General features: G+C 71.0%; 76 protein-coding genes and 6 pseudogenes. 48 read left to right on the top strand and 34 right to left on the bottom strand.

The window, feature by feature from the left end; translation table 11 throughout:
- Nucleotides 1-305: 305 nt before the first annotated feature.
- Nucleotides 306-581, top strand: a pseudogene (locus ACFVWD_RS25450) (TSUP family transporter); the annotation flags it as partial.
- 258 nt (nucleotides 582-839) lie between these two features.
- Here ACFVWD_RS25450 and ACFVWD_RS25445 read toward each other — a convergent pair.
- The 3 genes from ACFVWD_RS25445 to ACFVWD_RS25435 form a co-directional block, all read right to left on the bottom strand.
- Nucleotides 840-1,400, bottom strand: coding sequence for a hypothetical protein (locus tag ACFVWD_RS25445; protein ID WP_389599200.1), 561 nt, complete (start codon nucleotides 1,398-1,400; stop codon nucleotides 840-842).
- A 366-nt stretch (nucleotides 1,401-1,766) separates the two neighbouring features.
- Nucleotides 1,767-2,690 (bottom strand): M56 family metallopeptidase, encoded by a 924-nt coding sequence (locus ACFVWD_RS25440; protein ID WP_389599198.1) that lies wholly within the window; start codon nucleotides 2,688-2,690, stop codon nucleotides 1,767-1,769.
- Nucleotides 2,687-3,055, bottom strand: coding sequence for a BlaI/MecI/CopY family transcriptional regulator (locus ACFVWD_RS25435; RefSeq protein ID WP_389599196.1), 369 nt, complete (start codon nucleotides 3,053-3,055; stop codon nucleotides 2,687-2,689). Before ACFVWD_RS25435 ends, ACFVWD_RS25440 begins: the two co-directional genes overlap by 4 nt.
- Nucleotides 3,056-3,536: 481 nt before the next feature.
- Between ACFVWD_RS25435 and ACFVWD_RS25430 the strand changes: the two genes are divergently transcribed.
- Nucleotides 3,537-4,901, top strand: a complete 1,365-nt coding sequence (locus tag ACFVWD_RS25430) for an alkaline phosphatase (RefSeq protein ID WP_389599194.1) — start codon at nucleotides 3,537-3,539, stop codon at nucleotides 4,899-4,901.
- 203 nt (nucleotides 4,902-5,104) lie between these two features.
- Here ACFVWD_RS25430 and ACFVWD_RS25425 read toward each other — a convergent pair whose 3' ends face one another.
- From ACFVWD_RS25425 to ACFVWD_RS25415, 3 genes are all read right to left on the bottom strand, one after another.
- A complete protein-coding gene (locus ACFVWD_RS25425) occupies nucleotides 5,105-6,355 on the bottom strand; it encodes an MFS transporter (protein ID WP_389599192.1) in 1,251 nt (416 codons plus the stop codon).
- Nucleotides 6,352-7,506: a PLP-dependent cysteine synthase family protein gene (locus ACFVWD_RS25420; RefSeq protein ID WP_389599190.1), complete on the bottom strand. Its 1,155-nt coding sequence runs from the start codon at nucleotides 7,504-7,506 to the stop codon at nucleotides 6,352-6,354. The genes ACFVWD_RS25425 and ACFVWD_RS25420 overlap by 4 nt, the downstream gene beginning before the upstream one ends.
- Nucleotides 7,507-7,634: 128 nt before the next feature.
- Nucleotides 7,635-8,036 carry a hypothetical protein gene (locus ACFVWD_RS25415; protein WP_389599188.1) on the bottom strand — a complete coding sequence of 134 codons (402 nt, stop codon included), beginning with the start codon at nucleotides 8,034-8,036 and terminating at the stop codon, nucleotides 7,635-7,637.
- 281 nt (nucleotides 8,037-8,317) lie between these two features.
- Between ACFVWD_RS25415 and ACFVWD_RS25410 the strand changes: the two genes are divergently transcribed.
- From ACFVWD_RS25410 to ACFVWD_RS25380, 7 genes are all read left to right on the top strand, one after another.
- A complete protein-coding gene (locus ACFVWD_RS25410) occupies nucleotides 8,318-8,743 on the top strand; it encodes a hypothetical protein (protein ID WP_389599186.1) in 426 nt (141 codons plus the stop codon).
- Nucleotides 8,744-8,848: 105 nt separating this feature from the next.
- Nucleotides 8,849-9,064, top strand: coding sequence for a hypothetical protein (locus ACFVWD_RS25405; protein ID WP_389599184.1), 216 nt, complete (start codon nucleotides 8,849-8,851; stop codon nucleotides 9,062-9,064).
- A gap of 186 nt (nucleotides 9,065-9,250) precedes the next feature.
- Nucleotides 9,251-9,652, top strand: a complete 402-nt coding sequence (locus ACFVWD_RS25400; protein ID WP_389599182.1) for a hypothetical protein — start codon at nucleotides 9,251-9,253, stop codon at nucleotides 9,650-9,652.
- 153 nt (nucleotides 9,653-9,805) lie between these two features.
- On the top strand, nucleotides 9,806-10,414 hold the full coding sequence (locus ACFVWD_RS25395) for a carbonic anhydrase (RefSeq protein WP_389599181.1): 609 nt from the start codon (nucleotides 9,806-9,808) through the stop codon (nucleotides 10,412-10,414).
- 77 nt (nucleotides 10,415-10,491) lie between these two features.
- Nucleotides 10,492-11,964: a SulP family inorganic anion transporter gene (locus ACFVWD_RS25390; RefSeq protein WP_389599179.1), complete on the top strand. Its 1,473-nt coding sequence runs from the start codon at nucleotides 10,492-10,494 to the stop codon at nucleotides 11,962-11,964.
- Nucleotides 11,965-12,154: 190 nt separating this feature from the next.
- Nucleotides 12,155-12,625, top strand: a complete 471-nt coding sequence (locus ACFVWD_RS25385; RefSeq protein ID WP_389599177.1) for a hypothetical protein — start codon at nucleotides 12,155-12,157, stop codon at nucleotides 12,623-12,625.
- A 52-nt stretch (nucleotides 12,626-12,677) separates the two neighbouring features.
- The gene (locus tag ACFVWD_RS25380) at nucleotides 12,678-14,681 is read left to right on the top strand and encodes a copper resistance CopC/CopD family protein (RefSeq protein ID WP_389599175.1); all 2,004 of its coding nucleotides are present in this window, start codon (nucleotides 12,678-12,680) and stop codon (nucleotides 14,679-14,681) included.
- 4 nt (nucleotides 14,682-14,685) lie between these two features.
- Here the strand turns inward: ACFVWD_RS25380 and ACFVWD_RS25375 are convergent, their stop codons facing one another.
- From ACFVWD_RS25375 to ACFVWD_RS25350, 6 genes and pseudogenes are all read right to left on the bottom strand, one after another.
- Nucleotides 14,686-15,216 carry a hypothetical protein gene (locus ACFVWD_RS25375; protein ID WP_389599174.1) on the bottom strand — a complete coding sequence of 177 codons (531 nt, stop codon included), beginning with the start codon at nucleotides 15,214-15,216 and terminating at the stop codon, nucleotides 14,686-14,688.
- A 248-nt stretch (nucleotides 15,217-15,464) separates the two neighbouring features.
- Nucleotides 15,465-15,932: a DUF6174 domain-containing protein gene (locus ACFVWD_RS25370; RefSeq protein ID WP_389599172.1), complete on the bottom strand. Its 468-nt coding sequence runs from the start codon at nucleotides 15,930-15,932 to the stop codon at nucleotides 15,465-15,467.
- 114 nt (nucleotides 15,933-16,046) lie between these two features.
- The gene (locus ACFVWD_RS25365) at nucleotides 16,047-16,784 is read right to left on the bottom strand and encodes a DUF1775 domain-containing protein (RefSeq protein WP_389599170.1); all 738 of its coding nucleotides are present in this window, start codon (nucleotides 16,782-16,784) and stop codon (nucleotides 16,047-16,049) included.
- A gap of 70 nt (nucleotides 16,785-16,854) precedes the next feature.
- Nucleotides 16,855-17,520, bottom strand: coding sequence for a hypothetical protein (locus ACFVWD_RS25360; RefSeq protein ID WP_389599168.1), 666 nt, complete (start codon nucleotides 17,518-17,520; stop codon nucleotides 16,855-16,857).
- Between the two features lie 48 nt (nucleotides 17,521-17,568).
- Nucleotides 17,569-17,997, bottom strand: a pseudogene (locus ACFVWD_RS25355) (DUF3093 domain-containing protein); the annotation flags it as partial.
- 105 nt (nucleotides 17,998-18,102) lie between these two features.
- On the bottom strand, nucleotides 18,103-18,591 hold the full coding sequence (locus ACFVWD_RS25350; protein ID WP_389599166.1) for an SUKH-4 family immunity protein: 489 nt from the start codon (nucleotides 18,589-18,591) through the stop codon (nucleotides 18,103-18,105).
- A 1,007-nt stretch (nucleotides 18,592-19,598) separates the two neighbouring features.
- On the opposite strand from ACFVWD_RS25350, the gene ACFVWD_RS25345 reads away from it, so the two are divergent.
- Together ACFVWD_RS25345 and ACFVWD_RS25340 are read left to right on the top strand one after the other, a co-directional pair.
- Nucleotides 19,599-20,246: an L-threonylcarbamoyladenylate synthase gene (locus ACFVWD_RS25345; protein ID WP_389599165.1), complete on the top strand. Its 648-nt coding sequence runs from the start codon at nucleotides 19,599-19,601 to the stop codon at nucleotides 20,244-20,246.
- A gap of 329 nt (nucleotides 20,247-20,575) precedes the next feature.
- Nucleotides 20,576-21,226 carry a carbonic anhydrase gene (locus ACFVWD_RS25340; RefSeq protein ID WP_389599163.1) on the top strand — a complete coding sequence of 217 codons (651 nt, stop codon included), beginning with the start codon at nucleotides 20,576-20,578 and terminating at the stop codon, nucleotides 21,224-21,226.
- Between the two features lie 219 nt (nucleotides 21,227-21,445).
- Here the strand turns inward: ACFVWD_RS25340 and ACFVWD_RS25335 are convergent, their stop codons facing one another.
- A complete protein-coding gene (locus tag ACFVWD_RS25335; RefSeq protein WP_389599162.1) occupies nucleotides 21,446-22,102 on the bottom strand; it encodes a hypothetical protein in 657 nt (218 codons plus the stop codon).
- A 425-nt stretch (nucleotides 22,103-22,527) separates the two neighbouring features.
- Between ACFVWD_RS25335 and ACFVWD_RS25330 the strand changes: the two genes are divergently transcribed.
- A complete protein-coding gene (locus ACFVWD_RS25330) occupies nucleotides 22,528-23,238 on the top strand; it encodes a DUF4142 domain-containing protein (RefSeq protein WP_389599209.1) in 711 nt (236 codons plus the stop codon).
- Between the two features lie 65 nt (nucleotides 23,239-23,303).
- Here the strand turns inward: ACFVWD_RS25330 and ACFVWD_RS25325 are convergent.
- Nucleotides 23,304-23,864, bottom strand: a pseudogene (locus ACFVWD_RS25325) (transposase); the annotation flags it as partial.
- Nucleotides 23,865-23,877: 13 nt separating this feature from the next.
- Nucleotides 23,878-24,069 (bottom strand): hypothetical protein, encoded by a 192-nt coding sequence (locus ACFVWD_RS25320; RefSeq protein WP_389599160.1) that lies wholly within the window; start codon nucleotides 24,067-24,069, stop codon nucleotides 23,878-23,880.
- Between the two features lie 368 nt (nucleotides 24,070-24,437).
- Between ACFVWD_RS25320 and ACFVWD_RS25315 the strand changes: the two genes are divergently transcribed.
- Nucleotides 24,438-25,268, top strand: coding sequence for a polysaccharide deacetylase family protein (locus ACFVWD_RS25315; protein WP_389599207.1), 831 nt, complete (start codon nucleotides 24,438-24,440; stop codon nucleotides 25,266-25,268).
- Between the two features lie 217 nt (nucleotides 25,269-25,485).
- Here ACFVWD_RS25315 and ACFVWD_RS25310 read toward each other — a convergent pair whose 3' ends face one another.
- The 3 genes from ACFVWD_RS25310 to ACFVWD_RS25300 form a co-directional block, all read right to left on the bottom strand.
- Entirely contained in the window at nucleotides 25,486-25,671 is a 186-nt protein-coding gene (locus ACFVWD_RS25310; protein ID WP_060900808.1) for a hypothetical protein, read from the bottom strand.
- Between the two features lie 166 nt (nucleotides 25,672-25,837).
- Nucleotides 25,838-26,656 carry a hypothetical protein gene (locus tag ACFVWD_RS25305; RefSeq protein WP_389599158.1) on the bottom strand — a complete coding sequence of 273 codons (819 nt, stop codon included), beginning with the start codon at nucleotides 26,654-26,656 and terminating at the stop codon, nucleotides 25,838-25,840.
- A 925-nt stretch (nucleotides 26,657-27,581) separates the two neighbouring features.
- The gene (locus tag ACFVWD_RS25300) at nucleotides 27,582-28,220 is read right to left on the bottom strand and encodes a TetR/AcrR family transcriptional regulator (RefSeq protein ID WP_389599157.1); all 639 of its coding nucleotides are present in this window, start codon (nucleotides 28,218-28,220) and stop codon (nucleotides 27,582-27,584) included.
- 451 nt (nucleotides 28,221-28,671) lie between these two features.
- Between ACFVWD_RS25300 and ACFVWD_RS25295 the strand changes: the two genes are divergently transcribed.
- Complete coding sequence (locus ACFVWD_RS25295; RefSeq protein ID WP_389599155.1) at nucleotides 28,672-29,325, top strand: nuclear transport factor 2 family protein; 654 nt, start codon at nucleotides 28,672-28,674, stop codon at nucleotides 29,323-29,325.
- A 400-nt stretch (nucleotides 29,326-29,725) separates the two neighbouring features.
- Here ACFVWD_RS25295 and ACFVWD_RS25290 read toward each other — a convergent pair whose 3' ends face one another.
- Nucleotides 29,726-31,972: a glycoside hydrolase family 36 protein gene (locus ACFVWD_RS25290; protein ID WP_389599153.1), complete on the bottom strand. Its 2,247-nt coding sequence runs from the start codon at nucleotides 31,970-31,972 to the stop codon at nucleotides 29,726-29,728.
- 171 nt (nucleotides 31,973-32,143) lie between these two features.
- Here ACFVWD_RS25290 and ACFVWD_RS25285 point away from each other — a divergent pair, with 171 nt between their 5' ends.
- From ACFVWD_RS25285 to araD, 9 genes and pseudogenes are all read left to right on the top strand, one after another.
- Nucleotides 32,144-33,214 carry a LacI family DNA-binding transcriptional regulator gene (locus ACFVWD_RS25285; protein WP_389599151.1) on the top strand — a complete coding sequence of 357 codons (1,071 nt, stop codon included), beginning with the start codon at nucleotides 32,144-32,146 and terminating at the stop codon, nucleotides 33,212-33,214.
- A gap of 142 nt (nucleotides 33,215-33,356) precedes the next feature.
- Nucleotides 33,357-34,670 carry an ABC transporter substrate-binding protein gene (locus ACFVWD_RS25280; protein ID WP_389599149.1) on the top strand — a complete coding sequence of 438 codons (1,314 nt, stop codon included), beginning with the start codon at nucleotides 33,357-33,359 and terminating at the stop codon, nucleotides 34,668-34,670.
- A 599-nt stretch (nucleotides 34,671-35,269) separates the two neighbouring features.
- Nucleotides 35,270-35,314: pseudogene (locus ACFVWD_RS25275) on the top strand (hypothetical protein); the annotation flags it as partial.
- Complete coding sequence (locus tag ACFVWD_RS25270; RefSeq protein ID WP_389599147.1) at nucleotides 35,308-35,967, top strand: carbohydrate ABC transporter permease; 660 nt, start codon at nucleotides 35,308-35,310, stop codon at nucleotides 35,965-35,967. The pseudogene ACFVWD_RS25275 and the gene ACFVWD_RS25270, both read left to right, overlap by 7 nt.
- The gene (locus tag ACFVWD_RS25265) at nucleotides 35,964-36,818 is read left to right on the top strand and encodes a carbohydrate ABC transporter permease (RefSeq protein ID WP_389599146.1); all 855 of its coding nucleotides are present in this window, start codon (nucleotides 35,964-35,966) and stop codon (nucleotides 36,816-36,818) included. The genes ACFVWD_RS25270 and ACFVWD_RS25265 overlap by 4 nt, the downstream gene beginning before the upstream one ends.
- Nucleotides 36,819-36,905: 87 nt before the next feature.
- A complete protein-coding gene (locus ACFVWD_RS25260; RefSeq protein WP_389599144.1) occupies nucleotides 36,906-39,470 on the top strand; it encodes a CBM35 domain-containing protein in 2,565 nt (854 codons plus the stop codon).
- A gap of 89 nt (nucleotides 39,471-39,559) precedes the next feature.
- Nucleotides 39,560-41,284 carry a ribulokinase gene (gene araB / locus ACFVWD_RS25255; RefSeq protein WP_389599142.1) on the top strand — a complete coding sequence of 575 codons (1,725 nt, stop codon included), beginning with the start codon at nucleotides 39,560-39,562 and terminating at the stop codon, nucleotides 41,282-41,284.
- Nucleotides 41,285-41,329: 45 nt separating this feature from the next.
- Entirely contained in the window at nucleotides 41,330-42,847 is a 1,518-nt protein-coding gene (gene araA, locus ACFVWD_RS25250) for an L-arabinose isomerase (RefSeq protein WP_389599141.1), read from the top strand.
- 31 nt (nucleotides 42,848-42,878) lie between these two features.
- Entirely contained in the window at nucleotides 42,879-43,601 is a 723-nt protein-coding gene (gene araD / locus ACFVWD_RS25245; RefSeq protein ID WP_389599140.1) for an L-ribulose-5-phosphate 4-epimerase AraD, read from the top strand.
- Nucleotides 43,602-43,625: 24 nt separating this feature from the next.
- Here araD and ACFVWD_RS25240 read toward each other — a convergent pair whose 3' ends face one another.
- Together ACFVWD_RS25240 and ACFVWD_RS25235 are read right to left on the bottom strand one after the other, a co-directional pair.
- A complete protein-coding gene (locus ACFVWD_RS25240; RefSeq protein WP_389599138.1) occupies nucleotides 43,626-44,669 on the bottom strand; it encodes an NAD(P)/FAD-dependent oxidoreductase in 1,044 nt (347 codons plus the stop codon).
- The gene (locus ACFVWD_RS25235) at nucleotides 44,630-47,155 is read right to left on the bottom strand and encodes a twin-arginine translocation signal domain-containing protein (protein WP_389599136.1); all 2,526 of its coding nucleotides are present in this window, start codon (nucleotides 47,153-47,155) and stop codon (nucleotides 44,630-44,632) included. Before ACFVWD_RS25235 ends, ACFVWD_RS25240 begins: the two co-directional genes overlap by 40 nt.
- A gap of 224 nt (nucleotides 47,156-47,379) precedes the next feature.
- On the opposite strand from ACFVWD_RS25235, the gene ACFVWD_RS25230 reads away from it, so the two are divergent.
- A complete protein-coding gene (locus tag ACFVWD_RS25230) occupies nucleotides 47,380-47,748 on the top strand; it encodes a signal peptidase I (RefSeq protein WP_101401670.1) in 369 nt (122 codons plus the stop codon).
- Between the two features lie 65 nt (nucleotides 47,749-47,813).
- On the opposite strand, the gene ACFVWD_RS25225 is transcribed toward ACFVWD_RS25230, so the two are convergent.
- Nucleotides 47,814-48,440: a DUF6461 domain-containing protein gene (locus tag ACFVWD_RS25225; RefSeq protein WP_389599134.1), complete on the bottom strand. Its 627-nt coding sequence runs from the start codon at nucleotides 48,438-48,440 to the stop codon at nucleotides 47,814-47,816.
- Between the two features lie 345 nt (nucleotides 48,441-48,785).
- On the opposite strand from ACFVWD_RS25225, the gene ACFVWD_RS25220 reads away from it, so the two are divergent.
- The 5 genes from ACFVWD_RS25220 to ACFVWD_RS25200 all read left to right on the top strand — a co-directional run bounded on the left by ACFVWD_RS25220 (nucleotide 48,786) and on the right by ACFVWD_RS25200 (nucleotide 54,719).
- Nucleotides 48,786-49,796, top strand: a complete 1,011-nt coding sequence (locus ACFVWD_RS25220; RefSeq protein WP_389599132.1) for a helix-turn-helix domain-containing protein — start codon at nucleotides 48,786-48,788, stop codon at nucleotides 49,794-49,796.
- Nucleotides 49,797-49,861: 65 nt separating this feature from the next.
- Complete coding sequence (locus tag ACFVWD_RS25215; RefSeq protein WP_389599205.1) at nucleotides 49,862-51,739, top strand: BTAD domain-containing putative transcriptional regulator; 1,878 nt, start codon at nucleotides 49,862-49,864, stop codon at nucleotides 51,737-51,739.
- Between the two features lie 169 nt (nucleotides 51,740-51,908).
- Entirely contained in the window at nucleotides 51,909-52,835 is a 927-nt protein-coding gene (locus ACFVWD_RS25210) for a helix-turn-helix domain-containing protein (protein ID WP_389599130.1), read from the top strand.
- A 156-nt stretch (nucleotides 52,836-52,991) separates the two neighbouring features.
- Nucleotides 52,992-53,963: an alpha/beta hydrolase gene (locus ACFVWD_RS25205; protein ID WP_389599129.1), complete on the top strand. Its 972-nt coding sequence runs from the start codon at nucleotides 52,992-52,994 to the stop codon at nucleotides 53,961-53,963.
- Nucleotides 53,964-53,996: 33 nt separating this feature from the next.
- Entirely contained in the window at nucleotides 53,997-54,719 is a 723-nt protein-coding gene (locus ACFVWD_RS25200; RefSeq protein ID WP_389599128.1) for an alpha/beta fold hydrolase, read from the top strand.
- A gap of 51 nt (nucleotides 54,720-54,770) precedes the next feature.
- On the opposite strand, the gene ACFVWD_RS25195 is transcribed toward ACFVWD_RS25200, so the two are convergent.
- Entirely contained in the window at nucleotides 54,771-56,264 is a 1,494-nt protein-coding gene (locus ACFVWD_RS25195) for an ATP-binding protein (protein WP_389599126.1), read from the bottom strand.
- Complete coding sequence (locus ACFVWD_RS25190) at nucleotides 56,261-57,040, bottom strand: response regulator transcription factor (RefSeq protein ID WP_389599125.1); 780 nt, start codon at nucleotides 57,038-57,040, stop codon at nucleotides 56,261-56,263. Before ACFVWD_RS25190 ends, ACFVWD_RS25195 begins: the two co-directional genes overlap by 4 nt.
- 91 nt (nucleotides 57,041-57,131) lie before the next feature.
- Between ACFVWD_RS25190 and ACFVWD_RS25185 the strand changes: the two genes are divergently transcribed.
- The 10 genes from ACFVWD_RS25185 to ACFVWD_RS25140 all read left to right on the top strand — a co-directional run bounded on the left by ACFVWD_RS25185 (nucleotide 57,132) and on the right by ACFVWD_RS25140 (nucleotide 76,343).
- Complete coding sequence (locus ACFVWD_RS25185) at nucleotides 57,132-58,475, top strand: ferric reductase-like transmembrane domain-containing protein (RefSeq protein ID WP_389599123.1); 1,344 nt, start codon at nucleotides 57,132-57,134, stop codon at nucleotides 58,473-58,475.
- 10 nt (nucleotides 58,476-58,485) lie between these two features.
- Nucleotides 58,486-58,929, top strand: coding sequence for an FMN-binding protein (locus tag ACFVWD_RS25180; protein WP_389599122.1), 444 nt, complete (start codon nucleotides 58,486-58,488; stop codon nucleotides 58,927-58,929).
- 4 nt (nucleotides 58,930-58,933) lie between these two features.
- Nucleotides 58,934-59,656, top strand: coding sequence for an FAD:protein FMN transferase (locus ACFVWD_RS25175; RefSeq protein ID WP_389599120.1), 723 nt, complete (start codon nucleotides 58,934-58,936; stop codon nucleotides 59,654-59,656).
- Nucleotides 59,566-59,805, top strand: a complete 240-nt coding sequence (locus ACFVWD_RS25170) for an AbfB domain-containing protein (RefSeq protein ID WP_389599118.1) — start codon at nucleotides 59,566-59,568, stop codon at nucleotides 59,803-59,805. The genes ACFVWD_RS25175 and ACFVWD_RS25170 overlap by 91 nt, the downstream gene beginning before the upstream one ends.
- Before the next feature lie 545 nt (nucleotides 59,806-60,350).
- Nucleotides 60,351-67,448, top strand: a complete 7,098-nt coding sequence (locus ACFVWD_RS25165; RefSeq protein WP_389599117.1) for an SDR family NAD(P)-dependent oxidoreductase — start codon at nucleotides 60,351-60,353, stop codon at nucleotides 67,446-67,448.
- A 44-nt stretch (nucleotides 67,449-67,492) separates the two neighbouring features.
- Nucleotides 67,493-72,010 (top strand): beta-ketoacyl synthase N-terminal-like domain-containing protein, encoded by a 4,518-nt coding sequence (locus tag ACFVWD_RS25160; RefSeq protein WP_389599203.1) that lies wholly within the window; start codon nucleotides 67,493-67,495, stop codon nucleotides 72,008-72,010.
- The gene (locus ACFVWD_RS25155; RefSeq protein WP_389599116.1) at nucleotides 72,000-72,347 is read left to right on the top strand and encodes an acyl carrier protein; all 348 of its coding nucleotides are present in this window, start codon (nucleotides 72,000-72,002) and stop codon (nucleotides 72,345-72,347) included. The genes ACFVWD_RS25160 and ACFVWD_RS25155 overlap by 11 nt, the downstream gene beginning before the upstream one ends.
- A gap of 1 nt (nucleotide 72,348) precedes the next feature.
- Nucleotides 72,349-73,155: an alpha/beta fold hydrolase gene (locus tag ACFVWD_RS25150; RefSeq protein WP_389599114.1), complete on the top strand. Its 807-nt coding sequence runs from the start codon at nucleotides 72,349-72,351 to the stop codon at nucleotides 73,153-73,155.
- Complete coding sequence (locus ACFVWD_RS25145) at nucleotides 73,156-74,352, top strand: glycosyltransferase (protein ID WP_389599113.1); 1,197 nt, start codon at nucleotides 73,156-73,158, stop codon at nucleotides 74,350-74,352. It begins immediately after the preceding gene.
- Nucleotides 74,349-76,343: an ABC transporter ATP-binding protein gene (locus ACFVWD_RS25140; RefSeq protein ID WP_389599111.1), complete on the top strand. Its 1,995-nt coding sequence runs from the start codon at nucleotides 74,349-74,351 to the stop codon at nucleotides 76,341-76,343. The genes ACFVWD_RS25145 and ACFVWD_RS25140 overlap by 4 nt, the downstream gene beginning before the upstream one ends.
- A 3-nt stretch (nucleotides 76,344-76,346) precedes the next feature.
- Here the strand turns inward: ACFVWD_RS25140 and ACFVWD_RS25135 are convergent, their stop codons facing one another.
- A complete protein-coding gene (locus tag ACFVWD_RS25135; RefSeq protein WP_389599109.1) occupies nucleotides 76,347-77,534 on the bottom strand; it encodes an MFS transporter in 1,188 nt (395 codons plus the stop codon).
- A 41-nt stretch (nucleotides 77,535-77,575) separates the two neighbouring features.
- Nucleotides 77,576-79,339, bottom strand: a complete 1,764-nt coding sequence (locus ACFVWD_RS25130) for a hypothetical protein (protein WP_389599108.1) — start codon at nucleotides 79,337-79,339, stop codon at nucleotides 77,576-77,578.
- A gap of 287 nt (nucleotides 79,340-79,626) precedes the next feature.
- Between ACFVWD_RS25130 and ACFVWD_RS25125 the strand changes: the two genes are divergently transcribed.
- Nucleotides 79,627-79,866 (top strand): hypothetical protein, encoded by a 240-nt coding sequence (locus ACFVWD_RS25125; RefSeq protein ID WP_389599211.1) that lies wholly within the window; start codon nucleotides 79,627-79,629, stop codon nucleotides 79,864-79,866.
- A pseudogene (locus tag ACFVWD_RS25120) lies at nucleotides 79,800-79,955 on the top strand (polysaccharide deacetylase family protein); the annotation flags it as partial. The gene ACFVWD_RS25125 and the pseudogene ACFVWD_RS25120, both read left to right, overlap by 67 nt.
- 67 nt (nucleotides 79,956-80,022) lie before the next feature.
- Here ACFVWD_RS25120 and ACFVWD_RS25115 read toward each other — a convergent pair.
- Entirely contained in the window at nucleotides 80,023-81,237 is a 1,215-nt protein-coding gene (locus tag ACFVWD_RS25115) for a cytochrome P450 (RefSeq protein WP_389599107.1), read from the bottom strand.
- Nucleotides 81,238-81,506: 269 nt separating this feature from the next.
- Here ACFVWD_RS25115 and ACFVWD_RS25110 point away from each other — a divergent pair, with 269 nt between their 5' ends.
- The 3 genes and pseudogenes from ACFVWD_RS25110 to ACFVWD_RS25100 form a co-directional block, all read left to right on the top strand.
- The gene (locus ACFVWD_RS25110; RefSeq protein WP_389599105.1) at nucleotides 81,507-82,742 is read left to right on the top strand and encodes a HEAT repeat domain-containing protein; all 1,236 of its coding nucleotides are present in this window, start codon (nucleotides 81,507-81,509) and stop codon (nucleotides 82,740-82,742) included.
- A 195-nt stretch (nucleotides 82,743-82,937) separates the two neighbouring features.
- Entirely contained in the window at nucleotides 82,938-83,381 is a 444-nt protein-coding gene (locus ACFVWD_RS25105; RefSeq protein WP_389599104.1) for an SRPBCC family protein, read from the top strand.
- A 65-nt stretch (nucleotides 83,382-83,446) separates the two neighbouring features.
- Nucleotides 83,447-86,406 (top strand): annotated as a pseudogene (locus ACFVWD_RS25100) (SpoIIE family protein phosphatase); the annotation flags it as partial.
- A gap of 65 nt (nucleotides 86,407-86,471) precedes the next feature.
- Here the strand turns inward: ACFVWD_RS25100 and ACFVWD_RS25095 are convergent.
- From ACFVWD_RS25095 to ACFVWD_RS25075, 5 genes are all read right to left on the bottom strand, one after another.
- Nucleotides 86,472-87,623 (bottom strand): XdhC family protein, encoded by a 1,152-nt coding sequence (locus tag ACFVWD_RS25095; RefSeq protein WP_389599202.1) that lies wholly within the window; start codon nucleotides 87,621-87,623, stop codon nucleotides 86,472-86,474.
- Nucleotides 87,624-87,678: 55 nt separating this feature from the next.
- Nucleotides 87,679-89,136, bottom strand: a complete 1,458-nt coding sequence (locus ACFVWD_RS25090; RefSeq protein ID WP_389599103.1) for an NCS2 family permease — start codon at nucleotides 89,134-89,136, stop codon at nucleotides 87,679-87,681.
- 109 nt (nucleotides 89,137-89,245) lie between these two features.
- Entirely contained in the window at nucleotides 89,246-91,630 is a 2,385-nt protein-coding gene (locus tag ACFVWD_RS25085) for a xanthine dehydrogenase family protein molybdopterin-binding subunit (RefSeq protein WP_389599101.1), read from the bottom strand.
- Nucleotides 91,631-91,632: 2 nt separating this feature from the next.
- The gene (locus ACFVWD_RS25080) at nucleotides 91,633-92,217 is read right to left on the bottom strand and encodes a (2Fe-2S)-binding protein (RefSeq protein ID WP_060901054.1); all 585 of its coding nucleotides are present in this window, start codon (nucleotides 92,215-92,217) and stop codon (nucleotides 91,633-91,635) included.
- Nucleotides 92,217-93,107 (bottom strand): FAD binding domain-containing protein, encoded by an 891-nt coding sequence (locus ACFVWD_RS25075; protein WP_389599099.1) that lies wholly within the window; start codon nucleotides 93,105-93,107, stop codon nucleotides 92,217-92,219. The genes ACFVWD_RS25080 and ACFVWD_RS25075 overlap by 1 nt, the downstream gene beginning before the upstream one ends.
- A gap of 342 nt (nucleotides 93,108-93,449) precedes the next feature.
- Between ACFVWD_RS25075 and ACFVWD_RS25070 the strand changes: the two genes are divergently transcribed.
- Complete coding sequence (locus tag ACFVWD_RS25070; RefSeq protein ID WP_389599098.1) at nucleotides 93,450-95,123, top strand: PucR family transcriptional regulator; 1,674 nt, start codon at nucleotides 93,450-93,452, stop codon at nucleotides 95,121-95,123.
- Nucleotides 95,124-95,272: 149 nt separating this feature from the next.
- Nucleotides 95,273-96,046, top strand: coding sequence for a hypothetical protein (locus tag ACFVWD_RS25065; protein WP_101403851.1), 774 nt, complete (start codon nucleotides 95,273-95,275; stop codon nucleotides 96,044-96,046).
- Between the two features lie 97 nt (nucleotides 96,047-96,143).
- On the opposite strand, the gene ACFVWD_RS25060 is transcribed toward ACFVWD_RS25065, so the two are convergent.
- Both ACFVWD_RS25060 and ACFVWD_RS25055 read right to left on the bottom strand, forming a co-directional pair.
- Complete coding sequence (locus ACFVWD_RS25060; protein ID WP_389599096.1) at nucleotides 96,144-96,443, bottom strand: hypothetical protein; 300 nt, start codon at nucleotides 96,441-96,443, stop codon at nucleotides 96,144-96,146.
- A gap of 138 nt (nucleotides 96,444-96,581) precedes the next feature.
- Entirely contained in the window at nucleotides 96,582-97,427 is an 846-nt protein-coding gene (locus ACFVWD_RS25055; protein WP_389599094.1) for a GntR family transcriptional regulator, read from the bottom strand.
- Between the two features lie 156 nt (nucleotides 97,428-97,583).
- Between ACFVWD_RS25055 and ACFVWD_RS25050 the strand changes: the two genes are divergently transcribed.
- Complete coding sequence (locus ACFVWD_RS25050; RefSeq protein ID WP_389599093.1) at nucleotides 97,584-98,462, top strand: (2Fe-2S)-binding protein; 879 nt, start codon at nucleotides 97,584-97,586, stop codon at nucleotides 98,460-98,462.
- A 317-nt stretch (nucleotides 98,463-98,779) separates the two neighbouring features.
- A complete protein-coding gene (locus ACFVWD_RS25045; protein WP_075031095.1) occupies nucleotides 98,780-99,829 on the top strand; it encodes a DUF2637 domain-containing protein in 1,050 nt (349 codons plus the stop codon).
- The last annotated feature ends 86 nt before the right edge of the window (nucleotides 99,830-99,915 follow it).

The following is a 99,915-nucleotide window of genomic DNA, read 5'->3' as shown; positions in this document are numbered from 1 at the left end:
GCTCAAGCTGGTCGACGAGGAGGAGCTGAAGGAACGGGCGCACCTGCGCGCCCCGCGTCCCTCCGAAGGCTGACCCGCGAGATCGACAAGAGTGCGGAGTCCGGAGTCCGGAGTCCGGAACACCGATCCAGGTGCCAGGCTTTGCAGCAACCTCGGCCTTCATCGTCATCGATCTCACGAACCCTGACACGGTTCTGCCCCCCGGACAGACTCATGGTGACGCACCGCTGCGCCAGCACCCGAGCGGCCGCGTCACATCACAACAGGGCAAACGTTGCCTGATACGGCGCTAGCTGTGCTGGCGGGTGGGCCGCGGGGCGACGGCCGCGCCTGCCGCTCTAACCTCCGCCTTTGTCACCTCTGTCGTAGGCGCAGGCGCCTACGCCGTGCTGGCCATGACCACCACGGATGACATCGCTCCGAATTGGCTTCTCGGTCTCTCGGGCGGGCTGGGAGGACTGGTGGGCAGCTACCTCGGCGCCCGCCTCCAGCCCCGGATGCCCGAAACCGCGCTCCGTCTCCTGCTCGGCATTCTCCCTCTCGGTGTCGGCGTCCTCTATGCAATCCAGGCAGCGGGCTGAACCGGCCGGACCACGCGGTCCTCGGCGGCGGCTGTCTCCGGACGAGCCGGGTCTCTGGACGTGAGTCGGCCGCGGCCACATGGCGCCGACCCGGCAGAGGGGACGAGTCGGCCCGCGGTGACCACGATGTCGGTCGAGGTCGATGCTGAAGTCCCAGATCGCGATGACCTTGCCGTCGTGCCGCCACGCACGAGCGGACCGTGCCGCGCAGCGCCATGCTCGCCGCGCTACAACACCCCCACGGTCGTACGTCTGGGCTCAGCCCGACATGGTGGACTTCTTACCGGACGGGGTGACGGCGTACCACATCTTGTCCTTGGCCTGGCCGTTCATCTGTCCGGCCGTCGTGTCGCCCATGTACCGGTACAGCGGCCAGCCGCCGAGGGTGAGCTGCTTCATGCCGTCCCGGTGGACCGTGCCGAGGAGACTCTTTTCAACCCCCGTGGTCTGTACGGAGTCCTCCACCATGACGGGCATCCACGTCTTCGTACACTCACCGGCGCACGTCCACTTGGACGGGTTCGCCTGGTCCATGTCGTAGCGGTAGAGGGTCATCCCCTTGTCGTCGGTCACCACGCTGCCCATGCCGCCCACCGCCTTGGCCATGAGCATGGTGGTCGTGGCCATGTGCCCACTGCCGGAGTCACTGCTGCCGGCCGGTGCGGGGGTCGCGGATTGCGAGGCGGCCGTGGCGACCGGAGCGACGCTGCCGGGGCTCGTACCGGTGGAGGTCTTTTCCGTCGAGCTGCCGCACGCCGCCAGGAGTAGCGCCGAGGCGAGCCCTGCGGCCGAGAGGAGGACGATGCGTTGCTGGATCACGGAGTTTCCCTTCGCCGGTCTTTCTACTTACTCCCTTAGTACGTTGGGTAACTCCCGCCCGCTCAGCCACCGGTGCCACATGGTGAAGCCTTGACCAACCGCACCACCCGGGGGCTGCTCGCAGATTCCCGTTCACCCCGGCGGGGAACTCAGGAAGCAAGCGGCGCCAGTTCGCCGAAGGACCTGCCTCCGTCGCGTGACTCATACACGCCCGTCCACGTCGCGGCAAGGATGTGATCGTCGTTGACAGCAGTCAGCGCCTGGGGCTGTCCGCCGGGCACGGCCATGAGCTGCTGCCACCGTCGATGCTGGTAACAAGTTGGGGTCGCGAGTAAGTCCGAGTCACCGCTGCCTTGTCCGGTGTCGTCAGCCGAGGCCGGGCGGGCAGGTGACCAGCAGCGGCAGCAGTGGAACCGCCGCAGCCAGGGCGGCCACGGAACCCCAGAAAGCGGGGTGAGGGGCCCTGCGCGGGCCGAGGACTCGCTCCAGGCGGATCAGGACCGAGTGACTGCCCGCCGCGAACGCGCCCTTCGGGGTACGGGCCGCCGCCATCTCGTACATCGCCGTGGCCAGTGCCTCACTGGAGTGGCTGCGCAGAGCGCGGTCATCGGCTGCCATCTCCAGCAGGAGCGCGGTCTGTTCTCGGACATAACGGGCCAACGGCAGTCGGCGGAACACCGAGTGGAACGCCTCCGCGGCGGCCAGGGCCAGGTGGTGGCGCCCTGCGATGTGGCCCTGTTCGTGTTCCAGTACGGCGTCGAGCTGTTCCGACGTGAGTTCACGCACGGCCGCGTCGCTGATCACGATCCGGGGGCGGCGGCCGGGCAGGCAGTACGCGGCGGGGATGCCGTACGGCAGAATCGTGGCGCGCAATCTGGCGGAGCGGTACCCCACCAAGTCCACAGCCTCGCGGTGTCGGGCCCGCGCCCGACAAGCTCGTACGACGTGAAAGGTGAAGCTCGCAACCAGGGTGATCCCGATGGCGGCGGGCAGGACGAAGGCGACCTGGTCCACTGAGTGGGGGGCGGGCTCATCCGCGGCGGCACCGGTGCCGACCTGCAGTCCGCAAGAGTGGAGGAAGCCCAACAGACCTGCATGCAAGTGCTGGGCCGGCATGGCCAAGTTGTATGCGGCGAGCGCGGCTCCGATCGAGAACGACACCACCAGGGCGTGCCACACCGCCGCCGCCAGGGCGGGGGCTCGGTGCGGCCAGTGGGCGCGCAGGAGCAGATACGGAGCGACGAAACCCACGGCCGCCGTGTAGCCGACCAGGACGGGAGCCGCGTTCACGCCTCCGCCTGTCGTCCTGCGTTCCGCAGGGCCGTGCGAAGAGCCGCCACCTCGCCCTCGGACATGTTCTCGACGAAGTGGACCAGCGCAGCAGAGCGGTCCTTGCTCTCCCCCAGGCCGTCCTCCATCAACGCGGCGGCGTACGCCTCGCGGCTGCGAACCGGCGTGTACAACCAGGCCCGACCCTGCTTGCCGCGCAGCAGCCAGCCCTTGCCGTAGAGGATGTTGGTGACGGTCATCACGGTGGTGTAGGCGAGGGGACGGGTCTTGTTGATGTCGTCGACAACCTCACGCACCGTCGCCGGACGGTTCCACGTCCAGAGACGATCCATGATCTCCGCCTCGAGATCCCCCAGCCTCCGCATGGCCCCGACTCCCTTTCACCGCCAAATACGTAAGGCCATAGTAGACGGCCGATCTTCCAGGCTTCCGGAGCGGAAACAGCGGGGTAGACCATCCCAGCGCAGCTCCGCAAGCCGCGTCGTCTCTGGCCGAGGAACGAAGAGCCAATCCTCCAGCCCGGCAACCATCCGCCCGGAGGGGAGCCGTCAGGCCCCGGTCGGCAGCGGCCATGGCGTGTCTTGTCCAGGAGCTGGCCACGGCCGTCCCACCGAGATCGAAGCGCAACTCCACTGCGGCGAAGCCAAGTCCACGTAGAGCTCGTGGGACTTCTCCGCCGCACTATCCGGGTGGCCTGCCGCTGTTCGCGCGACCAAGCGCGGGTCAAGTTCGGGTCATGTTTCTGATGTGGCGACAGCGCCGGAATGTCACCGTCGATTCACCGGCGGCTGATGGTCTGGCACCCGTCGGCACCCGCAGCCACATGAGATTCGAGGAGCCACCTCCATGCACAGACCGTCCCGTCGCCATCTCACGATCGGCACCGCCGTGGTCGCCGCCACCGCGGCCGCCGTGGCCGTGACCTCCGTCGCCGGCGCGTCCGACACCAGGCAGCAGGCCGAGCACGCGATCAAGGGCGGGAAGGCGAAGAACGTCATCCTGCTGATCGGTGACGGTATGGGCGATTCGGAGATCACACTCGCCCGGGACTACACGGTCGGCGCGAACGGCCGTCTGAACATGGACAGGTTCCCACTGACCGGCGCGTACACGACGTACGCGGTGCACGCTGACGGCACCCCGGACTACGTGACCGACTCCGCCGCGAGCGGCACCGGCTGGGCGACCGGCACCAAGACCGTCAACGGCCGTATCTCCAAGACGCCGGGCACCGACAAGGCCGTCCCGACGATCCTGGAGCTGGCGCAGAAGAGCGGCTACGCCACGGGCAACGTCACCACCGCCGAGCTGACCGACGCGACCCCGGCGGTGCTCGACTCGCACGCCACCGACCGTTCTTGCCAGGGCCCGGCCGACATGGCCAAGTGCCCGACCGACACGATCGCGGCCGGCGGCCCGGGTTCGATCGCTGAGCAGTCCGTGAACCACAAGGTGGACGTGCTGTTCGGTGGCGGCAAGCAGCGGTTCGACCAGAAGGTTATCGACGGCCGGTACAAGGGGCTGACGGTCACCGAGCAGGCCCAGAAGCTGGGTTACCAGGTCGTCACCGACTCCTCCGGACTGAAGAGCGTGAAGTCCGGCAAGCCGGTGCTCGGCCTGTTCGCCTCCGGCAACGTGCCGGTGGAGTGGACCGGCAAGCCGGCGGCTGTCGGAGGCACGGACCCGCAGCGGTGCGTGACCTCCAACCCGAACCGCCCCTCGACCACGCCGAGCCTCGCCGACACCGCTACCAAGGCGATCCAACTGCTGGAGGCCAAGCAGAAGGCGAAGCACTCCAGCAAGGGCTTCTTCCTGCAGATCGAGGGCGCCTCGATCGACAAGCAGGACCACGCGGCCGACCCGTGCGGGCAGATCGGTGAGACCGCGGCGTTCGACCGTGCGGTGAAGGTGGCCCGTGCCTACGCGGCCAAGCACCCCGACACCCTCGTGGTGACCACCGCCGACCATGGCCACACCAGCCAGATCGTCCCGCTGGAGGCCACCCCGCCCGGCCTGTCCTCCACGCTCGTCACCAACGAGGGCCAGCAGCTGAAGGTCAACTACTCGACCAACACGCCGGGGCAGTCCCAGGAGCACACCGGTACGGAGGTGCGGATCGCGGGACAGGGCCCGCAGGCGTACCGCGTGCTGGGTGTCACCAACCAGACGGACCTCTTCACGACGATCCGTGAGGCGCTCCGCCTGCGCTGACCGTGCACGCATACGAAGAAGGGGGGGACCGGCCGCCACCGGTCCCCCCTTCTTCGTATGCGTGCGTGGTGGTGAGACAGCGGAGGAATTGGAGTGCGTGCGAGCTGCCCGGAGGAGGGTCAGCGCGGCCCGGCGCGCCGAGACCACGAGGACGACTGGCTTCAGGGGGGCCGACCCGTTCGGTCGGCCCCCCGCCCGTTGCGTCAGGCAGTGGCCAGCCGCGCTTCTCGGATGCCCAGTTGCCCGCTGCGCGCGAGCGCCGCGACGGATGCCGCGCACGCCAGCCCGGTGATGGCCAGAACACACCAGGCCAGCCAGAGGGCGTCGTGGTGCTCGGCGAAGTCCCAGAGGGCGCCGGTGGCGAGGTTGCCGAGGGTGACGCCGAGGCCGGAGATGGTGTTGTAGAGGCCATAGTGCGTGGCGACGAGGCGGTTGCCAGAGAGCGTGACCACGGTGTCCATCTCGAAGGGGTAGACCACGGCGCTGCCGGCCGCGAGCAGCGCGACCGCCATCACGAGGGCGCCGAGTACGGCGGCGGTGGCGGCGGGCGGGGTGAGGGCCAGGGGCAGGAAGGCCAACCCCATGGCGACCAGTCCTCGGACCAGTGCCTGCGCGGGACTCCACTTCTGTTTCGCCCAGCCGGTGAGCTTCAGCTGTCCCACGACGGCGACTGCGGCCGAGACGACGAACAGTCCGCTTGTGGCCCACGTCCCCCTGGCACCCAGGGCGTTGGTCGCGGCCAGGGGCAGGGCCAGGTACACCTGGAAGGTCAGGACGTACGAGCCGATCATCGCGGTGGCGAAGAGCAGGAAGGGCCGGTTGGCCACGACCATGCGCCACTGGGCCAGCACGCCACCCGGTGTCGGCGTGGTGGTGCTGCCGTGGCGTGAGGGCAGTGCCCGCCACTGCATGACCGTCAGTACGGCGAAGATCGCGGCGGCCACCGTGCAGACAAGGCGGAAGTCGGCGACCAGCAGCGCGAGCCCGATGAGCGGGCCCAGGAGCATCCCCGCCTGGTAGTAGACGTTGAAGGTGGCGAAGGCTTCCACACGGCGCTCGCCCGCTTCAACGGCGACGTAGGCGCGTACGGCGGGGTTGAACAGGGCGCCCGCGAAGCCGGTGGCTGCCGAGGCGGCGATCAGTGCGGGGAGGTTGTCCACCCAGCCGAGCAGTCCGAAGCCGACCGTGCGCAGCAGGCAGCCGACCATGATCGGGGCCTTGTAGCCGAAGCGGTCGGCGATCGTGCCACCGATGAGGAACATGCCCTGCTGGGAGAAGTTGCGCACGCCCAGGACGAGTCCGACCGCCCAGGCCGCGAGGCCGAGCCCTCCGGACAGGTGGGCGGCGAGGTAGGGCATGAGCATGTAGAAGGCGAGGTTGATGGCGAACTGGTTGGCCATCAACAGCCGGACGGCGGGCGGGAAGGAACGGGTCTGCTGCCACAGCTGCTTCATCGGGCGGCCCCCGCGAGAGCCTGCTCGGCGGCGTCCCGGTCACGAGGCGGGGCCAGGGGGTCGGTGATGTGGGCGCAGCGGGTCCAGCGGGTGACGGTCCGGTCGCCGGGGTGGGTGATCTCGTCCGGGTCATCGGCGGGCAGATGGCCGAGGAGGTCGTGTTCGCGACAGTACGGGTCGTCGAAGACGGTGCCCACGTACCGTTGGGGACCGTCGGGGAAGACGGCGACGGTGCGGTTCTCCGCGGGCAGAGTGCGCGCCAGCCAGCGCGCCACGAGGGCGACGGCGCCGACGCTCCAGCCGCCGGTGGCGTAGTGGCTGCGGGCGAGTTGACGCGCAGCCCAGACGGACTCGGGAGCGGCGATCCAGTGGACCTCGTCGAAGAGGTCGTAGGCGACGTTGCGGGGGTAGATGCTGCTGCCCAGGCCGCGCATCAGCCGTGGCGTGGCGGGCTGGCCGAAGATGGTGGAGCCGGTTGTGTCGACGCCGACGACCCGCAGGTGGGGGAAGTAGCCGCGCAGGACGGAGGCGATGCCCGCGGAGTGTCCGCCGGTGCCGACGGAGACGACGAGGGTGTCGATCCGGCCGAGCTGGGCGACGAGTTCGTGGGCCAGCGGGGCGTACGCGGCCACGTTGTCGGGGTTGTTGTACTGGTCGGGGCACCACGCGTCCGGGTGCACGGCGAGGAGTTCCTCGACACGGTGGCGGCGAGCCTCCTGCCAGCCCCCGGTCGGGTGCGCCTTGTCGACGAGTTCGACCTCGGCTCCGTACGCGGTGAGCAGGCCGGTCATCAGGGGTTCCATGCCGGGGTCGGTGACGACGGTGACCGGGTGGCCGTAGGTCGCGCCGGCGAGGGACAGGCCGAGACCGAGAGTGCCGGACGTGGACTCGATGATCCGGGCTCCGGGCAGCAGCTGTCCGCGGTCGCGGGCGGCTCTCACCATGTGCAGGGCGGTGCGGTCCTTGATGCCGCCGGGGTTGTGGCCTTCGAGCTTTGCCCAGAAGCCGCGTCCGGTGGCGGTGAAGGGCGCACCGATCCACAGGATCGGGGTGTCGCCGACGAGTCCGGCGGGAGTGTGCATCGGGCGCTTGGTGTCGGTGAGAAGTTGGGCGGGCGCGGCGGGGCCGGGTGTGGTGGTGATCTGGTTCATGGCGTGCTTCTCCCGCGGCCGGCGGCGTGAGCGGCTGCCGGTCGTTGTGTGGTGGAAGGAGGCTGGACTGATCGGGAGCCGTCGCCGGGGCATGCGGGTGCCGTCCGTGGCTGCGGCTCAGGGATCGATCAGGTCCGCCACACGCCCAGGCGAGCCCGCTCCTGTTGCACGGAGGAGTCTGCGGATAGCGGGGGCCAGGGTGGTCGCCCCTGTACGACGCTGGGCAGCGCGTCAATGCGTTCGACGGGGAGTGCGCACGGGAACGCTTCGGCGGCCGGGGCGATGTCACGCTGCGGCTGCACCGTCGGCTCGTCCGTGTCCCAGCACTGGGCCTGACTGCCCTCGGCGGGGTCTGGTTCCTCGGCGGTCGGATTGCCGGTCAGCGCCGCGGTGTGCCCGTGGTTCGCGGTGGAGGTGGCAAGGATGGTGTCGACGCCGCCGACCCCTGTCGGGGTGGGACCGTGCGCGCACGCCAGCACGTGCACCAGCGTGGTCAGTAGCACCACGAGTGCCGCCCCGGTCCGTGACACGGACCGGGGGCTGCGGCGTACCAGCCAAGCCCTCATAGACGCAGACAGTAATTGATCATGTACGTAAAGTGCATGCTGGAGCGGCGTTGCCGGGTTGGCCAGGCATCCGCCCACGCCCTCCCGAACCTCGCGATCACCTGATATCCGGGCTCTGTACTACCCAGATCACCAAGGACGACAGATCACTGAATCGGGTGAATCCGGTCCTCGATCACCCCCTTCGAGGTGCGGTCACCGACCCTGACGGGGTTCTCTGGCAGGAACAGCGTGAGGAGACACGGATGCGGCAGTCGGTCAGCGACACCAGGCCCGCGGCACGCTGCGGCCAGTGCGCTGTCGTCCTGCTCGCCCTCCTTGCACTGCTGCATGCGATGTTCAGCCCCGGACCCTCGCATCTCGCCGCCCTGGACCTGGACGGCTGCCGGCAGCGTGCCGCCGCCGCGAGGGCGCATGCCTGCGATCTGGCTACGGCCCCCGTGCTCAACGGGGCGGGCGCAAAGGGGCACCAGGACGGCGACGACGCCTCACAGTCCTGCGACGCCTCCGCCTACGGGCCACGCCAGCTTGCCGATCTCTCCTCCGCCCATGCGGTGACCGACGTGACTCCCGGAGCCGGGGCAGATCACTCGGCGTCCGACGCGGCGTCCGGCGCCGCACTCTCCACGACGCCCGGCACGTCATCCGGGTCGGCCGTCCTGCGCTGCTGAGAGACCCAGGCCGCACGTCACGATCCCGCCCGTTTCCCGGCCCCGGGGTGTGACTGCGACCTGCGGACCCCTCTCCCCCAGTGACAGCACCGCAGGAGTTTCGCCATGCCCATGGATGTCTACGCCGCCATCGGCGCACTCGTACGCGCCGAGATCACCCGAGCCCACGCCCCGTCCACGGAGACACCCGCTCTCAAGGCCACGACGCACACCGGTCAGGTCGCTCCGCCCGCGTCCGCGCCATCGCCCTCCAAAGCCGCGTGGCGATCACGGAAGCTTCTCGCCGTCGCGCTGCGCCGTCGCGCCACGCTCTTCGGCTAGCACCCCGCGCGCCCCGGCCTCATCCGCGCCCTACATGGGGCAAGCCCAAACCAACCAGGTGATTGCTCGTGCAATGCGGGGCGCGGTGTTGGCCATCTCACCTTTTCAACCCGGGAGTTCACCATGGCCAGAGGACTTCGGCCGGTAACGTTTTGGCGTCGGCGACAGCAGAGTATGGGGAGTCCAGTGGTGATACGGCGAGCGGCAGCGGCCATCGTGCTGCTGGCTGCGGCCGTGCTCCTGCACTTCGCCACACCGCACCACCCCTTCGCCGCTCCCCGCACGGTGTCCGTGATGGCACCGGCCGTCGAGTCGGAGGGCAGGAAGCTGCACGGCCCGGCGTCCGCGCTGTCGCGGGCGGGTGCAGGCACGGCGCACCACGAGGCGGCGGCCGATGCCCTCGCCCGGCCGCCCCGCGTGGCCCAGCCCCTCGCCGAGCCGCCGGCCCTTGACGACACCAGGGGCGACGAACCAGTCGACACCCCCGCCGCTCCAGGCAGCGCACAGCCGCGTACGGCGAGAGACTCCTGGAACCCGGGCGCCGGCATCGCGCCCACACCCAGCACCCTGCAGACATTCCGCTGCTGATCGGCCGCGTGCTGCACGCCCTCTGACACGCCGGCAGACACAGCTCCACTCTGAGCCCGGCGGCCGCTCGACGCGGCCCGGCGCGTCATGCCCGGCTGGCCAGCACGCACCCTTCGCGCCCTTTCCGGTTCTACGAAGAGCACGAGGTCGACCATGCAATCGCTCATCGAGCACGCCCGTACGTTCCCCAAGACGATCGCCGACCAGCAGGAGGAGTTCGAGCGGCTGGCCCGGGGGCAAAAGCCCCAGGCCCTGTTCATCTCCTGCTCCGACTCCCGGGTGATCCCCTCGCTGTTCACCGGCGCCCGCCCCGGGGACATCTTCGAACTGCGCACCGCGGGCAACATCGTCCCGCGCTACCGGCCTCACGCGGCCTGCGGCGTCGCCGGATCCCTCGAATTCGCCCTCCAGGCCCTGCAGGTGCCCGACATCATCGTCTGCGGACACTCCCACTGCGGGGCCGTCCAGGGACTGATGCGCGAGCAGACCGTCCAGCTGATGCCGCTGCTGCGCCGCTGGCTGTCCTCGGCCGAGCACCGCCCCACCGCGAACGAGCCGTGGCAGACCCAGGGCCTCGGCGAGGACCCCACCGCCGTCACCCAGCAGCACGTCCTGACCCAGCTGGAACACCTGCGCAGCTACCCGGGCGTGGCCCGTCGCATCGCCTCCGGGCGACTGCGGCTGCATGCCTGGTTCTACACCGTCGAGACCGGCGAGGTCCTGGCCTGCGCGCCGGGCAGCCGAGCCTTCAAGCCCCTGTGACCGGAGCCGACAACCCCACACCCGTACGCTCCGGTCGCGATCCGCGCGACGTTCCTTCCCCCACCCGAGAGAACGCCATGACTTCGCAGATCTCCTCCCTCAGGCGCGCCCTGCGCACTGATTTCACCTCATCCGTCGTCGTCTTCCTCGTCGCCCTGCCGCTGTGCGTGGGCGTCGCCGTCGCCTCTGGCGTGCCGGCCGAACTCGGCCTGATCACCGGCATCGTCGGCGGCCTGGTCACCGGGTTCCTGCCCGGCAGCAGCCTCCAGGTCAGCGGCCCCGCCGCAGGTCTGACCGTGCTCGTCCTCACGGCCGTGCAGGAGTACGGTCTGCCCGCCCTCGGCGTCGTCGTCCTCGCCACGGGTCTCCTCCAACTCGGCCTGGGCGCCCTGCGGTTGGGCCGCCTTTTCCGGGCGATCTCCCTGTCCGTGGTGCACGGCATGCTCACCGGAATCGGCCTGGTGCTGATCGCCGGACAGCTGTACACGCTCGCCGACCGCAAGGCACCAGGCAGCGGAACGTCCAACGTGGCCGGGCTGCCCGGCCTGGCGGCCGACGTGCTCGGCTCCGGCCAGGCGCTCACCGCGGTCGGCATCGGCGCCGGAACCATCGTGATCATGGCGCTGTGGAAGCGGCTGCCGGGCAAGGCACAGATGCTGCCCGGCCCGCTCGTCGCCGTGGGCACGGCCACCCTGGCCACGGTTGCCTTCGACCTGCCCGTCGTCCGCGTCGAGGTGAGCGGCCTGATGCAGGCCATCCAGCCACCCGCCCTCGGCGACTTCGGAAAGCTGGCGGACATCGGCCTGCTGACCACCATCGTCGCGTTCACGCTGATCGCCTCCGCCGAGTCGCTGTTCAGCGCGGCTGCGGTCGACCGGCTGCACGACGGCCCCAAGACCGACTACGACAAGGAGTTGATGGCCCAGGGCGCGGGCAACACCGTGTGCGGGCTGCTCGGCGCGCTGCCGATGACCGCGGTGATCGTCCGCAGCGCCGCCAACGTCCAGGCCGGCGCCCGCACCAAGGTCTCCCGCGTCCTGCACGGCGTGTGGCTGCTGCTGTTCGCCGCTCTGCTCCCCGGCGCGCTCGGCATGATCCCAACCGCCGCGCTGGCCGGTGTCCTCATCCATGCGGGCTTCAAGCTGCTCCCCGTCAGGGAACTCGGGCCGCTGTGGCGCGATCATCGCGGAGAGGCCGTGGTGCTCGTGATCACCGCGGGCGCAATCCTCGCCACCAACATGTTCGAGGGCGTCCTCATCGGTTTGCTCCTCGCCGTCGTGAAGGCGGCCTGGGAGACCTCGCACGTCCACATCGACGTCGACGACAACGGAACCGGCGCGGTACGCGTGCGGATCCGCGGGCATGCGACCTTCCTGCGCCTGCCGCACATCCTCGACACCCTGGAACAACTGCCCGCCCACCGGCCCATCGAGCTCAACCTCGCCGGCCTGCGGCATCTCGACCACGCCTGCATGAGCGCCCTGCAGAACTGGGCGGACCAGCACAACGCACACACCGTTCAGCCCGAGCGCACCCACGCCTCGGCATGAGCGTGAGTCCGTGAGGCGGCGTCCCTGCCGCCTCACGGACTCACGGTGACATACGGGGTGAACGACCCCCAGCGCTCACCCGTACCCCTTGTCGTACGCCCGGCCGCTCGTGCGGGCAGAACAGCGCGGAAACGCGGAGACGGAGAGGCACGTGCTTCAGCAGCCACCACGAGGACGCACCGGACGCACTTTGAACACTGGCCGCCTGGTGCGCGGCGCCGCACTGGCCGGCAGCCTGACCCTCCTCCCGCTGGCCACGGCGTGCAGCGGAGGCGAGGACGACGACGCCGCGGAGCGCAAGCGGGCAAGGGCCTCGGTGACTGCCGCCCCCGCAGCTGGTGTTGTGGCACCCGCGAAGGTCGAGGTGATCGCCAACCTGACCGGCTGCAAGGCCAAGATCCGCATCGAGGCGGAGGAACTGCGCCAGGGCCTGTGCCACACGAAGAAGGTCGACTACCTCATCACCACCTTCCCGGAGGAGGAGTACAAGCAGACCTGGCTCGACAGCGCCGCCATGTACGGGGGCAAGTACCTCGTGGGCTCACGCTGGATCGTCAGCGTCGCGAAGCCGGAGATGCTGGAAGGGTTCCGCGACAAGCTCGGCGGGACCATCCAGGAACTGCACGGCATGGGCCCCACCCCTGCCCCGAGCGCGCCGTAGCGGCGGGCCGCCCACCCGTCGCATACCCCCCACCGATCTGGAGGCTTGCTTCATGCCCTCGGCACCGCGCCGCCCCAGGACACCACTGACCGCTCTGCTCCTGGTCGGCACGGTGCTCACGTTCCTTCTCGGCGGTGCCGGACCCGCCTCCGCCCACGCCAGTCTCACCCGGTCCGAACCGGCCGACGCCTCCGTCCTCAAGACGGCTCCGAGCCAAGTCACGCTCGCCTTCACCGAATCCGTCAGCCTCTCCGACGGCTCCCTGCGCGTCCTGTCCCCGAAGAACGAGCGCGTCGACCGCGGCACGGTCACGCACGCGGGCGGAAAGGCGGACACCGCCCGGGTGATGCTGAGCGGCAAGCTGCCGGAGGGCACCTACACAGTGGCCTGGCGCGTCGTCTCCTCCGACAGCCACCCGATCTCCGGCGCGTTCACCTTCTCCATCGGCACACCATCCGCCACCACCGCCGCACTGCCGACCAAGTCCCCGGACGACACCGCCGCGTCCCGCCTCTACAACCTCTTCCGCTACGTCGCCTATGGCGGCCTCGCCCTGCTCATCGGCGTCGCAGTATTCGTCCTCGTCTGCTGGCCCGGGGGCGTTGGTCTGCGCCCGCTGCGCAAACTGCTGCTGGCCGGCTGGGCGACGCTGTTCGCGTCGACCGCAATCCTGCTGGTACTGCGCGGCCCGTACGAGACCGGCCGAGGTCTCACAGCAGTGTTCGACCTGACGCTCATGGGCGGGACCGTCACGGGCAGGGCCGGGATGGCTCTGGCCGCGCGGCTGTTGCTGCTCGCCGCAGTGGGAGTCCTCCTGCCGCTGTTCACGGCCCGCCTCCACCGCACCGCCGACAGCATGCGGCCCTATGCGCCCGTCTCCGCCGCTTCGCTGACGGGGACGTCGCCGAGCAGCCGTGTCGTCGCAACCGATCCGCCGCCCGGGGAGGCGCGGTCCGGAATCGGAATGCGCGGCCTGGGGGCGCTGTTCGCCGTGGGCCTGGCCCTCACCTGGGCAGCTGCCGAGCACGCCTCCGCCGGGATCCAGGTCCCGCTGGCGATACCCGTCGCCGTACTGCACCTGCTGGCCATGGCCGTGTGGCTGGGTGGTCTCGTCGCACTGGCGCTCGCTCTGTACCGGGCCCCCGCCGACACCGTGCTCCCGGCGGCCGCGGTCGCACGCTTCTCCCGGCTGGCCTTCAGCGCGGTCGCCGTGCTCGTCGCCACCGGCGTGTACCAGTCCTGGCGGCAGGTCGGCTCCTGGGACGCCCTCTCCGCCACCGAGTACGGCAAGCTCCTCACCCTCAAGGTCGCCGCCGTTGTCCTGGTGCTGACCGCGGCGGCGTTCTCCCGGAGCTGGACCGCGCAGCTCAGCGACAAGCAGCAGCAGGCGGAAGCCCCCGTGGTCGCACCTCAGCGCCTACCGGTGGCGCAGCGCGTCGGCGCCGGTGGCTCCTCGGACAGCGACACCGTCGAGGGTACGGACAGCGCCGGACCGCCCTCTCCGTGTGACCCTGCCGACAGCCCCGCTCTGTTGCCCGGTTCCCCGTCCGCGACCGAACGGCACCGGCGCGGCCTGCGCCGTTCGGTCGCCATCGAGGCCGTACTCGGAGTCGTGGTCCTGGCGATCACCACCATGCTCACCGGGACCCAGCCCAGCCGGGCCGCCGCGCAGAGCGCCGCCGTGGCCGCCGCAGCTCAGCAGCCCCCGGCCAAGGTGGTGATGGTTCCCTTCGACCTCGGTACCCCGAACGGTCATGGCACGGTGCAGATCACATTCGCGCCGGGGCAGGTCGGCGACAACACGGTCGAGGCCGTGGTGTACGGGCCCGACGCGGGCATCTCCACCGTCCCGGAACTCCGGCTCACCCTCACTCAGCGCGCCCAGAAGATCGGCCCGCTCGATGCCAAACTCGCCGACCGGAAGGGCTACTGGGCCGCCGATCGCCTGCGGATTCCGCTGCCCGGCACCTGGACCGTGAACGTCACGGTGCGCGTGACCGAGATCGACCAGGTCACCGTCTCCAAGACCATGACCATCCAGCCGCCGCCGAACTGACCCGTTACCTGTTCTTGCAGGCCCTGGCTTTGAACTCCGCCAGGGAGACGGTGGCTGCGGACTCGTCGCCGTCTGCCGAGATGTCGTCGTAGCGGACCATTCCCGGGGTGAGCCGATCACGGTCGGCCAAGGTGAAGGAGACGCTGCTCGACGACCACGAGTTGTCCTTGGTCCCCCCGTAGAAGGCATAGGTGGTCTTGGCGTTGAGCCGAGTGAGAGCTTTGGTCGTTGCCCAGCCGACGGCCGGAGAATCGAGGGGCCAGGTGGTGAGACCGGCCTTGAGGGGGCGGTCGGCGGTCCATGAACCGACCGTCACCGCGCTGTTGGCGTCGTCGCTGTCCACGTAGAGGGTCGCGCCGTCGATCTGATGCCCACAGACCATCATGACGCCGAGCAGATGGCCGTCGTCGGTCATGGAGATGCCAGCGACTGCGTCGGCGGGGACCGTGCACCCTGATGTCGCGATCAGGGTCAGGCCTACCGCGATGATTCCGACGAAGCGCCGTATTTCCGTCCGTGAAATGGTCGACCGCATAGAGCCCCCCCTCCTGCCCGGGGAGTCGCTGCCACTACCCCCTACACCCCGGATGGTAGGGACGATGCACGTCGAGCCACAGCGTCGCCACCCACACGTTGCGCCCTCGTTGTGACCTTGTAGCCGCTCGCCGGTCACGGGGCAGGTGACACGGGCAGGGCCCTCGGCCCACGATGAGGTGGGTCACGGGGGGCCGAGCGGGACGGCCGCTGAAATCTGCGGATGGGAGCCATCTGCGGCGCGCCGCACTAGCCGGAGTTCGGCTCGTAGGAGCTGATGACGTACAGGGCTTCGTCGTCGATGGCGTTCTTGTCCCAGTCCAGAGAGATCCGCACCGGGCGCCCGTCCGCCGCGTAATCCGCCTCCGCTGTGTCGGCGTCTTCGCTTCGGGCCTTCCTGAGTCTCCTCAACAGCTCGCCGATGGTGGGCACTTCGGCAGGCAGCTCCTGCGCCTGACGCCGACTGTCCGCGTCGACGCCGACCGCCTCCGTCACTCTGCCGTCCCGGACCTTCACCCGGAAGGTCCCCGCCAGGACCTGGGTGGTCGACGTCAGCGTGTAGGCGTACGAGGCGGGCTCTTCCCAGGTGGTCTTCGGCTCGTTCGCCTCGGCGGATCCTGAGGACGTCGAGGAGCCGCAGGCGGTGGCAGCGCACAGCAGTGCCCCGACCAGTGCGTCGGCGGACACATAACGAGGACGGGAACGTCCGGTGGTCATGGTGACTCCTCGGTGTCGGTCACCACTGTGACGCCGGTCGGCACAAAAGCGTTCACGGCAGCGTGCTGGGCGTTGCCCTGAGGCGTTTCCGCCCCCGGGCAACGGCGGTGAACGTCAGCTCTCGGACGAGGCGGCCCGTCGCTTGACCAGCCACCACGCGCCGCCGCCGAGGACGAGCAGGACGACGACGACCACACCGGCCACGGCACCGGAGGACATGCCGTCCTCGTTGTCGGCGGCCGTGTCACTGGCGGCCTGTGAAGCATCCGTCTCGGTCACGGCGGCCGAGGATGTGGAGGCGGCTGTGCTGGGCGTCGTGCTCTCGGTCGGGCTCGGGCTGACCGTCTTGGCACCCGGGGCCGCCGCCTCCAGCTTCAGGACCGGCGCGGGCTGCTCGGGCTCCTCCCCACCGGTGGGCATTTCGATCCAGCGCGAGATCTTGCCGTCGCTGTACGTCTCGACAGTCTTGAACGCGATCTCCTTCGCCTCCGGCAGCTGCCGGATCTTGATCTTGTGCTCGGCGTCGACCCCGGCCTTCAGTGCGGGGCCGCCGACGGTGTATCCGTCGTCGGTGGCCTTGAGCTTCCACCCCTTGGGCGCCTCGCCCAGCCTCACGTCACCAGGAACGATGCCTTCGGGCAGCACGATGCGCAGCTGGCTGAATCCCGCGGAGTTGGACTCGGCCTCGGAGACGAAGCTGAGCGTGACGTTCTCGGCCAGGGCCTGGGGCTTGTCTGCCTCGACCTCCGCGTGGGCGAAGGCCGTTCCGGTCATGGCGAGGGTGGCCGCGAGAGCGGCGGCGCCGACGAGCGCGATACGGCGCGGTGTACGGGCATGGTGACGCAGGGACATGGACGAACTCCTTGCTGAGGAAGCCGGGCACGCCGAAGTGGCCGGGGCCCGGATGAGAGGACTGGCGGGATCACTGATCGCGCGGTGGGCCCCTGCGCACCACCGCGTACCTCAGGACCTGAGTCCCTTCCAATGCCGGGAGTTCGAAGAAGCCGACGGGGCGCCCCGTTGCCAGCTGGCGAAGGAGCAAGCTGTCCAGGACGGTTGTGACGGTCGGCAGCACCCAGCGCACGAACGCCTGAGTCGCCCGGTGCACCATGCGGACAGTGGCCAGCGCCGCCGCCATCGCCATGTCGGCCCGGTGAAGCAGCCAGGCGACCGCCAGCGCGGCAACGACATGGACGATCGTCATGGCCGAGCCGGCGTCGTGCCAGGCGTGCCCGTCCCCGACGGCCATGGAGTGGTGCCAGCCGCTCGCGGCACGGGCAGCGTGGGCACTCCGTGCGTGATGGGCACTCCCGGTCAGGGTGAACGCTGCGTGCAGCGCGCCTTGCGCGGCGAGGGTGCACACCACGGTCGCGGGCAGCGTGGAACGGCGCCGGGCGAGCGGCCAGACCGCGGCGAACTGCGCGGCAGTGAAGGCAGTCACGAGCGGCCACGGCACCGGGCCCTCGACGACCGCGTGATGGCCGAAGGCCGCGAGCACGCTTCCGACGAGCGCGAACATACCCGCCCGGACGCATGCTCCCGCCCGGCCGGGCCGCTGGTCCGCGGTCCGGCCGTCGAGTGCGGTCACACGATCATCTGGCACGGTCGCCCATCATTCCCTGTCGGCCTCCGCCGGTCAGACCGAGGCGCGGATCGCCTCGGCGAGCCGGTCGGGCGTGCGGGTGGAAAGGTAGAAATAAGGGGTGGGATCGTCGGGGTCGATGACCTCGACGCGCACCGCCGTGGTGATGTAGCTGCGCATCAGCATGAACGCCCGCATGTCCGCCTTGTACGTGCGCCAGGCTCGCGCCTCTTCTCCCTCGAGCACCTGCGCTTCACCCAGCGCCTTCAGCGGGATGCGGGCGTCACCGGCGACCAGCGGCTCGCCGGTGACCCGGATCCGCAGCGAGCCCTGGGAACTGACGAAGAGGCCGGCCAGGCAGGTGCCCGCGACGAGGGCGATGAGCGCGGCGACCAGGCCGTACGGCAGGAAGATCAAGGCCATCGCGATGCCGGTCAGGACGGCGATGGCCCACCAGGATGTGGGGGCGGTGAGGCGTTCGTCGGCGCGTCCACCGTGGCGATCTGGGAACTTTCCGGCACCGGCGGCTGCATCGCAGCCACCGGCCTGCGTCTGGACGGCTGACCGAAGTCGGGGATCGCTGCCTGGTCACGTATCCCAGTCCGTATAGTCCCCTATCGCCACGTCGTCGCAGAACGTCTCCCAGAACCCGTTGTGCACGAGAGCGGTCTCGTCGATGCCAGAGATGAGATCACGAAGCTCTTCCGCCACCTCCTCGTACCCGTCCTCGTCGCGGTCCGCATAGAACGGGAAGCACGCGATCACCGCCGCGACGCATCGGTTGAAGGAGCCAAGGTCACTGTTCACGTGACTGGCCATCATTGAGTCGATCTTGGGAATCTGCACCACGTGACCAGTGGCCACGTCGAGGGCGATGCGTCCGAACAGACCACTCGTCGCGACGGCGACCAGCCCCCGCTCACCGATCCCCGCGAGGAACACCGGCTCACTCAGCGGCCGGTACTCGTATCCGATCAACCCACCTGGGACGCCAGTCCCACCAAGAAGGACAGCAATCTGGGCCGGCACCTCGGGAGTGGCCTCGACGCGGATCAAGACGAACTCGGGCTTCGGCAACTGCGGTAGGGGCCGGTTCACAGGAAGATCTTCTCCCGATGGGTTGCCCCGGCAACACCCATGGGCCCGCGAGACGGCGACTCATCTCGGGCGGCCAGCCCCGACAGCTTAACTTTCAACGCGAGGAACTGTGCCAACTCCTGTTCACGAGCCGTCCCGAGCAGTACAAGGCACCGCTGTCGTCGCTCGCGCGCTGATGTAGCTCCGATCTCTTTCAATTCCGAGGGGGAGCTGAGGCGTTCAAGGTCCATCGCTCAAGTCGGTTGCGCACAGCGGCAGGCGGATTCCGTTTCACCAAGTGATAGAGATTCTCGTAGTAGCCCTGCCACTCGGCGCCTTCATCCCGTCCGGCCGCACTCCTTCGAGCGCGATGAGCAGTTACTAGTGGCGCCATACTCTCCCAGGTGGAGATCACGGAGCCGCCCAGGTACCCAGAGACTGGGCCAATGTCGACGATTCCGTGAGCTACAAGAGCTCCCAGGTTGTCGTAAAACCATGCTAAATCCCTTACCAGCTTCAGCTCTTCGCGAGTCAGGCTGTGCAGACCCTCCGAAACATCGCGACCAGGCAGCTCCTGGTGCACAAACCAGCGTGCTTCCGCCAGGTGGTCGCTTCTGTGCTCCCGAAACAGTTCGACCAGAACGGGCAGAGTGTTGGCGTGCCCAGCCAGCCTCAGTTGACGATACGAAGCCGCGCCTGACACCAGCAGAGCACCGACCGACACGAGCAGTGCGGCTATGTTCACAAGCCCTCCAAGCATCCGTGCACTCCGAACGACGCATCAGAGACTGCCCTGCTCCTGGAGCAGAGATACACGTCTCAGCCACCGTCATGGAGTCTGTCCCGGAGGGCAAGGGACTGCCCCAGAGACGCATTCGCAGCTCGTCAGCGCCCGGACGAACTGGTCGTCGACCACGTGCCGGCCGCGTCGGCTGCGCCCACGTTCGGACCCATGCCGCGCTTCGTGGCAGGTGAGGGCTCAAGGGCCGGTGGGAGGAAGTACAGCCATGGCGCGTCGGTATGACTGCTCCACGGTTTCCGGGCGGGCCGACGGGCTGCGCGCAGCCACCTTGGCGGTGCGCCGAGGTGAGCTGGTGGTGCTCCCCACGGACACCGTGTACGGCATCGGGGCCGACGCCTTCAACCCCGCGGCCGTGGACGGTCTGCTGCAGGCCAAGGGCCGGGGCCGCGCCATGCCCTCACCAGTGCTCGTCGCCTCCCCAGATGCCCTGCACGAACTGGTCACCGACTTCCCCAATGCAGGCTGGGCTCTGGTGGAAGCGTTCTGGCCGGGCGGGCTGACCCTCGTCGCCCGCCACCGGACATCGTTGACCTGGGACCTCGGCGAGACCCACGGCACGGTCGCCGTCCGGATGCCGTCCGACCCTGTGGCACTTGATCTGCTGGCCCGATCCGGGCCGATGGCAGTCTCCAGCGCCAACCTGACCGGACACCCGTCCCCGCAGGACTGCGACGCCGCCCAGTACATGCTCGGCGACTCGGTCACCGTCTACCTGGACGGCGGACCCACCGCGGCCGCCGTCGCCTCCTCAATCGTGGACCTCACCGGCCCGGCCCCCATCCTCAAGCGTGCGGGCGCGATCAGCGCCGAGCGCCTGAGCACCGTGGTCCCCGACCTGCAGGACGGCTCCTGACCCGGCCCGGTGAGGGAACAAGGCCGCACACCCGGCCTACCGAAATCACCCGATCGGCGAGCGTCATGAACGCAATCGCCTCGTTGGGGACAGCGTGACAGTGCATGGTGAACAGCATGTCGGCGGCGCGCTGACCGGTGGCAATTGCCCCTGCCAGGGAGAACGGACTCGCCGAGCGCTGATGCTGGCGCTGGAAGCCGCAGCCTCAGCACGTCTGGGCATGCCCGGCGCCACAACGCCCGGTGCCCGGTCTCCGGCGGTCGCACTCGCGCCCGGCGTGGCGGCCGCCTGCGCTGCGATGCGCCCGGGCCTGGACGTAACCTGCGGCCATGGCTGAGACCCCGCACCTGACACCGTCCGAAGCCCTCAACCTGCTGCTGACCGGCAATCAGCGATTCGTCGCGGGAGACCCGCAGCACCCGAATCAGGACGCCGCGCGCCGCGCCGCCACCGCACCCGGCCAACGCCCGTTCGCCGTGCTCTTCGGCTGCTCCGACTCCCGCCTGGCCGCCGAGATCATCTTCGACCGGGGCCTGGGCGACCTTTTCGTGGTCCGCACCGCAGGCCACGTGGCCGGGCCCGAAGTGCTGGGCAGCATCGAGTACGGAGTGAGCGTCCTGGACTGCCCGCTGGTCGTCGTGCTGGGCCACGACTCGTGCGGCGCGGTCGCGGCGACCCGTGCCGCCCTGACTGACGGACTGGGCGCCACCGGATACGTGCGCGACGTCGTCGAGCGCGTCACGCCCAGCGTCCTGGCCGCCCGCGCCGCCGGACTTACCCACGACGACGACATCATCGCCGAGCACATACGGCACACCGTCGACCTCCTACTGGACCGCTCCCGGGTACTCGCCGACCAGGTCACCACCGGACAGACGGCCGTGGTGGGCCTCTCCTACCGCCTGGCTGACGGCAGTGCCCGCCTCGTCACCGCCCGAGGTCTGCCGGCCGAAGAAGCTGCCCCGAGCCTGGGCGCCTGAACGGAGAGGCAGAGGCGCGGCTGTCCTGCCGACGAGTGTCGGCGATCGGCCGCTGCGGTCGTAGGCTCCTTCGGACACCCGGAGGCGGTGGCGCCGGCCCGGCCGGGTCTGTTCCACGCATGCGGGGCCCTGATGTGCATGGTACGAGGAGCCCACCGCACCGTCCGCTGGTGCGGGTGTCCGCCATTGGCGCTCGACTGGAGGCTCACTCGTGGACGGTCACGAAATTACGTGACCGTCCACAGCCGCTGATGCCCTGTCGGCACAGCACTCACACCGCCAGGGGCCACGCGCCCCAGTCGTGTCCCCAGTCGTAGGTGAGCGTGCCGCCGGCCGAGCGCCAACGCCGTGGCGCAGTGGTCCACTGCCAGTCAAGGGTTCCACACCGCCCGGAGTGCCGCCGTCGAGGGCGGTACGGACCGCTTGGGTGAGATCGCGGTCATTGTGGTCGTCGCGCGCGGCCGGGTCCACGGAGACGAAGAGCGCGGTGCCCGAACGGGCCACGACGTCGAGGAACTGACGGTTCACAGCCCAGTCGGTCTGCGGTGTGCACGGGACACAGTCCGCGTCGAGTACGAAGAGGCGGTTGTGCTGGGCCAGCAGGAAGGCGAGCGTGTTCACGCCCATCCTGCGGGTCCGTTCCCACTGTCGGCCCGAGGTGTCGTCGCCGGTACGCTGCACCTGCACCAGACCGGCGGCCGGGTGGCCGACCGTGTTGCAGCCGATCACGACGGCGGGGCCGGCCGCGTCGGCGATCGTGCGGTAGAGGCATACGGGGATCTCCGCGTTGGTCAGCGAACGGACGGCCAGGGCCCAGCCCGGCTCGGCGAGTTCGGGCGGCGAACCGGCCGAAGACGTCGTACGTCGAGAAGTCATGCTTGATCAGCTCATAGCCCCAGGAACGGAAGCGCCGGACATCACAGGCGACGCTCTCCAGCGCGGTGTCGAAGGTCGGGTCGAGCGGGTGTCCCGAGCCCCTGCGTACCCCGGGCCTGGTCGCCGCAGTCTCCACGCGGGACAGCGGTGGGGCGGAACCACAGCTCCTGGTCGCGCCGCAGGACACCCACACTGCCCGGCCGTCCTCTCCCAGAACCCGCCTGACACCGGGAACATCCGAAGACGCCGCGTGCCGTCGTCCCGCATACTCACGCCTTCCCCGTGCGCCGTTCATGACCCCTTTTTCCGGGCCGGATGAACCTGAACGGCACCGCGCGCGTAATGCTCTTCGTCCGCCCAGTCGGGCGATGACGGATCGGCGGATATGTTGACGGGCAGGAGGAACGGTGCAGCGTTCGCTGAACATGGTGGGCGGTATCTTCGTAGGGGGCGCGCTGGTCCTGACACTTGGCGCGCTGATCTACCCGTCGATGCTCGGAGTTGACACCGTGTCGACCTCGAACGACCGGATCATCGCCAACACCCAGTGGGGGCCGTTGACCGAGGGTGACCGGGCCTTCGTGGTGGCGGTGCGCGCAGCCGGTCTATGGGAGCACCCGGTGGGGCAGATCGGGCTCCAGAAGGGGCAGAGCAAGGGGGTCCTCACCGCCAGTCAGCATCTGATCGACGGGCACGCGGCGCTGGACGAGACCTGCCGCAAGATCGCGCCGATGCTGAACGTGACGCTGCCCAACGTGGCCAGTCCGCAGCAGGAAGGTTTCGTCATCACCCTCAAGGCGGACAGCGGCAAGCAGTTCGACATCGACTTCGCCAACATTCTCCGCCAGACACACGGTTCGATCTTCAACACCGTGGCAAAGATCCGCTCAACGACGAAGAACACGCTGGTGCGCGCCCTGGCCGACCAGGCCAACGACACCGTCCTGGATCACATCACGGTGATGGAGAAGACCGGCCTGGTCGACTTCGACACCACGCTGTTCAAACAGACCACCCCGCCGAAGCTGCCCAAGTCGGACATGACCCCGCCGGTCCCGCCCGCCGGCCAGCCCCCGATCGTCCTCCCTCCTCCGCCGAACGCCACGTCCACCCCGGTGGACCTGGGGCGGCCTTGAACGGCCAGTCCGCCAACGGCGGATAGGCGCTGTTTCACGGATCTGCCGACGTGGTGTGTGTCAATTCAACGGCTGATCTTGGTTGTTGAGTGGTCAGCTGTTGTTCCGGGCCAGCCGCCCTTGAAGGCGCTCCGGAAGGCGTTGCACGGCGCCTTCCAGCGCATGGTCCACCTCTTGCGGCCCTTCCCCGTCGGGTCCAGGCTCATCAGCGCCATGTAGACGCACTTGAGGGCGGCGGCCTCGTTGGGGAAATTTCCGCGGGCGCGGACAGCCTTGCGGATCCGGGCATTGACGCTCTCGATCGCGTTCGTGCTGCAGATGACCTTGCGTATCTCGACGTCGAAGGAGAGGAAGGGCACGAACTCGGCCCAGCCGTCCGACCACAGTTTCACGATCGCCGGGTACTTCTGACCCCAGGACTCCTGGAACTCCAAGAACCGCTCCGTCGCCGCATCCTCGCTGGGTGCGGTGTAGGCAGGCTTGAGGGCCTCGCCGACCTTGTCCCAGTCCTGACGGGCGGCATAAAGGAACGAATTCCGCAGCAGGTGAACCACACACGTTTGAACAATCGTGCGAGGCCAGACGCCCTCCACAGCGTCGGGATGGCCCTTGAGCCCGTCGCAGAGGCAGTCCTGGCCGTCAGGCGTCCCCTTGATCATCAGATCCGCCGTTGATCAGAACTCCCGCGAGTTGATCAACCATCACGGCCAGCAGTCGGTCTGCCCAATTGCCTTCCGCTATCCGGACCCGGAACTGCTCGCCCGTGCCATACGCGCCGTCAACGGCGGGATCACCCACCCCGAACCCGATCCCCATCGTCATCGCGGTCACCGCTCCGACTGCTCGTTCCGCCCCGTTCTCGCCAGCGGACCACCACAACCAGATCAATGGGTAGGGGACCGGCCAGCTTCACGCCATCAAGTGGTGATCACCAACAGCATCCGAAAACCTGGCCAGAGCCACGTTCACGTGTACGTCGACACCTTCGGCTGCATCGACAGCCACTCCATCCCCGCGGCCGCAGGGCAGAACAATGACCGCACGGACGATCAACTCGCACCCGCATGCTTACGACTTGCGGAATCGAGACGCAGAGTCCTCCGCGTGCTCACGTCACACCGGCCTGCTGGAACCCCGTGGCAGCGCCTTCCGTCAAGCAGGACGCCATAGAAGATGCGTTCGGGACTTGGAGTTCTCGGGTGAACAAGAAAATCGCAGGGCTGGCGCTCATCGGGACCCTGCTCATATCGGGCTGTGCGGCGGCCGTCCATGCGGTAAAGCCTGCCGCTTCGAGCTCCGTTCGCCCGTCGGGGTCCACCCGGGCCGGAGGCAAGGCCCCCGTCGCAAGCGCCGCGGCCTTCAGCGCCTGGGGCCTCAAGCCCCTCGCCTCGCCGCCCGCCCCACCGAAGGTCAAGCCCGTAAAGCGCCGGGCGGGCGAACCGGTGCCGGCGATCAGTGACATACCCACCAAAGACAAGGTCGTCTTCATCACCTTCGACGACGGCGCCGAGAAAGACCCCAAGTTCGTGAGAATGATGCGCGAACTCAAGGTCCCCTTCACTATGTTCCTGACTGACTCGATCATCAGTTCCGACTACGGCTACTTCAAGCCGCTGCAGCAGCTCGGGAACAAGATTCAGAACCACACGCTGACCCATCCCAATCTGCGCGCCAAGGGCGCGGCCGCGCAGCACGAGGAGATCTGCGGCCAGCAGACCAAGCTCGGCAAGGAGTACGGAAGCGTCCCGCGTCTCATGCGACCGCCCTACGGCAACTGGAACGAGAACACCCGCACCGCAGCCGGGCAGTGCGGAATCGAGGCGCTCGTGCTGTGGCGCGAGTCCATGCAGATCGCCAACATGCAATACCAGCGTCCTGACAAGAAACTCCACGCGGGCGACATCATCCTGGCCCACTTCCGTGGCCCCGGACAGCTCAAGGGTCACTCGATGACCGAGATGACGGCGAACATGCTGCGGCATATCCAGGAGCAGGGCTTCGCAGTGGCACGCCTGGAGGACTACCTCTGACTCGCAGATAGGGCGAGTCCAAGATCGTCGACATGTCAGGGCCTTCGATTTGCCGCCCCATGGCGCTGGTTCAGAGGGCGATCGAACGCGAGATCCGCCCCGACACCTCGTCGCCATCGCCGTGCGCCTTGGTGAGCAACTGCATCGTCAACTCGTTCAGCGCCCGGTCGGCAAACGGCCGCACCACGTGTAGCGCCTCCCTGACGGGACAGCACCCTCAGCGGTACAGCCTCCTGCGCGCCCACAAGAACCCGATCACCCCGCCCACAACGGCCATGTACGCCGTCAGGGGTCCGTCGTTCAGGATGAGTCCGGGCATGGCGATGACGGCCACGATCAGGAGCCAGCCGCACCCGGCCACGACGAGGTCCGCCGAATCGGGGCGGCGTCGTTCGTTTTCCACCCGTTCCCCATTCACTGGCTTGCGCCTGGTCGGTGCGTCACATGGACTGTTGGCATGCGCGATATCACTGCCGCAAACCCTACGCCGCTCGATCAGTTTCGGTACAGCGACGGCGGTCCGTCACCGGCGTACCGCTTGGAAGCGGACAGCGTCAGGGAACAGCGATCTACGCGCAGTGGATCGTAGCCGTCTCCGAATGGACGTTGTGGTCTCCCCAGTAGCCGTTGGCGTTGCGCAGCGTCGCGTTGCCTATGTCGCTCCGGTACACCCAGCCACTGGTGGTGAGCCGTGAGCACTCGAAGTGCAGGGTGACCGGGAAGTTCTGGCCCTGCTCGTTGGTGTAGCCCGCGACGTCCTTGGTCTTCCAGATACCGAGCCCCTGGTACTGGCGCAGCGAAGACTCGAAGTTCCCCTTGCCCCTCTGATCGCAGAGCATCGCGGCCTCGGCCTGGATGTGCGTGTACCCCCCGTGCAGGTAGGGCTTCCTGCTCTTGGTGAGCTGGCAGTGGGGCTCGGCCCGGGCAGCGGTGAGACCCGGCGCGTGCGAAGCCGTGATTCCCCGCTCGTCGACCGTCGTGGCCCAACGCACTAGGTCCTCCGTGCTGTAGGTGTTCTGCGCGGAGGTGAGCGGCGCCTCCCACAGCGTCAGCAGGCCGTCCTTGGACAGGGTGCTGACCCTGGTGCCCTCCTTGCCCACGGCGGTCAGCAGTTGGCTGCCGTCGGGCAGTGTGCTCGTGCTCATCTCGTCACCCTCGGCCGAGAGGACCGACGACGGCACGTCCCCGTGGACGGTCAGGCGTGTGATGTTGAGCGGGTGCTCGACGTTCCCGTCGCCGAGACTGAACGTGAGCGTCTGACCGACCTTTTCGTACTCCTCCACGCCGGGCGCCTGGAAGAGGTCGAGCCGGGTCGTGTTCGTCAGCAGGTCAGTGAGCTTCTCCACGCCGGCCCCGTGGGCGGGAGCGACTTCCCCGATGGGTGCCATGGACTGAGGATCAACGCCGCCTTCCTTGGCGTATTCGGACGAGCTGACGATCTGTGGTCCGGTGCCCGCGCCCGTCGTCCGTGCCCCGTCGGCCGCGAACGCACCGGCAGCGGTTCCGGCCACAACCGCCACAGTGAGCAGGGCTATAGCGCCCGTCCGGGCAGCGCGACGGACAGTCTTTCTCTTCAACTTGTCTTCCCCTCCGTAGAATTCGGCCGCCCGTCGTCAGGCGCTGGTCAGGCGCCGACGGTTCGGCCAATCGGAGGTAACATATGTGGTCGTTCTGTTCAGATCCACTGAATTGATCACGTCGGATCGCCACAGCGAACACCTCGACCCACAGCAGACGGCAGACCTGAACCGCAGCTCCTCGCGGGCACTCTCCGGGTACCGATGTCCCCACGTTGTCCCCAACATCACGGCTCTGTCGCCACGCGCTCACCTGCCACAGCTCGCACCAGCTACCTGCCTGTCGCACCTATGCAGGTCAGACAACTATCAGCCGATACAGACCGCCCCGGCCACAAACCCGCGAGCAGCGGATTCCGTCCGCTGGCGAGAAGTTGACGCTCCGGCACCTCACGAGGAACGTTTTCGCAGGTCAGGGCATGTTCTGGTAGGGCGGGTGGGACTCGAACCCACGGCCGCCGGATTATGAGTCCTTTGAGGGTCTTGGCGACCCTTGCCGATCAACGCTCAAAGTCCAGGACCTCGCACCGGAACCGCGCCCGCACCTCAGGGTCGCGGCAACCGAGCGCGAGCTCACTGATGCCGATGTCCGACTCGGCCCAGATCTCGGGCACGGTCACCTCCCCCGGCTCTTCGTTCTGAACCCGCAGACGACCTCGCCGGCACTGTCCTACGAAGTGATCGAGTCGCATGTCCCAATCAGCGATCGAGTCGTCGCGAAGCTCCTGTGGCCTGGTCAGCGGCCGACGGCGGCATCCCCGCGGAACGCCCCGGCCACCACGGGGACCAGTTGCCGCTCGATCTGCTCGGCGGACATGGCGGCCAGCTCGGTGCCGATGGGCGCCAGCGCGAGCCAGTTCAGCAGGCCGGCCGCGCATCGCGTACGGAAGATCAGTTCCTGCTCGTCGGCTCCGGGAATGTTCTGGGCCAGCACCCGGACGGCCGCCCGGCGACTCTGGTCGAACTTGCCGTCCAGCCGATCCCACCCCTGGGGCGGCTCGATGCCGACGCGCGCCACGGTCCGCATCACGGCCAGGTCTTGTCCACCGGCCGCCAGTGCGCGCACCATCGGCCGGGCGAACGCTGCCGCCACCTCATGGAGTGTCGCAGTGGAGGCGAGGGAATCGAGTTCCAGGATCTTTTCGTCCAGATACCGTTCCAACGCGTGCTCTATCGCCGAGTCGCACAGTGCCTTCAGCGACCCGAAGTGGTAACTCACCGCGGCGACGTTGGCTCCGGCGCGATCCGTGATCTCGCGGAGTGTCACGCCCTCCTGCCCTCGTTGCGCGAGCAACTCCAGGGCGGCCGTCTGCAGGCCGTCCCGCGTGCGCTGACCGGCCTCTCGGCGCAGGTCCGTCTTTTCCGCCCGTGTCATAGCATGTATTCAAGCAGCTGCTTGAGTACATTGTCAAACAGCCGCTTCACGGATCGGGGCCGAACTCGAGCGAATCCGATCCCAACGTGAGCGCGACGCCAAGCGCGACACCGGTGCCAAGGCCCGCGAGAAGGCGGAGGCCGCCCACGTGCGTGCCGTGTGTGCACTGATCGAACACCCCACCTTGAAGCGGTGGTTGAAGACCTCGAAGAGCGGGCGGCCGGGTCGCCGAACGCCGCCCCGGATCACTGCCGCAGACCCGATCCGACCCGCCGCGACACGGCCGCGCGGGCACACGTCTCCATGGCCGCGCGACCACACAATTCAAACATTGGCTTGACGACTTGCACTGCCGTCCATAAGCTCAAGCGAGCGTTTGATTTACTAAGAACGCGAGAGAGACCGTTGCGACGGATCTCAGATTCTGAGAACAAACCTGGAGGAACACGACATGAAGCTGCTCAGCCGGAAGTCGATCACCGCCACGGCCGCGATAGCGATCCTGGGTGGTCTTTCCATCGCCGCTGCGCCGACACAGGCCGCAAGCCCCGCCCACAGCAGTGCGGCGGTCCACAGCAGTACGGCGGTCCACGCGGACCTGACTCCTGGCGAACTGGCGAAGCTGCCGCTCACGGACCGCCACCTGACCAAGCACGAGAGGGCCAATCTCGCAGTCGTCCTGCGCGCGTACCACGTGGCGGAGGGCAACAGCCTGGACGTCAACACGTTCGTCAACAGCTTCGCCAAGGACGGCGTCTTCAACGACATGGTCGCCGGACAGGCATATCGGGGCAAGGCGCTCGGTGACGTGCTGCCCTACATGGCCAATCTCTTCCCCGATGTTCACCGTGACCTCAAGCGCATCACCGTGAACGGCGACGTGGTCAGCATCGAGCTGTCGATCCAGGGCACGTTCGAGGGACCGCTGCAGTCGCCGGCGGGCACCGTCAAGCCGACCGGCGCGAAGGTCGACGTGCCGACCGCCGACTTCTGGTACCTGCACAACGGCAAGGTCGAGAAGTTCAACTGCTTCGTCGGGTACTCGACCATGTACGCCCAGATGGGCGTGAACTTCGACTGGGCCTCGGCGGTCAACAAGCACTGAGTCGTTCCCCGGCGAGTGATGCCCGGCGCTACCGGCCGCGCATCACCCGCCACCCTGCGCGGACTGGGGCCTGTCCGGCGGATCAGGTCGGAGGGAAGTAACGGCGCCTCATAAGCGCAGGTGAGCGGGGTCTGATGCGTCCAGCTGCAAGACGGAGGAGGGCGCCGACGCGATGGGGGTCGCCCTGCTCAAGTGAAGCCGAGAGCTCGGGGGAGTCGGCGACCGACGACAACGCCGCTGTGGGCAGCCCCTGCTCGAAGAGCTTGGGGACGGGCGTGCCAGACCCCGCCTCTCCGGCATGATCCGCCGGACAGGCCCGAGTGTCAGCCTCCGTCCCCGCCGACAGCCACTCGTCGGTGGACCCTCGCGCCCAGCGATCGGGAGCTGCCCGTCGAGGACGTCATCCATGTGAAACCGGGCTCAAGCGGAGGAGAACGGCGGTGTTGGCACGAGGCAGGGACACGGTCAGCCGCCCGCCGCCCGCGTCCCACTCCGTGGCGGCACCGGCGGTCGCGGGATGCAGCACCGTGGTGTGAACGTGCGCGCCCCGCAGGTGGGGGACGGTGAGTGTGCGGTCGGTGTCGGCGGGGCTGTTCCCGTCGCCGACACCGACCGGGACGGTCCCGCCGACACCGCTCGGGACGGTCCCGCCGCCGTCACCGCTCGGGACGGTCCCGCCGCCGCTGCCGGACTCGCGTCTCCAGATCACGAGGTACGTGGCCTCCTGCCCCCGCAGTCCATGGGCGATCCACTCGTCCTCCCAGTCGGGAAGGCCCAGTGGCCAGAACGGGTGCGTGCCGTTGATCTCGGGCCGGAGGTCCTTGTAGACCGAGATCGCCGAGCGGACGAGGTCGAACTGCTCGTCGCTCATGAGGTTGAGGAAGCCGGAGAGGTGGATACGGCCGAGGAGCGCGCCGGTGAGGGTGAAGGCGATCTCGTCCAGGCTCTGGTCCGGCTGGGGGTACGCCCACACGGCGGCCTGCTCGGGTGTCGCGGCGGTGGCGGCCGCTGCGGCGATGGGCGGGTAGCGCAGCGGGTCCTGCTGGTCGCTGGTGGACTGGATTTGTGCCACCGCGAGTTGCGCGTAGTCCATGCGCAGGCCGCCCGACCCGCAGTTCTCCAGGACGAGGTGGGGGTGGCGGTCGAGGAGTCCGGCCATCCAGTCGAGGTGGGCGCGGTGGTGCCCGAGCAGCCCGGCGCCCGCGCTTTCGACACCCTTCGCCGTACCGACGCCGCCCTCCGTCCCCGGACCGATGTTGATGTTGTAGTCGAGCTTCAGGTATCCGACGCCCCATTCGCCGACCAGCCGGTCCACGACCTCGTCGAGGTGCGTGCGGGCAGCCGGGTGACGGAGGTCCAGGTGGTGGCGGCCGTGTTCCGTGACGCGCAGACCGCCGCGTCGGAAGAACGCCTCGGGCGGCAGGGAGTGCGCCAAGGGGCTGCGTACGCCGACGACTTCGGGTTCGAGCCAGAGTCCCGGGGTCATACCGTGCCGACGGATGGCGTCCAGGACCTCCCGTATGCCGCCCGGGAAGCGGTTGGGGGCGGCCTCCCACGCGCCGACGGCGTCCCACCAGCCCTGAGCGTCGTCGTCGTACCAGCCGGCGTCGATCACGAAGACCTCGGCGCCCGCGGTCGCCGCCGCCTCGATGAGGGGCAGGAGCCGTTCCGTGGTGGGATCACCCATGAGGGTGTTCATGTAGTCGTTGTAGATCACCGGGAGCGTGCGGTGGTCGGGGTGGTCGCGACGGATGCCGCGACGGTAGTCCGTGAGGGTCCCGAAGGCTGCGTCCAGGCCGCCGGTCTCCGTGCGGACGAAAACGGCGGGGACGGTGTGGAACTCCTGGCCGGGGGCGAGGGTGTGGTGCCACTGGTGGTGGGCGTCGTCGGGTCCGAACAGGGCGACGTAGGCCGCGCCCTCGCGTTCGCCGGTCTCGAAGCGCCAGCCCGCGCTGGACTCGATCTGCCAGAGCCAGGCGCGGCCGTCCCGGTCGGTGAGGGCGGCGACGGGGAGGTGGCGGCCAGTGGACCAGCTGCCCTGTGAGTAACGCTCGAAGCAGCCGCGTCCCTCGTGGCCGTGGGCGGCTCGGCTCAGCGGGACGACCTCGTCGCGGAACGCGGCCTGCCGCCAGCGGCATTCGGCGAGCCAGTCGTTGTCCGCCCAGTGCAGGGTCAGTCCGTCGAGGCCGCCGTCGGCGTCGGAGATGCCACCGAGGGCCAGGGTCGTGACGCTCTCCAGCCGGAGCGGAGCGGCGCCCTCGTTGACGAGACGTACCCGTGCGCGCAGGAAACCCGCACCGGAGTCGGCGCCGGAGCCCGCCTCCAGGGTGACCTCGGCGGCCAGCCCGGTCGCCGGATCCGCCAGCCGGATCGTCGTACGCTCCCGGCTTCCGTCCCGTCCGTCCCGCACCGTCTCATGGTCGCGGTAGGTCAGACGGTCGCCGATGGCCGTCTCTATGAATCGTTCTCCCGACCACATGCGCCCGTGGCCGGTCGCGGTGACCTCGACGAGGGGGACCAGGCGGGCCCAGTCCTGGCCGGGTGTCCCCAGTCTCACCGACCCCGTGGCGTCCAGGACGGCGTGCAGCCCGAGCTCCGGGTGCGACCAGATACGGGACCTCTCGACTGTTGCGACGACAGCGGTCAACGCGTTTTCCCCTTCCGGGATGGTTCGGTCCTGCCGTGGCCTTCGTGGGTGCTGAGCTGGTGATTCGCACTCGGCGGGAGAGGGATGTGCCGCGCCGTCGGGCGTGTTCGAAAGGTAAATCCCCAGTTACGGTCTCTTGACGCCCACGTTGTGACCGCTCACAATCCTGGCATGGATGTGACCGGTCACACAAGCTCCGGCAGCCACGGCGACCCCCGTCAGGGGCAGCAGAAGGCCGCCAGTATTCGCGACGTCGCCCAGGCGTCGGGCGTCTCCTACCAGACCGTTTCGAGGGTCATCAACGGCCACCCGAACGTCCGGGAGGAGACCCGCAAGCGGGTCGAGGCGGCCATCGAAGCCCTGGGGTTCAGGCGCAACGCCACCGCGTTCGCACTGGCCAGCGGAGTGACCCGGTCGGTCACCGTCATCACGTCGAACACCGTCCTCTACGGCTATGCGGCCACCCTGCAGGGTCTGGAGGAGGCGTCCCGCGCCGCCGGATACACGCTGGGCGTGCGGGTCGTGACACCCGAGGACGACCTGGACCGCACGATCGCCGCGGCCGCCGACACCGGTGGCGGCGTGGTGGTCATCGGCTTCGACCGCCTCGGTGCCGCCGCCCTGGATCGCGTACCGGCACACGTGCCGTGCGCGGCGGTGGTGGAAGCGCCGCCGCCGGGCCGTACACCCGGCCGTCCGGCGGTGTGGGCCGACGACCGCGAGGCGGCACGGGCCGCCACGGAGCACCTGCTGGCACTCGGGCACGAGAACGTCCACTACGTAGCGATTCCCGCCTCGACCGGAACCCGGCGCCTGGCGGGACCTCGTGCCGAAGGCTGGCGCCAGGCCCTGGAAGCGGCCGGCGTCACCCCGCCCGCGCCGTGCGGCAAGGGCTGGGACGCCCAGGCCGGATACGAGGCCGGCAAGAAGCTCGCCCGCAACCAGGACGTCACCGCGATCCTGTGCGGCAACGACGACCTGGCGCTGGGTGTCCTGCGGGCCCTGCACCACGCGGGTCGGCGGGTCCCGGAGGACATCAGCGTCATCGGCTTCGACGACGCCCCGCACTCCGGTTTCGTCACCCCGTCCCTCACCACGGTCCGCATGGACTTCCACGGGCTGGGCCGCGCCGCGTTCGGGCTGCTGCGCTCCCAACTCGACACCGCTCAGCAGGAACCCGCGCCGGTACCGGCCGAACCCACCCTCATCCTCCGGGAGAGCTCGGGGCCACGCGACGCATGAGCCGGACCGGACGTCCGCGCTCGCGATATCCGTCACGTCCGCCGCGCCCGCGCTCGCCTGATCCAACCGCCTTCCCCGCAGTCATCGCCCAGCTCCGCAGCACCGCCCCGCCTCCCTTCCGCGTACGACCAAGGATCTCGCCATGAGAAGAGCTGTCTCCGTCCTTGCCACCGCCTGTGTTCTCGGGCTGACCGCGACCGCGTGCAGTGACAGCACGGGTGCCACCACGGCCGCCGCACCCGAGGGCTCGGTCAACCCGACCGCCTCCCTCAAGGGCGTCACCCTCACCATGTGGGTCGCCCAGAACAGCGTCTCGGAGCCCAAGCAGGCCATCGAGGCGTTCGAGAAGGCCACCGGAGCCAAGATCACCACCGAGGTGATACCCGACCCCTACGAGTCGAACGTCCCGACCAAGCTCGCCTCGGGCGTCAAGCCGGACCTGATGTTCTGGCAGCCCACGGGCAGCACCCTGCCGTTCGTCCAGCCGGCCAAGAACCTGCTGCAGCTCGACAACGAGGACTGGGTCTCCAAGCTCGGCACGACGGAGAAGACCCTCGGCCAGGTGGACGGCCACCGCTACGCGGCCATCGTCACCAGCCCCGCGGTCCTCGGCGTCTACTACAACAAGGACGTCTTCGCGAAGGCCGGCATCACCACCATGCCGACCAGCTACGACGAGATGCTCGCCGACGCCGCGAAGATCAAGTCGAAGGTCTCGGGCGTGGCCCCGTTCTTCGAGGTCGGCGGCGACAAGTGGCCCCTGCAGTGGCAGGTCCAGGCCCAGATGACGGACCTGCCGCAGTCCTTCTGGGACAACCTCAACAAGAACAAGGACAGTTGGACCAACAAGACCGTCGTCGACGCGATCACCAAGTACAAGACGAAGGTCCTCGACGGCGGCCTGGCGCAGAAGAACTACAAGACCGCCACCTTCGTCGACCAGGGCAAGGCGATCATGGACGGCACCGCCGCGATGGCCCTCAACGTCACCGCACTCCAGTCCGAGATCCAGGCCACCTCCAGCACGGCTGACATCGACAAGAAGCTCGGCTGGTTCCCCATCGCCAACAGCTCCGCCAAGGCCGAGTACTCCCCCGACCAGACCAACGGCGTGGTCGCCTTCAACACCGGTGACGCCAAGAGGCAGAACGCCGCCCGGCAGTTCATGTCCTTCTGGCTCGGCCCGGACTACCCGGCCTACATCAAGGCCAACAAGCTCGTGTCCGTGGAGCCGTCCGTGGCCAACCCCGACGGCCTGCCGCAGACCGCGATCGCCCAGGCCAAGGCGCTGTCCACCGCCTCTGGTGTCTTCCAGGTCAAGGCGCTCACCGCTCCCGACATGCACCTCGCCCTCGCCGACATGATCTACGGCAAGAAGACCCCGCTCCAGGTCGCCCAGGCTGCCGAGGACCAGTTCAAGCAGGTCCTCAAGGCACGCGGCGTCTCCGGCTTCTGACCGGCGCCCCTCAGGGGTGCCTTGTGGATCACGCCGGAGTCGCGGGGTGTGGCACGCACTCCCCCACTGCCTTGAGGGCGTGGGGGGACCCAGCGGCGTTGTCGTCGGTTGCCGACTCCCCCGAGGTCTCGCCTTCGCTCGAGCAGGGGACCCCCATCGCGTCGACGCCCTCCTCCGCCGTGCAGCTGCGCCAACCACACCCCGCTCGGCTCGGCTTCGAAGGCACCGCCTCGTGGAGCCGGCCCGATCCACAAGACACCCCCCAGCCCAGCCCCTCCCCCGGGCCGCCCGTCGGCGGTGTGCCCGGGGCCCCGTACCGGAGGTCAAGAAAGTGGTGGACACCGCCACGATGAACGCTATCGACGCCACGCGTGCGCAGGACCGAGACCAGGACGACGACCAGGACCGGCCGTCCCGTCGCAACCGACTCCGCAGCAAGGCCAACCAGCCGTGGTGGTTCGCTCTGCCCGCGCTCGCCGTGTTCGGCGTGTTCTTCCTGCTGCCGAACCTGCTGAACTTCGTCTACCCGTTCACCGACTGGTCGGCGTTCCACTCGCAGATCGGCTTCGTGGGCCTGTCGAACTTCAGCACCATCCTGCATGACGGGTCGATGGTCCGCGACATCCGCATCACCCTTGTGTACGCGGTCCTCGTGGCCGTCTTCCAGAACGGCTTCGGTCTCGCCCTCGCCCTGCTGCTGGAGCGCGACACCCGCTTCAACCGCTTCTTCCGCGCGGTCTTCTTCCTCCCGGTACTGATCTCCGCGCTGGCCGTCGGCTACATCTTCCGGGCCCTGCTCGCCCAGGACGGGGCACTCAACAGCGTGCTGTCCTCCCTGGCGGGACACCACGTCGACACCCCCTGGCTCGGCTCGACCACCTGGACGCTGGTCGTGGTGACCCTCATCCATGGCTGGAAGTGGATGGGCCTGGCCATGCTGATCTACCTGGCGGGCCTGAAGAGCATGCCCGGTGATGTGCTGGAGGCCGCCCGTATCGACGGGGCCGGCTGGTGGCGCACCTTCTGGTCGGTCAGGTTCCCGCTGCTCGCGCCCGCGGTCACCTTCAATGTGACGACCGCGCTGATCGGCTCCATGAACACCTTCGACATCGTCCAGGCCACCACCGGAGGCGGCCCCGGCAGTGAGACCGAAGTCTTCAACATCTACATGTTCCGCATCTTCGGCCAGGGCCTGTACGCGCAGGCGTCCGCGATGAGCCTGGTGCTCTTCCTCATCGTCGTCGTCCTCGCCGTGCCCGTCATCGTCGGCCTGCGCCGCAGGGAGAACAACCAGTGACCACCGTTACCGCGTTCGCCCCCGCACGCCTGCGCCCGCCGCGCTGGGTCCAGCCGCTCGCCGTCCTCCTGATCGCCGCCGTCACCATCGGCATCCCGCTGTGGCTGGTGGCGGTCACCTCGGTGAAGCCGCAGGCGGAGGCCATCAAGCCCAACCTCTCCCTGCCCCACCACGTCCAGGCCGCCGCGAACTACCAGCAGAGCTTCGACGAGGGCAAGGTCGTCCAGGGTTTCGTCAACAGCCTCCTGGTCGTCGCCCCGTCCGTCGTCCTCGTCCTGCTCCTCGGGGCCGGTGCCGCCTGGGTGTTCGCCCGCCGCAAGGGGCGCCTGGTCAACACCCTGTACGCGCTGAGCATCAGCGGGCTGCTGCTGCCTCCCGCGGTGATCACCATCGTCATGGAGCTGCGCCAACTGGGCCTGGCCGGCACCCGTCCCGGCATGATCGGTGTCTACGCCGGGATGTACCTGTCCACCTCGATCTTCTTCATGACCGGGTTCATCCGCGCCCTCCCCGAGGAGTTGGAGGAGGCCGCCCGTATGGACGGCGCCGGACCGGTGCGGGTCTTCTTCCGCATCATCCTGCCGCTGCTGCGCCCGGTCATCGCCACGGCGACGATCATGGTGATGCTCTATGCCTGGAGCGACATCTTCTATGCCTTCTTCGTCCTCGGCGGCGGCGCCAAGGCTACTCTCCCGCTCAACCTCTACCAGGTCGCCAACGCGCAGCTCTACCTCAACAACTGGCACCTGATCTTCGCCTACGTTGTGATGATGAGCCTCCCCATGGTCCTCGTCTTCGTCATCGCGCAGCGCCGCATCGTCTCCGGCATCACGAGCGGCGCCGTCAAGTAGCCCCGGGGCGCGGCGCGTTCGCCCGCCCAGGTCACCCCGAAGCACACCGACAGCCTCCCGCGACGCCGCGGGAGGAGGAGGACAGCCATGCCTGGAACACCTCGCAGACCCCGTTCTGTCAGCGGACTCATGGGCGCGGTCGTGGTGACCGCCACCCTCGTGGGCACGGCGCTGACCGTCCCCGCCGCGCAGGCGGCCACCCCGCAGCTGACCGTCGATCTCGGCACGACCACCGGCGCGGTCATGCACGGAGCCAACGGCGCCCTGTACGGACTCAGCGACGACGGCGTGCCCGGCGACAGCCTGGTCACGCCCCTGCACATGACGTCCATCGCCCAGAAGGCGCCCGACGGCACCCAGCACCCCAACGGCGACGCGCTGGCCGTCCAGCCCGCCTTCGCCCGCGGGGGCGGCGGCGACAACCTGATCTACATGCAGGACATCTACGCCCAGTGGCCGTACGAGAACCTGGGGCTGAGCGACTACCTGTCCAAGGTCGACACGATGGTCAGCAAGGTCGCGGCCCGCTCCGACGCGAGCACGTTCGTGTGGGTGCCGTTCAACGAGCCGGACGGCAACTGGTACACGGGGCTGGGCAGTTCGACCACCGCCACGTACAACAGCGCGCTCGCGAGCTTCGAGAGCGACTGGACGACGGTCTACAACAAGATCCGCTCGATCATCCCGAACGCCCGCATCGCCGGCCCCAACGAGACCCACTACGACGCCCGCCTGATGGGCGACTTCTACCCCTGGGCCAAGGCCAACAACGTCCTGCCGGACATGACCACCTGGCACGAACTGGACCCCAGTTCCCTGTCCAACTTCGAGGGGAACCTCGCCGCCTACCGGACCATCGAGAGCAACGCCGGCATCAGCGCGCGGCCGGTCAACATCAACGAGTACGGTGACCGCCGCGACCTCTCGGTCCCGGGCCAGATGGTCCAGTGGATGTCCATGTTCGAGCGGAACAAGGTCTACGCCGACCAGGCGTACTGGGACATCGCGGGGAACCTGGACGGCAACGTCAGCCAGACCAACATCCCCAACGGCGACTGGTGGCTGCTGCGTTGGTACGCGGGGCTGACCGGCCAGACCGCCAAGGTGACCCCGCCGCAGTCCAACGTGATCGACACCCTCCAGGGCATCGCGTCCCTCGACACCGGCCGTAAGCAGGCCCAGGTCCTCCTCGGCGGCGGCACCTCCGGCTCGGCGAACACCGTCGTGCAGCACATACCGTCGTCGTTCGGCAGCACCGTCAACGTCTCGGTGGAGCGCACCGCCTGGAGCGGCTACGAAGGCGCTGGCCCCGCGCCGACCGTGCTGGCCCGCAGCACGTACACCGTCGCCTCGGACGGCAGCATCACCGTGCCGCTGACCAACCTCGACCCCATGTCGGCCTACCGGATCGTCGTCAACCCCGCGGGCACCGGCACGCCCACCGCGGCGAGCACCCCGTGGTCGGCGTCGTACGAGGCCGAGAGCGCGACCATCACGGACGGCACCGTCTACACCCAGGGCTCCGTCTCCAACGCGTACGGCTACGCCACCTCGGGCACCAAGGACGTCGGCAGCCTGAACCAGACGGACAGCAAGGTCGCCTTCAGCGTCAGCGTCCCCACCACGGGCACGTACAACCTCAACGTCTTCTACGGCAACCAGTCCGGCGGCCCGGCGACCCAGACCCTCACCGTCGACGGTGGCTCGTCCCAGACGGTCAGCTACTCGCCGACGCTGAACTGGACCTACCGCTCCACGGCCGGCGCCTCGGTGTCCCTGACCGCGGGCACCCACACGATCACCCTGGCCAAGGGGACCAACGAGGTCACCCTCGACAAGATCGACCTCACCGCGGCCTCCACCGCGGACACCTCCTACCCGGCCACGTACGCGGACATCACCGGCTCGCCCACCTACAGCTACACGGCCTCCGGCACGACCGGTGCCGGCGCCCTGGCCCTGACCTCGGGCTCCTCCGCCGCCCTGGACGTCTACGCGCCGACCGACGGCTACTACACCGTGCACACCGACTACTCCTCCAACGGGTCCGGCACCCTCACCCTCGACGGCTCCACCGCCGTCACGCTGGCCTCCACGAGCGGCACGCTCACCGACAAGAGCTCGCGGCTGTACCTGTCGGCGGGCAACAACCGCATCACCGCGGCCACTTCGGGCTCCACCACGCTGACACTGCGCGACCTGCGCGTCTCCGCGAGCGCCGACACCACGGGCGTCACCGCCTACGAGGCCGAGAGCGGCACCCTCGCGGGAACCGCCGTCGCCACCTCGGACACCTGGGCCTCCGGCGGCCAGTACGTCGGCTACATCGGCAACGGCTCGGCCAACACCCTCACCTTCAAGGTGAGCGCCGCCGGCGCCGGGCGGTACGTCATGAACGTCCGCTACGCCAACGACCAGGTCTCCGGCTCCGGGAACTACAACACCAACGTCGTCTCCCGGGCGGCCCAGATCTCGATCAACGGTGGCACCGCGCAGACCGTCATGTTCCGTAACAACTACAGCTGGTCCACCTATTGGGACCTGCCCGTCCCGGTCACTCTCACCGCCGGCACCAACACGGTCACCTTCGCCGACGCCGGCGCCTACGCACCGAACATCGACCGCATCACCGTCGCGCCGGTCACCGGCTGACGGCCAACTCCGGTTGGGGCCCTGGCACTTGAGCCTGGCCCCGACCGGAACCCCTACTCCGCGGATTCCCTCTCTCCACCTCATCCAGCATGTCGAACAGCGTACGAAACACCGAACAGAAGGGCGACCCGGTGGTGAACGCCGAGCACAGCGAACACACCCACCCCGACACCTACGTCATCGGAGTCGACTACGGAACGCTGTCCGGGCGGGCCGTGGTGGTCCGCCTCGCCGACGGCGCCGAACTGGCCGCCGCCGAGCACCCCTACACCCACGCCGTCCTCGACCGGAAGCTCCCCGACGGCACCCCGCTGCCGCCCGACTGGGCACTGCAGGTGCCCGCGGACTACATCGACGTCCTGCGGATCGCCGTACCCGAGGCCCTGGCCCGCTCCGGTGTGCGGCCGGAGCAGGTCATCGGTATCGGCACGGACTTCACCGCGTGCACGGTCCTGCCGGTCCTCGCCGACGGCACGCCCCTGTGCGAACTGCCCGACCTCGCCGGCCGCCCGCACGCCTACGTCAAACTGTGGCGCCACCACGCCGCGCAGGCCCAGGCCGACCGCATCACCGCACTGGCCGACGAACGGGGGGAGCCCTGGCTGCGGCGGTACGGCGGGAAGATCTCCTCTGAGTGGGAGTTCGCCAAGGCCCTCCAGTTGCTGGAGGAGGACCCCGAACTCTACGAGCTGACCGACCGCTGGATCGAGGCCGCCGACTGGATCGTGTGGCGCCTGTCCGGCACCTACGTCCGCAACGCCTGCACCGCCGGATACAAGGGCCAGCTCCAGGACGGCAGTTACCCCGCCCCCGACTACCTCGCCGCGCTCAACCCCGGCTTCGCCGACTTCGTGACCGACAAGCTGGACCAGCCGATCCGCCAACTCGGCGATCTGGCCGGGGTGTTGACGGCCGAGGCTGCCGCGTGGACGGGGCTGCCCGAAGGCATCGCCGTGTGCGTGGGGAACGTGGACGCCCATGTGACGGCACCCGCGGCCACCGCGGTGGAACCGGGCCGGATGGTCGCCATCATGGGCACCTCCACCTGTCATGTGATGAGCTCCGACCAGTGGGCCGAGGTGCCCGGCATGTGCGGGGTCGTCGACGGCGGCATCCTGCCGGGCCTGTGGGGCTACGAGGCCGGGCAGAGCGGCGTCGGAGACATCTTCGGCTGGTTCGTCCGTACCGGGTTCCCCGTGTCGTACGCCGAGCAGGCCGCCGCGCTCGGCCGCGACCCGCACGAACACCTCACCGCCCTCGCCGCCGAACAGAAGGTGGGCGAGCACGGGCTGATCGCCCTGGACTGGCAGAGCGGCAACCGTTCCGTCCTGGTCGACCATGACCTGAGCGGCGTCCTGGTGGGTCTGACGCTGTCCACCCGCCCCGAGGACGTCTACCGGGCGCTGCTGGAGGCCACCGCCTTCGGCACGCGCACCGTCATCGAGGCGTTCGAGACGTCCGGTGTGCCGGTCCGAGAGCTGATCATCGCGGGCGGGCTGACGAAGAACGCGCTGCTGATGCAGATCTACGCCGACGTCACCCGCCTCCCCCTCGGTGTCATCGACTCGGCGCAGGGTGCCGCGCTCGGCGCGGCGATGCACGCGGCGGTCGCGGCCGGGGCGTACCCGGACATCCGGGCGGCCGCCCACGCCATGGGCAAGGCACGCCCGGCCGTCTATCAGCCCGACCCCGAGCGGGCCGCCGCCTACGACCGCCTGTACGCCGAATACCGGCTCCTGCACGACTACTTCGGCCGCGGGGCCAACGAGGTCATGCACCGGCTGCGCCACCTCCGCGCCCAGGCATCCGCCTGAGCGGCACCCCCGCCCGGTGGTCAACTCCCTTTGAAAGGAAGCCTCATGGAGACCAACGCCACGCCCTACCCGAACCAGGAGATCTGGTTTCTCACCGGAAGCCAGGGCCTGTACGGCGACGACATCCTGCACCAGGTGGCCAAACAGTCCAGGAGCATCTCCGAGATCCTCGGCGCCCCCGGGAAGATCCCGGTCAAGATCGTGTGGAAGCCGGTCCTCACCGACGCCGAGTCGATCCGGCGGCTGTGCCAGGAGGCGAGTGCCTCCGACACGTGCGTGGGCGTGATCGTGTGGATGCACACCTTCTCACCGGCCAAGATGTGGATCGCCGGACTCAGCGCGCTGGACCGGCCCCTGCTGCACCTGCACACCCAGTACAACCTGTCGCTGCCCTGGCCGAGCATCGACATGGACTTCATGAACCTCAACCAGGCGGCCCACGGTGACCGCGAGTTCGGTCACATCGAGTCCCGCCTCGGCATCGACCGCAAGATCGTCGCCGGTCACGCCACCGACCCGAGGGTCGTCCGGCGCATCGCGGCCTGGGCACGGGCCGCCGTCGGCCGCCACGCCTCACGCACCCTGCGCCTTGCCCGCTTCGGCGACAACATGCGCGACGTAGCCGTGACCGAGGGCGACAAAGTCGAAGCTCAGCTGCGGTTCGGCTACTCCGTGAACACCTACGCGGTCAACGACCTGGTGGCCGTCGTGGACGAGGTCGAGGACAAGGAGGCCGCCGGACTCGCCGCCGAATACGTCGAGTCCTACGACGTGGTCCCCGCACTGCGCCCCGGTGGCATCCGCCACGACTCGCTGCTGTACGCGGCCCGCCAGGAGATCGGCCTGCGCACTTTCCTCACCGAGGGCGGCTTCACCGCCTTCACCACCAACTTCGAGGACCTCGGCGGCCTGCGCCAGCTGCCCGGTCTCGCCGTCCAGCGCCTGATGGCCGACGGCTACGGTTTCGGCGGCGAGGGCGACTGGAAGACCTCGGCGCTGCTGCGCACGATGAAGGTCATGGGCGCCGGCCGGCCCGGTGGCACCACCTTCATGGAGGACTACACCTACCACCTCGGCCCGGGCGCCCCGCGCATCCTCGGCGCCCACATGCTGGAGGTCTGCCCCTCTGTGGCCGACGACCGCCCTCGCTGCGAGATCCACCCCCTCTCCATCGGCGGCCGCGAGGATCCGGTCCGTCTGGTCTTCAACGCGGCCCCTGGCCCCGCCGTGGTCGTCGGCCTCTCCGACCTCGGCGACCGCTTCCGGCTGACCGCCAACACCGTCGACGTCATCACCCCCAACGAACCCCTGCACCGCCTGCCGGTGGCCAGGGCCGTGTGGAAGCCGCGCCCCTCGCTCGCGGAGTCCGCCGAGAGCTGGCTGCTCGCCGGCGCCCCGCACCACACCGTGCTCAGCACCGCCGTCGACACCGAGACCCTGACCGACTACGCCGCCATGACCGGCGTGGAGCTGCTCACCATCGACGAGAGCACCAGTACCGAGCAGTTCACCAAGGAGATCCGCTGGAACGCCGCCTACCACCGTCTCGCCCAGGCCCTGTGACCCCCATGATCCGCACGCAAGGAGACCACCGATGACCGCACGAGTCCGTGACGGCCTGCGGCAAGAGGTACTGGACGCCAACCTCTCGATCCCCCAGGTCGGCCTGGCCACGCTGACCTGGGGCAATGTGAGCGGCGTCGACCGCGAGGCGGGGGTCTTCGTCATCAAGCCCTCGGGCATCCCCTACGAGGACCTCGCCCTCGACCACCTGGTGACGGTCCGGCTGTCCGACGGCGAGGTCGTCGACGGTGACCTGCGCCCCTCCACCGACACCGAGACCCACCGCTGCCTCTACCTGGCCTTCCCCTCCATCGGCGGCGTCACCCACACCCACTCCACCCACGCGGTCGCCTTCGCCCAGGCCCGCCGTGACATACCGGTCCTCGGCACCACGCATGCCGACACCTTCAACGGCCCCGTCCCCTGCACCCCCGACCTCACGGCGGACCAGTGCGAGAAGGACTACGAGTACAACACCGGCCGCGTCATCGTCGACGTGCTGGCCGGCGACGACCAGAAGGCAGCCGAAGTCCCAGCCGCCCTCGTCGCCAACCACGGCCCCTTCACCTGGGGCACCACCGCCCGCAAGTCCCTGGAACACGCCATCATCTGCGAGGCCGTCGCCGACATGGCCATCCACACCCTGGCCCTGTCCCCGACTGCCCCACCTCCCCCACACCTCCTGGCCCGCCACTACACCCGCAAACACGGGCCCGACGCCTACTACGGCAACCCGGCTCCCGCACCCGCGTGAGCAATCCGCTGCCCCGCGAGCGCGTCAGCCGAACCCGTGGGCGCCGAGCTCGGCGTAGCGGGCGGACAGCTCGGCCATGTCGCGTTCCGCTCCCTCCCGCAGCCAGCGCCCGTACATCCCGGCCGCCTCGCCCTCCTCCAGGACGTGGCCCGCGACCCCCGCGGCCAGCGAGCCCGCCGTCCAGCCCGACATGAGGGCCCGCAGCACCCCGTGCGACGAGGCGGGGTCCAGCAGGGCGCCCGCGTCCCCGGCCACGAACCAGCCCGGCCCGGCGGCCCTCGGGCACAGCCGCCAGCTGACGTCCGCGGACCGGGCCGGACCCTCGGGCACGAGGCCCGCGAACTCCTCCGGGGGCCCGCCGCTCGGCCGCCCCTGCTCCGGTACGAAGTCCAGTCGCATCCACTGGTATCGGCCCCGGCCCACCCGCGCGGTCCACGTCCAGCCGGAGCGGTCCGCGGCGATCGCCGGAGCCGCGTCCCGCTGCGGGCAGGACCCGGCCGCGTAGCCGTACCGGATCAGCAGCCGTGGCGAGCGCGGCGGGGCGGTCAGGCCGAGGGCGCGGCTCAGCCAGCGGGCGCGGCCCGTCGCGTCGATGACGGTACGGGTACGCAGCGGCGCGGCCGCCCCGCCCAGCCGGACCCCGGTCACCGCTCCGCCCTCCACCACCGGTTCCTGCGCCCGGCAGCCGAGGCGGACCTCCGCGCCCGCCTCCCGGGCCCGTTCCAGCAGCAGCGCGTCCAGCCGTCGACGGTCCACCTGGAAGCCGTGCCAGGGCCCGCTCCCGTCCCGCCCGAACGGCTGGAACCGGGGCTCCGTGCCCCACCCGACCGTGATCCCCTCGTGCCGGGCTCCGACGGCGTCCGCGAATCCGCCGGGCAGCAGCCGGGCCAGCAGGGTCTCGGCGCCCGGGTGCAGGGCCTCGCCCGGGCGGGCCACGGGTCCGGCCAGGCGTTCGGCGAGCACGGTCCGCAGCCCGGCGGACGCGCAGACGATCGCCGCCGCGCATCCGGCGGGCCCGGCCCCGGCGATCAGGACGTCGGCGTCGGTACGGAGGTGTCGCGCGTCCACGGGCCTGGGTCCCTTCGCAGCAGTACCGTACGGCCGTCGGTGTAGGCCGCGATGTCCTCGGCGATCTCCACCAGCACCTTCTGGATGTCGCCGGGGTCGCGGGTCTCGGCCCCGGGCCGGTAGACCCGGAACCGGTACCGTCGCGGTCCGGCCAGGCGGCCTCCGGCGGACCGTTCGGCCTCCGCGAGTCCCGCGTCGCCCACCTCCACCACGGTGAACGACAGGACCGCCCACACCGACTTGGCCTTCAGGATCTCGATCACCGCCCGGTCCCCGAACCGGGTCACGAACTCCGGGTCGTGGATGCCGAGGCTCCAGTAGACCGCCGACATGGCCAGCACTCGTGCCTTGGTCTCGGCGAGGTCCACACGGGCGGTGAGGTGCGCGGTGATCCGGTCCTGGGTGGTGATGTAGTCGGCCCGGTCGATGTCCTGGTACGCGACCACCGCGCGGCCACCCACGGACCGGACCTCGGGTCCCCGGATCCCGTCCCACGGCAGCCGGCCCAGTCCCCGGACCTCCTCCATGCCGATCTCGGCATCGGTCAGCGGCACGATCGTCGGCCACGGGTAGGGGAAACCGGATGCGTGCTTGAGCGGGGTGAAGGTCCGCGTCGCGTCCGGTGCCACGGCGGGCCAGTAACTGCCCAGCGCGGCACAGAGCTTGGCGTCCTCCAGGAACGGCGTGCCAAGGCTGTACGCCTGCATGTAGCGCTGGAGCGGGGCCCCGGGCTCGTTGTAGACCAGCCCCTGGCTCACCTCCCAGCCCGGGTCGGTCACCCCGGCCGCCGCGTCGGGCAGGCCCGAGTACCGGCCGCGGGCGTCGTCGGGCAGGGGGCGCGCCACCGGGTCACCGGGCGCGGGCTGTCCGACCACCGCGGTGAGGGTGTCGTCGTAGATGTCGAAGCCCTTGGGGAGGGTGATGTCGCCGGCGAAACGGAACTCCGAAAGCGGCCGCGGCGGTACGGCCCACAGGGCGTCCCGGGTCTCCTCGGGCACCAAGGCGCGCCACCACACGGTCAGGTCGTGCTGGTTGACGCAGGGGAAGAAGTCGGGGGGCGCGACGCTGCAGAAGGCGGGCTTGAAGGTGTCGATCTCCGCCGCGATTTGCGGGCACTGGACCAAGACGAAGCCGTCCCCGGCGAAGTCGATCCAGTGCTGGGCCCGGTAGCCGCCCTCGTGGATGATCGCCTCCATGTCCGGGTTGAGGTTGAGGTCCTCCAGCCGGCCGCCGTCGTGCAGGCGGTGGCGGATGTTGACGTACTCGGGGGAGCGCCGGTCGTTGTCGGGGGCGGCGCCCTGCGCGTACGTCGGCTCGGTCTCGACCGCGCCGGGGATGAGCTGGACGGAGGAGAAGTACAGGATGCCCGGGTCCTGGACCAGGTCGGAGGAGACGTTGAAGGTCAGCCACTTGCCCGCGAACCGGGCCCGGTCGGCGAAGGCGTGCGGCTGCGGGGCGAGGACGCCCGAGCCGTGGGCCTGCTGCGCGGGGAGCAGTGCGGCGATCTTGTCGTCGCGGATGGTGAAGGGGAAGGCGTCCAGGTCCTTGCCGGTCCACTCGGTCGGATAGCCCTGCTCCCGCAGGAAGAGGTGCATCCGCTTGAGTTTCTCGTTGACCATGCGGGAGTCGAGGGAGAGGGACAGGTCAAGGCCCGCGACGCACTCCGGGCCGGGGAACAGCTTGTGCAGCGGTACCCAGAAGGTCCGCTCGTCGTCGCCGGACACCACGTTCCGGGGCCCGAAGCGCCGGCTGTCGGCGCCGGTCACCTGCATGGCGAGGAACGGGGCGAAGCGCTGCGGCACCGTATGGAAGACGAACGGCTGCTTCGGGTCGAGGGAGGCGAACTGGCGGCCGCGGGCGTCGTAGCGGGGGCCGGTGGTACCCGTACGGGCGATGCCGGTGCGGGAGAAGCAGAGGTCGGCGTGGCGGCCGTGCACGGAGCCGGTCGCGTCGCGGTAGTCGAGGGCGAAGACGACGACGCCGAGGGGGTTGTCCCCGGCGATCTCGCGGAGCCGGTCGAGGGTGGGCGGGTGGACCCCGTAGACGTAGTTCTCGACGGCTTCGGTCTCGGCGAGGGTGGGGAACGCGGCGAGGGTCCGGCCGCCGCCGTCGGTGAGCACGGCCGCCGAGGCGAAGGCGTGGTAGAGGAGGCTCCGCGCCGGGTTGCCCGGCTCGATGCCGCGGGCCGGCAGGGACGGTGCGAAGTCCCCGAAGCCGGGTACCGTGCGGTCGAGTGCGTGGATCGGCTTGGCCAACTCGGCAGCCAGGTCGTGGGCGCCGATGTCCAGGACCCCGCGGGTGACCGTACGCAGGAGCGTGCGCCAGCCCTGGTCGGCGAGGCGGGCGCAGGCCTCCACGACGGCTTCGGCCAGAGGTCTCGACGATGGTGACGCCATGGCCTCGTACTGCACGGTGAGCCCGGGAAATCCGAGCAGGAGCCCACCTGCGGCGGCCCCCTTCATGAGATCGCGCCGAGAGAGCTCCACGCCGTTCGCCTCCTGGGGTGTGCCGGATTCCCCCTCACCGATCGGTGATTCTGACGGCTGGGACGCGGGGGGTACGCGAGCGACGCGGGATTGCCGCCTAATGGGTCCGCCGGTTAGCGCGCCGCGCCGGGTCGTCGACAGGGCGGACGTCGCCTGATGCAGCGCCAACACCTGTTGCGAAAGCCCTGGTCGTGCCGGCAGGAGCGGCTGCTAGCGTCCGGATCATGAACGAGAGCGTGTACGTGGGCAGCGCGGGCAAGGACGCGGCACTGGACCGGGGATGGCTCCTCGGACACTTCAAGAACGCCGACGATCCTCGCCACAGCGAGGCTGTTGAGATCAAATGGGGCGTCCATCCGCGTGGTGACGAGCGAAGGCAATGGGTGAGAGGCGAGGAGCGAACGGCCCTCCTGCTGCTCATCAGCGGTCGCTTCCGCGTCGAACTCCCCGGCCGCAGTGTTCTCCTGGAGCAGCAGGGTGACTACGTCGTGTGGGGCCGCGGAGTCGACCACTCCTGGTTCGCGGAGGAGGAGTCGGTAGTACTGACGGTTCGGTGGCCATCCGTACCCGGCTATGCGGTGGCACAGCCCTAGTACCGTGACCGCACAGGTCCGCCGGGTTGGGCGATGCAGGCCATGATGACGAGCGGCCGGCCTCCTCAGATGTGCGTGTCGGGGGTCCCGCGAACCGCATACGCCGGCAGGCGGGCCTCCCTCAGGTAGGCCGGGGAGAGCGAGAGGCCGAACCGCCGCTCGATCACACCGAGGGTGCGCCGGTAGGTATCCGTGTAGTGCTCGCGTTCGTGAGCGATGAGGGTGGCCCCGTCGGGCTGCAGCACGTGCCCGGCGACGAGGTCCGCAAGCAGCAGGTCAGGCTCCCGGCCCCAGCGCCACACTTCCTCGCCCAGTCCGAAGCCACACAGTTCCACGCCGTCCCGAGCGTAGAAGACAGTGGCCGGCGGATGCTCCTGCATCGGCACGTAGTGGACGGCTTCGGCACCTTCGCGGGAGATCTCCGCCAGCCGGTCCCCGCCGGTCGAGTCCCCGTACTCCAGAGCGAACGACCAGCCTCCATGCTCTCCGACCCGTACCAGACCATCGCCGTCCTCGCCCGGGCGGTACCACTCGCCGAGGTCCCACGCTTCGGCGTCGGTGATCGGCTCGGTCGCCGCGTCCCGGTCGCCTCCCATACGTACCGCCAGTTCCTGCGCGGACATCCCGCGTGCGAACACCACGCTGGACATCCAGTGCTCCAGATCGACCAGCCACCGAATCCCGTCGTGCATGTCTTCGCCCCTCGCTCGGCGGCCGTTGGTTGTCGGGCGCACCCTATGACGTGCCACCGACACGGCGATCTCCCAGAGCAGCGCCAAGTGATCACGTCGTCGGCCTGGAAGCGCGGCATCGACGCCGCCGCGCTCGACCGGCCGGCTCAAGTGCTCGGTCACAGCGGCGGACTTCGAGGTCTTCCTCGCCACGCTCGAAGTGTCCGCCGCCAGTTGGTTCCCGATGTCCCGACCATGCCTCACGGGAGCTCGGGGTGCCGTATTCGGAGGCCGAGACCCTCACGTGCCCCGGCGACACCCAAAACTCCCGGACCACGGAGACGCCGGCGATCCACAATGGCGAGCATGGACGTCGAGAATTTCCTCAGTCGGGGCCCCGGGCCCGACATGTCACCTCGGGAGTCCTCGGGAGTCCTCGTGATCGACTCGGTGATGCCGCGCGTACCGAAGACGGCGGCACAGCAGACGTACGGCCCGCACCCGAGCTCCGCCGCCCCAAGCGACGCCTCGCGTGACTCACGCGACGCCTCGCGCGACACCGATCCGGTCCGTCGTCTCTTCCGGCTGCCGGACTCGACCGACGACGCGTACCTGCACCTGGGCCTGCACGTCCAGGGCTCGGTCTCGGTGACTCGGGGCGGCACCCAGGTGTTCCTGGCCCCCGGCGACCTGGTGTTCCACGATCCGGCGCGGCGTGACCACCTGCGTTTCAGCGGCCCCTGTCGGCTGACGGTCTTCCGGGTGCCCCGCAGTCACCTGGGGATGTCGCCCTCCGACCTGCACCGGGTCATGGGCCGGCGTGTGCGGGGTGACGAGGGTGTCGGCGCGCTGGTGTCCAACTTCCTCTCGGCGCTCGCCGCCGAGACGGACTTCCGCAGGTCGAGGACGGGGCACCGGTTCGCTCGCAACGCCGTCGACCTCGTCGCCGTGCTCGTCATGCAACTCCTCGGGGAGGAAACCCCCGACGCGTCGGACGTCGGTACCGAGACGGTGTCCCGGATCCGGGCCTTCATCGAAGAGCATCTGACGGATCCGGATCTGTCGCCGGAGTCGATCGCGCTCGCCCACCGCATCTCCGTCCGCTACCTGCACAAGCTCTTCCAGCAGGAGGGCACCACGGTGGGTCGGTGGATACGGCGGCGCAGGCTGGACGCGTGCCGGCGCGAGCTGGGCCGCAGCGCGAACCGCAGGCTGAGCGTGGCCGCCGTGGCGCGGCGCTGGGGGTTCAGCAGCCCCTCGCACTTCAGCCGCACCTTCCGGGACGCCTACGGCATGTCCCCCAGCGCATGGCAGGCGTCGGCCGCGTCGGGGAGCGCCGTTCACGGCCGATCGGACGAACCGCCTCCGGCCACCTGACCGAGGGCGCACGGACGGTGGTCCCGTAGCGTCATGGGTGGGGGGAAGGGGAGTTCGACGAGGTGATGCGTTTCGAGGTGCTGGGCCCCTTGCGGGTACGACGGGTGGAGCGGGAACTCGATCTGGGATTTCCGCAGCAACGCGCCCTCCTGGCGCTGCTCATGGTGCGGGCGGGTCGGCCGGTGCAGGTGAGCGAGATCGTGGATGTGCTGTGGGCGGGCCGTCCGCCGGCCAGCGCCCCGAACGTGGTGCGCCGGTACGTCGGTGCGCTGCGGCGGCTGCTCGAACCGGGGCTGCCGCCCCGGGCGCCCGGCTCTCGTCTGCCGCGCCGCACCGGTGCCTACCTCCTGGACGCGGAGCCGGACGAGATCGATCTGCTGCGGTTCCGCGAGCTCACCCTGCAGGGCAAGCGGGCGGCCGCCACCGGTCGGCCCGAGGTGGCGGTACGGCAGTTCGTCGGGGCCCTCGGCGAGTGGCGCGGGCCGGTGGCGATGGGGATCCCCGCGTCGGCTCGCGAGCACGCCCTGTTCCGCGCCGTGGAGCACGAACTCGTGCTCACCACACGGATGGCTGCCGACGCGGCCCTGCTGTGCGGCACGGCGGGCCTCGTGCTGCCGAGCCTGCGCCGGGCCGTCGGACTGGAGCCCCTGGACGAGTCCCTGCACGCCCGGCTCGTGATGGTGCTGGCGGCCTGCGGACTGCAGGCCGAGGCGCTGACGGCGTACGAGGAGGTACGACGCCGACTGGCCGCGGAGTTGCGGGTCGCCCCGGGCGCCGAGCTGAGCGAGGCCCGCACCCGGGTCCTCCGTCAGGAGCTGCGCGCGTCCGCGCCCCGGGCGCACCGACCGGTTCGGACAGCGCTGTCCGAACCCGTGGAACTCCTCGCCCGGCCCGCCCAGTTGCCGCCCGGCCTGACGGTCTTCGCCGGTCGGAGCGATGAGCTCGGGGAGCTGACCGCCCTCGCCGGGGCGGCGGCGCCTTCCGGGGCGCCCGGGACGATCCTGGTCAGCGGAATGGCGGGCGTCGGGAAGACCGCGTCGGTCGTGCACTGGGCCCATGAGGCCGCGCATCGGTTCCCGGACGGTCAGCTCTACGTCGAGCTGCGCGGCTGCGACCCGGCCGCCAGGGCCGCGCCGGAACCCGTGGAGGCGCTGCGCGGGTTGGTGGCGGCGCTCGGAGCACCGCCCCGGCACCTCCCGGACGACATGGCCGCGCTCAGGGACCTCTACCGCGAGCTGCTGACGGACCGCCGGGTCCTCGTCGTGCTCGACGACGCGGCCGACACCGAGCACGTACGTCCGCTGCTGCCCACCGCCCCGGGCTGCCTGGCCGTGGTCACCAGCCGTGACCGGCTGCCCGGTCTGATCGCCTCCGGGGCGCGGCCGCTGCGTCTGGACCTGCCGTCCGCCGCCGACGCCCGCGCCGCACTGGCCCTGCGCGTCGGCCTCCGGCGGTCGGCCGCCGAGCCCGCGGCGACCGAGGAGATCATCGACCGCTGCGGCCGGCTGCCGCTGGCCCTGGCCATCGTGGCAGCGCGCGCCGTCAGCCGCCCCGACTTCCCGCTGGCCGCCCTCGCCGCCGAACTCCGCGCCGCGCACGGGAGCCTCGACGCCTTCGCGGGCATCGGCGGGACGGCCGACGCCCGCGCCGCGTTCGCCGCGTCCCACCGGTCGCTGCCGCCCGCCGACGCCCGGCTCTTCCGCCTCGTGGCGCTGCACCCCGGCCCCGGCATCGCGGCGGACACCGCCGCCCACCTCTCCGGTCTGTCGCCCCGTGAGGCTCAGCCGATCCTCGGCCGTCTCGCCGACGCCCATCTCGTGCGCGAAGTCGCTCCGGGCCGCTACACCGTGCACACCCTGCTGCGCGCGTTCGCCGCCGAGCTCGCGGAAGCCGCCGAGGCCGCCGAGGCGGAGTCCCTGTCACTTCCGCGTCACTCTTTTTGAACTCCGCCCGACCTACTCTCCGAGCGGAGTGGACGACCGTCCCACGAGGCGTCGTCGCTCCTCTCGACAGTTCGGCAGGGCTCGGAGGCAACGGCGGATGACGTCCAGTTTCAGCACCATGGGGACCGACCGCGGTGAGACGGGTGAGACCGACAGGTGCCGCATGCCCATGGGCCTCGACATCATCGTCCCGGGCGCGGCGCCCGCGGAGCTGCCCGGGGCGGGCCGGCCCTACCCGGCCCGGCGGGCACACCGGTTGGTCGCCCGGGACAGCGGCGAGTACCTCTTCGTGGGCATACGAGGCGCAGCAGGCGTACGAGGCACGACGGGCGTACGAGGCACGACGGGCGTACGAGGCGCCACGGGCGTACGAGGCGGGAGCGGCGCGCACAGTCCGCGGCGGTCCGAGGACGTCTTCCTCGGGCCGGGAGACATCTGCTTCTACGACGCGCACGATCCGGCGACGCTCGACTTCCCCGAGCGTTTCCGCATGAAGGTGTTCCTCGTGCCGTACGAGTCGCTCGGGCTCGACGCGGCCGATGTGCCCCGGCTCGCGGGGACGCCGGTTCCCCGTGCGTCCCGGCTGGGCAGCCTGCTGTCACCGTTCCTGTCCGAACTCGCCGACACGGCCTCCTCGTCCCGGCCGCCGGTCGGCGAGCTGCTCGCCTGGAACGCCGTGAACGTGCTGGCCACCCTCGCCACCGAGCGGCTGGGCCGGGACGCCACCGGCACGCCCGACGCCCAGACACCGCTGATGGCCCGGATCCTGGAGTTCATCGACCTGCACCTGACCGACGAGGACCTCTCCCCCGAGACGATCGCCGGGGCCCATCACATCTCCGCGCGCTATCTGCACCGGCTCTTCCAGGACGAGGGCACCACGGTCGGCCGGTGGATCCAGCGGCGCCGGCTGGAGGCCTGCCGCCGGGACCTGATGATCCGGGCCCGGGGCAGCCGGACCATCGCGGCGGTGGCCAACCGCTGGGGGTTCATGAGCGCCACCCACTTCAGCCGGGTCTTCCGGGCCGCGTACGGCATGTCCCCCAGCGAATGGCGGGACAGCGTCGGCCGCGGCGCGCCCGCCGGCCGCCGCTGAGGCGGTCGCCGATGTGCGGTGGTGCGACATGTTGGGCGCTGTGAGTTCAACGGCGGTGCGCTGACGGACCATTCACGCCCGCACCGCGCCTCTAGCGTGGCTGCGAGGCCGGAGCATTGCCCGGCGTACCCAGGAACAACGCTTCAGGAGATTCCCATGTCCGACGCCGTAGAGCCGGTCAAGCCTGTACTGGAACCGGCGGCCGCCGTCTTCGCGGAAGCCACCGCCAATCCGCCGTACCTGTTCGACCTCGCCCCGGCGGAGGGTCGCAAGGCCGTCGACGAGGTGCAGTCCGGCGAGATCGACATGCCGGACATCGAGGAGGAGTGGATCACCGTCTCGGGCGGTCCGACGGGCAGCGTCCGTGCGCGGATCGTCAAGCCCGCCGGCGTCACCGGCACCCTCCCGGTGATCCTCTACATCCACGGCGCGGGCTGGGTGTTCGGCAACGCCCACACCCACGACCGCCTGGTCCGCGAACTGGCCGTCGGCGCCGAGGCCGCGGTGGTGTTTCCCGAGTACGACCTCTCGCCCGAGGCCCGCTACCCGGTAGCCATCGAGCAGAACTACACCGTCGCTCAGTGGGTCGTGCAGCAGGGCGCGTCCAAGGGCCTGGACGGCAGCCGCCTCGCGGTGGCCGGCGACTCCGTCGGCGGCAACATGACCATCGCCCTGACCCTGATGGCCAAGGAGCGCGGCGATGTCCCGCTGCTCCAGCAGGTCCTGTTCTACCCGGTCACCGACGCGAACTTCGACACCGGCTCCTACCACCAGTTCGCCACCGGCTACTTCCTGCGCCGCGACGGCATGCAGTGGTTCTGGGACCAGTACACGACCGACGAGGCCGAGCGCGCCCAGATCACCGCCTCCCCGCTGCGCGCCACCACCGAGCAGCTCACCGGCCTGCCCCCGGCCCTGGTCGTCACCGGCGAGGCCGACGTCCTGCGCGACGAGGGCGAGGCATACGCGAACAAGCTCCGCGAGGCGGGCGTCGCGGTCACCGCCGTGCGCTTCCAGGGCATCATCCACGACTTCGTGATGCTCAACGCCCTGCGCGGCACCCACGCCGCCGAGGCCGCGCTGACGATGGCCACCCGCACGCTGCACACCGCCCTGCACGCGGGCTGACCGGGTCCACACAACCGACAAGGAGAGACAGTCATGTCCGGGAACACCACTCCCACCGCCCTGCTCGTGCACGGTGCCTTCGCCGACGCGGCCAGCTGGTCCGGCGTCATCGCGGAACTGCAGAACCACGGCATCCCCGTCGTCGCGCCGCCGAACCCGCTGCGCTCGCTCGCCTCCGACGCCGCGTACATCGCCTCGGTGGCCGCGCAGATCGACGGCCCCGTCGTGCTGGTCGGTCACTCCTACGGCGGCGCGGTCATCACCGTCGCGGGCACCGCCGAGAACGTGGTCGGTCTGGTCTTCGTCGCGGCGTACGTCCTGGAGGAGGGCGAGAGCCTGGGCGAGTTGCAGGGGCGCTTCCCCGACTCGCCGCTGGGCAGCAGCCTGAAGCAGGCCACGTATCCCGTCGAGGGCGGTGACCCGGCCGTCGAGGTCACCATCGTCCCCGAGGCGTTCCCGTCCGTCTTCGCCGCGGACGTCCCCGCCGACGTCACCAAGGTGCTGGCGGTCGCCCAGCGTCCGCTCGCCGCCGGGGCGTTCACGGAGACGGCCACCGCCGCCGCGTGGAAGACCAAGCCCTCCTGGGCCCTGGTCGCCGCCGCGGACCAGGCGATCAACCCCGAGGTCGAGCGCTTCGGCGCGAAGCGTGCGGGAGCGACGATCCTGGAGGTCGAGGGCGCCTCGCACGCCGTCGCGGTGTCCCGGCCGAAGCTGGTCGCCGAACTGATCCGCGACGCCGTCCGCGCGACCGGCTGAGGCACCGGCCGAGCGAGCCGACGGCGGCCTCGTGGACGTACTCCCCCGTGGTCACGGGAGCGCGGGCGGGAGGGGGAGACGGATCGTGAACGCCGTCGAGCCGGGGCGGCTGGTCATTTCGATGGTGCCGCCGTGTGCCCGGACCAGTGAGCGGGCGACCGCGAGGCCCAGCCCGCTGCCGCCGCGGTCGCGGCTGCGGGCCTTGTCGACGCGGTAGAACCGGTCGAAGACCCGTTCCTGGTCGGCGGCCGGGATCCCGGGCCCGGAGTCGGAGACCCGCACCACCGCCGTGCCGGACGAGCCGACGCGCCCGGGCCGCCCCGCCCCCGTGGCCGACACCTCCAGGCACACCTTCGTCCCCGCCGGGGTGTGCATGGCGGCGTTGGTGAGCAGGTTGTCGAGGACCTGCCGGATACGTAGGGGATCCAGGCGCAGGCGCACCGGGTCGGGGCCCGCCGTCACGGACAGCACGTGCTCCCCTCGCCCGGCGCGGAAGGCGTCCGCGGCCTCCCGCGCCAGTTCCGCCAGGTCCGCGTCCTCCAGCCGCAGCGGTGTCTCCACCTCGGCGGCGTCCAGGCGGGCGAGGAGGAGCAGGTCGTCGAGGAGTACGCCCATCCTGGCGGCCTCGGCGCGCAGCCGGGCCAGGTGCTTCTCGCGTTCCTCGGGCTCGTTGGCGGCGGCGTACTGGAAGAGGTCCGCGTAGCCGCGTACCGACATCAGGGGCGTACGCAGCTCGTGCGAGGCGTCCGCGACGAACCGGCGCAGCCGCTGTTCGGCCTCGGTGCGGACGGCGAGCGCGTCGTCGATGTGCTCCAGCATGGTGTTGAACGCGGTGCGCAGTTCCTCGACCTCGGGTCCGCCGCGCCCGCCCCCGGCCCGCACCTCCAGCCGCGCCGAGCCGGTGAGGTTGTGCGAGGTGATGCCGCGGGCGGTGTGCGCCATGTCGCTGAAGGGCTTCAGCCCGCGCCGCAATACCGTCCGGCCGAGCACGACGAGCCCCAGCAGGGCGAGCGCGAAGGTGACGACCTGGACCGTGATCAGCTGCCGCACGGTGGCCTGCATGTCCTGCATGGGCGCCGCGGTGACGAGGACGACCCCGGGGTCGACCTCGCAGGCGCGCAGCTTGTACATGCCCTCGCCCTCGATGTGCGCGGTGCGCAGCAGGTGCGCGTCGCCTCCGTCCGGCAACGCCTGTGCGGCGGCGGTGAGTTCGGCGGTGTCGGCGGGGACGTCGGCGGGCTTGCGCAGGACCGCCGTATGGCCCTTGACGTCGTACACGGCGGTGAACCAGCCGTAGTACGGCCGCCGCTGGACGGTGCCGTGCGCCTGGGCGTCCTTGGACTGGGTGACCTGGACGAGCTTCATCTGCTCGCCGAGCTGACGTTCCAGGTAGTCCTTCATGTACGTCGTCAGGGCCGTGCCGACGACGGCGAACACGACGAGGGACAGCACGCCGATGCCGAGGGCCAGCCGGGTGCCCAGGCGTGTCCGGCGGTAGGCGCCCCGCAGGCGGCGAAGCGCACCGCGGGTCCGGGAGCCGCTCACTCGGCGACCTGTCGCACCACGTATCCGACGCCGCGCACGGTGTGGATGAGCGACTCGCCGCTGTCGGACTCGCCGTTGCCGTCGGGCTTGTTGCCGTCGAGCTTGCGGCGCAGCCGGCTGACGACGAGTTCCACGACGTTGGAGCGGCCGCCGAAGCCGTACTCCCACACGTGGTCGAGGATCTGGGCCTTGGTGAGGACGGTCGGTGACTTGCGCATGAGGTAGCGCAGGACCTCGTACTCGGTCGGGGTGAGGGTGAGCAGCCGGTCGGCGCGGCGCACCTCACGGGTGTCCTCGTCCATCGTCAGGTCGGCGACCTGGAGCACGGAGCGCTGGAAGCCGGGGCCCGCGGCGCGCCGCAGGACGGTCCGCAGCCGCGCCATGAGCTCTTCCACGGCGAACGGTTTGACCAGGTAGTCGTCGCCGCCGCGGGTGAGGCCCGCGACCCGGTCCGCGACGCCGTCGCGGGCGGTGAGGAAGACGACGGGCACCATCGTCCCGGACTGCCGCAGCCGGTCGAGGACGGCGAACCCATCGAGGCCGGGCAGCATCAGGTCGAGCACCACGATGTCGGGGTGGAACTCGGCGGCCCGGCGCAGCGCGTCCTCGCCGGAGTACGCGGTCATCGCCTCCCAGCCCTCGTAGCGGGCGACCGTCGCGACGAGGTCGGCGATGGGAGGGTCGTCGTCCACGACCAGGAGGCGCACTTTTTCCACCTGCTCATAGTGCGTGACGTGGCCACCGACGCCATAGCCGCCGACGTCTCTGATCCACATCGATAAAAACTTGAAAGTTGCCCGACAGGAAAACGACAGCTCCCACCGGGCAGGCTCGGTGTCCCCACACCCGAACGAGGAGCTGCTCTCCGTGACCACTGTCGAACGTGTCCAGCCGCCCCCGACGGCGATACGCCCGAAGGTGGTGGCCCGCACCGGGCTGTACGCCCTGCTGGCCGTGAACGCGGCCGTCGTGACCGTGTTCTTCCTCCAGGCCGGGCCCGGCCCGGACACCCTGATCACGCTCGGACGGCTGGCGGGCCTGTACGGGGCGCTCCTGATGGCCTTCCAGCTGCTGCTGGTCGCCCGCCTGCCGTGGCTCGACCACCGGATCGGCATGGACCGGCTGACCTCCTGGCACCGCTGGGTCGGCTTCGGCCTGCTGTGGACGTTGCTGTCGCACGCGCTGTTCATCACCCTCGGCTATGCCGGGGCGGCGGCGCGGCCGGCGGACTTCTGGGACGAGCTGGTGGAGCTGGCCACGACGACCGAGGGTGTGCTGCGGGCGATCGTCGCGCTGGCCCTGATCCTCGTGATCGGCGGGGTGTCGGCGCGTTTCGCGCGGCGCCGGCTGGCCTACGAGACCTGGCACTTCATCCACCTCTACACATATGTGGCGGTGGTGCTGGCCTTCACGCACCAGGTCGCGGTGGGCACCACCTTCACCACCTCGTCCGCGGCCACCGCCTACTGGTGGGGCCTGTGGGGCGTCGCGCTCGGTTCGGTGTTCCTGGGCCGGGTGGTCCTTCCGGTGCGGCGGAACCTGCGCCACCGGTTGCGGGTCTCGGCCGTCGTCCCCGAGTCCGACAACGTCGTCTCGATCTACGTCACCGGGCGCGACCTCGACCTGCTGCCCGCCCGGGCGGGGCAGTTCTTCCTGTGGCGGTTCTTGACCAAGGACCGCTGGTGGCAGGCGAACCCGTTCTCCCTGTCGGCCGCCCCGGACGGCAACCGGCTGCGGCTCACCGCGAAGACGGCCGGCGACGGCACCGCGGCCCTCCGCCATCTGAAGGTGGGCACACGGGTCTTCGCCGAGGGCCCCTACGGCGCCTTCACCACCCTGCACCGCACCCGTTCCGAGACGCTGCTCGTCGCGGGCGGCGTGGGCATCACCCCGATCCGGGCCCTGCTGGAGGACCTGCACGACCATGTCGTGCTCATCTACCGGGTGGCCACCGACCGGGACGCGGTGCTCCTCGACGAACTGCGGGAGCTCGCGTACGCCAAGGGCGCCGAGCTGCACGTGGTGACCGGACCGGCCACGCCGGACAAGCTGGCGCCGCGCGAGCTCGCGCGGCTCGTGCCGGACGTCGCCGAACGGGACGTCTTCGTGTGCGGGCCACCCGCCATGACGAGCGCGGTGCTGCGCACCCTGCGCGACCTGGGCGTACCCAAGTCGCAGATCCACTTCGAGCGTTTCAGCCTGGCGGGATGAGAGAGACACCGTGAAACGAGCACTGCCTGTACTGGCCCTGTCCATCGCCGGCCTGATCCCGCTGTGGCGCTACGCGCCGTCGAACGGGACGACGACCACCGAGGTCGCCGCACCCGCCTCGCCCCCGTCTTCGTCTTCTGCGTCGTCTGCGTCGTCTTCGTCGCCCTCCTCGTCCGCGTCGTCCTCGGCCGCGGCCTCCCAAGTCGTCCAGGGCTCCACCGTGAACACCTCCAAGGGCGCCGTGCAGGTGGAGGTGACCTTCGAGGGCGACAAGATCAGTTCGGTGCGGATGCTCCAGCAGCCGAACCACCCGCAGACCACGGCCGCCGTGCCGAAGCTGATCCAGGAGACGCTCCAGGCACAGAGCGCCGACATCGACTCGGTGTCCGGCGCCACGATCACCAGCGACGGATACGTCACGTCGCTGCAGGCCGCCCTCGACGCGAAGGGATAGCGGGATGCGGCGCGTCGAACAGGTCATGGGGTTCCCGGTCTCACTGCGGATCGACGACGAGAGCGCGTCCGAGGAGACCGCGGACCCCGTGTTCGCGTGGCTGCGCGAGGCCGACGCCCGGTTCAGCCCGTTCCTCGCGGACAGCGAGGTGTCCCGGCTCGACCGGGGTGAGCTCACCCCCCACGAGCTCAGCCCGGACCTGACCGAGGTCCTCGGCCTGTGCGAGGAGTACCGGGTCGCGACCGGCGGGGCGTTCGACGTACGGCTGCCCGGCCGCGGCCTGGATCCCTGCGCGATGGTGAAGGGGTGGTCGGTGCAGCGGGCCGCGAACCTCCTCACCGGCCGGGGGACTTCCCGGTTCTGTCTGAACGCCGGTGGTGACGTGGTGGCCGCGGGCGGTCCCTGGCGGGTGGGCGTACGCCATCCCGAGCGGGCCGACCGGCTGTGCACGGTGCTGGAGATCACCGACGGCGCGGTGGCGACCTCCGCGCGCTACGAACGCGGGGACCACATCCTCGACGGGCGCACCGGCCGCCCGGCCACCGGGCTGCTCAGCATCACCGTCGTGGCGCCGTCACTGACCGAGGCGGACGCGACGGCGACGGCGGCGTTCGCGATGGGCGCGGAGGGCGTCGAGTGGGCCGCGTCGCGCGAAGGGTGCGAGGTGTTCGCGGTCGACGCCGAGCGCAGAGTCTTGCGTACCGCGGGGCTTCCTGTGACGAACTGAGCGACGCCGCAAACCCGCTGACCTCCGGTGTCTCGTTCGAGTCGTACAGCCGCGCCGGCCGGTACCTCCGGCACTACGACTACCTGCTCTACACCCAGCCCACCGACACGACGCTCGCCAGGGCGGACGCGACGTCCTACGCCGAGTGACCCGACCCGGCACCTTCGGATCCAGCCCAGCCCGGCCGCTCCCGCGGCCGGGCTGGGCTGTCGAAATGAGCCAACTTACCGGCGAGTACGAATCGTTGCCATTCACCCTCAACTGTCGAAATCCCACCCTTTCGACCAACGTGAATTTTGATTATGAAGAGGGGAACTAATAAAAGTTTCAATTTACAGCGGGGGAAACAGTTCGTTTCCGCAAGATCGAAGCGGACCCCGTGTTCGACGCTACGCCAGCAGGCATTGCCGCAGGCCGAATCGGGGCCGCGGAGCGAACCGACCAGCGGTCGTCGACCCTGTCAACTGCCCCGAACAAGGCCTCTGTTGCCAGCTCGCATCTGGCTCAGCGGTGGCTGTGTCGACCGTGTTACGTCCGGTAATGACAGCCTCCTTGAGAGTTTGACTTTCACGTGGATGCGCAATAAGCATGAGCGTGCTTCGCATCGGCTGTCGGCTTGTTGTGAAGCGCAAGCGCTCTCCGCTCTCCGCTCTCCCCCACCAATCCTCACCCTCGTGCGATTTGGAGCGTTCGCGTGCCTGTGTCGAATTTCGATACTTCCGGCCTGTTTGCCGTAGAGGACATCGTCGTCGCCCTGAACCCGTTCGCCGTCCCCTCGGCACGGGTCACCGCGGCCGCCGTTCGGGCGGGCGGTCTCGGGGTGCTCGACCTCACCGCGGGTGGGCGTCGGGCGGCGGCGGAACTCGCGCTGGCCGAGGAATGGTCGGCCGCCGGTTTCGGCGTACGGCTCCGCGACAACGATGCCTTTCCCGCGCGGGACCTCCCCGCCTGTGTCCACACCGTCCTGCTGACCTCCGACGCCTCCTGCACGCCCGCCGACTTCCCCAGCCACCGCGTACTCGTCGAGGTGACCGGCCGCGCGCAGGCGTTACGCGCCGCCGCGGCCGGGGCGCACGGGCTGATCGCCCGGGGCCACGAGGCGGGTGGTCCCGTGGGCGAACTGAGCACCTTCGTACTCCTCCAACAGCTCCTCGCCGACGACGAGTTGGACCTGCCGGTCTGGGCCTGCGGCGGCGCGGGCCCGCACACCGCGGCGGCGGTCGTCGCGGGCGGCGGCGCCGGTGTCGTCCTGGACACCCAGCTCGCCCTGCTCACCGAGGCCGAGGCCGAACTGCCCGCGGGGACCTCCGCGCTGCTCGCCGGGCTCGACGGCTCCGAGACCACCGTGGAGGACGGCCGCCGAGTCGTACGGCGCCGGGGTGCCCAGGAGGGCACGCCCGCCCCCGAGATCGGTCAGGACGGCTTCCTCGCCGCCCGTTTCCAGGAGCGCTGGGGCACCGTGCACGCGGCGGTACGGGGCGTACGGGACGCCGTGCTCGACGCGTTGAAGAGCGCGGGGCCCGGTCTCGACTCGGTGAAGGGCGCGGGCCCCGCTCTCGACTCGGCGAAGGGCGCGGGTCCCTCGCTCGGCCCCGACGGCACGGGCAGCCGCCCCTTCGGGAGCGAACTGCCCGTCGCCCAGGGGCCGATGACCCGGGTGAGCGACCAGGCCTCGTTCGCCGCCGAGGTCAGCAGCCACGGCGGGCTGCCCTTCATCGCGCTCGCGCTGTCCGGCGCCGACCAGACCCGCGCCGTACTGGAGCGGACCAGGGACGCGCTCGGCGAGGCGCCCTGGGGCGTCGGTGTCCTCGGCTTCGCCGCCGAGGAGATCAAGGCCGCCCAGCTGGAGGTCGTACGGGAGATCCGCCCGTCCCACGCGATCATCGCGGGCGGGCGTCCCGCGCAGGCCGCAGCGCTGGAGGAGGTGGGCATCTCCACCTTCCTGCACGTGCCGTCGCCGGGGCTGCTGAAACAGTTCCTGGAAGCGGGCGCGCGCAAGTTCGTCTTCGAGGGCGCCGAGTGCGGCGGCCATGTCGGACCGCGGGGCAGCTTCCCGCTGTGGGAGGCGCAACTCGGTGTACTCGAAGAGTTCCTGGCGGGCGCGAAGAACGGCACCGCCACCGAACTCCGGCTGTTCTTCGCGGGCGGGGTGCACGACGAACGCTCCGCCGCCATGGTCACCGCGCTCGCCGCGCCGCTGAGCGCGCGGGGCGCGGCCGTGGGCGTGCTGATGGGCACGGCGTACCTGTTCACCGAGGAGGCCGTGAACGCGGGCGCGGTGCTGCCCCTGTTCCAGCGGCAGGTGATCGACGCCGAGCGCACCGACCTCCTGGAGACGGCTCCCGGACACGCCACCCGCTGTGTCCGCAGCCCGTTCACCGACGAGTTCGCCGCGGTCAAGGAGGACCTGGCCGCCCGCGGGACACCCGGCCGCGAGGCCTGGGAGCAGTTGGAGCGGCTCAACGTGGGGCGGCTACGACTGGCCAGTAAGGGCATCGAGCGGGTCGACGGCGCGCTGAGCGCGGTCGGCGAGGACAGACAGCTCGCCGAGGGCATGTTCATGGCCGGCGAGGTCGCCGTGCTGCGCTCCGCCGTCACCACCGTCGCCGAGTTGCACGCCTCGGTCACCAGCGGCGCGGCCGGCTTCCTGGCGGCACGGCGGGAGGCCCTCGGCATCGGGGAACCCGCCGCCGAGCCCTCCCCCGAACCGCTGGACATCGCGATCGTCGGCATGGCCTGCATGTTCCCCGGCGCCCCCGACCTCGCCACCTTCTGGGCGAACGTGCTGGCGGGCGAGGACGCCGTCACCGAGGTGCCCGCGACCCGCTGGGACGCCGAGCTGTACCACGACCCGCGGGGCGCCGGGGAGAAGACCCCGTCCCGCTGGGGCGGCTTCCTGCCCGAGATCCCCTTCGAGCCGCTGCGGTACGGCATTCCGCCCGCCTCGCTGCCCGCCATCGAGCCGGTACAGCTGCTCGCCCTGGAGGCGGCGCGCCGCGCCCTGGAGGACTCCGGCTACGGCAGCCGGTCCTTCGACCGGGCCCGCGCGTCGGTCGTGTTCGGCGCGGAGGCGGGCAGCGACCTGTCCAACGCGATGACCCTGCGCTCCGTCCTGCCCGCCTACCTGGGGAGCCTGCCGCCCGCGCTGGACGAGCGGCTGCCCAAGCTCACCGAGGACTCCTTCCCCGGCATCCTCGCCAACGTCATCGCGGGCCGGATCGCCAACCGCCTCGACCTCGGCGGCGCCAACTACACCGTGGACGCCGCCTGTGCGTCCTCCCTCACCGCCGTCGACGTGGCGTGCAAGGAACTGGCGAGCGGGACGAGCGACCTGGTGCTGTGCGGCGGCGCCGACCTGCACAACGGCATCAACGACTACCTGCTCTTCGCCTCCGCGCACGCCCTCTCGCCCTCGGGACGCTCCGCGCCCTTCGACAGCGCGGCCGACGGCATCGCGCTCGGCGAGGGCGTCGGCTGTGTCGTCCTCAAGCGGCTCGCGGACGCCGCGCGGGACGGTGACCGGGTGTACGCGGTGATCAAGGGCGTCGGCAGCGCCAGCGACGGCCGGGCGCTCGGCCTGACCGCACCCCGGCCCGAGGGCCAGTACAACGCGCTGACCCGGGCCTACCGCAACGCGGGCATCTCACCCGCCGAGGTCGGGCTCGTCGAGGCGCACGGCACCGGCACCGTCGTCGGCGACCGCACCGAACTCGGCTCCCTCACCCGGGTGTTCGAGGAGGCCGGGGCTCCGCCCGGCGCGTGCGCGCTCGGCTCGGTCAAGTCGCAGATCGGGCACACCAAGTGCGCGGCCGGGCTGGCCGGGCTGATCAAGACCTCGCTCGCCCTGCACACCGGCGTGAAGCCGCCGACCCTGCACCTCACCGAGCCGAACCCGGCCTGGGACGCGCAGAGCAGCCCGTTCGCCTTCCACACCGAGGCCCGTCCCTGGTCCGCCGCCCCGGCCGAACGGGTGGCCGGGGTCAGCGCCTTCGGCTTCGGCGGCACCAACTTCCACGTAGTCCTGAGGGCCTACGCGGACGGGCCGCCGCCGGTCACCTCGGCCCAGCACTGGCCCGCCGAGCTCTTCACGTTCCGGGGCTCGGACCGGGAGGTGGCGGTACGGGTCGCCTCCGAACTGCTCGCCCTCGTGGAGGCGGATCCGGGACCGTACGAGCCGTGGCGGCTGCGGGACTTCGCACTCGCCGCGTCCCGGCGCGCCGAGGCCGCCACCACCCGGGGCGCCCGGACCTGGATCGCCCTCGTCGCCGGGTCGGCCGAGGAGCTGACGGCGCTGCTGCGCCGCGCGGTCGCCGGTGAACACGCCCCGAAGGAAGGCCTGTTCACTGCCGACGACGACACGACGGGTGACGTGGCGCTGCTCTTCCCCGGACAGGGCAGCCAGCGCCCCGGGATGTTCGCCGAACTCTTCGTCGCCTTCCCCGAACTCCAGCGCAACCTGCGGCTCGACGAGACGACGGCCCGCGTCCTCTTCCCGTCGGCCGCCTTCGACGAGGCGGGCCGCAAGGAGCAGCAGGAGCGCATCACCGACACCACCGTCGCGCAGCCCGCGCTCGGTCTGACCGGGCTCGCCGCGTTCCAGCTCCTGACCAGGGCGGGAGTGCGCCCGGCGATGGCCGCGGGCCACAGTTACGGAGAACTGGCCGCGCTGGCCGCCGCGGGCGCCCTCACCCCCGACGCCCTGCTGCGCACCAGCCGCGCACGCGCCGCCGCCATCCTGGGCGCCACCGGCGCGGGCGACCCCGGCACCATGGCCGCCGTCGCCGCGGGCGAACCGGAGGTCGCGGCGGCCCTCACCGCCGCGGGTCTGGCCGAATCGGTGGTGACGGCGAACCGCAACTCGCCCCGCCAGACGGTCATTTCGGGTCCCACCGAGGACGTCCTCACCGCCGTCGAGCGACTGCGCGCCCAGGGGCTCGGCGCCAAGCGCATCCCGGTCGCCTGCGCGTTCCACAGCCCGGTGGTCGCGGCGGCCGGCGAGACCTTCGCCGAGGTGCTCGCCGAAGTCCCGTTCGCTCCCAGCGACTTCCCGGTCTGGTCGAACCGTACGGCCGCCCAATACCCGCGGGGCCCCGAGGAGATCCGGGCCGAACTCGCCGCGCAGATCGGCTCCCCGGTCCGGTTCACCGACCAGATCGAGGCGATGTACGAGGCCGGGGCCCGGGTCTTCGTCGAGGCCGGACCCGGCTCGGTGCTGACCCGGCTGGTGGGCGCGGTCCTCGGCGACCGGCCGCACCGCACGGTCGCCCTGGAGGGCGGCCGACGTGCCGGTCTCCCCGGGTTCCTCGCCGCGCTCGCCCAACTGGCCGTCACCGGCGGGGACATCAGGACCTCGTGGCTCTTCCAGGGCCGGGACGCGGTCCCCGCCGACGCCCGCGCCCCGCGTCCCAGGCGCGCCGCGTGGACGGTCGACGGCCATCTGATCCGAACGGCGGACGGTGTGATCCCCGCCGCCGCACTCCACCCCGCCGAGCGCGTCCCGGAGGCCCTCGTGACCCACAGCAGCCCGGTCGGACCAGTGGCGGCGGCCACCGGATCCGAGGCCCTGATCAGCGAGTTCCTGCGTACGAGCCGGGAGATGATCGCGGCGCAGCGGGATGTGATGCTGGGGTACCTGGGAGCGGATCCGGGGGTACGTCCCGCGGCCCCCGCCCCGATCACGTACACCGACGCTCCGGTCACGGTGACCGCGCTGCCCGCCGCCGTGCCGGTTGCCGTGGACGTACCGGCAGGTGGCTCTGTGCTGTCGGTCGTGCTCGAGGTGATCGGCGAGCGCACCGGATATCCGGTCGACATGATCGAGCCCGACCTCGACCTCGAAGCCGACCTCAGCGTCGACTCCATCAAGAGAGCCGAGATAGCCGGCGAACTCGCCACCCGCCTCGGCCTCACCCCGACCGGCGACACCGACGTGGAGGAACTGACCAAGGCCCGTACCGCCGCCGCGATCACCGCGCTCGTCGAGCGGGTGACCGGACCGGGAGCCACCCCCGCGCCCGCTTCCGCCCCCGCCGTAGGGACCGCCCCGAACGCCGAGTCCGTCCTGGCCCTCGTCCTCGACGTGATCGGCGAACGCACCGGCTACCCCGTCGACATGATCGAACCCGACCTCGACCTCGAAGCCGACCTCAGCGTCGACTCCATCAAGAGAGCCGAGATAGCCGGCGAACTCGCCACCCGCCTCGGCCTCACCCCGACCGGCGACACCGACGTGGAGGAACTGACCAAGGCCCGTACCGCCGCTGCGATCACCGCATTGGTGGTGGGTGTCCGAGGTGAGTCGGCCGAACCGGAGACTCTCGAAACCGTCCCGGCCGTCCCCGAACCCGTCGTCGTGGCGCCGAAGCGCCTCGTGATGCGGGAGTTCGACCTCGCCCCCGCCGACCCGGCGCCCACCAGCGACCTGCTGATCGGCCGCAGTTTCCTGCTGCTCGGTTCCGGGCCGGTCGCCGAGGCGCTGACCGCCCGTCTGACCGTGCACGGCGCCCATGCGGTGACCGCCGAAGAACCTCCGGCCGAGGGAGAGTTCGACGGGATCGTGCATCTCGTCGCGCCGGACGCCCCGCCCGTCCTGCCGGACGTCTTCCCGGCCTACCAGCGGGTGCTGGCGGGCAACCCGCGCTGGGTGCTCGCCGCGGGCGCCTCCCCCGGGCTGCGCGGCTTCTTCCGCTCGCTCGCCCGGGAGTACCCCGACACGGTCGCCCGAGTCGTCGAGCACGCGCCCGGCACCGCGTCCGAGGACATCGCCGCGGAGCTGGTCGCCGAGCTCACCGCGCCCGACCACGAGCCGGTCGTCCTGCGCTCCCTGGGCACGCGGCGCGGACTGCGCATGGCCGAGGAGGGGCTCGGTCTGCTCGGCAGCACGGGCGCGGGGCCGGCCGGGGACGGTGCCGCCGAGGCCGCCGCGCTCGGCCTGGACGCCGACTCGGTCGTCCTGCTGGTGGGCGGCGCCCGGGGGATCACCGCCCGGTTCGCCGCGACCCTGGCCGCCGCGAGCCACTGCCGGATCGAACTGTTCGGCCGCACCGTCCTGCCCGAGGGCGCGGAGGACCCGGCCCTCGCCGCCGCGGGCACCACCGGTGAACTGCGCAGCGCGCTCATCGCGGGCGGGCTGCGCGTCCCCGCCGAGATCGAGCGCGCGATCGGCCGGATCCAGGCCGAACGCGAGGTGCGCGCGACCCTGCGCAGACTCGCCGCGCTCGGCTCCGAGGTGCGCTACCGCGCCGTGGACGCGCTGGACGGCGACGCCGTGCGCCGGGCGGTGAAGGAGATCCACGCCGAGCACGGGAGACTCGACGGCGTCGTGTACGCGGCGGGTGTGATCGAGGACAGGCTGATAGCCGAGAAGAGCCCGCGGTCGTACGACCGGGTGTTCCGTACGAAGGCCGACGGAGCACGTGAACTGCTGGCCGCGCTGGGTGAGTTGCCGGACGGGGAAGGCCCCCGGTTCACGGTGCTGTTCGGCAGCATCGCCGCGGCCCTCGGCAACCGCGGCCAGTCCGACTACGCCGCCGCCAACGACGCCCTGGAGACCCTCGGCGCCCGCTGGGCGGACTCCGGTACCGGCCGCCGCGGACTGACCGTCCACTGGGGTCCATGGGCGCCGACCGGCGACGGCAACCACGGCATGGTCACCCCCGAGCTGATGCGGCACTACGCGGGCCGCGGCATCCAGCTCATCGACCCCGACGAGGGCACCATGAGCCTGCTGCGCGAGCTGGCCTGGGGTCCCGAGGGCGACACCGCCGTCGTCTACACGGCGTCGGGCTGGTGACCGACGTGACCGGCACCCGCGCCGAACCCGTCGCCATCGTCGGGATGTCGGTGCTCTTCCCGGGCGCCCCCGACCTCGCCACGTACTGGCACAACCTGGTCGCCGGTGTCGACGCCATCACCGAGGTGCCGCCGGGCCGTTGGGACGCCGAGGAGTACTACGCGCCCGGCGCCGAGCCCCGCGCCGACCGGGTCTACTGCCGGCGCGGCGGCTTCGTGGACGAGCTGGCCGAGGTGGACGTCACCGAGTTCGGGATCATGCCGGCCGCGGTCCCGGCCACCGAGCCCGACCAGCTGATCGCGCTGCGGGTGGCCGCGGGCGCCCTCGCCGACGCGGGCGGCCCGGACCGGCTGCCCGCCGACCGGCACCGGGTCGGTGTGGTGCTCGGCCGGGGCGGCTATCTCACCCCCGGCCTGGTCCGGCTCGACCAGCGGGTGCGGACCGCGAGCCAGCTCGTGCGCACCCTGGGCGAGCTGCTGCCGGACCTCGGCGCCGACCAACTGGAGGCGGTGCGCGAGGCGTTCACCGACCGGCTCGGGCCCGAGGCACCGGAGTCCTCGATCGGTCTTGTGCCGAACCTCGCCGCGTCCCGGCTGGCGGGCCGGCTCGACCTGCGCGGGCCCGCCTACACCGTGGACGCCGCCTGCGCCTCCTCTCTCATCGCCGTCGACCACGCCGTGCGCGAACTCGGCAGCGGGCGCTGTGACGTGATGCTGGCGGGCGGGGTGCACCACTGCCACGACATCACCTTCTGGAGCGTGTTCAGCCAACTCGGCGCGCTCTCCCCGAGCGAGCGCATCCGGCCGTTCGACCGGGGCGCGGACGGTGTGCTGATCGGTGAGGGCACCGGCATCGTCGTGCTCAAGCGGCTCGCCGACGCCGAGCGGGACGGCGACCGGATCTACGCCGCGATCACCGGCACCGGCGTCGCCTCCGACGGACGTACGACCAGTCTGATGGCGCCCGACTCCGGCGGCCAGGTCCGGGCGGTCCGCCAGGCCTGGGAGGCCGCCGGGCTCGACCCGTCCGCCCCCGGTTCGATCGGCCTCCTGGAGGCACACGGCACCGCCACCCCGGCGGGCGACGGCACCGAACTCACCACGCTCGCGGAGGTGTTCGGGCCACCGTCGACAGACGCCTCCGGCGACGCGCCGGACGCCGTCATCGGCTCGGTGAAGTCGATGATCGGCCACACCATGCCCGCGGCGGGCGTCGCCGGGCTGATCAAGGCCGCGCTCGCCGTCCATCACCGGGTGCTCCCGCCGACCCTGCACTGCGACGACCCGCATCCGGCGCTCGCCCGCACCCGGTTCACCCCCATCGGCGCCGCCCGGCCCTGGCGGACCGACGACCGGCAGCCGGTGCGCCGGGCCGCCGTCAACGCCTTCGGGTTCGGCGGCATCAACGCGCACGTCGTGCTCGAAGAGGTCGCGCCCGCGCGGCGGGCGGCCGAGGTGTACGAGCCGGAGCCGGTGCTGCGGCTGACCGCGCCGACGCCCGAGGCGATGGCCGCGCTCCTTGACCGCTCCGACTCCGCGATCATCGCCGCCGGTCTCGACGAACGCGCCCCCGCCGCCGATCCGGTGCGGCTCGCCGTCGTCGGGCCGACGGCCAAGCGGCTGGCGCTGGCCCGCAAGGCGGTCGCCAAGGGGAAGGGGTGGCGGGGCCGCAACGACGTGTGGTTCGTGCCGCGTCCCCTGCTGGGCCCCGGCGGCGGCAGGCTCGCGTTCGTCTTCCCCGGCCTGGAGGCCGAGTTCGCGCCCAACTCCGAGGACATCGCACGGCACTTCGCGCTGCCCTGGTCGCGCGCCGTCACCGACGCCACCGTGGGTGACGTGGGCAGGCAGGGCACCGGCGTCTTCGAGCTCGGCCGGCTCCTCGACACCGCGCTGCGCCGCCTCGGCGTCGTCCCGGACGCGCTGGCCGGGCACAGCCTCGGCGAGTGGACCGCGATGGCCGCCGCCGGAATCCACCCTCCGCAGGAGGTCGACGCCTTCCTCGCCGGTTTCGACCCCGACGCGCTGAGCGTCCCCGGGCTGGCCTTCGCCGCGATCGGCGCCCCCGCCGAGGTGGTACTGACCGAGTTGGACGGCCGCCGGGACGTGGTCCTCTCCCACGACAACGCGCCCAACCAGTCGATGATCTGCGGCCCCGAGGCCGCCGTCGCCGCGCTGGTCGAGGTGTTCAGGGCCCGGGCGGTGATCTCGCAGATCCTGCCGTTCCGCTCCGGCTTCCACACCCCGATGCTGGAGCCCTACCTCGGCCCGATCAGGAAGGCCGCCGAGGCCTACACCCTGCACCCGGCCGCGCTGCCCCTGTGGTCCGCGACGACCGTCGCCCCCTACCCGGACGAACCGGCCGCGATCCGCGAGCTGTTCATCCGCCATCTGCTGGAGCCGGTCCGCTTCCGGCCCCTGGTGGAGACGATGTACGCGGCGGGCTTCCGCGCGTTCGTCCAGCTCGGCGCGGGACAGCTCGGCTCGCTCATCGACGACACCCTGCACGGCCGCGACCATCTCGTGGTCCCCGCGCACTCCCCGCACCGCTCGGGCCTGCGCCAACTCCACCGCGTGGCCGGTGCGTTGTGGGCGGACGGGGCCGCGCCGGACCTCGTCCCGCTGCTGGGCGGGGCCTCGGCCTCGACCGTCTCACCGGCCCGTACGGTACGCCGTCCGAGCCGCCCCGTACGGCTGGACCTCGGCGGCGCGAACGTCTCCCTGGACGCGGAGACCCGCGACCGGCTGGGCGCCGCACTGGCCCGGCCGCGACACACCGCGCCCCATGACGCCGGCGCCCTGGAGGAACAAGGTCTGCTGGGCGCGGAGTTGTCGGCACTGCTGCGGGACGCGACGGCGCTCGCCTCGGACGTGGTGACGGCGGGGCGCCTCGGACGCGGCGCCCCGCGCGACGGGGCCCGCACGGGCGGCACGCCCCCGAACAACGGAGCCGGCCTTCGTACGGCCGAGCCCGCCACCCCCGAACCCCAGCGCCAGCCCCAGTCCCAGTCCCAGTCCCTCGAAGCCACCCTCCACGTCTCCGTCGACACCATGCCGTACCTCCTGGACCACTGCTTCTTCCGGCAGCCCGCCCAGGCCGACCCCGCCGACCGCTGGCCCGTGGTCCCGGGCACCACCGTGATCGCCCACCTGATGGAGTTCGCCGAGCGGGCCGCGCCCGGCCGGCGCGCGGTGGCCGTCCACGACGTACGGCTGCACCAGTGGATCACCGCCACTCCGGCCGTCGACATCCCCGTACGGATCACCCCCGAGGGGCCGGACCGGGTCACCGCCTCGCTCGGCCCCTACGCCCGGGCCGTGGTCGAACTCGCCCCGGAGCAGGCCCGGTTCAAGCCTCCCGCGCCCTGGACCTTTCCCGCGACGCTGGAGGAGAAGCCCGAGCTGACCGCGGCGGAGCTGTACTCGCGCCGCTGGATGTTCCACGGCCCGCGCTTCCAGGGCCTGGACGAACTGACCGCGGTCGGCGACCGGCACGTACGCGGGGTGCTCGTCACCCCGCCCGCGCCGGGCGCCCTGCTGGACAACGTGGGGCAGCTCCTCGGCTACTGGATCATGGCCAGGCAGCCGGTGCGGACGACGGTGTTCCCGGTCGGGATGAAGGAGATCCGCTTCCACGGCCCGCACCCCGCTCCCGGCGAGCGCCTGGAGTGCCTGGTCCGGATCACCTCCGTCACCGACGCCACACTCGAAGCGGACATGCAGCTGGTCCACCGGGGGCGGGTGTGGGCGGAGTTCAGCGGCTGGCGGGACCGCCGGTTCGACAGCAATCCGCGCATCCGCAAGGTGGACCGGGAGCCCGAGCGGTACACGCTGTCCCGTATGCAGCCCGGCGGCTGGGCGCTGGTCCACGAGGAGTGGCCCGATCTGGCCACCCGCGAGCTGATCATGCGCAACATCCTGGCCGGCGAGGAACGCGAACGGTACGCGGCGCACGCCCCGCGCGGCCGACGGCAGTGGCTGCTCGGCCGGATCGCCGCCAAGGACGCGGTACGGAACGTGATGTGGGACGCCGGGGCGGGCCCTGTCTACCCGGCCGAGGTCAGGGTCGGCAACGATCCGGCCGGCCGCCCCTTCGTGACCGGCGGCTACGGCAGGACCCTGCCCGCGCTGCACGTCTCCATCGCCCACCGCGGCGAGACGGCCGTGGCGATGGCCAGGAGGGAGGGTCCCTGCGGCATCGACATCGAGGAAGTCACCGACCGCCCCGAGGGCACCCTCGCGGTGGCCCTCACCACCACCGAGCGCGAGCTGCTCACGTCACTCGTCCACCGGCCGGGGGGAGCCCCCGAACGGCTCTGGTTCACCCGTTTCTGGGCCGCCAAGGAGGCCGTCGCGAAGGCGCGCGGCACCGGACTGGGCGGCGAGCCGAAGCGGTTCGAGATCACCTCGGTCGACGGCGACCGCCTGACCGTCCGCACCGCGGGCGAGGAGTACCGCGTGCGGCACTGTGCGCTGACCACCCCCCGGCCGTCCACGGGGCCCGGCAACGAGTACGTCGTGGCCTGGACGGCAGTCAACGATCAGGAGAACGAAGATGACCACTGAACTCGACCGTCCCGTGGGCCAATCGGACAGGGGACGGACCTCGGCGCCCGACGCGGCGACCGCGCTCGCCGACATCTCGGCCATCCTGCGCACCGTGCTGGAGGAGTACGGGCTCGACGACTCCGAGATCAGCCTCGACACGTCCTTCCACGACGACCTGGAGCTGGAGAGCATCGACCTCGTCACCCTCTCCGCCCAACTGCGCGAGTTCTACGGCGAGCGGGTCAACTTCGCCGCGTTCATAGCCGACCGCGGGCTGGAGGAGATCATCGCGCTCACCGTCGGCGATCTCGTCGGCTACGTCGTGGACTCACTGGCCGTCGCGGAGGTGGGCTGACATGGCGACGATGCGGGTGAACGGGATCGACGTACACGTCCAGCGGCTGGGCCACGAGAGCGGCTCCCCGCGCCCCGTCGCGGTCCTCATCCACGGCCTGCTCATCGACAGCCTCGCCAGCTACTACTTCAGCCTCGCGCCGCGGCTCGCCGAGGAGGGCCTGGACGTCGTCATGTACGACCTGCGCGGGCACGGCAAGACCTCCCGGCCGCCGACCGGCTACCGGATGGAGGACTTCGTCGACGACCTCGACGGACTGCTGGACGCGCTGGCGATCGACCGCCCGGTGCACCTCGTCGGCAACTCCTTCGGCGGCGCCGTCGCGTACGCCATGGCCGCCGCCCGCCCCGAGCGGGTCGCGAGCGTGATCGCCATCGAGGCGGAACCGCCGGCCCGGGCTTGGGCGAAGAACATGTACGAGGGCCTGGTCGGGGAGCAGGGCGGACTGGTGATCCAGGAGGTCACCGAGTGGCTGCGGGAGAACCCGGGCGAGCGCAACGCCCGGCCGTTCCGGGCGGCGGGCCGGGTCCTCGATGAGACCGCGCTCGCCCAGGAGATCCCGCTCAGCGCCCTCCTCGACGAGGACCTGTCCGCGATCCGCTGCCCGGTCTTCGCCATCTTCGGCGGCGCGTCCAAGCTGTCGGCGCAGACCGGGATGCTGGAGGCCTCGCTCCCCCACTGCCGTACGGTCGTCCTGCCCGATCTCGGCCACTCGGTGCTGGTGGAGGCCACCCAACAGACATACGCCCTCGTGCGTGACTGGCTGCTGCTCGGCCAGGAGGCGCACGCGCTGCGGGAGGCCCGCTAGATGGGCCGGTTCCTGTTCGTGGTGCCGCCGCTGGTCGGGCACGTCAACCCGGCCGTGGGCACCGCGGCGGCACTCGCCGGGCGCGGGCACGAGATCGCGTGGGCGGGTCACCGGGAACTCGTCCGCGGTCTCGTCGGATCCGACGCCGTCGTCTTCCCCTGCGCCCTCCCCGAGGACGGGCTGTCCCGGCCCGCCGACCTGAAGGGGCCGGCCGCGTTCCAGTTCCTCTGGGAGAGCTTCCTCGTCCCGCTGGCGGACGCGATGGCGCCCGGGGTACGGGCGGCGATCGAGGCGTACGACCCCGATGTCGTCGTCTGCGACCAGCAGGCGGTGGCGGGTGCGCTGGTCGCCGAGTCCCTCGGGCGCGTCTGGGTGACCTCGGCCACCACCTCCGCCGAACTCGTCGACCCGCTGGCCGGTATGCCGAAGGTCGCGGCGTGGCTGGACGGGCTGCTGGCCCAGCTGCGGAACCGGATCTGCGGCGGGGCCGGCTCGGCGGACCCCCGTTTCTCCCCGCACGGCGTCCTGGCGTACACCACCCGCGCGCTGCTCGGCCCGGCCGAACTGCCCGACCGGGTCTGGCTGGTGGGCCCGTCCGTCGCCGCCCGCCCCGCGAGCGGCGACGACTTCCCCTGGGACTGGCTGGACGCCTCGCCTCTGCCCACCGTCCTGGTCAGCCTCGGCACGGCCAACAACGACGCCGGGGCCCGATTCCTGAACGCGGCCGTGGAGGGGCTGGGCGGACTGGCGGGCCGGCTGCGGGCGGTGCTCGTCGACCCCGGCGGGCTCGTCGAGGGCCCGGTCCCCGACAACGTCCTCCTGCGTCCCCACGTCCCCCAACTCGCCCTTCTCCCACGGCTCGACGCGGTCGTCTGCCATGCCGGGCACAACACCGTGTGCGAGGCGCTGTGGCACGGTGTCCCGCTCGTCGTGGCGCCGATCCGGGACGACCAGCCGATCGTCGCCGGGCAGGTCGTCGACGCGGGCGCCGGGGTACGGCTGCGGTTCGGTCGCGCCGACGCGGCCAGGATCCGTGCGGCGGTCGAGACGGTCCTCGACCCGGCCGGGGGCCACCGGAAGGCGGCCGAGGCCGTCGGGGAGTCCTTCCGCGCCGCGGGCGGCAGCGCCTCCGCCGCCGCCCGCCTCGACACACTGCCGGCCGAGTCGGCCGTGCCGCGGGCACGAGGCGGCGCATGAACGACAACGGCACGACCGAGCACCGGCCGTCGGCCGACGGCCATCGTCCCGACCCGGCCCGGGGCACCGCCCACGTCCAGGGTCACGGCCCGACGGCGTCCAAGACGCGCGGTCCGGACCCGCGGTCGCGCCACCTGACGCCCAGCGCGGACACGCCCTCCGCCGAGCGGGCGGACGTGCCCACCCCGCAACGGCGACCCGGCACCCCGACCGACACCACACCAGAACCCGAACCGGCCGCGCCGCCCCCGCCCACCGGCTCGCTCGCCGCCCTCCTCGGCTACGCCCGGCCCCACTGGCGCGTGCTGCTGCTCTCCCTCGCGCTCACTCTGCTGGCCAGCGTGTCGGGGCTGGTGCAGCCGAAGTTCGCGCAGGCAATCCTGGACCGGCTCGACGGCGGGGGCAGTGTGGTCGCGCCGGTCGCGCTGCTCGCCGCGTTCCTGGTCGCGGGCGCCCTGCTCACCGGTGTCAACGCCTGGCTCCAGCAACGGACTTCGGAGCGGGTGGTGCGGGAGGTGCGGCGCGGTCTGGTGCACCGCCTGATCCGGCTGCGGGTCGCCGAGCTGGACCGGCGGGCCCCCGGCGACCTGATAGCCCGCGTCACCTCCGACAGCACACTGCTCAAGAGCGCCGCCACCGAGGGCCTGATCATGACGGTCAACGGCGCCCTGACCTTCGCCGGGGCGCTGTTCATGATGGCGACGCTCGACGCGCGTCTGCTCGGCGTCACGCTGCTGGTGCTGACGATGGTCGGAGTCGTGATCACCGTCATCCTTCCCCGGATCAAGGCGGCCGTGGCCCGCTCCCAGGCGTCCGTCGGAGCGGTCGGCGCCGTACTCGACCGCACCCTCGGCGCGGCCCGTACGGTCAAGGCCAACGGCGCCGAGGACCGCGAGACGCGCACCGCCGAGGACGCGGTCGACGAGGCGTACGCCGCCGGACTGGTCGGCGCCCGCTACAGCGCCCTCGTCACCATGGTCGGCGGCGCCGCCATCCAGACCGCGTTCCTGGTGGTGCTCGGCGTGGGCGGCACCTTCGTCGCCCATCACTCGATGTCGGTCTCCGAACTGATCGCCTTCCTCCTGTACGTCTTCTTCCTGGCGAGCCCGGTGTCACAGCTGGTCGGTGGCGCGGCCCAACTCCAGCAGGGGCTGGGCGCGGTGGGCAGGATCCAGGAGGCGGGCGCGCTGCCGGTCGAGGACGACATCGACGCGACCGGGCCCGCGCACACCCCCGCCCACGCCGCACCACCGGCCGTCGAACTGACCGGCGTCGAGTTCACCTACCCCGGCCGCGCCCCGGCCCTGCGCGGCGTGAGCTTCACCGTCCCCGGCGGCACCCGGACCGCGCTGGTCGGTCTGTCGGGCGCGGGCAAGACCACCCTCTTCTCCCTCCTCCAGCGCTTCTACGAGCCGACCGCGGGCACGATCAGGATCGGCGACCAGGACATCGCGGCCCTGCCGCGCGCCGAGGTCCGGCGCCGGATCGCGTACGTCGAGCAGGACTCCCCCGTGATGGCGGGCACCCTCCGCGAGAACCTCCTGTACGCGGCGCCCTCGGCCACCCGGGAGCAACTGGCCGAGGCGCTGGCCGTCACCCGTCTCGACGGCCTCCTCGCCCGCCTTCCCCAGGGCCTGGACACGCCCGTGGGCCCACGCGGCGTCACCCTGTCCGGCGGCGAACGCCAGCGCCTCGCCATCGCCCGCGCCCTGCTGCGCCGCCCCCAGGTACTTCTCCTCGACGAGGCGACGGCCCAGCTCGACGCCCGCAACGAACAGGCCCTCGGCGAACTCGTCGCCCGCACGGCGGGCCGCTGCACGGTCCTTCTGATCGCCCACCGCCTGTCCACGGTCACCGACGCCGACCAGATCGTGGTCCTGGAACACGGCGACGTCCGCGCCGTGGGCACCCACCACTCCCTGGTCGACGACGACGACCTCTACCGCGAACTGGCCGCCACCCAACTCCTGGCCGCCGAGCCCCCGTCGTGAGTGCTAACGAGGTCCGCTCGCGGCTTGGTGTGCGGCGAAGGCCATGACGACGACGGAGATCAGGACGATGCCGGCGCCGACGTAGAGCGGCGCCGTGTAGCCGAGGCCCGCGGTGATGGCCAGTCCCCCGAGCCAGGCGCCGAGCGCGTTGCCGATGTTGGACGCGGACACATTGGCACTGGCGGCGAGCGCCGCCCCGTGGGCGAAGTCGGTGACGCGAGTGATTAGGCCCGGCACACCGGCGAACCCGAACAGCCCCATCAGGAACACCAGTATCACCGACGCGGTGCCGCTGCCGGCGAGCAGACCGAACACGGCCAGGGTGATGGCGAGTCCGAGCAGAGCGACGACCAGGGCGCGGTCGCGGTCGTGGTCGGCCGCGCGCCCGCCGACCAGGTTCCCGACGACCAGGCCGACGCCGTACACCATCAGCAGCCAGGCGACATCCCCGGAGGAGAAGCCGCCGACCTCGGTGAACGTGTAGGCGATGTAGGTGAACGCGCCGAACATCCCGCCGTAGCCGAGCGCGGTGGCCGTCAGGGTCAGCCAGACCTGCCAGGACCGCAGCGCACGGAACTGGGCCCGCAGGCCGCCGGCCGGTGTCGGGTCCGAGCGGCCCGTCACCGTCGGTGGCCGTGTCTCTCCCGCACCGGCGGGGACGAGGGCGACGATTCCGGCCAGTGCGAGCAGGCCGATTCCGGTGACCGCCCAGAAGGCCGCTCGCCAGCCCCAGCGCTCGCCGACCAGCGCGCCGAACGGCACGCCCAGCACGTTCGCGACCGTCAGCCCGGCGAACATGACCGCCACCGCGCGGGACTTCTTCTCCGGCGCGACCAGACTGCGGGCGACCAGCGAGCCGATACCGAAGAACGAACCGTGGCACAACGCGGCGACGATCCGCCCGAGCAGCATCACCGGATAGCTCGGCGCGAGAGCGGACAGCAGGTTGCCGATGACGAACAGCGCCACCAGGCCGACCAGAACCTGCTTGCGGGGCAACCGCGTCGTCGCCGCGGTCAGCACGATCGCGCCGATCGCGACACTCAAGGCGTACCCGGAGATCAGCCGGCCCGCGGCCGCCTCGGACACCGCGAAACTCGACGCCACCTGCGGCAGCAGCCCGGCGATCAGGAACTCGGTCAGACCGATGCCGAACCCGCCGAGTGCCAGCGCGATCAGTCCACTCGGCATCCGTCGCTCTCCGACCGCGGGGCCACGGTCCTTCTCGAACCTCACCTCAGCGTCAACCGGTACGTCAGCGGTGAGCGCCCCGTGATCAGTACCCGCACCCCGTTCGGAGTCAGGGAGCCGTTCAGCCAGGCGTAGCGTTCGCCCGCGTCGACCACCGCCGGCCTGCGGCCGCCCTTGCCGTTGCCGGGGCCGAAGGTGATGTGGTCGGTGCCGACGGTGTAGGTGGCCTCACCGGAGACGAGTTGGAAGGTGTCCGGGGTGCCGGGGACGGGTTCGAGGCCGTCCCCGGTCAGGGTGCCGCCGCGGCGGAAGCAGAGTTCGAGGGCGAGCGGGCTCGCGCAGCCCTCGCCGGAGAGGTCGAAGGAGATGTCCCACGCTCCGCCGCCGACCTCACGGACCAGGACTTCGGTGCGCAGTGTGCGGTACTCCTTCGGGCGGTGCGGGAAGTCCATCGCGGACCAGAAACGGCTGTCGTCGGTGAGGGGGTAGGCGCCGTCGGGGCGGCGGTGCTCGGGGGGCAGCGGGTGGTGGAAGGCGCCGCGGACCTCGGCGTGCAGCCGCCAGCCGTCGTCCGTGCGCTCCAGTCCCTCCGCCCGGAAGTGGCCGAGCGCGAAGAACTGCGGGGCCAGCCGGAGCGAGTCGAGGATCGCCGCGCCCTTGCGCATCTTGAAGAAGGTCGTGTTGGTGGACAGGCCGGAGGAGATGGCGCGCAGTTCCGGGAAGTCGGTTCCGCCGAAGACGCTCGCCGTGTGCGTGCCGCGGCGGACCCGGACGAGGCGGCAGCTGTCGTCGTGGTGCTCGAAGTCGTCGGGCAGGGAGGTCACTTCGGGCAGGGGAGCGGCCAGCTCCGGCCGGTCCAGGACCTGGGCGAGCCGTTCGCCGATCGGGGTCTCGCCGAAGGTCTGGCCGGTGCCGCGCTCCTGGAGCAGCGCGGCCACCGCCGCGAAGCGTCCGTCGCCGTCGCGCAGCGCCATCTCCCGGTACTGGAGCCAGAACTCGGGCAGGTGCCGGATCCTCGTCTGGTCCTGGCGGCGCGAATGGACCGTCTCCACCTCGCCGTTGGGCTCGATGACGTACAGGTTGGCGGCCAGGTTGTCGCGTACGTTCGTGTAGAGGTCCGTACGTCCGTAGTGGCGGGCCAGGACGAGCAGCGCCGGATTGGTCACCGCGGCCGAGTAGTTGGGGCTGCGCTCGCTGTACTCGCCGCCGGGCAGCTGGTCGATGCCCTCGGCGAGCCAGGTCTCGATGCGCGCGGGGTAGGCGGGGTCGGGCCAGCGGGCGTGGATGCGGGCGAGGGCCGCGCAGACCAGCCAGCGGTGGTTGGCGGTGTGGACGCCGCCGGTGGCGAGGGAGGGGCCCGCCAGGCGCAGGATCCGCTCGATCGTCGCCCGCAGTCCGGTGGTCGGCTCGTGGGCGTCCTCGTCGAGCAGATGGTGGATCAGGTTGAGGTCGACGATCGAGAAGGCGGTGTCCGCCGGATTGCCGTCGGCCCCGTGCTCCCACAGCCCGTTGTCGTACTGCTCCTCGGCGAGCGCGTCGGCGAGTTCGGCGGCGGGGCCGAGGAGCGCGGCGGAATGGTGGTACGCCGAGCCCTCGTGCACGTACACCGAGACGAGGGTGCGCAGCGAACGGGTGGCCGCGCGGGCCTCGCCGCCGTCACGGAGTTCGACGAGATCGGCGGCGTACCCGTCGAGGACGGCCTTGGCGCTGGTCTCGGCGGTCGCGGTGAGCAGCTCGACGAACGCGGTGTCGAGGGGGACACCGGTGTCGGCGAGGGCGGCGAGGAAGGTCTTGCGGGCTGTCACTGGGGCTCCTGAGAGGGGTCGCGCCGTTCTTCCACGTCGCTGTGGTCGAGGGAGGTGTCTTTTACGTCTGCCCGGTCTCTTACGTCTGTGCGGTCTCTTACGTGTGTGCGGTCCCGCACGTCGATCGCGGTGAGCGCCATTGCCGGTGACCCTCCCTTCCAGAAAGCGCTTGCACCAGGAGCGACCCTAGGTAATGCGCGGATGTCTCTACAAGACCCGCTCTCCGATCTACGGGAAGACCGGAGAGCGAAGAGGCCGCCGCCCGAATCCGGACGAACGGAGACCGCATGACCCCGGACGCCCCCGTGCGCCGTCGCCGCTGCGCCGAGGTGAGCCTCGGCGCCCGCGCCCAGCTTTACACCGAGGCGCCGACCAGCTCCCACGGCGACCGCGTCGACCTGGCGGGCTTCTGCGACGTGAACACCCACCGCATGGCGGTGCACAACGAGTGGGGTGCGCGGCCGCCGCCGGCGTCCCGGCGAAGTTCGGGACCGTGGACTGCCGCGAGGCCAAGTGCATCGCGCTGACCTTCGACGCCGGGCCGAGCGAGAACTCGGCCAAGCTCCTCGACGTCCTCAAGGAGAAGCAGGTCCCGGCGACCTTCTCCCTGTTGGGCTGCTGGCGCCGGGGAAGGCGAAGCCCGGTACCGTCTACCGCCCCTGACCGACCCTGACCGCCGCGTGTCAGCTCAGCCGCACCGGCAGCACCCGGTAGCCGTGGCCGATGAAGGACTCGGCGAGGCGGGCCGGACCATGGGTGTCGTCGAGGCTCAGGTCGGGGAAGCGGGCGAAGAGCGCGGGGAGCGCGAGGGACGCCTCCAGACGGGCCAGCGGGGCGCCGATGCAGTAGTGGACGCCATGGCCGAAGGCGAGGTGCTCCTTGTCCGCGCGGCTGAGGTCGAATCGGCCCGCGCTCTCGCCGTGCCGCAGGGGGTCGCGGCCGGCCGCCGCGTACGTCGCCAGGATCGCGTCGCCCCGCGCGATCAGCGTGCCGTCGGGGAGCTTGATGTCCTCGACGGCGTACCGCAGTGGGAGGTTGGCGATGGAGGGGGCCCAGCGGAGGGTCTCCTCGATCACCTCGCTCCAGGGGATCTCGCCGTTGCGTACGCGCAGCAGCTGCTCGGGGTGGGTCAGCAGGGCGTGGACCGCGTTGCCGATCAGATTGACCGTGGTCTCGTGGCCCGCGCCGATGACGAGGAGGAGGGTGTCGATCAGTTCGCTCTCGGAGAGCTGCGAACCCTCCTCGTCGCGTGCCGCGATCAGGGCGGTCGTCAGGTCGTCGCCCGGCTGCTCACGCTTGGCGGCGACCAGTCCGGCGAGCAGTTCGTGGATCTCCCGGTAGGTGGCCATGGCCTGTTCGGGGGTGATGGTGGTGTCCATGTTGGCCTCGATGAGGCGCGCGGTGTCGGCGCGCCGGTCCTCGGGCAGGCCGAACAGCTCGCAGATCACCTGCATCGGCAGCGGGTGCGCGTAGGCGGACCGGAGGTCGACTGGCCCGTCGGGGGCCTCGGCCATCCGGTCGAGCAGCGTGGCGGTGAGTTCCTCGATACGGGGCTTGAGCGCGTCCGTACGGCGTTTGGTGAACGCGGGCGAAACAAGTTTGCGCAGCCTGCGGTGGTCGGCGCCGTACGCGGTGAACATGTTGGTCACGCCGACCCAGAGGGTGATCCAGCTCTCGCGGTACTCGCCGCCGATCCAGGCGGGCCAGTGCTGGTTGGGATCCTTGGAGACCCGGTCGTCGGCCAGGAGCCGCTTGAGGATCTCGTACTGGGTGGGCGCCCAGGCCCGTATCCCGCCCGGCAGTTCGATGAGGGCCGCGGCGCCGCGGTCGCGCAGCAGATCCGCCTCGCCGTGGAGGTCGGCGCCCGCGGGGTCGATGACGTGGGGCTGGTCCGGCACGTGAACTCCTGCTCTGTGGACCGGTCGGCCATCGAGGCCCCCGGCACCTCGGGCGACCGGTGGATCATGGGGGGACACAGGGGAAGCGGGGAGCACTCCCCGGATAGCCTGGTGCCTGGCGGACTGTGTGTCAACAGCGTCAGCGCGAGCGGGAGTTGCCCGCGGCCGGACCGAAATCGACGGGCGGTCGGGCGAGCGGCGCGGTTAGCATCGCGTGCTGTCGGCCTCGTGCCGTGGGGGCGGGGCTTTGACGAGGGAAGCGGGGGCGTATGGGCGGGGAGTCACTGACGGCGGCGGTGCGGAGTGGGGACGTGAAGGCGGTGACGGCACTCCTGGACGCCGGCGGCGACCCCGACGCCGTCGACGACCGGGGCACGCCCGCGCTCTGCCTGGCGGTGGACGGCTTCGACCTGGCCACTGTCGAGGTCCTCATGCGCCATGCCCGGCTGGACCGGGTCGTGGACGGCCAGACCCCGCTACTGCGGGCGGTCGACCGTGGCGCCTCCGACATCGTGGACGCGCTCATCAATCATGGGGCGCAACTGTGGCACAAGGACCGTGAGGGACGCGACGCCCTGGCACTGGCCCGGTCCTGGCACGAGACGGGCGCCGTGGCCGAGTTGCGCCGCAGGAGCGGTTCGGCGGGAACGGTGCGGCGCGAGACGGCTCGTGACGAGCACGGGGTGAGCGTCGAGGAGCTGACGCTGGGAGGCCTGAGGGTCCGCACCGGGCACAGCGCGATCCTGACGGCGCTGGAGCCCCGGTACGGGATCAGGACCTCGTTCACCGAGCTGTTGTCGAGGGCGCTGGCCGTACCGGACGTCGACCACGAGATCTGGTGGGTGACGACGGATGTCCTCCAGCAGCGCCGCGATCGCGCCACGTGGGACATGTCCGCCGCCCTGCGGGACCGGCAGGATCCGCTGGAGCGGTACTTCGGCGCGGAAGTGCTCCGGCTGTTCAACCTCTTCGACTACAGCGACGAGGCACCGTTCGACGCCCCGCTGGTCGATCTCTTCCTGCCGTGGGCCGCGCGTGAGCCGGATCCGCGCGTGCTGAGGCCCCTGACCGCGGGACTGTCCGGCGCCCTGGATCCCCGCGCCGAGCCACCTCTGCACGACCTCGCCCGGCATGCCGACAGCAGGGTCCGGGGGTGGGCGGTCTTCGGTCTGCGGTACGGAGTCGACGCCGGGCGTCGTGACGCCCTGGCCACGGTCCTCGCGTGCACCCGGGACGCGGCGGCCGAGGTCCGCCGGGGGGCCTGCGCCGCACTGGTCTCCGCGCCCGCGGATTCCGAGGTCTCGGACGCGCTCGCGGCATGCCTCACCGACGAGACGGAGGACGTACGGGTCACCGCGGCCGTGCAGTTGGCCCTGCGCGACGATCCCCGCGGGGACGAGATCCTGGCCGCGCTCGACGCCACCGACGTGGAGGGTCCGTACTTCGGACAGCTCTATGACGTGGGGCGGCACCGCCGGAAGCCGGACGCGGCCGCGCCGCGCTGACCCGCGGGGTCGTGGGTGGGTCGGGGCCGTGCCGGTACGTCGAGCCCGTCGCCGCTGGATCAGGCGTGGGCCGGGCAAGCGAGCCGCTGCTCGATCCGAACGTAAGCGACGGGCTTGCGACGTACCGGCACGACCCCTTCCGTGCGTCGTCGGGTGATCCGGTAGCGCGGCCGTTCAGCCGCCTACGATCGGACCGTGGTCCTCTTCCAGCTGGAACGTGCGTCCCCCTCTCCCGTCGAAGAGAGCTGGCGTCGCCTTACCGACTGGCACCGGCATGCCGCCGTCGTCCCGCTGACCCGGGTCACCGTGCGCACCCCGCCGCCGACCAGCGCGGGCACGGTGTTCGTCGCCCGGTCGGGGGTGGGCCCGTTGGCCTTCGACGACCCCATGGAGGTCGTCACCTGGCGACCGCCCCGGGACGGGGGCGCGGGGAGGTGCCGGCTGGTCAAGCGCGGCACGTTCGTCACGGGGTGGGCCGAGATCGAGGTCCGCCCCGAGGCGGGCGGGGGGTCGCGGGTGCTCTGGCGGGAGGATCTGACCGTACGGTCGCTGCCGCGGTTCTTCGACCGGCCACTGGGGTGGGCGGGACGGTGGATGTTCGGGCGAGCGGTGGAAGGGCTGCTGCGGCCGGAATCATGACGCTCCGTGCCCGCGGGCGGGTCGCATACCCATGCAGGAAACGGGGTAATTGTAGGCTTTACATCATGAATACACGGCTGGCTCTGCTCAGCGCGGTGGACTCTGGTGTCACGGAGAGTGAGATCTTCCGGCTGGCGCTCCAGCACGCGATGGGGGAGCTGGGTGCCCTGGGGGGAATGATCCATCTGCGGGGCCCCATGTCCGCGCTGCGTCTGGTGTCGGCGAGCGGTCTTCCCGCGGTTCTCACCCGGCCCTGGGAGATCATCGACCAGGAAGGCCCGCTGGCCCCGGCCCGGGCCCTGTACCAGGGCCGGGGCGTGTGGATTTCGCCGGGATCCGGCGAACAGCCCGGCTCCGCCGGATCCGGCGCGGTCTCATGGCCCGGGACCGGGCTGGCGGCCGTGCCGGTGTTCAGCGGCGACCGCGGTATCGGCGCGCTCACCGTGGTGACGGGCGGGCAGGGGGAGCCGACCGTCGAGCAGTGGGGTTTCCTGCAGGCCGTGATCACCTGGACCGAGGAGCGCATGCAGCAGGCACCGCCGCCCGCTCGGCCGCCCCGGGAGGAACTGAGCGGTGACCGGCTGCGGCAGGCTCTGCAGGAGGTCCGGGTCGGCTCGTGGGACTGGAACGTCGAGACCGGCGAGCTGGTCTGGGACGAGGCCGCCCTTGAGCTCTACGGCACCAGGCCGGCCGAGTTCACCGGCAGGATCGAGAACTGGATGAGGATCGTCCACCCCGACGACCTGGCGCCGACTCTGGGGGCGGCGGAGAAGGCGCTCCGGGACCGTACGGTGTTCGAGGCCGAGTACCGGGTGCGTCGCCTGGACGGCACCTACGGATGGACCCAGGCCCGCGCCCGGGCGACCTACAACGCTCAGGGCGAACCCGTACGGATGATCGGCGTGGGCTGGGAGAGCAACGAGTCCCGCTCCGCCCGCGACGCGCTCAGCCGGGCTCTTCGCCACATGAGTGACGGCTTCCTCGCCGTGGACGACCGCTGGCGGATCACCTTCCTGAATCTGGCGGCCGAGCGCATGCTGGGCTCCTCCGAGCAGGAGCTGTTCGGCCGCGTCCTGTGGAAGCTTCCCTCCGTCCGGCAGGTCCCCGATCTGGAGAAGCGCTGCCGGGAGGCCGCCGCCGCGCAGCAGCCCGTCGGCTTCGACATGGACACTCCGGACACCGGGCGCCGCCTCCACCTGCGGCTGGTCCCGGGACCCGACGGCCTCACCCTCTACTTCACCGACGTCACCGGGATTCGGCGGCACGAGGACGAACGGGCCGCCGCCGAGCGGGCCGCGTCCGAGCGCGCCGCCCGGATCGCCGAGCTGACCGCGTCCCTCGCCAAGGCGACGACCTCCCGGGACGTGGTGGACGCCGTCGCGCAGCGCGTGCTGCCGCCGTTCGGCGCCACCGGCCTCGTGGTGCAGGCCATCGAGGGCGACCGGGCCTACAACGTCGGGGCCGTCGGCTATCCGCCCGCCTTCCTCGACACGATCGACGGCCGTGCGCGGGTGGCCCGCGACCCGGTCTGGGACCCGATCAGCTCCGGCACGCCGCTGTTCCTCTCCTCACGCGCGGAGTACGCGGCCCGCTACCCCGAACTCGCCGCCCGGCCGCCCCAGGCGGGCAAGCAGGCCTGGGCGTTCATGCCGCTGACCGTGTCCGGGCACACATTCGGGGTGTGCGTGGTCTCCTTCGACCGGCCGCGCCGTCTCAGCGACGAGGAGCGCACCCTGCTGACCACGACCAGCGCGCTGGTCGCACAGGCCCTGGAGCGGGCCCGGCTCTACGACGCCGAACACACCCGTTCCCAGGAACTCCAGCGCAGCCTGCTCCCCAGCCGCCTGCCCGAACTGCCCGCGTGCACCGCCGCCGCACGCTACCTCCCGCCGGACAGGGCATGGACGTCGGCGGCGACTGGTACGACATCATCCCGCTCTCCGGCGGTCGGGTCGCCCTGGTCGTCGGTGACATGATGGGCCACGGGCTGCCCGAGGCGGCCACCATGGGGCGGCTGCGCACAGCGGTGCACACCCTGGCCGACCTCGAACTTCCCCCCGACGAGATCATGAGCCACCTCAACGACATCGTCGGCGGCATGGCCGAGGAGTCCTACGCCACCTGCCTGTACGCGCTCTACGACTCCACCACCCAGATCTGCTCCGTCGCCCGTGCCGGGCACCCACCGCCCGCCGTGGTCCACCCCGACGGCAGTGTGCACTTCCCCGAACACGCCCCCGATCCGCCGCTCGGCGCGGCGGAGCCGCCCTTCGAGACCTTCGAGACCTTCGAGACCTTCGAGATGACGGTGCCGGACGGGAGCCTCCTCGTCCTCTACACCGACGGCCTGGTCGAGTCGGCCACCCGCGAGATCGACGACGGCATGGCCGAACTCGCCCGGCTGCTGCGGGCCGCACACGAGGGTCCCGGCGACGCGGCCGCCGACCTGGAGCGCCTCTGCGACACCGTCACCGCCGGACTGCTCCCCGCCGAGCACTCCACCGCCGACGACGCGGCCCTCCTCATCGCCCGCCTCCACGCGCTGACCGACGACAACATGGCTTCCTGGCTGCTCCCCGAGGACCCGCGAGCGGCCGGGCAGGCCCGCCGCCACATCCGCGAGCAGCTCCACACCTGGCGCCTGGACGACCTGACGCCGACCACGGAACTCCTCGCCAGCGAGCTGGTCGGCAACGTCGTGCGCCACGCGAAGGGACCCGTGCGGCTGCGCCTGCTGCACGGCCCCGAGCTGGTCTGCGAGGTCTTCGACGGGAGTCTGACCGTGCCGCGCATCCGCCGGGCGTCGGAGACCGACGAAGGCGGACGCGGACTGCAACTCGTCACCGCGCTCTCCCGGCGTTGGGGTACCCGCTACACGGCGACCGGAAAGTGCATCTGGACCGAGCAGCCACTGTTCGGCCCGGAGGGCCCGACAGGCCTGCCCACCGACGTACTGGACCTTCCGCTCCTGGACACCGAGGAGTTCGCCCGGGACCTGGACGCGCTCACCTCCGGCGACCAGGAACTGCCGGGCCCGCCCCCCAGTAGCCGGCCCGCGGCCGCATCACCCCCGCGCTCCCCCGACCCCGCTCAGGCCACCGACCCGATCCACCGTGCCGGAACCGACGTCGCGTCGTGGTGGATCGGCGTGTGTGCCCCGGTGAGCGACACCCCGCTCCCCCCGCGCCGGTTGGCCACGATCTCCGAGGCGATGGACAGGGCCGTCTCCTCGGGGGTGCGGGCGCCCAGGTCGAGGCCGATGGGGGACCTGAGGCGCGCCAACTCCAGTTCGGTGGCACCGACTTCGCGCAGGCGGTCGTTGCGGTCCAGGTGCGTGCGCCGGGAACCCATCGCGCCGACGTACGCGACCGGAAGCCGCAGCGCGAGCCGCAGCAGCGGGACGTCGAACTTGGCGTCGTGGGTGAGGACGCACAGGACGGTCCGGGCGTCCGTCTCCGTGCGCTCCAGGTACTTGTGGGGCCACTCGACGACGATCTCGTCGGCGTCGGGGAAGCGGGTGGCGGTCGCGAAGACCGGGCGGGCGTCGCACACCGTGACGCGGTACCCCAGGAACTTGCCCATACGGACCAGCGCCGACGCGAAGTCGATCGCGCCGAACACGATCATGCGCGGGGGCGGCACGGACGACTCGACCAGAACCGTGAGCGGCGCTCCGCAACGAGAGCCCTGCTCTCCGATCTCCAGGGTGCCGGTACGGCCCGCGTCCAGGAAGGCGCCCGCCTCGCCGACCACCGTGCGGTCCAGCTCGGGATGGGCGCCGAAGCCACCCTCGTACGAGCCGTCGGGGCGGACGAGCAGCGCGCGACCCCGCAGTTCGGCGGGGCCGCTGACGATCCGTGCGACCGCCGCCGCCTCCCCCTTCGCGGCGGCGGCCAGCGCGGTGCCGAGCACCGGCCGGGCGAGGTCGCCCGCCCGGACCGGAGTGACGAGGATGTCGATGATGCCGCCACAGGTCAGACCGACGGCGAAGGCGTCCTCGTCGCTGTATCCGAAGCGCTCCAGGACGCTCTCGCCGTCCTGGAGCGCCTGTCGGCACAGTTCGTAGACCGCGCCCTCCACGCACCCGCCGGAGACCGAGCCGATCGCCGTGCCGTCGGAGTCGACGGCGAGTGCGGCGCCGGGCCGGCGGGGCGCGCTGCCGCTGACGGCCACCACGGTGGCCACGGCGAAGTCGCGTCCCTGCTCGACCCACCGGTGCAGCTCTTCGGCGATGTCCAGCATGTCTCGGTCTCCTTAACAGGGGGTGCGTGGAGGGTCGTCGACCGGAAGGGGCGTGTCAGTGCACGCCCATCCAGCTCTCGATCGGATTCAGAGCGAAGAAGACGAGGAAGATCGCCGTCAGGCCCCACATGAACGCCCCGATCTCCCGGGCCTTGCCCTGGGCGATCTTGATGGCGACGTACGACAGCACTCCGGCCGCGACGCCCGCGGTGATGGAGTACGTGAACGGCATCACGACGACGGTCAGGAAGACCGGGATCGCGGTGGCGCGGTCGGCCCAGTCCACGTGGCGGGCGTTCATCATCATCATGGCGCCGATGACCACCAGTGCCGCCGCCGCGACCTCGCCGGGGACGATCGCCGTCAGCGGGGTGAAGAAGAGGCAGGCCGCGAAGAACAGGCCGGTGACGACGGAGGAGAGGCCCGTACGGGCGCCCTCGCCGACCCCGGTCGCCGATTCGACGAAGACCGTCTGGCCCGACGCGCCCGCGACCCCGCCGACCGCTCCGCCCGCTCCGTCGATGAACAGCGCCTTGGACAGGCCCGGCATCCGGCCCTGCGCGTCGGCGAGTTCGGCCTCCGTGCCGACGCCGATGATGGTGGCCATCGCGTCGAAGAACCCGGCGAGGACCAGCGTGAAGACGATCATGCCGACCGTCATCACTCCGACGTCGCCCCAGCCGCCGAACTCGACCTTGCCGAAGAGTGAGAAGTCCGGCATCGAGACGGCGCTGCCGTGCAGTTCGGGGGCGCCGCTCGCCCACTGCTTGGGGGCGATGACGCCGAGGGCGTTGAGGATCACGGCGAGTACGGTGCCGCCGACGATGCCGATCAGGATCGCGCCGGGGATGCCGCGCGCCTGGAGCATGAAGATGGCGAGCAGCGTGGCGGCGAAGAGCAGGACCGGCCAGCCGGCGAGTTCACCGGCCGGGCCGAGGGTGACCGGGGTGGACTTCCCCTGGTGCACGAATCCGGCCTTGTAGAAGCCGATCAGCGCGATGAACAGGCCGATGCCCATGGTGATGGCGTGCTTCAGCGCCAGCGGGATCGCGTTCATGATCATCTCGCGCAGGCCGGTGACGACCAGGAGCATGATGACCACTCCGTAGATCACACACATGCCCATGGCCTGCGGCCAGGTCATCTGCGGGGCGACCTGCGAGGAGAGCACTCCGGAGACGGAGAGTCCGGCGGCGAGGGCCAGGGGCACCTTGCCGAAGAAGCCCATCAGGAGCGTGCTGAAGGCCGCCGCGAACGCCGTCGCGGTGATCAGCGCGTTCTGGCCGAGTGTGTGCCCCGCCGCGTCCTTGCCGGACAGGATCAGGGGGTTGAGCAGGAGGATGTACGCCATCGCCATGAAGGTGGTGACGCCGCCGCGCACCTCACGCGCGACCGTGGATCCCCGCTGGGATATGTGGAAGTAACGGTCGAGCCAGGACCGCCCGGCCGGGACGCGGGTTCCCGCACCCGCGTCGTCGGCGACGGTCCTGGGCTCCACTGACTGCTGGGTCATGATGCCATCTCCCAAGGTTCACAGGGGCACCCGCGTCAGCAACCACGGTGGTTGCTGCGGGATTTGGGATGGTGCACGACCCGGGGGACGGCCCGAGACGAACAGAGGGTTACTTGCCGGTCAGGTGCTCGGGGCGTACCGGCGTCCTGTTGAGCTCCAGACCCGTCGCGTTCCGGATCGCCGCGAGGACGGCCGGGGTGGACGACAGGGTCGGGGCCTCGCCGATGCCACGGAGCCCGTACGGGGCGTGGTCGTCGGCGAGTTCGAGCACGTCGACCGGGATGGTCGGCGTGTCGAGAATCGTGGGGATCAGATAGTCCGTGAAGGAGGGGTTGCGCACCTTCGCGGTCTTGGGGTCGACGATGATCTCTTCCATGACCGCGATGCCCAGGCCCTGGGTGGTGCCACCCTGGATCTGGCCGACGACGGACAGCGGGTTGAGCGCCTTGCCGACGTCCTGGGCGCAGGCCAGCTCGATGACCTTGACCAGCCCGAGTTCGGTGTCGACCTCGACGACCGCGCGGTGCGCGGCGAACGTGTACTGGACATGGCCGAAGCCCTGTCCGGTACGGAGGTCGAAGGCCTCGGTCGGGCGGTGGCGCCACTCGGCCTCGATCTCGACGGCCTCGTCGCCGAGCACGTCCACCAGGTCGGCCAGCACCTCGCCGCCGTCGGTGACGACCTTGCCGCCCTCCAGGAGCAGCTCCGCCGTCGCCCAAGCGGGGTGGTACGTACCGAACTTGCGGCGGCCCAGTTCCAGGACCTTCTCGCGGACGAGCTCGCAGGAGTTCTTGACGGCGCCGCCGGTGACGTACGTCTGCCGGGACGCGGACGTCGAACCGGCGCTGCCCACCTGGGTGTCGGCCGGGTGGATGGTCACCTGGGTGACGCCCAGCTCGGTGCGGGCGATCTGCGCGTGGACGGTGACGCCGCCCTGGCCGACCTCCGCCATCGCGGTGTGCACGGTCGCGACCGGCTCGCCGCCGACGACCTCCATGCGGACCTTGGCCGTCGAGTAGTCGTCGAAGCCCTCGGAGAAGCCGACGTTCTTGATGCCGACCGCGTAGCCGACACCACGGACGACGCCCTCGCCGTGCGTGGTGTTGGAGAGGCCGCCCGGCAGCTGCCGTACGTCGGCCGCCTCGCCGGCCGCGAGCCACTGCTGCTCCGGCGGCAGCGGCATCGCCTTGACCCGGCGCAGGAGTTCGGCGACCGGGGCAGGCGAGTCGACGACCTGCCCGGTCGGCATGACGGTCCCCTGCTCCATCGCGTTGAGCTGGCGGAAGGCCACCCGGTCCATGCCCACCTCGTCGGCGAGCTTGTCCATCTGGGCCTCGTAGGCGAAGCAGGCCTGGACGGCGCCGAAGCCGCGCATGGCGCCGCAGGGCGGGTTGTTGGTGTAGAGGGCGATGGCCTCGATGTCGACGTCGTCGACGACGTACGGGCCCGCGCCCAGCGAGGAGGCGTTGCCCACGACCGCCGGGGAGGCGGAGGCGTAGGCGCCGCCGTCCAGGACGATCCGGGCCTTCAGGTGGGTGAGCTTGCCGTCCTTGGTCGCCCCGTGCTCGTAGTAGAGCTTCGCGGGGTGGCGGTGCACGTGCCCGAAAAAGGACTCGAATCGGTTGTAGACGATCTTGACGGGCTTGCCGGTGCGCAGGGCGAGCAGGCAGGCGTGGATCTGCATCGACAGGTCCTCGCGTCCACCGAACGCGCCGCCGACGCCCGAGAGCGTCATCCGGACCTTGTCCTCGGGCAGGCCCAGGACGGGCGCGATCTGGCGCAGGTCGGAGTGCAGCCACTGGGTGGCGATGTAGAGGTCGACGCCACCGTCCTCGGCGGGGACCGCGAGACCCGACTCCGGGCCCAGGAACGCCTGGTCCTGCATGCCGAAGGTGTACTCGCCCTTGACGACGAAGTCGGCCTTCTTGGCGGCCTCTTCGACGTTGCCGCGGACGATCGGCTGGCGGTGCACGATGTTCGGGTGCGGGACATGGCCGATGTGGTGGTCGTCGCGGCCCTCGTGGATCAGGATCGCGTCCGGCGCGGTCGCGGACGCCTCGTCCGTGATGACCGGCAGCTCGCGGTACTCCACCTTGATCTTGGCGGCGGCGCGGCGCGCGGTCTCCGGGTGGTCGGCGGCGACGATCGCCACCGGCTCACCGTGGTGGCGGACCTTGCCGTGGGCGAGGACCGGCGTGTCCTGGATCTCCAGGCCGTAGTTCTTCACCTCGGTCGGCAGGTCGTCGTACGTCATGACGGCGTAGACGCCGGGCGTCGCGAGGGCCTCGCCGGTGTCGATGGAGACGATCTCGGCGTGGGCGACCGTGGAGCGCAGGATCTGGCCCCAGAGCATGTCCTCGTGCCACATGTCGGACGAGTACGCGAACTCGCCGGTGACCTTGAGGATGCCGTCCGGGCGGAGCGTCGACTCGCCGATGCCGCCCCTGGTCTTGGAGCCCTGTGTGAGGTTGGTGGGTGTACCCGTGGTTCCCATGGTCAGACCGCCTCGGACTGCCGGGCGGCCGCGAGGCGGACCGCGTCCATGATCTTCTCGTAGCCGGTGCACCGGCACAGGTTGCCGGAGAGCGCCTCGCGGATGTCCGCGTCGGTCGGCGTGGGGTTGCGCTCCAGCATCTCGTCGGCGGCGACCAGCAGACCCGGGGTGCAGAAGCCGCACTGGACGGCGCCCGCGTCGATGAACGCCTGCTGGATCGGGGAGAGTTGTCCGCCCTCGCCGGTGTGGGAGTCCTGGGGTTTGGACTCCCAGCGCCTGGCCTCGTCCAGCGAGGTGCCACAGGAGCCGGTGGCGCAACCGCCGTGCTCCGCACGCTGCTTGGCGAACTCCGCGAGGCCCTCGACGGTGACGACCTCTCGGCCCTCGACCTGGCCGGCCGCGACCAGACACGAACACACCGGCACGCCGTCCAGGCGGACCGTGCAGGAACCGCACTCGCCCTGCTCACAGGCGTTCTTGGAGCCGGGCAGGCCCAGGCGCTCGCGCAGCACGTACAGCAGGGACTCGCCCTCCCACACGTCGTCGGCTTCCTGCGGACGGCCGTTGACCGTGAAATTGACACGCATTACGCGACTCCCTCCGTGTGGGCGGCGACGCCGCGGTACGACTCCCAGGTCCAGGTCAGGGTGCGGCGGGCCATGATGCCGACCGCGTGGCGGCGGTAGCTCGCGGTGCCCCGGACGTCGTCGATCGGGTTGCAGGCGGCGGAGCAGAGGTCCGCGAACTGCTTGGCGACCGACGGGGTGATGATCTTGCCGTTGTCCCAGAAGCCGCCCTCGTCGAGCGCCGCGTTCAGGAACTCCTCGGCGGCCTTGGCGCGGACCGGCGTGGGCGCGGCCGAGCCGATGCCGGTGCGGACCGTACGCGTCTCGGGGTGCAGGGCCAGGCCGAAGGCGCAGACCGCGATCACCATGGCGTTGCGGGTGCCGACCTTGGAGTACTGCTGGGGGCCGTCGGCCTTCTTGATGTGGACGGCGCGGATCAGCTCGTCGGGCGCGAGCGCGTTGCGCTTCACGCCGGTGTAGAACGCGTCGATCGGGATCAGCCGCGATCCCCGTACGGACTCGGCCTCGACCTCGGCGCCCGCCGCGAGGAGGGCGGGGTGGGCGTCGCCGGCCGGGGAGGCGGTGCCGAGGTTGCCGCCGACGCCGCCGCGGTTGCGGATCTGGGGAGAGGCCACGGTGTGGGAGGCCAGGGCCAGGCCGGGAAGCTCGCTGCGCAGGTTCTCCATGATCTGGGTGTACGGGACGGAGGCGCCCAGGCGCACGCTCTCCTCGCCGACCTCCCACTCGCTCAGCTCGCCGAGGCGGTTCAGGTCGAGGAGGTACTCGGGCCGGCGGTGATCGAAGTTGATCTCGACCATCACATCGGTGCCACCCGCAATCGGCACAGCGGTGGGGTGCTCGGCCTTCGCGGCGAGCGCCTCCTCCCAGCTGGCGGGGCGAAGGAAGTCCATGAGTGGCTCTCTTCTTCGTATCGTGGGTCGTTCTGATCAAGCCAGATCGTGTGCGGCGGCCCGGGCTCGTTCATGAGTTGTTCACGTGGAGTGAGGTCAGTACACCGCGCTGTCCTCCACCGGGGTCAGTCACCGAAACCATGAAGGAGTTGGCTGGCCAGGGCGGTCATCTTGTAGATTCGTATGAACGGAGGTCATCAGTAACCTCCTCGTTTTCCCATGGAAACGACAGGAAACATCCAGCACACGCTGGGACCAGGGAGTACGGCTCGCGGACCCGCTCGCCCATTGCTCACCTTCAGATCCATCGTAGATTTCGAGACAAGAACGGCGGCGACGAGAATGCGGCTGCGCGCACTGCTGGACACCGACGCGCTGGGCCTGAAGCTGCTCGGCGGCGAGGACGAGCTGGACCGCACCGTACGCGGTGTGATGACCACGGACCTCAAGGACCCCAGCCGCTACCTCTCCGGCGGCGAACTGGTCCTCACCGGCCTCGCCTGGCGGCACGGCGCCGAGGACTCCGAACCCTTCGTACGGATCCTGGCGGCCGCCGGGGTCGCGGCCCTCGCCGCCGGTGAGGCGGAGCTCGGCGACGTCCCGGAGGACCTCGTCCTGGCCTGCGTCCGGCACCGGCTGCCGCTGTTCGCCGTGCACGAGTCGGTGGCGTTCGCGACGATCACCGAGCATGTCGTACGCCAGGTCTCGGGCGAGCGCGCCGGAGACCTCGCGGCCGTGGTGGACCGGCACCGGCGGATGATGACGTCCGGCCCGGCGGGCGGCGGCCCCGACGTGGTCCTCGACCTGCTCGGCACCGACCTGGACCTGCGGGCCTGGGTGCTCTCCCCCACCGGACGCCCCATCGCCGGTTCGAAGCTCGCCGGGGCCGCGCTGCCCGCGGACGTGTCCGCGAAGCTGGCCGCGGAGCACCTCGCGGCGGCGCGCACCGGGCGGCGCGGACCGCACCGGGTGCTCGTGGGCACGACGACCTACTCCCTCTTCCCGATCCGCTCCTCCGGGCGCTCCGCGGCCGCCTCCCGCGATGTACGCGAGACAGTGCTCTCCGACTGGCTGCTCGCGGTCGAGGCGGACGCCGGGGACTGGCCCGCGGAGCGGCTCGACCTGCTCCAGGGCGTCACCCAGCTGATCGCGGTCGAGCGGGACCGGCGGGACGCGGCGCGCACGGTGCGGCGCCGGCTCGCGCAGGAGGTCCTCGAACTGGTGCAGACGGGGGCGGCCCCCGCGGAGATCGCGGCCCGGCTGCGCGTCGCCGCGCCGGTGCTCCTGCCCGGGCTCGGCGCCGCACCGCACTGGCAGGTGGTGGTGGCCCGCGTCGAGTGGGACGGCGGCCAGATCGAGGCCGGTCCGGTCGCCCAGTCGCTCCTGGAGGAGATCCTCGTCGACCCGCTGACCAGCGGCCCCGAGCACTCCGACCGGATCGCCGTCGCTCATACGGGTGAGGAGGCGATCGCGCTCGTCCCCCTTCTGGCGGTCTCCGCGGAACACGACGGCTCCGAGTCCGGCGTCCTCGCGGACGCCCTCCTGGAGGCCGTACGCGACCCGCTGTCGGCCGGCCTGAACGACGACGGGCGGCTCACCCTCGGCGTCAGCGCCGCCGTGCACTCGGCCGAGGGGCTGCGCGGCGCCCTGGAGGAGGCCCGGCACGCGCGCCGGGTCGCCGCCGCCCGCCCCGGCCGGGTCTGCGCGGCCGGGCACCAGGAGCTGGCCTCACACGTCCTCCTGCTGCCCTTCGTGCCGGACGACGTACGCCGTGCCTTCACCGCGCGCCTGCTCGACCCGCTCCGGGACTACGACCGCCGCCACCGCGCCGAACTCATCCCCACCCTGGAGGCGTTCCTCGACTGCGACGGCTCCTGGACGCGCTGCGCCACGCGGCTCCACCTGCACGTCAACACACTGCGCTACCGGGTGGGCCGCATCGAGCAGTTGACGGGCCGGGACCTCTCCCGCCTCGAGGACAAGCTCGACTTCTTCCTGGCGTTGCGCATGAGCTGAGGTCACGGGTGCGTGCTGCGTGTGTCAGCAAGTGCCGCACCAGTCCCACGACTTTGTGAAATCCTTCACCCACCCCCTTGGCCGGGTACCGCGATCCGTGCTGAGATGCCACCACTCAACAGCTCAATGGCGTGCTCGGGGAGGGCAACGTGGCGCATACCGCCATGTCTGGTTCCGGAACGAACGCAGGGGACGATCCACTCCAGACCGCGGTATGGCGGCTGCGCTCACGCGCCTGCTGGGTCGACGCCGCCGCACTGCTCCAGCCCGGGACGGCGGGGCCTGCGCTGCAGAGAGCCTCGCTCCTCGTCGAGCGGTGCCTGTACACCGAGCAGGGCTGGGCCGAGGCGGAGGACGCGCTGCGGACGGCGGAGGCGGTGGCCCAGAGCGACGACGAGCGCGGGGCGGCGGCCTGTGAGCGCGGTCAGCTCGCGTACGCGGCCACGCTGCTCGGGGTGCGCGACCGGGCGGACGAGGCGCGGGCCGCGCTCGGACGGGCCGCCGCGCTGATCGCCCCGGGGGCGCCGGGGCGGGCGCTGCTGGACTTCCGGCGCGGGCTGCTCGCCGAGAACCTCGCGCAGTCGCCGCAGGCCGCGCGGGCCGCGTACCGGCGTGCCCATGCGGGCGCCGTCGCCCAGGGCGACCCGCTTCTGCTCTCCTTCACCTGGCGGCACCTTGCCGGACTCGCCCTGCGGGAGGGGGAGTTGGCCGAGGCGCGGCACGGGTTCGCCGAATCCCTGCGGATTCGGGAGGAGTTGGGGTACTTGGTGGGCACCGCCCCGGCATTGGCCTCGCTCGCGGATGCCGAGGTCGAGCCGGAGGCGTCCCGGCTGCGGGCGGAGGCGGGGCGGTTGTTCCGGTTGCTCGGGGGTGTGCCCACCTGGCTGGCCCGGCAGTTGACTCCGCCTGCGGCGACGGCTTGAGGTTGCGAGGAGGCTGCGGATTCGTCGTGGCTGGTCGCGCAGCAGTTCCCCACGCCCCTGAAGGGTCGCTGTAGTCCCCCGCGTTCGCCGGACCGGGTCAGTTGCTCTGGACGTGCGCCAAGAGGTTGCGGGCGAAGTTCCCCACCTCGGTGCGGAGTTCGGGGTCGTGGACGACGTATACCACGACCCCGACGATGATGATCAGGAACAGGAGGCCGCGCAGGCCGCCGCCCCGGGCGCCGCCGTGCGGCACGGGACGGTGCGTGTGGGGTGGCCCGGTGTGGCGGGCGTGGGCCCGGGCCATGTCGTGTGCCGCGCGGTGGTGACGTACGTGGTTCTGGTGGATCTGCTGGGCCTGCTGGGCTTGCTGCATCGCCTGCCAGGACGGGTCGGGCATCTTCTCTTCTCCCCCGGTGTGCTGCTGGTACCGGGGGACACGCGTGCGGGGCCGTCGGGGTTCCCGTCGGCGCGTCCTGTCGCCCGGCACGTACGGAGCCGTGACGTCCGTCGGGGGAAGGCGACGTACCGGACAGGACTAGGCCCTGTCGGCGAAGTGCTCTCGCACGAGGGACTGGACGACCGGGAGGTCCTGGGCGGTCAGGGCGTCCAGGAGGGCGATGTGCTCGGCGGCGTCGGCCATGAGGTCCGCGCGCCCGCGCGGGACGGGGCCGCCGGCGAGGGGCCACTGGGCGCGGCGGTGCAGGTCGTCGGCGAACTGTACGAGCTGGTCGTTGCCGGCGAGGGCGAGGATCGCGTGATGGAAGGCGCGGTCGCACTCGGCGTAGGTGGCACGGCACCCCGCGGACGCGGCACGCGTCGCCGCCTCGGCGAGCGGGCGCAGTTCGGCCCAGCGCGCGGCGGGCACCGTGCGGGCGAGGCGCAGCACCACCGGCACTTCGAGGAGGGCGCGGATCTCGGCGAGCTCGGCCAGCTCGCGCGTCCCTCGCCGGACGACCCGGAAGCCCCTGTTCGGTACGACCTCGACGGCGCCTTCGAGGGCGAGCTGCTGCATCGCCTCGCGTACGGGCGTGGCCGAGACCCCGAAGCGTTCGCCGAGCACGGGCGCCGAGTACACCTGGCCGGGGGCGAGCTCGCCCGCGACGAGGGCGGTGCGCAGGGCGTCGAGGATCTGCCCGCGCACCGAGGCCCGCTGGACCACGGGGCGCGCGCTCTCCACGCGGGGGTGCGGGATGGGCGGCTCGCTGTGGGTGTGCTCGCCACGGGCTGCGGAGGCGGACCGGGACTCGTCCGAGGCGACGCCCCGCTCCCGCTCGACGTCTCCCGCCCGCGCCTGTGCGGGCACACGGACGGACGCCGTACGGATGTCCGGGGCCGCCGACCCGGTGGAACCGCGCGCGCCCAGCGAACCGGCCTGCTCCACGGGGTCCTCCTCCGGGCTTGGTGGTACTTGGGGGTCATTGCGGCGGTTGTTACCCGTCCGTCAAGCACCATAGGCGCACATGGCCCCAGTTCAAACATCCGATATTGAGGGTAAGGTAAGCCTAACCTCTTAACGATCGTGAAGCGGGGTACCCGTATGTCCGCTCCCGCCCTGGCCACAGGCGCCCCGGGCCTCGCCGACGCCCACCCCGCCCGCTCGGCCGTCACGGACGCGTACACCCGGCTGACCGAGGTCTTTCCGGAGCTGAGCGTGCGGGAACTGGGGCAGGAGGAATCGGCCCCGGAGGGCGACGGCTGGGTCGGCGCCGCCGGGCTCGCGGCGGGCGGGGCCGACCTCGACACCTTCCTCGCCTGGGACGAGGCGCAGATCATCAGGGACTACGGACAGCGGGCGCGCCCGGACGTGGTGGCGAGCTTCGGGCTGCACCGGTACGCGTGGCCGGCCTGTCTGCTGATCACCGTCCCGTGGTTCCTGCTGCGCCGGGTGCCCCGGCTTCCTGTGGAGCGCGTCACATTCCAGCGCACACTCGGCCGGATGGCGGTCCGGGTCGAGGAGTTCGCCTGCCTGCCGGGCGACCCGGCGGCCCTGCTGCCCGGCGCCCGGGTCGTCCCGGACGAGGGGGCGCTGCGGGCCGAGGTGCGGGCGGCGGCGGCCGAACACCTGGAGCCGGTCCTCGGCGGCTTCGGCCCGCGCATGCGGCGCCGCGGCCGGGCCCTGTGGGGCATGGCGACCGACGAGGTCGTCGAGGGTCTCTGGTACGTCGCCGAGCTGCTCGGCGAGGAGCGGCGCGCGCTGCGCGAGCTGGAGCTGCTGCTGCCGGGGGCCACCCGGCCGTACGTCGGATCCGCCGCGTTCCGTGAGCTGAGTGGCCCGAACGGGGAGTCCCTGCCCACCCGCGACCGGGCGAGCTGCTGCTTCTTCTACACCCTGCGTCCCGAGGACACCTGCGCCAACTGCCCGCGCACCTGCGACACGGACCGCATCGCCAAGTTGACGGCCCACGCGACGGATTGAGCGCCCACCCCGTCGCACGGACGGTCCTCCGGGTGCTCTAAGATCAACTCCGATTGAGACTCCCGACGGGTGCCCGACAGATGACAGGCACTTCACAACTTCCTCACTTGTCGCAGGAACTTTCCGTAGAACCATCCGTACGGGTAATCTTATTCGCACTCAGCTCCCGTCCCTCGCGCGGCAGTTCGAGCAGAATGTCGCCCTGCGCATCCCCTTGCACTCTCTTGGCGGCCTCTTGCCCCGAAACCCCCTGAGGGTCGACGGGCGTGGGCCAATATGGCGGGCGTTACGCCCTATCCCAATGCAAGGGACCCCAGATGAGATTGACCGACATATCGCTGAACTGGCTGCTTCCGGGCGCCGTTTTGCTCCTGGGACTGCTGGCGGCGGTGGCGGTGCTCGCGCGCAGCAAGCGGTCCGGGGAGAACGCGAGCAGCAACAACGACGACTCGTGGGAGCGCAGCGAGGAGCGTCGCAGGCGTAAGGAAGCCGTCTACGGCACGGCCTCCTACGTGCTGCTCTTCTGCTGTGCCGCGGTCGCCGCGGCACTCTCCTTCCACGGCCTCGTCGGCTTCGGCCAGCAGAACCTCGGACTCACCGACGGCTGGGAGTACCTCGTCCCGTTCGGTCTGGACGGCGCGGCCATGTTCTGCTCCGTCCTCGCCGTGCGCGAGGCCAGCCACGGAGACGCGGCGCTCGGCTCCCGGATCCTCGTGTGGACCTTCGCCGGTGCCGCCGCCTGGTTCAACTGGGTGCATGCTCCCCGGGGTGTGGACCACTCGGGCGCTCCCCAGTTCTTCGCGGGCATGTCCCTGTCGGCCGCCGTGCTGTTCGACCGGGCGCTGAAGCAGACCCGCCGTGCCGCGCTGCGTGAGCAGGGCCTGGTCCCGCGTCCGCTGCCGCAGATCCGTATCGTCCGCTGGCTGCGCGCGCCCCGTGAGACGTACAGCGCCTGGTCGCTGATGCTCCTGGAGAACGTCCGCACCCTGGACGAGGCGGTGGAGGAGGTCCGCGAGGACAAGCGCCAGAAGGAGCAGAACCGCCTGCGCCGACGGAACGAGGAGCGGGTCGAGCGGGCGCACCTCAAGGCGCTCAGCCGCGGTCACCGGGGCCTGCCCGGCCGTGGTGGCGGTGGTGGTGGTCGGCAGCAGTTGGAGACGACCGTGGAGCGTGCTCCCGCGCAGGCCACCGCGGAGCCTGCCATAGCGCCGGAGCTGCCCGTACGCTCACGGCCGTCCCTTCAGCCCGTCCGCAAGAGTGGTGACCCGATCACGGTCGATCTCACCGCGGAGGACGACACGATGGCCCTGCCGCGGCTCGACTCCCTGGAGCGCAAGCTCAAGGACCTGGAGCAGCAGTTCGGCTGAGACACCGGGGTGGTCCCGGCGGTGTACGCGCGGCACCCGCGCACGAAAAAACGCCGGCGGGGGGCAAAAACCCCCCCGCCGCCAGG

Source organism: Streptomyces sp. NPDC058086 (assembly GCF_042885015.1).
In the GTDB taxonomy this organism is placed as follows: domain Bacteria; phylum Actinomycetota; class Actinomycetes; order Streptomycetales; family Streptomycetaceae; genus Streptomyces.
The sequence above is the reverse complement of the archived record's forward strand: the minus strand, read 5'-3'. Positions and strand labels throughout refer to the sequence as shown.

What these genes read in the sequence shown, in the direction of transcription:
- araA (WP_389599141.1), top strand. Translation starts at nt 41,330, where the DNA reads ATGGAGACCAACGCCACGCCCTACCCGAACCAGGAGATCTGGTTTCTC.
- ACFVWD_RS25390 (WP_389599179.1), top strand. Translation starts at nt 10,492, where the DNA reads ATGACTTCGCAGATCTCCTCCCTCAGGCGCGCCCTGCGCACTGATTTC.
- ACFVWD_RS25345 (WP_389599165.1), top strand. Translation starts at nt 19,599, where the DNA reads ATGGCGCGTCGGTATGACTGCTCCACGGTTTCCGGGCGGGCCGACGGG.
- ACFVWD_RS25060 (WP_389599096.1), bottom strand. Translation starts at nt 96,443, where the DNA reads ATGCCCGACCCGTCCTGGCAGGCGATGCAGCAAGCCCAGCAGGCCCAG.
- ACFVWD_RS25410 (WP_389599186.1), top strand. Translation starts at nt 8,318, where the DNA reads ATGCGGCAGTCGGTCAGCGACACCAGGCCCGCGGCACGCTGCGGCCAG.
- araB (WP_389599142.1), top strand. Translation starts at nt 39,560, where the DNA reads ATGTCGAACAGCGTACGAAACACCGAACAGAAGGGCGACCCGGTGGTG.
- ACFVWD_RS25375 (WP_389599174.1), bottom strand. Translation starts at nt 15,216, where the DNA reads ATGCGGTCGACCATTTCACGGACGGAAATACGGCGCTTCGTCGGAATC.
- ACFVWD_RS25145 (WP_389599113.1), top strand. Translation starts at nt 73,156, where the DNA reads ATGGGCCGGTTCCTGTTCGTGGTGCCGCCGCTGGTCGGGCACGTCAAC.
- ACFVWD_RS25405 (WP_389599184.1), top strand. Translation starts at nt 8,849, where the DNA reads ATGCCCATGGATGTCTACGCCGCCATCGGCGCACTCGTACGCGCCGAG.
- ACFVWD_RS25080 (WP_060901054.1), bottom strand. Translation starts at nt 92,217, where the DNA reads ATGCGTGTCAATTTCACGGTCAACGGCCGTCCGCAGGAAGCCGACGAC.
- ACFVWD_RS25285 (WP_389599151.1), top strand. Translation starts at nt 32,144, where the DNA reads ATGGATGTGACCGGTCACACAAGCTCCGGCAGCCACGGCGACCCCCGT.
- ACFVWD_RS25085 (WP_389599101.1), bottom strand. Translation starts at nt 91,630, where the DNA reads ATGGGAACCACGGGTACACCCACCAACCTCACACAGGGCTCCAAGACC.
- ACFVWD_RS25190 (WP_389599125.1), bottom strand. Translation starts at nt 57,040, where the DNA reads ATGTGGATCAGAGACGTCGGCGGCTATGGCGTCGGTGGCCACGTCACG.
- ACFVWD_RS25380 (WP_389599175.1), top strand. Translation starts at nt 12,678, where the DNA reads ATGCCCTCGGCACCGCGCCGCCCCAGGACACCACTGACCGCTCTGCTC.
- ACFVWD_RS25395 (WP_389599181.1), top strand. Translation starts at nt 9,806, where the DNA reads ATGCAATCGCTCATCGAGCACGCCCGTACGTTCCCCAAGACGATCGCC.
- ACFVWD_RS25215 (WP_389599205.1), top strand. Translation starts at nt 49,862, where the DNA reads ATGCGTTTCGAGGTGCTGGGCCCCTTGCGGGTACGACGGGTGGAGCGG.
- ACFVWD_RS25260 (WP_389599144.1), top strand. Translation starts at nt 36,906, where the DNA reads ATGCCTGGAACACCTCGCAGACCCCGTTCTGTCAGCGGACTCATGGGC.
- ACFVWD_RS25070 (WP_389599098.1), top strand. Translation starts at nt 93,450, where the DNA reads ATGCGGCTGCGCGCACTGCTGGACACCGACGCGCTGGGCCTGAAGCTG.
- ACFVWD_RS25140 (WP_389599111.1), top strand. Translation starts at nt 74,349, where the DNA reads ATGAACGACAACGGCACGACCGAGCACCGGCCGTCGGCCGACGGCCAT.
- ACFVWD_RS25205 (WP_389599129.1), top strand. Translation starts at nt 52,992, where the DNA reads ATGTCCGACGCCGTAGAGCCGGTCAAGCCTGTACTGGAACCGGCGGCC.
- ACFVWD_RS25420 (WP_389599190.1), bottom strand. Translation starts at nt 7,506, where the DNA reads ATGAACCAGATCACCACCACACCCGGCCCCGCCGCGCCCGCCCAACTT.
- ACFVWD_RS25160 (WP_389599203.1), top strand. Translation starts at nt 67,493, where the DNA reads ATGTCGGTGCTCTTCCCGGGCGCCCCCGACCTCGCCACGTACTGGCAC.
- ACFVWD_RS25090 (WP_389599103.1), bottom strand. Translation starts at nt 89,136, where the DNA reads ATGACCCAGCAGTCAGTGGAGCCCAGGACCGTCGCCGACGACGCGGGT.
- ACFVWD_RS25300 (WP_389599157.1), bottom strand. Translation starts at nt 28,220, where the DNA reads ATGACACGGGCGGAAAAGACGGACCTGCGCCGAGAGGCCGGTCAGCGC.
- ACFVWD_RS25305 (WP_389599158.1), bottom strand. Translation starts at nt 26,656, where the DNA reads ATGGCACCCATCGGGGAAGTCGCTCCCGCCCACGGGGCCGGCGTGGAG.
- ACFVWD_RS25425 (WP_389599192.1), bottom strand. Translation starts at nt 6,355, where the DNA reads ATGAAGCAGCTGTGGCAGCAGACCCGTTCCTTCCCGCCCGCCGTCCGG.
- ACFVWD_RS25330 (WP_389599209.1), top strand. Translation starts at nt 22,528, where the DNA reads ATGGTGGGCGGTATCTTCGTAGGGGGCGCGCTGGTCCTGACACTTGGC.
- ACFVWD_RS25075 (WP_389599099.1), bottom strand. Translation starts at nt 93,107, where the DNA reads ATGGACTTCCTTCGCCCCGCCAGCTGGGAGGAGGCGCTCGCCGCGAAG.
- ACFVWD_RS25365 (WP_389599170.1), bottom strand. Translation starts at nt 16,784, where the DNA reads ATGTCCCTGCGTCACCATGCCCGTACACCGCGCCGTATCGCGCTCGTC.
- ACFVWD_RS25435 (WP_389599196.1), bottom strand. Translation starts at nt 3,055, where the DNA reads ATGCGGAGGCTGGGGGATCTCGAGGCGGAGATCATGGATCGTCTCTGG.
- ACFVWD_RS25230 (WP_101401670.1), top strand. Translation starts at nt 47,380, where the DNA reads ATGAACGAGAGCGTGTACGTGGGCAGCGCGGGCAAGGACGCGGCACTG.
- ACFVWD_RS25200 (WP_389599128.1), top strand. Translation starts at nt 53,997, where the DNA reads ATGTCCGGGAACACCACTCCCACCGCCCTGCTCGTGCACGGTGCCTTC.
- ACFVWD_RS25370 (WP_389599172.1), bottom strand. Translation starts at nt 15,932, where the DNA reads ATGACCACCGGACGTTCCCGTCCTCGTTATGTGTCCGCCGACGCACTG.
- ACFVWD_RS25295 (WP_389599155.1), top strand. Translation starts at nt 28,672, where the DNA reads ATGAAGCTGCTCAGCCGGAAGTCGATCACCGCCACGGCCGCGATAGCG.
- ACFVWD_RS25280 (WP_389599149.1), top strand. Translation starts at nt 33,357, where the DNA reads ATGAGAAGAGCTGTCTCCGTCCTTGCCACCGCCTGTGTTCTCGGGCTG.
- ACFVWD_RS25175 (WP_389599120.1), top strand. Translation starts at nt 58,934, where the DNA reads ATGCGGCGCGTCGAACAGGTCATGGGGTTCCCGGTCTCACTGCGGATC.
- ACFVWD_RS25095 (WP_389599202.1), bottom strand. Translation starts at nt 87,623, where the DNA reads ATGCTGGACATCGCCGAAGAGCTGCACCGGTGGGTCGAGCAGGGACGC.
- ACFVWD_RS25155 (WP_389599116.1), top strand. Translation starts at nt 72,000, where the DNA reads ATGACCACTGAACTCGACCGTCCCGTGGGCCAATCGGACAGGGGACGG.
- ACFVWD_RS25150 (WP_389599114.1), top strand. Translation starts at nt 72,349, where the DNA reads ATGGCGACGATGCGGGTGAACGGGATCGACGTACACGTCCAGCGGCTG.
- ACFVWD_RS25210 (WP_389599130.1), top strand. Translation starts at nt 51,909, where the DNA reads ATGGGCCTCGACATCATCGTCCCGGGCGCGGCGCCCGCGGAGCTGCCC.
- ACFVWD_RS25335 (WP_389599162.1), bottom strand. Translation starts at nt 22,102, where the DNA reads ATGACTTCTCGACGTACGACGTCTTCGGCCGGTTCGCCGCCCGAACTC.
- araD (WP_389599140.1), top strand. Translation starts at nt 42,879, where the DNA reads ATGACCGCACGAGTCCGTGACGGCCTGCGGCAAGAGGTACTGGACGCC.
- ACFVWD_RS25225 (WP_389599134.1), bottom strand. Translation starts at nt 48,440, where the DNA reads ATGCACGACGGGATTCGGTGGCTGGTCGATCTGGAGCACTGGATGTCC.
- ACFVWD_RS25340 (WP_389599163.1), top strand. Translation starts at nt 20,576, where the DNA reads ATGGCTGAGACCCCGCACCTGACACCGTCCGAAGCCCTCAACCTGCTG.
- ACFVWD_RS25430 (WP_389599194.1), top strand. Translation starts at nt 3,537, where the DNA reads ATGCACAGACCGTCCCGTCGCCATCTCACGATCGGCACCGCCGTGGTC.
- ACFVWD_RS25050 (WP_389599093.1), top strand. Translation starts at nt 97,584, where the DNA reads ATGTCCGCTCCCGCCCTGGCCACAGGCGCCCCGGGCCTCGCCGACGCC.
- ACFVWD_RS25125 (WP_389599211.1), top strand. Translation starts at nt 79,627, where the DNA reads ATGACCCCGGACGCCCCCGTGCGCCGTCGCCGCTGCGCCGAGGTGAGC.
- ACFVWD_RS25110 (WP_389599105.1), top strand. Translation starts at nt 81,507, where the DNA reads ATGGGCGGGGAGTCACTGACGGCGGCGGTGCGGAGTGGGGACGTGAAG.
- ACFVWD_RS25045 (WP_075031095.1), top strand. Translation starts at nt 98,780, where the DNA reads ATGAGATTGACCGACATATCGCTGAACTGGCTGCTTCCGGGCGCCGTT.
- ACFVWD_RS25135 (WP_389599109.1), bottom strand. Translation starts at nt 77,534, where the DNA reads ATGCCGAGTGGACTGATCGCGCTGGCACTCGGCGGGTTCGGCATCGGT.
- ACFVWD_RS25220 (WP_389599132.1), top strand. Translation starts at nt 48,786, where the DNA reads ATGGACGTCGAGAATTTCCTCAGTCGGGGCCCCGGGCCCGACATGTCA.